The sequence below is a fragment of the Nonomuraea sp. N2-4H genome (assembly GCF_045291505.1).
Classification (GTDB): domain Bacteria; phylum Actinomycetota; class Actinomycetes; order Streptosporangiales; family Streptosporangiaceae; genus Nonomuraea; species Nonomuraea fastidiosa.
In genome coordinates this window covers 8,823,608-8,905,964 of record NZ_CP147987.1, presented here as the reverse complement: position 1 = coordinate 8,905,964, position 82,357 = coordinate 8,823,608, and the positions used below count along the sequence as shown (strand labels likewise).

Here is an 82,357-nt window from a genome sequence, read left to right as displayed (position 1 = left end):
CCGACCGAAACCACATCCGCGATCCCGGCGGCGGAGGCGTTCACTCCGTTCGTTTTGTTGTGTCTTAATCTTTTCAGCCGCCCCGAGCCCTGTCAAATTGACCCGACTCGAACGACTTGCCAAGAATTAAGCCGCATCCCCTTTCGGAGACAACCCCTCTAACTTACCAGCCGATCCGAACCGATGCGTAATCGTCGGCCGGACGACCTTGAAGGTAGTGGGATTTGCCGGGCATCTTCGGGGCTCTGGGAGCCCCTCGGCGGCCCTGCGGGAAGCAACTCTAGCAGTCTGCACGACCTACTCGAGCCCACTCAGGTAATCAGCAGGTACTTCCCTGCCCTCTAGACACTCAAACCTCGGCATGTCACTGCCCATCCGGAGTGGAGGGGCAAGCCGACGGCAAGTCATCCGCAATCGCGCCCAGGTACGAAGTAGGTCACGAGCAGACTCCGCTCACGGAGGGGTGACCGCTATGACCCGGTCGGAGTTCGACGACATCCGCGCGTTCCTCGCCGACAAGACGACCCACCTCGGAGACCTGCTGGGGATCGCCAGGACTCTGATCGACGACCTGGAGCACGCCCGGTTGCGCGAGGCCTCCCTGCGCAACGACTACCTGCGGCTGCTGACCGCGGCGCGGGCGACGGTGGCGGCCGACATCGCGGGTGAGCCCGACCCCCTGGCCTTCATCCGGCACGAGCTGGCCGAGCGGGGCCAGTTGCCCGAGGACGATGAGGCCGTACAGCACATCCTCGCCGACGCACGCGCAGCCGCCGCCCTGCGCGCCTACCTGGAATCCCGGCCCGATGAGAGCGAGGCGCACGGAGGCCAGATCCATGAAGGTCAACCTCACGAAGGCCAGACTCACGAGGGTCCGGATCACGAGGGTCGGCCATGGCCGAGCCAGCCTGTGACCGGCGTCCCCGGAGAGGAAGCGCCTCGGGAAGGACACGCCGGGGCAGGACCGGCGTCACAAGGGCCGGCACCGTACGAGTACGAGCCGCCCAACACCGGCGCCCCTCTGCCGGACGGCCCCCTCATCGACCCGACGATCACCGGCCCGACCTTCGTCGGCCCGACGTTCACCGGCGCGACGTTCACCGGCCAGGACTTGCCGGACCCTCACGTCCACTCCACCCCGAGCCTCGGCCCGTCATCACCCGACCCGCTACCCCAAACCGAGGCCCCGGCGAACCGTGCCCTGTCGCGTCCCCGCGGCCCGCGGATGCGGAGCTGCGTCGGCACCGGACGACACCTCCGCCGGTGAACCACTCCGATCTCCCACAGACCCCCAGTACCGCCACACATGCGATGACATGATGACGACTTCGGGCATACCCGCCCTTGGCCGACCGCCTGTAAGACTGCGCATATGTGGCAACGTGGGCTGAACTGGGCGGCTGTCGTCCTGGTCGGGCTGTTCGGCCTGATGTGGGTCGGCATCGTGATTTATGCGGACCTGGGGTCGCCCCTGTGGATGCGCGTCGTCCAGATCGTCTTCGGGGTGCTCCTCTTCGGCTGGGCCGTACGGAAGGCGTTCCTTCTGATCAGCCGGGCCATATGACAGACGACATCGGCCGAGCGCACAGCGCCCGCATCCAGAAAACGAAAAAGTCCCCGCCTCCGGACGAGCCGGAGGCGGGGACTCTACTTGGTAGCGGGGACAGGATTTGAACCTGCGACCTCTGGGTTATGAGCCCAGCGAGCTACCGAACTGCTCCACCCCGCGTCGGTGTGCTGTACATACTCTACAGGCTCCGCAGGAGTGCTTTGACCATCGAGGCCGCTGACACCCCTGAAGCCTCCGGATCATCGGATCCGATCATGCAGAAAGCCCGGGTCTCCATCCCTGGATCCCGGGCTCTCGCCTTGGTAGCGGGGGCAGGATTTGAACCTGCGACCTCTGGGTTATGAGCCCAGCGAGCTACCGAACTGCTCCACCCCGCGTCGTCGCGCTCTTGAAGGCTACCGGGCGACGCGGGGCGGGCGCAAACCGAATTGCTAGCCGGTCGGTGACGGGCTGGGCGAAGCCGACGGCGAACCCGTCGGAGTGGCTGACGGTGACGCCTCCGGAGATCCGGTGGGCGACGGCGCCGGCGACGCCTGCTGCTTCTGCGCGCTCTCCAGCTGCTGCAGCGCCTCCTCCAGCCGCTTCTGGGCGTCGCCGTAGGCGTCCCAGTCGGGCGGGCTGGCCTGTAGCGCCTTCTGCGCGTCGGAGTAGGCCTTGCGAGCGTTGGAGATCGCGTTGTTGAGCGCCGTGCTGGCCTGGTCGGGCCGGGCCTGCTCCTCCGTCTGCTCCTGTTGCTGCTCCTGCTCCTGCTCCTGCTGTTGCTGATCCTGTTGCTGCTGCTCGGTGCCGAAGACCTCCTTGAGCGCGTCCTCCAGCGTGCGCGCCACACCGATCTTGCTGCCGAACGAGACCAGCACGCGCTGCAGGATCGGGTACGGCTCCTGACCGCCGCCCGCGGCCACCTGGATGTACACCGGCTCGATGTAGACCAGGCCGCCCGCGTACGGGAGCGTCAGCAGGTTGCCGTAACGGACCGACGAGGCACCGACGCCCAGCAGGTTCAGCTCACCCGCGAAGCGGCTCTGGAAGGCGTTCTGGGCCTGTCCTGGGCCGGGGATCGGGGTGCTGGACGGCATCCGCAGGATGCGCATCCGGCCGTACTCGCCGCTCGCCGAGGAGTCGACCGCCATGAACGCCGCCAGGTTCGGACCCTGACGCGGCACGAACGTGGTGGTCAGCGAGAACGTCGGCTGGCCGCCCGGCATCGTGGTGGTCAGGTAGTAGGGCGGCTGCTTGATGTTCTTGTCGTCCTGGGTCGGGTCGTTGGGGACGTTCCAGAAGTCCTGGCCGCTGTAGAAGGCGGCCGGGTCGGTGATGTGGTAGCGCGACAGCGTGTAGCGCTGCACCTTGAACAGGTCCTCCGGGTAGCGCACGTGCTGGCGCAGCTCAGAGCTCATCTCCGAGGCCGGGCGGACCGTGCCGGGGAAGGCCTTGCTCCAGGTCTTCAGCACCGGGTCGTTGCTGTCCCAGGCGTAGAGGCGGACCGTGCCGTCGTAGGCGTCGACCGTGGCCTTGACGGAGTTGCGGATGTAGTTGATGCGGTCGCTCGGCTGCTGGGCGATGACACGGCGGTCGGTCGAGGTGTCGCGCGTCATCTCGCCGAGGCTCTCGCTCTGCGAGTACGGGTAGTCGTTGCTCGTCGTGTAGCCGTCGACGATCCACTGCACCCGCCCGTCGACGATCGCCGGGTAGGCGTTGCCGTCGAGGGTGAGGTAGGGCGCGACCTTCTGGACCCGCTCACGCGGGTTGCGGACGTACAGGATCTTGGAGTTGTCGTTGATGTCGCCGGACAGCAGGATGTTCGCCTCGCCGTACTTGGCGGCGTACAGGAGCCGGTTGAAGAACGAGCCGACGGGGACGCCGCCCCGGCCGGTGTAGGTGGTGTTCTTCTGCCCGGTGCCGCCGGTCTCCGGGTAGTCGAGCTCCTGCGGCGCGTTGGGGTTGCCGCCGGCGATGACGTATTGGGCCGATGCCGGGTCCTCGCCGTAGTAGATGCGCGACTCCTTGAGCTGGGTGCTCTGGACCAGCGGGCCCGTGACCGGCATGTCCTTGGCGTCGTACGCGGGCAGGCCGCTGCTGTCGACCTGGTTGCCCGGCGCGGCGACGAAGCCGTAGCCGTGGGTGTAGACGAGGTGGCGGTTGATCCAGTTGTTCTGGCCCTCGGGCGGGCCGTCGAGCTCGCGGACGCCGACGATGTGGTCGATCAGCTTGCCCGAGCTGTCGGGGTAGCGGTCGACGTCGAGCGGGTCGGCGAAGCTGTAGAAGCCCCTGATGCGCTGGGTCTGCTCGTACGTCGAGGAGACCAGGGCCGGGTCGAGCAGGCGCACGCCGGAGACGGAGGTGTCGCCGCTGGCCTGCACCTTGCTCGGGTCGGCCTGCGCGTTGTACGTCTCGACCTCGACTTTGTCGACGTTGTACGCCTCGCGCGTAGCCTCGATGTTGCGCTGGATGTACGGCGACTCCTTGCCCTGCTGGTTGGGCTTGACCTGGAACTGCTCGACCAGCGCCGGGTAGACGCCGCCGATGAGGATGGCCGAGAGCACGAGCAGGCCGAAGGAGACGCCGGGCAGCATGCCGCCGGGCCGGATCACGCCGGCGAAGAAGAGCACGGCGCAGATCAGCGCGATGATCGCGAGGATGGTCTTGGCCGGCAGGACGGCGTTGACGTCGGTGTAGGAGGCGCCGTGGACGAAGCCCCGGTCGGAGAAGACGAGTCCGTACCGGTCGAGCCAGTAGGCCACGGCCTTGAGCAGGACGAAGACGCCGAGCAGCACCGACAGGTGGATGCGGGCGGCGCGCGAGGCGTGGACGCCGGGCTGCTGGAGGCGGAACCCGCCGTACAGATAGTGCGTGATCGTCGCCAGCACGATCGAGATGATCACGGCGGTGAACAGGAAGTTCAGCACCATCCGGATGAACGGGTAGTCGAACATGAAGAACGAGATGTCGATCCCGAACAACTTGTCCGTCTTGCCGAACGACTCCCCGTTGACGAACTGCAGCCACGTGCCCCACTGGCCTGAGAACGAGGATCCGGAGAAGAGCGCCAGTAGCGCCATACCGACGATGAAGATCAGCTTGCGGTGCGGGTCGAGCGCCATGCGGTAGCGGTCGGCGCCGCTCGCCCCGCCGAACATCGCCGGCCCGAACATGGGCCTGGTGCGGAAGGCGAGCAGCATGTTGCCGCCCGCGATGGCGACCATGAGCGCCGCCCCGACCAGGAACAGCACGATCTGGGTCAGCACCACCCCGCTGAAGACCGTGGTGAAGCCGACCGAGTCGAACCACAGATAGTCGGTATAGATGCCCGAGAACAGGAAGAACAACGCGACGATCGCCACGAGGGCTATCGCCACAGGCAGAAGCAGTCGCGGTCGGCGGGGCAAGCGCATCGCCCTGCCGGCTCCTGGGGTCCGGAAGCTCAAGGCCAACCCCTCGTCGTAATGAAGAAACGGTCCGTGTCTGGCAACCTACACCGCAGCGCCAGCCGTACGGCTAACGCACGACGACCGCCAGAAGTTTCATCCGGCGTCGCATGCGGGCACATCGCCCTTGCCGGTGCGCAGCGCGTCGAGCGCCGCCACCGCACTGTGCAGTGTGTCGGCCCTGACCAGCCGCAGCCCGTCAGGAACGCTTTTGAGCGCCTCGGCGCAGTTGTCGGCCGGGGTCAGGAAGATCGTGGCGCCGGACTTCTTCGCGCCGACCATCTTCTGCGCGATGCCGCCGATCGCGCCGACCTCGCCCGCGGGGGTGATGGTGCCGGTGCCGGCGATGTTCTTGCCGCCGGTCAGCTCGCCGGGGGTGAGCTTGTCGATGATGCCGAGTGAGAACATCAGCCCGGCGCTGGGCCCGCCCACGTCGCCGACGTTGATGTCCACTTCGAACGGGAACTTGTACTTCGCCTGCATCATCACGCCGACGACGCTCTGTGACTTGGGGCCCGCGACGGTCGGCACGGTGACGTCGAGCTGCTGCGTGCCTCTGGTGACGGTGAAGGTGACGTTCTCGCCGGGTTTGTGCGCCTTGACCGCGTCGGCGACGGCCGTGACGTCGTTGGTCGGCTTGCCGTCGACGGCGTTGATCTCGTCGCCCTTGAGCAGCTTGCCGTCGGCGGGGCGGCCCTTCTCGGTGGAGACGACGCCCACGACCATGGTGTAGGGGATCTTCAGCTCGTTGAGCGCGGCGGCGGTGGCGGCGTCTTGGGAGTCGGTCATCTCGACGGAGTTCTCCTGCTCGACCTCCTCCGGGGTGCGGTCGGGCGCGAAGATCGTCTCCTGCGGCACCACCGCGACGGTGGGATCGATCCAGCCGCGCAGCGCGGTCAGCAGGTCGATCTTGGCCGCGGGGCCGCCCTGATAGGCCACCGTGACGAGCTGTAGCGCGCCGCTGGTGGGATAGGTCTGCCTGCCCTTGATCGAGATGACGGGCTTGTTGTCGACCAGGCCGATCGTGTTCTCGGTCGGGCCGGGGCTCAGCACGACGTACGGGACCGGCTGGAACGCGCCCACCACGCCGAGCGCGAGTACGAGGAATCCCGCGAGCAGGAGGGTCAGGGCGCGTCGTGACATGTCTTCGAGCTTATTCGCCGGCGCCGACCCACTCGGTCTCGCCGTCGGCGAACGTCTGGTGTTTCCAGATCGGTACGCGCGCCTTGAGGTCGTCGATCAGCCGGCGCGCCGCCTTGAACGCCTCGTCCCGGTGAGGCGCGGCGACCGCGACGATCACCGCGATGTCGCCGAGCGCCAGATCGCCCACCCGGTGGACGGCGGCGACGGCGGTCACCGGGAAGTCGGCCGCCACCTTCTCGGCCACCTGGCGCAGCTCGGCCTCGGCCGTCGGATGGGAGGAGTAGGACAGAGCGGTCACCTGCTTGCCGTGGTCCTGCTCACGTACGGTGCCCAGGAACAAGGCGGTGCCGCCCGCGGCGTGGTCGCGCACGGCGGCCAGCACCTCGTCGACGGAGAGCGGGGTCTCGCGTATGCCGAGCAAGCGGATGACGTCCACGGAAAGAGCCTAACCGTTACGAGCGACGCTTCTTGCGTACCTGACGGACGATCGCGGCGGTACCGATGACGGCGACGGTCGCGCCCGCGGCGGTGAGCGTGGCCTCCTTGACGGGCAGGCGGCGCCCGACCACGGTCGTACGGTTCTCGCGCAGCTCCAGGAGCTGCCGGAACGCGGCCTCGTTGGTCCACTGCGGCTTCCAGCCGGCCTCGCGCAGCGTCGCGCAGTCGACCACCCACGGATAGACGACGTAATGGAGATCGGTGGCGGGCGCCGGGGTGACGCCGAGCCGGTGCAGGCGCTGAGCGGTGCCGAACGTCACGCCCGCGGGCAGCTCAAGGCTGCGGATGCCGGACAGCTCCTCGATCTGCTCGTGTTCGAGCCAGCCGTCGCTGCCGACCGCGACCACGCCGCTGACCAGGCCGCGCGCGGCCATCTCCAGAGCGGAGACCAGGTCGTCGATGTGGCAGAACTGCCAGCGCGGGCTGCAGCCCTTGACCGTGAGCAGCCTGGGCGACTCGAAATGGCGGGTGATCACGGTGTCGACGCCGGGGCCGACGACGGCGGCCGGGCGCAGCACGGTGACCTCCAGGCCGGGGTGGCTGCGCAGGGACCTGCGTACCAGGGACTCGATCTCCAGGAAGTCGCCGACCACGCCGGTGTCGGGCTCGGCCGCCACGGGGGCGTCCTCAGGCAGCGGCACCTCGTTGTCCGGCGCGGCGCCGTACACCATCGCGCTCGTGACGAGCACGACCTTGCGCACGCGGGCGGCGGCGCTGGCGGTGAGCACGGTCTGCGCGGCACGCAGGTTGTACGCCCGCCGCTCCCCCGGGTCGGAGTCGACGGCGTAGTCACCGGCGAGATGGACCAGGACGTCGATGTCGGAGATCCGGTTCGCCAAGAGCGGATCTCGTACGTCGATCACTCTCCACGTGGCTTCCTGGACGTCGCCGCGCTGCTCGTCGATGGCCACCACTCTGCGGAAATCCGCGGCGGATACGAGCCTCGCGAGCAGCTCGCGGCCCAGGCCGGAGGCCGCGCCGGTGACGGCGACGACGGGTTGGCGCGAGCGTTTCGAGGTTGGCACCAGGTCCTCACTTTGCACTGATCCGCCGTAGGACGACTAACGTGGCGGATGTGGACTCCTCCATCCTGCACGAGGTAGAGCGGTGACTGACCTGCCAGGTCGCGAAAACGACCCCAACGAGAACCCGTTCGCCATGTTCGGCAACCCTGAGCAGATGGCTCAGGCGATGCGCCAGTTCGCCGACATGCTGTCGGCGCCGCAGGGTTCAGGCCCTGTCAACTGGGACATGGCCAAGAACATCGCCAGGCACTCCGTGGTGGCCGGTGGCGACCCGAGTGTCATGGAAGGCGAGCGCCGCCAGATCGTCGAGGCGCTCAGCCTGGCCGACCTGTGGCTCAACGAGGCGACGACGCTGCCGAGCGGCGTGTCGACGCCGCAGGCCTGGAGCCGGTCCGAGTGGATCGAGAACACGATCCCGATCTGGCGCAAGCTGTGCGAGCCGATCGCCGAGCGCATGGTCGAGACCATGGGCGGCGCCATCGGCGGCTCGGGCCTGCCTCCCGAGGCCCAGCAGATGGCGGGGCCGCTGCTGGGGATGCTCAAGCAGATGGGCGGCATGATGGTCGGCCAGCAGATCGGGCAGGCGATCGGTTCGCTGGCGCGCGAGGTCATCGGCACCACCGACATCGGGCTTCCCCTGTCCGACACGGCCGCGCTGCTGCCCGGCGGCATCGCGTCCTTCAGTGAGGGCCTGGAGATCCCCGCCGACGAGATCCGCCTCTATCTGGCGTTGCGCGAGGCCGCGCACCACCGGCTGTTCCAGCACGTGCCGTGGCTGCGGTCCCACCTGCTCGGCGCGGTCGAGGAGTACGCCAGGGGCATCACGGTCGACACCTCCAAGCTCGAAGAGCAGATCCGCGGGCTCGACATCAACAACCCGCAGGCCATCCAGGAGGCGCTGAGCGCGGGCAACCTGCTCAAGCCCGAGGAGACCGAACGGCAGAAGGCCGCGCTGTCCCGCCTTGAGACGATGCTCGCGCTGGTCGAGGGGTGGGTGGCCACCGTGGTCGACAACGCCGCGCAGGGCAAGCTGCCCTCGGCGGTGGCGCTGGCCGAGACCCTGCGCAGGCGCCGGGCCACCGGCGGGCCGGCCGAACTGACGTTCGGCACGCTGGTGGGGCTGGAGCTGCGGCCGCGCCGGCTGCGCGAGGCCGCGGCGCTGTGGAAGGCGCTGGAGGAGGCGCGCGGTCTCGACGGGCGTGACGCGGTGTGGAACCACCCCGACCTGATGCCGACGGCCGACGATCTCGACAACCCCGACGCGTTCGTACGCGGTGAGACCACCTGGGACATCTCCCAGCTGGAGGCCAAGCCCGAGGACGGCGGCGCGAGTGACGGCGAGGGCGGCGACAAGGGCGGGGAAGGCGCGAGTTGAGCCTGCACGCCGACGCGGTGACGGTGCTGTCCTCCTGGACCGCGCCGACGCCCGAGGAAGAGGCGCTGCGCCTGGAGTTCCTCGACCACCTGCGGACCCACGACGACGCGATGCTGCGCCAGTGCGTGCCCGGGCATCTGACGGCGACGACGGCGGTGCTGTCGCACGACGGATCCCAGGTGCTGCTCACGCTGCACCCGAAGGCCAAGATGTGGCTGCCGATGGGCGGCCACTGTGAGACGTCCGACGCCTCGCTGGCCGAGGTGGCGCTGCGGGAGGCGTGGGAGGAGTCCGGCATCACCGGGCTTCACCTGCTGCCCGGACCGCTCGCCGTGGACAAGCACCTGGTGTGGTGCCATCCGCCGCACAGCTGGCATCTCGACGTGGAATACGCGGCGGTGGCGCCTCCCGATGCCACGGCCGTCATCAGCGACGAGTCGCTCGACCTGCGGTGGTTCCCCGTCGATGACATCCCCGAGCCGTCCGACGAGGCCACAAGACGGCTGGCCGCACGCGGACGCGAGGCGCTTAACTCGGGCTCACGCACACTTGGCTAGAGTCCTTTTGCGTCGTTCCAAAGGGGGGCTCGTGTGGAGGGTTCGGCCGTCGGTGGCACGATCGTGACTCCGGTTCGCAAACGCCGCAGGCTGCCACGGACGGCGCTGACCTGGATGGCCGTGACGCCGTTCGCCGCGTGGGCGGTGGCCAGGGTGGCCGGCCTCGAACGCGGGTCGCTGCCGACGCAGCTCATGACCGCGACCCCGTACGCGGCGGCGGGCTCGCTGCTGCCCCTCATGATCGCCGCGCTCGGACGCAGGCGTGCCGCCACCGTCGTCGCGCTGCTCGCGACGACGGCGCTCGGCTTCAGCGTGCTGCCCAGGGCGCTCGGCACGGCCGACGCGGCGGCCAAGGGCAGGCCGATGCGGGTCATGACGGTCAACATGCTGTTCGGCAAGGCAGACGCGGAGACGATCCTGCGGCTCGTACGCGAGTTCCGGCCCGACGTGCTGAGCACCCAGGAGCTGACCCCTGGAGCGGTCGAAGACCTCGACGCGGCGGGGCTGAAGGAGCTGATGCCGTACCGGGTGCTCGAGGCCGAGTGGAACGCGAGCGGCAGCGGGCTGTTCTCCAGGCACCGCATGGAGCCGCTCGCGGGCTGGAGCCCTCCTGCCGGGCACCACATGCCGGCGGCGACGATCGCGCTGCCCGGGGGCGAGCCGATCGAGTTCATCGACGCCCATCCGTTCCCGCCGCTCGGGCCGCAGGTCGCCGACTGGGAGCGGGCGCTGGAGTCCTTTCCGCCCGCCTCCCCCGACCGGATCCGGATCATCGCCGGCGACTTCAACGCCTCGCTCGACCACTCCTCCATGCGCAGGGTGCTCGCACGCGGCTACAAGGACGCCGCCGACGAGGTCGGGGCCGGGCTGATCCCCACCTGGCCGGCGAACAAGAAGGTGCCGCCGCTCATCACCATCGATCACGTGCTGGTGGACCGGCGGGTGGGGGTGCATGAGGTCAGTGTGCGCGACGTGCCGTTCACCGACCACCGCGCCGTGCTGGCCCGGCTCATCGTGCCCTGATCGGCGCCCGTGCCCGATCCGTGCCCCTGCACCGGCCAGCCCGGCCTGCTGCGCTTCGAGCGATGTTCGGCGCTCTCCCGGCTCACTGAGCCCCGATCAGCGCCCTCGTGCTCTCCCAGCCTTCCAGGCCGGGGTCGAGGCGGGCGAGGTCGCCGGGGGTGCGCAGGCGGTGCCAGCCTGGCGTGGTGGCCACCCTGCGGGGTCCCGGCGCCTGCGCGCGCAGCTCTTTCACGATGTCGTACGCGTCGAGGTCGGGCTCGGCCCACGCCGGCGCGGGCAGGCCGCAGGCCAGGGCGACGGCTCCGCCGTTCTCCGCCGGGCAGACCGTGATCTCGGCGCGGCCCAGCTCCCTGAACAGCTTGCCCACCAGCAGGGGCGGCAGGTCGGGCGCGTCGGCGCAGATCACCGCCGCCTGGTCGGCGTCGAGGCGGGCGAGCGTGGTCTTGAGCGGCTCGTTCTCGGCGATCGTGATGACCTCGGTGCCCGGCCAGACGATGTCCTCAAGGCCGGGGACGCTGGTGGCGAGCACGGGGGTGACGAGGTCGAGCGCGGCGGCCATCTCGTACGTGTCCTCGGCCACCGCTTCGAGGAACCTTTCGGGATCGACGCCGGGCGGCGCCGCCTGCGCCATGTGCGGATGAACCAGGACCGCGACGATCCGCGTCAACACTCCTCCGGTGCGGTGTGGGCCGCGGCGGAGAACCCTTCAAGGAACCCGCGGGCCCGCTCCGCCTTCGGATACTGTTCTACCAGCGCCCAGAACTTCGGCCCGTGGCTGGGCACCAGCAGGTGCACCAGCTCGTGGATGATCACGTAGTTGATGACCCATTCGGGCAGGCCCTTGAGCCTGGTGGAGATCCTGATCGCACCCGTCTCCGGGGTGCACGAGCCCCAGCGGTGCCGCTGGTTGTCCACCCAGCGCACGCTCACCGGGTCGGGCTCGCCGTCCAGATATTTGGCCGACAGCTCTTTGGCCCTCTCCAGCAGAGCCTCGTCGGTCGGTCTGCGACGGCGTTCCTTCGCGGCCAGCCGATCCAGCATGCGGCTCACCCATTCATCCGCGTCTTCACCGCTCAGCCAGGCGGGCAGGAGCACGATCGTCTTGTCGCCGTCACGGTAGGCGGAAACCGTACGCCGGCGACGAGAACTGCGACGAACCTCGACTGTCTCGGGGGGCACATATGCACGTTAGCCGAGACTGACGAAATTCCACAGAGGGTGGAGCATGTTTCTGCTGGTCAGATGATTAAGACCCGGTGAATTTGGGCACGCGCCTTTCCCGATGGGCGGTCAGCCCCTCGATCATGTCGGCGGAGGCCATGGTCACGGGCTGGGCCAGAGATTCCCACATCAGCGCGGCTTCCAGGTCTTGATGGTCTTGGTTGAGGGCTACTTTGGTGAGCCGTGTGGCAATGGGGGCGTTCTGGGCGATCTTCCGGGCGATGGCTTCCACTTCCGACATTAGATGATTTTTCGGGAAAAATTGATTTACCAGACCTTTGCCGGCCGCTTCCCGCCCAGACACGCTGCGACCGGTCAGCAGCATCTCCCGCGCCAGCCGCGCGCCCGCGCGCTGAGGCAGCAGGTACGTCGCCGCCATCCCCGGGTGCAGGCCCAGTGACGTGAACGGGACCAGTAGCTTGGCGTCGTCGGCGGCGTACACGAGGTCGCAGGCCAGCGCCACGCACAGGCCGGCCCCACCGCCGGGCCGTTGACCGCCGCGATCGTGGGGATCTCGAGCTCGGTGATCGCCAGCCAGGTGCGGTAAAAGGCGAGCATGCGGTCGCGGAGCTGCGGGACGGCCTCCGTACCGCGCTCACTGATCCACGACAGGTCGCCGCCCGAGGAGAACGCCGTACCGGCGCCGGTGACGATGACGCAGCGCGCCTGCCTGTCGTCGCGCAGCTCGGCCATGACCGCGCGCCACTCGGCCGTCATGGTGTCGGTCATGGCGTTGCGCATGTCGGGGCGGTTGAGGGTGATGAGCACGACTCCGTCGTCTTTGCGATCAACCAAGAGCTCGTTCATGCGGGGAGCGTAACTTGCAGGGGTCCCGTAGGCAGGGGGTTCCGTAGGTAGGGGTGCGCGCGAGATTCGGGTACGCGCGGATGCGCGCGGGAGTCGTCACCACAGGTGCATGGGGAGTCGTTGGCGTCGCTAGCACGGGCGCACGGGGAGTCGCTGGCGTCGCTAGCACGGGCGCACGGGAAGTTGCTGGCGTCCTTAGCACGGGCGCACGGGGAGTCGTGGGCGCAGGTGCACGGGAGTCGTTGGCAGGGGTGCCGCAGGGAGGCCATGGGTCCGGGACGGCACGACCGGTTGGCGGATTATCCACAGGCCGCTCCGCGTGTAGTCAGTTATCCACAGTCCGTGGCGAAGTCCCTCCTGATCTTGGTCTGACGTGGAAACTTTCCCGGCATGAGGCCACGTGTGAAGCCCGCTCTGCGGCACCTCTCGCGCGACGAGACCACCGTCCAGTTCGGCACGCATCCGCTCAGAGCGGTCATGTTGAGCGGCCTGAGCGAGCGCGTGCGCAAGTGGATCGCGAGTCTCGACGGCACGCGAGACCTTCAGGCCGTGCTGCAGGATGCCGTACGTGCGGGGCTCGATGAGCCGCGCGCCCGGTGCCTGATCGACCACCTCACCGGCCAGGGCGTGCTCCACGACGCCTCGGCCGCTCCTGGGTGCCTCGGTGAGCTGCCGTTGGCCCAGCGCGACCGGCTCAGGCCCGACCTCGACGCCCTCGACCTCGCCTCCAGCGCGCCCGACGGGATGCTCACGACGTTCGAGCGCCGCCGCAGGGCGCGGGTGCGGGTGTACGGTGCCGGCCGGGTCGGCGCGCAGATCGTCGCCCTGCTCGCGGCCGCCGGGGTGGGCACCATCCGCGTCCTCGACCCTGATCCCGCCCGTCCCTGCGACCTCACGCCAGGCGGGCTGACCTGGGCGGAGGTCGGCCTTCCCCGCGAGGCGGGCGCCGTCGCCGTGGCCCGCCGCCTCACCGCAGGCGACCCGCCTCCGCCGTCCCAGTTCCAGGCCCACGACGCGGTCCGGCCCGCCCCCTCCCCCGCCGTACCGACCGTGTCGGCACGCTTCCCGCAGGACTCAGTGGTGAAGTGGGGCGGCATCACCCCGTCCATCGCCGACAAGGCAGCCCAGGCCATGGGCAGCCGCTCTGACGCACGGCAGGCCGGAGGGCCTGCGGCGCGGCCCGCCAGGGGAACGGCACAGAAGCCAGGCCGGGGAACCGCACAAGAGCCGGCCGAAAGCACGGCGCAGGGACCGACCGGACGGAAGACACAGGGACCGCCCGGACATGAGCCACAGGAACGAGCTGGACGGAAGACGCAGGGACCAAGCGCAGAGACGGCGCAGACCCCAGACAAAGGGACGGCACAGACCTCAGACACACGACCGGCACAGACCCCGGACACGCGAACGGCACAGGTCCCGGACACGCGAACGGCACAGGTCCCGGACACGCGAATGGCACATGTCCCGAACACAGGGACCGCACAGAACTCGGTCACGGCGAGGGGGCAGAGCCCGAACAGAGGGAGAGCGGAGAAGGGAGGCGAAGCGAGGAAGCCGGAGAGAGGCGCAAGAGGTGCAAGAGACGGACGAAGGGCCTACGGGCCGGTCGGAGTACCTCGTGTCAGCGCGTACGAGCGGGAGCTGGGTGAGGAGGCATGCCGGCCGACGGTCAATGTGCTCGCCGGAGGGCCGTATCTTGGGGACAGGACAGATCGGCCTGACCTCGTCATTTTGGCGCCGGTCACACCCCTCGACGGGGTGCTGGTCAATGAACTGATCGACTACGACATCCCCCACCTTCTCGTATCCGCCTTCGAGGGGCACGGCGCGGTGGGCCCGCTGGTCCTGCCAGGGCTCACGGCGTGCGTTCACTGCCTCGACCTGGCCCGGCGCGACCGCGATCCGGGCTGGGGCATGGTCACGGCGCAGCTGGGCGGCTATCCGCCCGGTGAGATCGCCTGCGACGTGGCGATGGCGGGTGTCGTCGCAGCGGGGGCGGTGGGGCACGCGCTGGCGTTCCTCGACGGAAGGACACCCACTGTGACCAACGGCACATTCGAGGTAACGCCTGATTGGCAGTGGATAAGAAGATCGTGGGTGATACATCCGCAATGTCGCTGTATGCGAAACAAACGGTATTCGCTAAGAATGGTCATGGCACCCAACCGTGACTGACGTGCTCAAAGGATGATCACGAAGGGGGGAAGCGGTATCTCGCCGAGGTTCCGCGCATCAGTGTGAACGATCTCCCGCGCCGTGCCGTCACGCGCTCGGCCAAATTGGCCACCCTTCCGCTCGGTTTCGCCGGCCGCGCCGCCCTCGGCCTGGGCAAGCGCATCGGCGGCAAATCAGCGGAAATCGTGGCCCAGGAGGTGCAGCAGCGTACTGCGGAGCAGATCTTCAAGGTGCTCGGCGAGCTCAAGGGCGGGGCCATGAAACTGGGCCAGGCCCTATCGATTTTCGAGGCCGCGCTGCCGCAGGAGATCGCCGGGCCCTATCGCGCCACGCTGACCAAGCTCCAGGAGGCCGCGCCGCCGCTCCCAGTGGCGACCGTGCACAAGGTGCTGGCCGAGCAGTTGGGTGACGATTGGCGTCAGCACTTCCAGTCGTTCGACGACCAGCCGACCGCCGCCGCCTCGATCGGGCAGGTCCATAAGGCCGTCTGGCACGACGGCCGGGTGGTCGCCGTCAAGATCCAGTATCCGGGGGCGGGCAAGGCGCTGCTCGGCGACTTCGCGCAGCTCGCGCGCCTGGGCAAACTGTTCGGCGCGCTACTGCCGGGGCTCGACATGAAGTCCGTGCTCAACGAGCTGCGCGAGCGGATCGCCGAAGAGCTCGACTACCTGCGCGAGGCCGAGGCGCAGCACGCGTTTGCGCTGGAGTTCAACGGCGACCCCGACTTCTACGTGCCCGACGTCGTCGCCGCCAACGAGATGGTGCTGGTCACCGAGTGGATGGACGGCACGCCGTTGTCGCGCATCATCGCCGAGGGCACCCAGGAGGAGCGCAATCGGGCGGGGCTGCTGTTCGTCCGCTTCCTGTTCTGCTCACCCGCGCGCGTCGGGATGCTGCACGCCGACCCCCACCCGGGCAACTTCCGCATGCTCGACGACGGCCGGCTCGGCGCGCTCGACTTCGGCGCGGTCAACCGGCTGCCCGACGGCTACCCCAAGGCGTTCGGCCAGCTCACCCGGATCTTCATCCAGGGTGACATGGAGACCGTGATGGCCGGGCTGCGCCAGGAGGGCTTCATCCGCGAGGGCGTCGAAGTCGATCCCGACGCGCTGCGCGCCTTCCTCGCACCGTACGTGGAGCCGACGGCGGTCGAGGAGTTCACGTTCAGCCGCGAGTGGCTGCAGGCGCAGGCGGCCAGCGTGACCGACCTGCGGCCTAACAACGTGGTACGCCAGCTCAACCTGCCGCCCTCGTACGTGCTCATCCACCGCGTTCATGCGGCCGGCGTCGGCGTCCTCTGCCAGCTGGGCACCACGGCCCGCTTCCGCGACGAGGTGATCCGCTGGGTCCCGGGCTTCGCCGACGACGCCGACCCCAACCCAGATGATGAGGCTTTGGCCATCGGCTAGCTTCGAAGCCACACGCAACCGCCCACCCGCTCGGAAGCGGCCGCCGGTTAGTGCCGCTCACCTGGACGAACGCGCCCTCCACCGGTACCGCCCATGGGAATAGGCCGCCGACCGGTACCGACTCCGCGGAAAACAGGCCGCCGACCGGTACCGACTCCGCGGAAAACAGGCCGTCGAACAGTACCGGCTCTGCGGAAAACAGGCCGTCGGACAGTACCGGCTCTGCGGAAAACAGGCCGTCGGTCGATGCCGATCCCGCGCAACGCGCCATCGGCTGATGCCCACTTTGCGGGAACGCGCCGCCGATCGGCGTCAGCCTGCCCAAAAGCACCCTCAACCGGTACCACCCCCGGAAGCGGACCGCCGGCCGGTACCGACTCCGCGGAAAGCGGGCCGTCGGACAGTACCGGCTCTGCGGAAAACAGGCCGTCGGTCGATGCCGATCCCGCGCAACGCGTCATCAACTGATGCCCACCTTGCAGGAACGCGCCGCCAGCCGATGCCCACCCTGCGGGAACGCGCCCTTGATCGGCGTCAGCCTGCCCGTAAGCACCCTCAACCGGTACCGCCCCTGGAAACGGACCGTCGGCCGATGCCCACCCCGCGCAAACGCGCCATCGACCCATACCGACCCACCCCGAAACGCACCGCCGATCGGCGCCAACCTGTCCGAAAGCGCCCTCGACCGGCTGCCTTCCCAGCCGCCACTGCCTCTGTGGCCAGCCGCCTGTCAGATCTCCTTGGCACCCGGCAGCGCGCCGGCTCACCCCGACCGGCCCACCCCACCTCTCCACCCGGATGCCGGCCCGTTTGGCGAGCTCCCGCCAGCCCCAAACGGTGGGCCGTAACAGAAGCCGGACGATGGGCCGCCAACTCGACACGTGCGCGTGAGCGTTGAGCAGCCGGCATTCGGCAACTCATTACTGTGAGCACGTATATGATTGCTGTGCGTTACCATAGCTGGAGGTTCTGTGAAGGGAATCGTGCGCCTGCTCGCTGCCGCCGTCCTGACCGGCACGGGGTTGCTCGTAGTCGCGCCCGCCACGAATGCGGCCGTTGATCCCGCTGCCGTGCTTGGATGCGTGAGATCCAACCTCGGTGAGATCACCGCCGTCGTGGACCCCTCATACCAGGGCTTTCCCGTCCAGCTCCCCTTGGTGCGTTGCGCTGCCCCTTGAACCCGAGCCATCGGACAGAGAGCAACGGTGGAGACTTGGCAGGTGTCGGGATGCTGCAGCCAGGTGCGGCGCAAGCGATGGATAGCGAGCGCCAGGCCGCTGCGGTTGGAAGCGACGTGTGGTTGCGGGCCAGGCCTGAAACGCTGATGTGGGCTACGAATAGCACCGAAGCAAGACGGGCAACGGGGTTCTGACGCTGGAGCGCCGGAGTCGGTGTGTGGATCAGTGCCCGGAAAACGAACCTGGGGTCGGCGTGGCGGCCAGCATTCGACCACAGGGCCCAGGGTCGGGGCGAGGATCAGCGCCGGCGGGCGAGATCGGGGCCGAGGCCAAGACCAGCCCCAGCAAGGGAGAACGGAGCCAAGGCCAAGACCAGCCCCGGCAAGCGAGAACGGAGCCAAGGCCAAGACCAGCCCCAGCAAGCGAGAGCAGGGTCGGTTACGACTCGGTGTCGGCGAACGAGACGAGGACCGGAGGCGAGTTCACGCTGGCACGCAGGGTCGAGCTCGCTCACGGAACGACATCGGCGCAAAAGGCCGGAGCTGGGTGCCGGTCAGCGTCCGCAAGTAAGACCCGGGGGCGAGTGCGGGTTCGGGTTGAAGGCCGACCCACCCCTAATCCCCGACGCACCGTTCAAGTGGGATCGGGCTGCCGCTCTTGGTCACGCGGGTACAGGCAGTGGGATTGAAGGGCGGGCCGGCGTTCAAGGGGAGATTGGGTGCTCAGTGAGCGAGAGGAGCCGGGCGCTTGCCCGCGCCCGGCTCCTCTCCTCTTCACGGATCCGACAGGGAGATCCTGCGCCGGCGGCAGGATCTCCCAGGTCAGAACTCGCGGCTCAGCACCCTGTGGAGGCGCTCGTTCGCGCGCTTCACGTCGCGCCGCGCGCGCCGCAGGCGCTGAACGCGGAGGACGAGGCGCTGCTCCGCCGCCTCCTTGTGGAGGGTTTGTATTCGGTCACTCACCAGGTCATGGATGAGATGCGGCACTGCGAGACTCCTCGTCGACTGGTTCCTCATGGTGACGTACTCCTTGCTTTCAGCAGGTGCGGTGTGTCAGGCAGCGACCGGGTGCTTGCGGGGACGCCCGCGCGGACGCTTACGGGGAACGATCGTTCCCCTGAGGATGAGCTCCCCGCCCCAGACGCCCCAGGGCTCCTCGCGCTCGAGCGCGCGCTCCAGGCAGGCCTTCTGGATCGGGCAGCCGCCGCAGAGTGCCTTGGCGAACTCGACGTCCTCAGGCGACTCGGCGAACCACAGGTCGGGGTCGGTACGACAGGGGATCTTGGCTTCGTCGATCATGTCCATGATCGTCTTCGCCCCCATCTGCTTCTCCTTTTGTTCGATCTGTTTGATCTTGGTCGGACACCTCGTAGGTGGTCGGAGATCACGGACAAACAAGAAGGCCGCGGATCCAAGTCTGTGGATCCGCGGCCTGGGGGCTGCTGTAAGCCGGTCAGGTTATGACCGGAGCATCCCGCCAGGGTTGCGGACCGCACAGTCCACCCTTGGTGAGCTGGTAGGCCGGCAGTTCGATACGTCCCGCGTAGACAGGAGCGCCTTCAGCGGCCACACCAGAGTGAGCTCGCGCAAAGAAGGCGGCGGCGGCCTGACGACGGGCAGACTTCTCCTGCCGCAGCTTGGCGGCATCGGCCAGCGACACCACCGAGTTACGGCACGCAGAGGCGAACCACGGCGTGGCAGACATCTCGATGCTGATCACTGGGGTTCACCTCCACTCATGGGATCGTCGGAACAAGGCTGTCCGACTCGCTTGACCAAGACCCTAAACCCGGTTGCCAGGAACGGGCAACATATTTTCTACCTGCGATTTCATCACTTTGTTCGGCGGATCATGGCCTCCTGCACGACCGAGACCACGAGTTCGCCGGACGCGGTGAACATCTCGCCTCTCGCCAGCCCCCGGGCCCCCGCTGACCACGGGGACTCCTGAGCATAGAGCAGCCAGTCGTCGGCCCTGAACGGGCGGTGGAACCACATGGCGTGGTCGAGCGAGGCGCCCATGATGTCGGATGCGCCCCAGGCCATGCCGTGCGCGAGCAGGATCGTGTCGACGAGGGTGAAGTCGGAGGCGTACGCGGCCAGCACCACGTGCAGGAGCGGGTCGTCGGGCAGGTCGGCGTCGTAGCGGAACCACACGTTGGTCTGGGCGCTGCGCAGCTCGGGGTTGAGGTGCGCCTCCCAGGTGAGCGGCGAGGCGTAGCGGGCGTCGACGGGCCGGGGGCGTGCGGCCCACTCGCGCAGCTCGGGGTGATCGCCGACGAGCTCGAACATGCGGTCCTGGTACGTCGGCAGCGTCTCGGGGTCGGGCACCTCGGGCATCACGGACGCCTGGTGGGAGACGCCCTCCTCGTCGATGTGGAACGACGCCGACATCGTGAAGATCGCCTTGCCGTGCTGGACGGCCACGACCCGGCGCGTGGTGAACGAACGGCCGTCGCGTACCCGCTCGACGTTGTAGACGATCGGGATGGAGGGGTCGCCCGGCCGGATGAAGTAGGCGTGCAGGGAGTGGACGTTGCGGTCTTTGGGAACGGTACGGCCGGCCGCCACCAGAGCCTGGGCCGCCACCTGACCCCCGAAGACCCGCTGGATGCGCTCTTCCGGGCTCCTGCCGCGGAAGATGTCGAGCTCGATCTGCTCAAGGTCGAGCAGGTCCAGTAGCTCTTTCAGCGCTTCGTTCACGTGTCGTCCCCCCTGGGTTTTCCGGTCCTGCGACAAGTGTGACGTGCCGGTCAGACCGGAGCGAAAGCGGGCCGGTCGGTTCGCCGGAATGATGCCGTAGTTCCGTTTCGCCCCTGTTACGCCCCTCCGGGTCCGCCCTTGCGTCCGTCCGTCCGGGGTTGCGGGTGCGGGCGTCCGGCGGCTCTTTGTTGCGGTGTCTTGCGGGTTTCCGTTGTGTGTGTTCGGCGGCTTTCCGTTGCGCGCGTTCGGCGGGTCGCCGTTGTGGCCGTCTCAGGGGTTTCGTTGCTCCCGTCCGGCGGGGGTTGCGGGTGTGCCCCCTGTTACGTCTGTCTGTCGCGGTCCTCGCCTATCCGTAACTGACCTTTCGTGAAGGGAGGAGCGTCTGCGGGATACGCCCTCGGCCAGTCGGGCGGAAGGGGGTGAAGAGCTCACGGTGGATGAGAGCGGGTGGCGTGTGGCGATGGGGGTGGCGTGTGGCGATGGGGGTGGCGTGTGGCGATGGGGGTGGCGTGTGGCGGTGGGGGGACGAATGGCGCGTCGGCTCACGGTCGGCAGGCTGCGGCCAGCGGTCAGCGATCGGCGGCCTGCGGCCGATGGGCCCGGCCGACGGACCGTGGTGGGCGGCCTGCGCCCGGAGGTCCCCGGGCTGTGGTCCCCGCTCTGTGGTCTCCGAGCTGTGGTCTCCGAGCTGTGGACTCCAGCCGGCGGCCTGCGGCCGATGAGCTGCGGCCGGTGGACCACAACCAATGGACTGCGGCCGGTGGACCACAACCGATGGCCCCGGTCGATGAGCTGTGGCTCGGTGGAGGAGGGCCGGGTGGGCCGTGGTCAGGAAGCCGCGGTCAAGAGGCGCGGCACAAAGCCAGGACGGCTTCGCCGTACCGGTCGATTTTGACCTTGCCAACGCCCGCGATCGCCCGCAGCTCCTGCTCGGTCGCCGGCGCGCGCTCCGCGATGGCCTGGAGCGTGACGTCGGTGAAGATGACGTACGGCGGCACCTTCGACTCCTTGGCGGTGGCCGTGCGCCAGGACTTGAGGCGTTCGAGCAGGGCCTCGTCGTAGTCGGCGGGGCAGGTGGCGCAGCGGCCGAGCTTCTGCTCGGCGGCGGCAGTGAGCGTCTTGGCGCAGACCCGGCAGTTGACGGGCGCGGCCACCTGGCGGCGTTCGCGAGCGGAGGGCGCGACGCGGGGCGCGGAGGGGGCGCGGCCGGTGAGGCCGTCGAGGAAGCGGGACGGCCGACGGCTCTTGCGGCCGCCCGGGGCCCTGGCCAGCGCCCACGAGATCGTCAGGTGCTCCCTGGCGCGGGTGAGGCCGACGTAGAGCAGGCGGCGCTCTTCCTCGATCTGCTCGGGCGTCTCGGCGTAGATGATCGGCAGCATGCCGTCGGTGACGCCGACGAGGAAGACGGCGTCCCACTCCAGGCCCTTGGCGGCGTGGAGCGAGGCGAGGGTGACGCCCTCGACGGGCGGGGCGTGCTGCTCGGAGGCGCGGCGTTCGAGCTCGGCGACGAACGCGGGCAGGTCGGCACCCTCGGCCGCCATGTCCTCGGCGAGGTCGGCGAGCGCCTTGAGCGACTCCCACTTCTCCCTGGCCTTGCCGCCGCCGGGCGGCGTGGGGGTCAGGCCGATGCCGCCCAGGATGTGGTGGACCTCGGAGGCCAGCGGCTCGCCGGAGTAGGAGCGGGCGGCGCCGCGCAGCAGCACCACGGCCTGGCGGACCTCGGGACGCTCGAAGAAGCGCTCCGCGCCGCGCAGCACGTAAGGGATGTCGGCTTTGGCCAGCGCCTCCTCGTACGCCTCCGACTGCGAGTTGACCCGGAACAGCACCGCGATCTCGCGCGACGGCACGCCCTTGTCGATGAGCCTCCTGATCGCGCGGGCCACGTCGGCGGCCTCGGCGGGCTCGTCATCGTACTCCTTGAAGGCCGGCTTGGGGCCGTCGGGGCGCTGAGCGACCAGCTCGAGGCGGTGGGGCGAGTTGCCCTTGGCGATGACGAGGTTGGCCAGGTCGACGACCTGCGGCGTGGAGCGGTAGTCGCGGACGAGCTTGATGACGGTCGCGTTGGGGTAGTCGACGGCGAAGTTCGTCAGGTAGCGGGGGCTGGCGCCGGTGAAGGAGTAGATGGTCTGGTTGGGGTCGCCGACCACGCACAGGTCGTCACGCCCGCCGAGCCAGGTGTCGAGCAGCAGCTTCTGCAGCGGGTTGACGTCTTGGTACTCGTCGACCACGAAGTAGCGGTACTGCTGGCGGATCTGCGCCGCCACCTCCTTGTGCTCGGTCATGACGGCGGCGGTGAGCTCGAGGATGGTCTCGAAGTCGACCAGGTGGCGCTCGCGCCTGATCTGCTCGTACGCGTCGTAGACGTCGGCGAGCTCGGCCGGCTTGATCGGCGGCGTGCGGTGGTGCTTCGCCGCGGCCTCGACGTAGTCCTCGGGCCCGATCTGGGTGACCTTGGCCCACTCGACCTCGGAGGCGATGTCGCGCAGCTCGGCGCGTTCGGTGTTCCTGCGCAGCCGGCGGCACGCCTCGGCGAGCACGGGCAGCTTCGACTCGATGACCGACGGCGCCTCGCCGCCGATGACGCGCGGCCAGAAATAGGTGAGCTGGCGCAGCGCCGCGGCGTGGAACGTGCGGGCCTGCACGCCGGGCGCGCCCAGCGCGCGCAGGCGCTGGCGCAGCTCTCCGGCCGCGCGAGTGGTGAATGTCACAGCCAGCACGCTCTGGGCGTCGACGACGCCGCTGCGGACCGCGTACGCGATGCGGTGGGTGATCGCCCTGGTCTTGCCCGTCCCCGCGCCGGCCAGCACGCACACGGGACCGCGCACGGCCTCGGCGACCGCACGCTGCTCGGGGTCGAGCCCGATCAGTACGTCGTCCGCGTTGTTCACCCCTGAATCCTCCCAGCCGCTGGCGGTGCCAGACTTTATTCTGGCAACATGCGCCCCGACGTATGCTCCTAGTCACCGAGATGCAAGAACTGGTCTCTTCCCCAGAATGGGGCCGACCATGTGCATGGGGGAAAGGAAGGCCGTGCGAACTGCGGTTTGTGTGAGCGCCCTCGCGCTCGCTGCCGTTGTGCTCACACCCGTCGCCGCGAGCGCGTCGTCGGGAGATCCCTCCCCGCTGCCCACGGTGCACAACCCCCTCGATCCGCAGGGGCTCGGCGGGTTATCGGTCGAGACCGTACGCTACGGCTCGCACCGCCGCCAGAACATGGACGTGTGGTGGACGCCTGACGGTCAGCAGCGCCCTGGCGTCTTCCTCATCCACGGCGGCTGGTGGTCGAGCGGCGACAAGAAGTACATGAAGGAGATCGTCCGCGGCTACGCCGAGCTGGGCTACACGGTCTTCAACCTCAACTACCGCCTGTCGGGCGACGCGCCCTGGCCCGCGCAGCGCACCGACGCGCTGGCGGCCATCAGGATGGCGCGCAAGCACGCCGACAGGTGGGCCTTCGACCCGAAGAACTACGTGCTGGTCGGGTTCTCCGCCGGCGGGCACATCGCGGCCTCGGTGGGCACGTACGGCGACGGCATCAGCGGCCTGAAGGGCGTGGTGGGGCTGTCGCCGATCATCTCGCCGCTGCGCGCGTACTCCGACGGGGCGAAGTCCACCGATCCGAACAAGCGCCGGCTGCGTACGGCGGCCATCAAGCTGGCCGGCGGCTGCGCGCCCAAGGGCAAATGCTCGCGGGTCTGGGCCAGCATGGAGGTGGCCTGGCACGCCAGCCGCAAGGACGCGCCGATGCTGACCGTGCACTCCAAGGACGAGTTCGTGCCGCCGGTGCAGAGCCAGCTGCTCAAGCGGATGCTCGGCCAGGTGGGCGTGCCGGTGAAGGTGCTGACCGCGCCGGGCACCAACCACAGCTCGCCGCTCTACCGCGAGCCGGGCGTGGCCGAGCGGGTGCAGGCTTGGATCGCGGAACGCATCGGGTAGGAATGCGGGATTAAGCAGACGTTCCGGGTTGTTGCACGGATCGCCTGATTTCCTGACCTTGGAGGGATTTCCCAACATGGCGCTCACGGTCTACAGCACCACGTGGTGCGGCCCCTGCAAGCGGCTCAAGGCGCAGCTCACGCGCGAGGGCATCGCGTTCGAGGACATCGACATCGAAAGCGACCCGAAGGCCGCCGAATTCGTCATGAGCGTCAACAACGGCAACCAGGTGGTGCCGACCGTGGTCATCGAGACCCCGAAGGGGCGCGTCGTGCGGACGAACCCGTCGGCCATGGAGGTCAAGGCCCTGCTCGAAGCGGCCTGACATACGCACCACCGGTCTGATCACCCTCACCACCGCCCGGCGCGCGCCGGTCATCGCACCCCTGCGGGCCTGACGCGCGCCTACCGGCTCACCGGCGGTCCAGCGGGCGCTCCGAGCCACCTCTCCATGGCATGGACGCGCGCCCCGGATCGCCTCACCAGTCACCGATCAGCTCACCGCCGTACCACGTCTCGATCAGGCGGCGAGCGATCGACACCGGCGGCGGCAGCCGTAGCTCACCCGCGTCCAGAGCGCGGGTCAGCTCTTCCCGCGTGAACCAGTGCGCCTCGGCGATCTCGTCGGCGTCGGGCCGCAGCTCGGTGGTGGTGGCCTCGGCGAAGAAGCCGAGCATCAGGCTGCGCGGGAACGGCCAGGGCTGGCTGCCGAGGTAGCGCGGGTTGGCGACGGTGATGCCGACCTCTTCCGCCACCTCGCGGATGACCGCCGCCTCAAGCGACTCGCCGGGCTCCACGAACCCGGCGAGGATCGACAGCCGCCCCTCGGGCCACTGGGGGCCGCGGGCCAGCAGGCAGCGGTCGTCGGCGTCGCGTACGAGCATGATGACGGCCGGGTCGACGCGCGGGAAGTGCTGGCTGCCGTCGCTCGGGCACACCCGGACGTGACCGCCCGCCTGCACGTCGGTGCGCGTGCCGCAGCGCGGGCAGAACTCGTGGGTGGAGTGCCAGGCCTCGAGGGCCACGGCGTGGACGAGCAGGCCCGCCTCGCGGTCGCCGAGCAGCCCGCCGACCTGGCGCAGCCCGGCGGGCACCGGCCTGCCGTCAGGGGCGTCGCGCAGCGTCATGGGCGTGGTGAGGCGGCCGTTGACGTCGCCCCCCGGCAGGCCGGGCAGCGGCGCGGCCACCGCGAAGTAGGCGACCCCGTCCTCGACCCCCAGGAAGTAGCGCAGGGCCAGGCGCGTCGGCCGATGAGTACAGCACCGCGTGGATCTCGTCGTCCGTGCGCCGTACCAGCGTGTGGCCGTTGTCGATCACCAGCACCCTGGTCGCCGGATCGGACCACGCCTGTTCCAGCCACCCCTCGTCGGCCCGCAGCGCGGAGGATCTGTCGATGGTCCCCCGCGCGAGAAGCAGTGGTCCGATGAGCTTGTCTTCCGCGGTCTGCACTGGCCGCCCCCTCCCGAAGTCCCTGTCATCCTATGACCTCGCAGTTAGCCGGTGATTACAGAACCGGCACCTCACGATGATCTCGGGCGGGCCGACATCAACAAGTGGGGTTGCCTTACCAGAGCTGGAAGTGCCTTCGCGCTGCGGCTCTACCTGACCGTGCTCTGACCGACCGGCTCCGTGACGGACGGTTTCCCGCCTGCGGCGCGGGCGCTCGGCTGCGAGGTGACGATCCTCACCGGCCGAGCCGGCCCGCGACCTGCTCGCCCGCCGGGGCGAAGGCGCTGGGCCGGCCGCTCGCGCCGTCGGACCTGCCGGCGGGCGCGCCGCTGCCGGCCAAGGCGAACCCGGGCGTGCGCTGGGCCAGGGCCGCCGATCATGTGCCGATCGCGAGCCCCCTCGCATGATCGGCCCGCCGCGTCCAGGAGCCCGCTGCGCGGCTTTCCGAGGTCCCCGCCTACGTCTAAGCGCTGGACGAGCGCGCGGCGGCCGTACGGCGGGCTCTAGGGGCCACGGAGCTGTACTACGCGGTCAAGGCCGACCCCGATCCCGAGCTGCTGCGTGTGCCCCGCCGCTCACGAGGTGTCGGTCGGCTCTGCACCCCGAAAGAACGTCCTTTACCCGCATGCGGGTGAAGGACACACCTCATGCACCCGAAGCCGGCGTTTCATCATCTTCGAGCCTGACCTTCTCGATCAGGGCGACCAGGCCGTCGGCGTCGAGCAGGTCGATCGGGCGTACGGTGCGGTTGTCGCGTACGTAGTGGAAGGCCGCGCCCACCTCTTCCAGCGGCACCTCCGCGAGGTGCGACCAGGCCAGCCGGTACGCCGCGAGCTGCACAGCCGCCGCCCGCTGCGCCTTCTTGCCCCGGGGCGGCGCGCCGGTCTTCCAGTCGACGACCTCGTAGCCGCCGTCGGGCCGCTCGAAGACGGCGTCCATCCGGCCGCGCACCAGCCGGTCGGCGATCATCATCTCGAACGGGATCTCCAGGTCGATCGGCCGCCGGTCGGCCCACTCGCTCTGCTCGAAGCGCTCCTGCAGCTCCGCGAGGCGCACGTCGGCCTCCTCCGGCTCCTCGTCGAAGAGCTCGAAGTCGTCGATGAGCCGCTGCTGGTCCCACCGGGTCTCCAGCCATTTGTGGAACGAGGTGCCGCGCCTGGCCAGCGGCGCGGGCTTGAGCGGCACCGGGCGGCGGATCCTGCGGGCCAGCTCGCGCGGGTCGGCGGCCAGCGTCACCAGCGACGACACGGTGAGCTTCTGCGGCAGCTCGACCGTGGTGGCCGGGCGGCGGCGGTGCAGCTCGCGCTCGCGCAGCAGCAGGTCGGTGTCGCGCTCCCAGGCGCGCAGCCGCTCCTCCTCGTACGTCTTGAGCGCCTCGCCGCCCTCCTCGTCGGCGAGCGTGCCCGCCAGCGCGTCCTCCACCAGGCGGGCGCCGTCGAGCACCGACTCATAGCGCAGCCCTTCGGGCGTCACCGGCCAGGTGGCCTCGGCGGGCTCGGCGAGCAGCGGGTTGGTCGCGCCCTCTGCGGGCTCTTCGGCCCAGACCGCGACGCGGTCGGCGGTGTCGCGGATCTCCAGCAGGAACTCCGAAGGCTCCAGCGGCTTGGTGGCGGTGCCCCAGCGGTAGCCGGAGGCGATGAGGTGGTAGTGGGCGCGGGTGACGGCGACGTAGGCGAGCCTGCGCTCCTCCATCAGGTCGCGCTCGCGGCACTGCTCGTCGAACGCGGCCAGCTCCTCCTTGCTGAGCCCGCGGAGCCGCGGCAGGTCGGCGGCGTCGCCGCGCAGCGGGTACGGCAGCTTGCGCGGGTTCTCCGTCCAGCGGCTGTTCATGACCGGCGTGGCGGGGAAGATGCTGCCGGTCGCGATCGTCCCCTTCGAGCTGACGAGCTGCGACAGGCCCGGCACCACCACGACCGGCCACTCCAGGCCCTTGGAGGCGTGGACGGTCATCAGCTTGACGCTGTTGCTCTCGCCGACCCGGCCCGCCTCCAGCCCGAACTCCTCGGTCTCGGCCGCCTGGAGGTAGGCGAGGAACGCCCCCAGCGTCGGGTCCTCGGCGTCACCGGCGAACCTCGACGCCGCGTCGATGAAGGCGTCGAGGTCGGCCCGCGCCGCGAACGCGCTCGCCGTGCCGCTGCGGGCCGCCACCTCGATGTCCAGCCCCAGCCTGCGCTCCACCTCGGTGATCAGGTCGGGCAGCGGCTGCGCGGTGTGGGCGCGGAGCTGGCGCAGCTCGTGCGCGAGCGCGACCAGGCGGGTGCGGGCCAGCGGCGAGAACGGCTCAAGCCACTCCTCCCGCTCGGGCAGCTCGTCCAGCGCGTCCACCAGGCTGCCCCGCTCTTCGGCGAGGTCGGCCACCACCTGGTCGAGCGGGTCGTCGGCGCGGCCGCTCTCGCTCAGCTCGCGGGCCAGCGTACGCGCGTGCTCCCCCAGCACCCGCAGGTCGGCGGGGCCGATCCGCCAGCGGGGGCCCGCCAGCAGCCGGGCCAGCGCGTCACCGGCGGTGGGGTCGTACAGAACGCGCAGGGTCGCGACGATGTCGCTCACCTCGGGCACGGTCAGCAGGCCGCCCAGGCCCACCACCTCGACCGGGATGTCACGCTCCTCCAGCGCCCTGCGCAGCACGGGGAACTGCGAGCGCTTACGGGCCAGGATCGCGATGTCCTGCGGCTGGATGGCGAGCGTCTTCTTGCGCTCCTTCTCACCCCACGGCAGGCCGTCGGGCGCCGTCTCCTGCCCGAGCAGCCCCGCGATGCCGTCGGCGATCCACTTCGCCTCGTCCTCGGCGGTCTCGTGGAAGGCGCAGGTGACCCGGCCGCGCTCCACCCGGTTGGGGCCCGGCACCAGCACCGGCACCTCGCGGGCCTCCATGCGCAGCGGAAGCTGCACGCGGGCGGCGACGTCGAGCACCCGGTCGCCGTTGCGGAAGCTCACGCTGAGCTGCCGCACCGGCGCGGGGTCGCCGGTGGCGGTGCGGAAGTCGCTGGGGAAGCGGCGCAGGTTGCCCGACGACGCGCCGCGCCAGCCGTAGATCGACTGGCACGGGTCGCCGACGGCGGTGACCGGGTGGCCGCCGCCGTAGAGCGAGCGCAGCAGCACGAGCTGGGCGTGGCTGGTGTCCTGGTATTCGTCGAGCAGCACCACGTGGTAGCGGGACCGCTCGATCTCGCCGACCTCCTTGTGCCGGGAGGCGATCCTGGCCGCCAGCGACATCTGGTCGCCGTAGTCGATCACCTCGCGGGAGCGCTTGAGCCGTTCGTACGCCTCCACCAGCGGCAGCAGCTGCTCGCGCGCCGCCTGGACGGCGACGGGCCTGCGCTGGGCCTGCGTCGTCCTGCCCGGCAGCGCCGCCAGGCGCTCCTGCAGCCACTCCCCCACCCGCCGCACGTCGGCGGGCGTGCGCAGGTGCTCCGACAGCTCACCGGCCAGCTCCAGCAGGGCGGCGGTGACCGAGGGCGGGCCCAGCTCGATCTTGTCCATCGGCCCGTCGTGCATGGCCACCACCCGGGAGGCGAGCTGCCACGACACGGCCGGGGTGACCAGGCGCATCGTCGGCTCAAGCCCCTCGCGCAGCGCGTGGTCGGTGACCAGGCGGGCGGCGTAGGCGTGGTAGGTGGAGACGGTCGGCTCGCTGTCGAGCGCGCCCGGCTCGACGAGACCGGCCTCGGCCAGCCCGGCCAGCCGCTCCCTGACCCGGGTGGCCAGCTCGGCGGCGGCCTTGCGGGTGAACGTCAGCCCCAGCACGTTCTCCGGCTTGACGAGGCCGTTGGCGACCAGCCAGACCACCCGCCCGGCCATCGTCTCGCTCTTGCCCGAGCCCGCGCCGGCCATCACCACCATCGGCTCAAGCGGCGCCTCGATCACCGCGGCCTGCTCGGGCGTGGGTGGCAGGATGCCGAGCTTGCCGGCGAGTTCGGCCGGGGTCAGCACACCTGCCCCCGCTGTCGTTGACCGGGCAGCTCGCCTTGGCCGCGCACGTGCGGCAGCCGTCGTTGACCTTGGCCTGGAAGAACGGGCCCGACATGCCGATCGCCACCGTGTCGACCAGGTCTTTGGCCCAGCCGGGGTCGTCGTCCTCGCCCAGCGGGCGCTGCTTCTGCTCGACCGCGTCGTGCTTGCCCGCCGCCTTGCCGAGCTGCACCAGCGCCGCGCCGCCTGGCTCGGTCATGCCGTGCCTGGCGAACGCGCCGAGCAGCGCCGCGAGCTGGTAGACGCCGAGCTGCGGATGGCGGTCGATGTCGCCGGCCTTGGGCTTGGAGCCGCCCGTCTTGAGGTCGATGATCACCGCGCGGCCCTCGGAGTCGCGCTCGACGCGGTCGACCCGGCCCTTGATCTGGACGCCCTCCGACACCATCGCCGTGAACGCCTCCTCAAGGGCCACCAGCTCGCGGGGATTCTCCTTATGCCAGCGCAGGAAGCGGCCGATCATCTGCTCGGCGACCTGGCGCTGCTTGCGGTTGTACCAGACGCCGCCAAAGTCGAGCTCGTTCCAGATCTGGTCGAGCCGCTCGCCGAGCAGGTCCTCGCTCGGCAGGTCGGTGGCGGCGAGCACCGCGAGCGCGTGGATGACGTTGCCCAGGCCCTGGGCCGTGCTGGTGCCCGCCGCGCCGACCGCCGTCTCCAGCAGCCAGCGCAGGCCGCACTTGGTGAAGCTCTCCACCGCCGACGGCGAGATGCTGACGACGCCGCCGGGCCAGCTCAGCGGGCGGTCGTCGGAGATGGGGGTGAGCGCGTACCAGTCGTTGGGATGGGCGCCCTGCACGCCTGCCGCGGCCAGCCGGGCGAGCTGCTGTGCCGCCTTGCGGCGCATCGTGCGCGGCTTGGTCGGGTCGGTGACCGCGCTGCGCAGGTCGGCCACCAGTGCCTGCATGTTGAGCCAGCGCGAACGGTCGTCGACCGTGGCCGGCTCGACCCCGCCGGGCATCAGCTCGGTCAGGAACCGCGAAGGACGCTCGTCGGTGTCCTCGCCGCCCACCGCCGTCACCACCAGGCGGCGCCTGGCCCTGGTGACCGCGACGTAGAACAGCCTGCGCTCCTCCGCGAGCAGCTTCGAGGTCAGCGAGGCGGCGTTGGGCTCGGCGCCTCCCGCCACCTCCACCAGGTCTTCCACGCCCAGCATGGAGCCGCGCAGCCGCAGGTCGGGCCAGACGCCCTCCTGGACGCCCGCCACCACCACGACGTCCCATTCGAGGCCCTTGGCGCGGTGGGCGGTCAGCACGCGTACGGCGTCGCCGTCGGGCGCGCGGTCGGCCAGCGTGTCGCCGGGGATCTCCTGGGCCGCGAGGTCGTCGATGAACACCTCGGGGCCCGCCATCGGCATGCGGTCGACGAACCGCGCGGCGTGGTCGAACAGCGCCACCACCGCGTCGAGGTCGCGGTCGGCCTGCGCGCCCCTCGGGCCGCCCTGCAGGCTCAGCTCGCTCCAGCGCTCGGCCAGGCCGCTGCCCTGCCAGATCGTCCACAGCAGGTCTTCGGCCGTGCCGCCCTGGGCGGCTGCCTTGCGGGCCTCGCTCAGCAGCTTGCCGACGCGCTCCGCCGGCAGGGCGACGTGGGGCTCGAGGCGGGTCAGCTCGCGGACGTCTTTGATGGCGGCGACCAGCAGCTCGCCGGACGAGCGCGCCTTGGGCGGCCCCTGCGGCTCGTCCTCGTCCGCACCGGTCTCCTCTCCTGTGGCCTGCGCCGCCTGGCCCGGCAGGTCCGCGAGCGCGGCCACGGCCTCGTTCTCGGCGATCTTGAGTGCGCGGCGCAGGCGGCGGACGCCGAGCATGTCGGTGCCGCCGAGGGGGCCCGTCAGCAGCTCCTCGGCCACCGACTCGTCGAGCTGGGACGGATCGAGCGCCACCCGCAGCATCGTGAGCAGCGGCCGCACGCCCGGCTCCTGCGCGATCGGCACCTCGTCACCGGCGATCATGGTGGGCACGCCGGCGTTGGTCAGCGCCCGCCGCAGCAGCGGCACCTGACGGCGGGCCGAGCGGACCAGCACGGCCATGCGGTGCCAGGGCACGCCGTCGATGAGGTGGGCGCGGCGCAGCGCGTCGGCCACGATCGCGGCCTCCTGGCTGGTGCTGTCGGCCAGCAGGACCCGCACCTCGCCCGGGTCGGCGTCGGGCAGCGGCGCGAGGTCGCGGTGGCCGTGGCGCTGGTCGTGCTCCGGGGCCGGGGCGACGGGCAGCTTGGCGGCCACCCGCCGGGACGCCTCCAGCAGGTCGGCGCCGCTCCTGCGGCACACCCGCAGCGCCACCACCGGCGCCTCGCGGCCGTCGCGCGTCCTGAAGCGCTCGGGGAACCGCATGATGCCCTGGACGTCGGCGCCCCTGAACCCGTAGATCGACTGGTCGGGGTCGCCGACCACCACGAGGTCGCGGCCGTCGCCCGCCAGGTGGGCGAGCAGCCGCTCCTGGGCCGGGTCGGTGTCCTGGTATTCGTCAACGAAGACCGCGTCGTGGGCGGCGCGCTCGCGCTCGCGCACCTCCGGCCGGTCGAGCAGCGCGCAGGCGGCGCCGATCAGCTCGGCATAGTCGTAGGTCTCCTCCGGGGCGAGGTCGAAGCGGTCTTGGTAGCGCTCGGCGAAGCGGCCCGCCGCCACCCAGTCGGCCCGCCCGTGCAGCCGGCCGAGCGCCACGATGTGCTCGGGGTCGAGGCCCCGCTCGTACGCGCGGGACAAAAAGTCGCGCAGCTCCTCGGCGAAGCCCCGGGTCTTGAGCGCCTCGCGCAGCGAGGCGGGCCAGCCGGGCGCGCCCTGCTCCAGCTCGCCGTGGAGCAGCCGCCGGATCTCCAGGAGCTGCTCGGGGCCGGTGAGCAGGCGCGGCGGCTCCTTGCCCGCCAGCAGGGACTCGCGGCGCAGCAGCGCGTAGGCGTAGGAGTGGAAGGTCAGCGCGAGCGGTGTGCGGGTGGTGCGGCGCAGGCGGCTGGTGACGCGTCTGCGCAGCTCTTCTGCGGCCTTGCGGCTGAAGGTGAGGATGAGCACGCGCTCGGGGTCGAGGCCGCGCCGCTCGATCCTGTCGACCACGCTCTCGACGATCGTGGTGGTCTTGCCGGTGCCGGGGCCCGCGAGGACGAGCAGCGGGCCGCCCTCGTGCTCGACCACGGCACGCTGGTGCTCATCGAGCACAGGAGGCGCATCGGGCCCCCCGCTGCCTCGTCGCACCAACCGCCAGGTCTGAGCACTCACAGCACTAGATTCCACCAGACCACAGGGGTAGATCGTGCCGACTTGCCCGGTCTCCCTCAGCGATCCGCCTACGGTATCGAGGCAGATACCGGTTTTTCTCGTGACACGCCGGGCGCCGTGTTCGCCGTCGGCGTCAAACGGCGGCACTCACAAAGAAGAACGGCCCGGGGCTCGTGCCCCGGGCCGTGACGCCGTCACGTCATGAGAACAGGTGGTCCACCACGCGCGCCGTGGCCTTGCCGTCGTCGCGCGGGGCGAACGTGGCGCGGAAGGCGTCGTAGCGGTCGGCGTGTGCGGCGGCGACCTCGTCGATCGACCGCAGCGCCTCCACCACGTCGGCCGACGTCGCGAGCACCGGCCCCGGCGCCTGCTCGTCCAGGTCGAGGTAGAGGCCCCGCTTGTTGGAGTACTTCGTGCGGTCGTAGGCGTACAGGACGATCGGCTTGCCGGTGGCGGCGAAGTCGAACATGACCGAGGAGTAGTCGGTCACCAGCACGTCGGCCACCAGCAGCAGCTCCGCGATGTCGGGATACGTGGTGACGTCGCGGGCGATGTCGGGGACGGCGGGCATGGCCTGCATCGGGTGGGCGCGTACCAGGATCTCGTGGTCGGCGCCCAGCGCCTGGCGCGCCTTGGCGAGGTCGAGCTTGACCATGGCGTTCTTGCGGTCGTAGTCGCGGTACGTCGGCGCGTACAGCACGACCCGCTTGCCCTCGGCCAGCCCGAGCCGCTCGCGCACCGCCGCCGCCCGCGCCTCGCGGTCGGGCGCGTTGAGCACGTCGTTGCGCGGCAGCCCGCTCTCCAGGATCTCGCCCTTGTAGCCGAACGCCTTGCGCAGCACCTGCGTGGCCCACGGCGACTGCGACAGCAGCAGGCTCCAGCCGCGCACCTCGGCCGCCTGGCGGTACCAGATGGGCGGCCTCGGGTCGCGCTTCATGTGAGCCTGGTCGCCGCCGATGAGCTTGGCGGGGGTGCCATGCCAGGTCTGGACGACCACCTGATCCTCGCGGGCGCGGAACCAGGCGGGCAGGAACGCGTTGGTGACGATGTGGCGCGACCTGGCCAGCGCCTCATGGTGCTCGCGGCTGCCGGCGCGGATGACCTTCGCCGGGCCCGGCGGCACGAAGGCGCCGTCCTTGACGATCCACACGTGCTCGCCGTCGTCGCCCCTGCGCACCCGCTCCTCGTAGATGGCGCGCACGCTGTCGGCGTAGAGGCGGCCGTCGTTGACGACGTAGACCGTGGTGTCGCGCAGCGGCTCGCTGCGCTGTGCCGGGTAGAAGACGCGGCGCAGCACGTGGGTGCCGGCGACGCCGCGCTCCTCGGCCGGCCTGTCCTCCTCGACGGTGATCACCGGCACGTCGAAGCGGGTGGAGATCATCCGGAAGACGTGGCCGCCGATCGTCCGCGGGTCCTCGTCGAGGCCGGGCAGCGCGGCGTGGTCCATGCGCAGCGGCACGATCTCGCCCGACGGGTGGCGCAGCGACATGTTCCACGTGCCGGACGCGAGCGGCACGGGCTCGCCGAAGCGGTCCATCGCGGCGGGCTCGACGCGTACGGTGAAGTCGGCGCCGGAGCGCTCCATCGGCAGCTGGTACGACAGCCCGGACCGGTGGCGCAGCGTCAGCGTGCGGGGGCCTTCCGCGTCGGGGTAGTGGCCGCGCAGCACGAGCGCGGAGCCCTCCCAGACCGCCGAGGAGATGATCGGCCTGATGCGGTGGGCGGAGACCACGACGCGATCGCGGCGGTCGCCCAGCACGGTGATCTCGCGGTCGCCCACGATGGAGCGGGTCTCGGCGGCGCCGGCCAGCATGACGGGAGCCGCCGGGTCGCCCTTGGGCTCGACCCAGAGCCGCCGGCCGTCCTTCTCCTGGAGCAGCGCGGGCACGGCCAGCCCGACCACGACCTGCGTGCCGTCGCCGGACGGCGTGAAGTCGGCGGCGATGCGGTGGCCGCCGAGCCTGGCGTGGCCCTTGGTGACCTGCCGGCCCGGCAGGAAGATCTTCAGCTCCAGGCGCTCGCCGTCGAGCTCCACGGACTTCAGCTCGGCCCTGTTGGGCTGGAGCACGACCTGCAGCGCGCGGTCGGACGTCCAGACGGGACGCAGCCACCAGCCCGGCTTGACGTTGAGCCCGGCGGGCCGCTCGGGACGGCCGATGGAGGAGCCGCGCAGCAGACCGGTGGCCCGCGCGCCACGGCTCCAGAACACGATCTCGGCCCGCCACGTGGTGGCGTCGGGCACGCCGGGACGGTGACGCATGCGCCGCCGTACGCCGTGGACGAAGCCGCGCACCGCGCCCCGCCAGCGCAGCGGCCACGGGTTCAGCTCGGCGGTGAAGCCGGACCAGTCGTAGTTGCAGCCGGGCTCGCGCGCGCCGTGGGTGGCCTCGGGGGCGAGGACGCGGCGGGTGCGCATGCGGACCGGCGGCAGCCAGCGCGGGCCGCGCAGCACCACGGTCGCCCAGTTGAACCTGCGGCTGCGCACCGACAGGCCGGCCAGGTAGGCGTAGCCGCTGACGCGCAGCTTGCCGTCGGCCCAGACGATGTCGTCGATGTGGGTGACCGGCACCAGGTCGGCGCGGCGCAACCGGTAGAGGTCGGGCGGCAGCTCGTCACGGAAGGGCAGGTCGGCATACCAGCGCAGGCCCTTGCGGATGCGCTTGGACGGTTCGGCCGCCGCCGTGACCACCTTGAGCAGCGTCTCGCCCTCGACGAGCTCCTCGTCGGGACGCGTCTCTATCAGGTGGACGATGAGACGACGCGCGACCGGCAGATCGCGTTTGACCTTGGGGTCGACGCCCGCGAGGTACGGGCGTACAAGATCGAGCATCTCGCGCCGACGCGCGGCGCCGCGCTTGACCGCGAGGTCGATACGGCCCCCGAGGGGACCGCTCAGCACCTCGGTGTCGAACGCCGCGTCGCGACCGCCGGGGCCGACCGCTCGCATGACCGCTTCGAGAGGCTCACCACGATCGCAGAGATCCTGGACAGCCTTCAGGCGGTCGGCGAGCGAGTCGCCACCCTGGCTTCGGGCTGTGACGCCGGTGGCCATAGGGGAGGCACCGCCTTTCAGGCCGCCATCACTGTTTCGCCCATGGTAATGGGAGTCACATGTCACGAAATCGCCTGTTCGACGAAAGTGCAGGTCAGGAGGGTTACTGAAAATCGGCTGAACGCCCGTCCCAGCGGGCCAGGCGCATGTCGACCCGGTCGCCGCGCAGCGGCGTGCCCTCTTCGCGCCAGTGAGCCAGGCAACGTTGCAGGTGGTCAGGCGCCGCGCCGGAGCCGTCGGCGTGCACGACGCGCCACCACGGCACACCGCCGCCCCAGATGGACATCACCTTGCCGACCTGGCGCGGCCCGCCCTCGCCGAGGTATTCGGCGATGTCGCCGTACGACATGACCTTGCCGGGCGGGATGCGCTCGACAAGATCGAGCACCCGCTCCGCGAACGGGCTTATGGGCTCCACGCCGCCGGACCCGCCTCGATGATCTCATCGAACTTGCCGAGCTCCATGACGCTGTCGCCGGTGGCGACCTCCATCACGCCGTCGCGCAGCGAGTAGACCTCGCCGTCCTCGCCCACGAGCCGGGCGCCGAGCGCGGTGGACAGACGCAGGAGCTGGGCCACCTGCCAGTCGGAGCCCGGCTCACCGACGACCTGGCCCTGCCAGCGGGCCACGGTGTGCTTGGCGTCTCCGTGGCCGGCCACGATCTCGTCGGATCCGCGCAGCTCGAAACCGGCCGGCGCGATGGCCTTCGCCAGCTCGGCGAAGGCGAGTGGCGACTCGCGTACCACTCGCAGCTCGTATCCCATGACGGGGGACCATAGCGGATCTTCTCCCGACCTGGAAACCTGTTCACGAAACCGCTGTTATGCCTGGTCGGGTCCGTCATGGCTCCCTGCGCTGACGGAGGTCATCACTCCTTGTGCTGCCCCAGGTCATCGCCCCTGGCGCCGATCGAGGTCATCGCTCTCTACGCCGGTCGGGGGCGTCGCTCCTTGCGCCGGTCGGGGTCATCGCCCCTTGCGCCGGTCGAGGTCACTGCTCCTTGCGCTGGTTGAGCACGACGATCGCGCCGCAGAACATGGCGAGCGCCACGAGCACGCCGCCCCCGTACAGCCACAGCCGGACCGGGTCGGGCCCCGGACGGCTGGGCACCGGCGTATCCTCGCCCTGGCCGAAGTGCTCGACGCCGGGCGTGATGCTGCGCTTGGCGCCGACGAGCCGCTCGGCGGCGTTGAGCGCGGCGGCGGCGTCCACCACGCCGAAGCCGGTCTCGTCGTCGTCGCCGGCGGCGGGGCGTCCCCTGGCGCTGGCGGCGAGCGCCTGCGCCACCTGCTCGGGCGCCAGGGCCGGATAGCGCGCCTTGAGCAGCGCGGCCACACCGGCCACGAGCGCGGCGGCGGAGCTGGTGCCCTGGGACAGCTCGTAGCCGCTGCCGCGCTTGACGACGGGGACGTCCACGCCGGGCGCGGAGACCAGCACGGACAGGTTGTCGCTGCTGAACGAAGCCCGCTTGCCCTGCTTGTCGACGGCGGCCACACCGATGACGCCCGGGTAACCGGCCGGGAAGCTCCAGTAGGAGGTGCCCTTGTCCCTGGCGTACTGGGTCTGGCCGTCGTTGCCGACGGCGGCGACCAGCACGACGCCTTTGCTCAGCGCGTACGAGACGGCCTCGCGCTCGGACCTGAGCGGGCCGTAGGAGCCGATCGACATGCTGACGACCTGGGCGCCGTGGTTGGCGGCGTAGCGCAGGGCGCGGGCCAGCGGGCTCTGGACGCCCGGCTGCTCCTCCATGGGCGGCACGGCGGAGCCGGGCTCCTCGTCGATGACCATGGGCAGCGACAGGATGCGCGCGGACGGCGCGACGCCGGTGTAGCCGTCGCCCTTGCCCGAGCCGGCGATGAGCGCGGCCATGGCGGTGCCGTGCCGGCCGGGCGGCAGCTCGCGCTGCACCGAGCCCGTGGTCATGTCGGGGCCGGTGGTGACGCGGCCCTTGAGCTCCTTGACGCGCGTGTCCACGGCGCTGTCCACAACGGCGACGGTGACGCCCTCGCCCTTGGTGACCGTCCACGCCTGCTTGACGTTGAGCGCGTCCAGCACCCACTCCTGCTGCGCTTTTATCGGATCCGCCGTGGTGCCGGAGAAGGCGAGCACGGCGGCGGTCAGCACGCGTACGACGGTCAGCACACGTTCCCCTGAGTGCAGGGCGGCACCGTGGGCGGGTCCGCGAGGAAGTAGGCGATCTGGTTGCCGATGGACTTGGCGGCCGGCCACAGCTCGCTGTGCAGGATCTCCTCGGGCGGGATCGCGGCCCTGGTGCGCCCGTCGGCGTACCCGCCGGTCGAGAAGACGATGTACGGCCCCGCGCCCACCCAGCTCGTCCGCTGCCGCTGCTCGGGGCCGAAGCGCTCGGTGACGGTGCCGGGGAAGGCGACGGGCAGCACGCCGACGCGGTCGTCCTGGGTCAGCTCCTCGCCGGCGGAGACCCGCGCCTCCTCGTCTTCGAGCACGGCCACGCCGATGGTGAAGACGAAGGTGGCGGTCTGGTCGACGTACGTGGCCCGCAGCAGCGTCCTGCAGCCGTGGTTCTGCAGCACGGCGGCCACGGAGGCGTCCACGCCCTTGCCGCAGTCGGTCTCGGGTGCGATGCCGACGCGCCTGGCGTACTGCTGGGCGCGGTCGAGTCCGAGGTATTTGACCTCTTCGGGGAAGACGCCGGTGGCGGGCCACGCCTGCCATCGGCGGGCGACCTCCTCCTGCTGGTAGCGGCTCTGCTCGGCGGACGTCAGCGGCCGCGAGCGCGTCTCGGTGAACAGTCCGACGGTGCCGAGCAGCACGACGAGCGCCGAGACGGCGATGATGGTCCCGAGCAGCACCACGAAGGCGCGGCGGTAACGGATTCCCTGCTGGAGCGCCGCCAGTTCGGCGCGTTCCTTGGCTGCCGTGCGCTGACGCGAGTTCGCCGCCGGCCACGAGCGCACACGCGAGCGGCGGCCGGTTGTGGCGCCGAGCGGGTTCCTCCGCCTCTGCGTGGCGTCCCCCTCGGCGCGCGGTAGCCCTGTCGTCGACCTACGTGCCTTCACCACCGCCTCGTTCCCGCATTCGCATCGATGTCTATTTCGTCCCCCTGAAGGGGCGGATCATGCGTCTTGCGACATGTGCCCCCGCCGTACGCGTCTGACCAGGATAAAGATGACGGCGAGGGAGGCCAGCGCTCCTGCGGCGGCACCGGCGGCGACGGCCGCGTAGATCGTGACGCGCCGCTCGTCCCTGATGACGACGTCGATGGGGCCCGAACGCCCGCCGGCCAGCGGCCTGGCCGGGTCGTGCGCCTGCTCGCCCTTGGCCACCTCGGTGTGTCCCGCCAGCCTGGACGCCTCGGAGAGCGCCCGCGCGGCGTTGACGACGCCGAAGCCGGTGCCGGTGTCGTAGCCGCCGGGCGGCAGGTCCTTGGCGCTCGCGGCCAGGGCTCGCGCGACGAGCGGCGGCGACATCTCCGGATATTTCGACTTAATGAGGGCGGCGACGCCCGACACCAGCGCGGTCGCCTGCGACGTGCCCCTGCCGACCCAGTACTCGTCACCGGGGCCCGCGCCCATGATGTCCACGCCCGGCGCGGCCACCAGCACCGAGGAGTTCCAGTTGGAGAACGCGGCCCGCCGCAGCCGCCGGTCGGTCGCCCCCACCGACACCACGCCGGGGAACGCCGCCGGATAGGAGTAGGGAGCGAAGTCGCCGTGGGTCTTCCTGTCACCGTCGTTCCCCGCGGCGGCGACCAGCACCACGCCCTTGCCGATCGCGTAGCGCACGGCCGCCCGCTCCTCGCGGGTGGCCAGCTCCTTGGAGATCGACAGGTTGATCACGTCGGCCCCTTCGTCGACCGCGTAGCGGATGCCCCTGGCCACCACGTTCTCGAAGCGCTCGGCCGAGTTGAACGTCAGGAAACCCGGCTCCTCGTCCTCCAGGATGACCCTTACCGACAGTACGTCCGCTTCGGGCGCCACGCCGATGATCCCCCGTTTTCGGTCTGGCCCGTGGCCGTGCCCGGCGATCAGCGACGCCATGTACGTGCCGTGCAACCTGCTGGGAGCGGTGCCGGGCGGGTTCGCGCCGGCGGTGAAGTCCTTGCCGACGCGTACGGACCCGGCCAGGTCGCGGTGGTGAGGATCGACGCCCGAGTCCAGCACGGCCACCGTCACCCCGGCGCCCTTGCTGACCCGCCACGCCTTGGTCAGCGCCAGCGTCTCGATCACCGCGCGCTGCCCGCCGCGCACGTCATCGGCGGACGCGGGCGCGGGCGGCCACAGCAGCGCGACGGCCGCGGCGGCCGCCGCGCCCCTTCGCAACGCTCTCGCGCGCCCTTTCAGCACCGTCGCGCTCCTTCGCAACGCTCTCGCGCGCCCTTTCAGCACCGCCACTCCCCCGATCCGCAGTCGGGCATGCGGGGCCTGCTCAGCTCGGCGAGCACCTGCTCGGAGATCTCGGTGGCGAAGGCGAAGATGGACGGCCGCGGCTCGCCCGCCGCCTTCGCGGGCCGCCCGTCCACCTGGCCCGAGGTGGTGAGCACGAGGTACGGGCCCGCCTGGCGGACCGATCCCGCCTCGCGCACACCGGGCGTGAACCGGTCGGCCAGCGTCTTGCGGAAGGCGACCGGCCGCAGCCCTGGGGTGGGCTTGCCGGTGTCGGAGAACGCGGACCTCGCGCGTACGGCGTGGGCCTCGTCGCGCAGCGCCACCACGCCGACGGTGACGAGCACTCCGCGCAGCGCGTCGACGTACGTGGCCCGCAGCACGCCCTTGCACCCGGCCCGGCGCAGCGCCTCGACGGCGGCGGCGTCCACCGCCTCGCCGTCGCAGGAGGTGCGCGGCGAGATGCCGATTCTTCTGGCACGTTCCCGGCCGCCCTGCTCGGCGGAGTAGGGCAGCGTCGCGGGAAAGATGCGGCCCGCCGGCCAGGTGCGCCAGCGCTCTGCGACCTCGCGCTGGGCCGCGGCACGTAGCTCGGCCGCCGTCGGGCCGCGGGTGAGCTCCGTGCCGGCCGCGCTCCCCGCGACCCCGGCGGCCACCGCGCAGATCAGCGTCAGCGCGGAGGCCACCACGAGGGTCGGCCATGGACGGGCGGAGTTCACGGCAACGACCTTAACCGGGAGGTCCCGGCGGAAACCGCTTAATAGGTGGGCAGGCTCGGGTCGACCGTCTTGATCCAGCTCAGCACGCCGCCGCCGACGTGGACGGCGTCGGAGAAGCCGGCGTTCTTGACGACCGCGAGCGCCTCGGCCGAACGCGCACCCGACTTGCAGTGGAGCACGATCTTCTTGTCCTGCGGCAGCTTCTCCAGGGCCGAGCCGTTGAGGAACTCGCCCTTCGGGATCAGCGTGGCGCCGGGGATGTTGACGATCTCGTACTCGTTGGGCTCGCGGACGTCGACGAGGAAGATGTTCTCGCCGCGGTCCATCATGCCCTTGAGCTCCTGCGCCGTGATCGTCGAGCCGCTGGCCGCCTCGGCGGCCTCATCGGAGATCGCGCCGCAGAACGCCTCGTAGTCGTCGAGGAGCGTGGTCAGCGTCGGGTTCTTGCCGCACAGCACGCACTCGGGGTCCTTACGGACCTTGACGTCGCGGTACTTCATCTCCAGGGCGTCGTAGATCATCAGTCGCCCGACCAGCGGGTCGCCGATGCCGGTCAGCAGCTTGATGGCCTCGTTGACCTGGATGGAGCCGATCGACGCGCACAGCACGCCGAGCACGCCGCCCTCGGCGCACGACGGCACCATGCCGGGAGGCGGGGGCTCCGGGTAGAGGCAGCGGTAGCAGGGGCCGTGCTCGGCCCAGAAGACGCTGGCCTGGCCGTCGAAGCGGTAGATCGAGCCCCAGACGTACGGCTTGCCGAGCAGCACCGCCGCGTCGTTGACCATGTAGCGGGTGGCGAAGTTGTCGGTGCCGTCGACGATGAGGTCGTAGCCGGAGAAGATCTCCATGACGTTGTCGACGGCCAGCATCGTGTCGTGGATCACGACGTTGACCAGCGGGTTGATCTCGCGGATCGTCGCGGCGGCGCTCTCGGCCTTGGGCCTGCCCACGTCGGACTGGCCGTGAATGACCTGGCGCTGCAGGTTGGACTCATCGACCACGTCGAAGTCGATGATGCCGAGGGTGCCGACGCCCGCCGCGGCGAGGTACATCAGCGTGGGCGAGCCCAGGCCCCCGGCGCCCACACACAGCACCTTGGCGTTCTTCAGCCGCTTCTGCCCCGCCATGCCCACGTCGGGAATGATCAGGTGGCGTGAGTAGCGGCGCACTTCGTCGACGGTCAGCTCATCGGCCGGCTCGACCAGCGGTGGCAACGACACTTTCTACGCTCCCGTTTTAAAGGGGACCCATCTCATTGTGAAACCTAGCTGGGCAGTGGGGCATTCCCCAATCGCGTCTCACTGATCAGACGCCGCGCCTCGGCCGCCACGACGCGCGGCATCTCCATCATCGCCACGTGTCCCGCCGTCGGCAGAAGAACCAGCCTGACCTGCCGGAATGTACGGTACGCCTTCTTCGCCATCGCCGGGCGCACCAGCCGGTCGTGGCGTCCGTGGATGATCAGCGTGGGCGCCTTGACCTTGGCCGCCTGCCGCCACAGGTTCTCCTCGCCCCTGCGGAAGTACTCCGACACGATGCCGCGCGCCGAGCCCACGATCGCCTGGCCCGCGTACGGCAGCTCGTCGCGCCTGCGCTGCTCCTCGATGGCGTCGCGCAGGCGTACGGGGTGGACCGCCCGCATGTCGGCGTAGACCATGGCCATGGACGCGGTGATGCGCTGTTCGACGGGCACCAGGCGCAGCCGGTCGGCCACCCACTCGCCCAGCCGGGGTATCGCGGCGGCGGCCACCCGGATGGGGCCGTAGCGGGGCAGCAGGTCGGGCAGCGCCGGGGAGATGAGCGTGAGCGAGCGCACCAGGTCGGGCCGCTGGGCGGCGACCCTGACGGAGATCGCGCCGCCCATCGAGTTGCCGAACAGGTGGGCGGGGCCCGTGTGCTCCAGCAGGCCGATCACCACGTTGGAATGGGCCGCCACGGAGTAGTCGCCGTCTGCGGGGGCGGGCGAGAAGCCGGCACCGGGAAGATCGATGGCGTGGCCGGTGACCGTGTCCTTGAGCTCGTCCATCAGGTCGGTCCAGTTGGTCGCCGAACCGGCCAGGCCGTGCACGAACACCGCCTGCTCCGCGGGGCCTTCGGGGGTGGACCTGACGTGCACCGGACCGATCATCCTGCCCGGCCAGTGCGGGACCGGCTCCGCGGTCATCGCTGCTCCTCCTCGTTCCTCGAACGCGTCTTCCCCTTCCTCTGACGATAACCATCGCTTCTACGGGCGGTCTGGATTCCGTACAGGGCGGTTATTTCCATGATTTTTCTGGACATGTGACCCGATAGCCCCCGGACAGGGACAGGGGTAGTCAATGCTCACCAGCCGTATCGCCGCTCCACTCGCCGCCGCAGCTCTGAGCTGCGGCGCTCTGTGCTGCGGCGCTTTCTGCTGCGGTACCGCCCGGCCCGCCGACGCGGCCGCCATGGCCGCCTCGGAGGAGCGCGTGGAGTGCCTCTATCGAGTGGTACGGGTGAAGACGCACCTGAACATCCGGGTACAGCCCGGCGGCGAGGTGCTGGACAAGATCTATCCCGGCGACCGCACGTGGGGGCCGTGCACGAAGGTCGGCGACTGGCGCCAGATCAAGGGGACAGAGAACAAGCTGACGGGCTACGCGTACGGCCACTACCTCAAGAAGCTGGGCCGCCGCTAGCTCAAGAAGCCGGGCCGCCGCTAGCCCGTCCCGTGCGGCGAGCTCCCGCACCCCACCCTCGCGACACCCCAGCCACCTCAGGAGACAGGCCCCCGACCACCCGACCGCTCGGAGACGTACCTCCTGGCCGCCCGCCCCCCGCGGAGGGCGCCTGCGCGCCGGCCCGACTCTCGGGAGGGGCACGCCCAGCAGACAGCCGTCCTGGCCACCCCGCCGGCCGAGCCACACCGATCGCCCCCATCCCCACAGATCAGCGCCATCCCCACCGGTTGGCGCCATCCCCACCGAGCAACGCTGATCCCCGACCCACCTCACCTCACGTCCACCCGTCTCGACCGCCCCAAACGCCCCATCTGCCCCAACAACCCCGCACATCAACAGATGGACAGATCCGCCCATACCTGGACATTTCACGTCATAGATCTCTAATCGATCTCTTGCCGCCCCAAGCATGTGGCAAAAGCTGGCGTTTGCCGTTTATGACACACCGACCCGGAAAGCATCACGGTACCCAGCGTGACACCAACGCCACTCACCGTTAACGGAGAGTGGCCGTCGGCCGTCACGCCCGGGGACCAACGCAGAGCGGCAGACATCTCCGGGGGCCTCCCCCGTACCACGATGGCCGCCGCCGCGCCCGCACGACGCTCGGCATCGGCGAGCGGCCGCGCACGCATCACCTGAATGGTGCATCCGGCCGGCCTCAACGCGATGTCCGGCATTTTATCGGGCTCGGCGTCGCGGCTTTTCTCGCGCTCGCGGAATTTCACATCCGCGCGCGCAATCGCCGCCTGCGCACGACCGCCGCGAACGGCACTTCCGGCACGTCCGGCGACCCGCGATGGCCGCCCCTTGCCACCCGCGCTTCGCGGTTCGATATGCCGTCGAATCGGACATATCATCTCTTATCATTTGATAATTATGTAATGCGAGCAATAAGATTGTTAATGCAGAGCAAAATGGGGTCTTCGCCGTTTGCCCGCCCTTCGGCACGGAAATGACATTCGACGGATGAGCCTTCAGCAGCCGTCCAAGATCTGTTTCCTGTCAAATAGGAAACGGCCGAGAACGGGGCAATCGATCCTTTAGGGGGAAACACAATGCCCAAGCTCAAGAGTGTTATCGCAGGCCTCGCCCTCAGCACGGCGGTGACCGGCGGCGTTGTGGGCGTGGGCGCGGCCACGTCCGCCGCGGGCGCCACCACCCAGGTCAGCACCGGCACGTCCGTCCTCATGGACGACGGCTGGGGCTGGGGCTGGGGTAACCGCCGTCACCACCACCGTCACCACCACCACCACGCCCGCTGCGGTAAGAACCACGGCGGCGGCTGGGGCTGGGGCGGCTGGGGCTGGGGCCACCGTCGTCACCGCGGCGAGATCTGCATCATCGTCCGCAACGACAACGTGAACGACAACAGCCCCCGCGAGCGTCACGACCACCACCACAACCGCAACTGGTAGCAGATGGCCGTGCATTGATGGCGCAAGGAGTTCTCGTGGACGGTCCGCATTTCACGCGCGGTTCGGCCTGAGGTTCATTCTCCTCGTCTTCGCGGTAATACCGGTGAGGGCCCTCCCGGCATCGTCCGGGAGGCCCTCACTGCGTCATTTCCCGGTCGCGTCCGCGGCCGGGATTTCGCGCGTGGAACGACGGGTGCCGGCGCGCACCCGTTCCATGCCTTGGGGCGTTTTCCCATGCCCGCACATTCTCCCGTGCGCGGCTTATTCGCCCGGCTCCGGCGCGCTCTGTCGCCCTTCTATGGGCGCGCCGCGTCATGAGAAGTACTGGACTAGGACAAGAGCCGCTAATGTCCGTTTCTTCTGCTTTCGTCGGGAAATATGCACTGTGCGGATGAATCGCAAGTCTCATCCGCGAACGGGGCAATCGATCCTTTAGGGGGAAAGCGCAATGCCCAAGCTCAAGAGTGTCATCGCCGGTCTCGCCATGAGCACCGCTCTTACGGGCGGTGTGGTCAGCCTCGGGGCCGCCACAACCACCGCGAGCGCCAACGCCGCCACCACCCAGATCACCGCCGGCAAGTCGGTCCTGGCCGGACACGGCTGCGGCTGGCGTCCCCGCCGTTGCGGCTGGGGCTGGGGCTGGAAGCCCTGGAAGAGGTGGGGTCACCGCCACCACCACGGTGTCGGCCGGATCCGCATCGTCATCGTCAACAAGAACCACAACCACAACGACAACCGCCACGACAGGCGGTGGTAGTCCCCGGCCGATGAGTCCGCCCATGCGATGAACTCAGGCCGAACCTGAAATGAGTGCCCGTATTCACCGGAAGCCACCCGACGTCCTCGGCGCCAAGGACAGGGCCCACCGGAATGCGGGCACTCACCCCGTCCACCTCCACCTCACCGCCCAGGATCCATCCGACCCCCACCTCACCGCCCCGGTTTCATCCGGCCCCCCATCTGATCGCACGGTCCATCCAGTCGTCCACCCCACCGCCGTCCAACGAACCACCCCACCACCGCACAGAACCACCCAGCCATCCACACCCACCAAGCGTCGCCGCCCGCTCAACCACCTCATCGAAGGCGAGCACCGGCGGCACCCATCCCCCACCGCAGACAGGCCGCCGCGCCCAACCTCCCCACCGCTCAGGACCACTCACCCGACCTCGTCCACCCAGGTGCGAGCCCACTCAAGCGCACCGCCGAAGGCGAGCAGGCACCGCGCTCTTCCCCCTACCGCATTCGCCCCTCCCTGCCCCAGTCCGCACTCACTTTCGCCGCCACCGATTCAGCCCCGCACATTCAGCACCTCGGAGCCGCAGCCACCGGCCGCACCGCACAACCCTTATCCCGCGTGCCGGTCACCGTCTCGCCTCAGCCTTGAGCCGCGTCGCGCTCACCGTCTCGCCTCAGCCTTGAGCCGCGTCGCGCTCACCGTCTCGCCTCAGCGGCACCGCACAGCGATTCACCCCTGACCGCACACAGCACTCGGCCAGCACCCGGGCAGGCCCGCCCCGAGCGTCCGTCACCGTCCGCGCGGGCAAAGGTCGCCCAGGCGGCCGTCCGGCATCCCGGCGGCGGGAGCGTAGTCGCCGACGCCCGCCCCGGCGGCGGATGCGCAGGAGAGCATCGGCCGCTCGATGGCCGTGTCCTCACCCGGCAAGACCACGTTCCGCCTCTCGGGCCACACTCCGCTTGGCAAGACCGCGTTCCCGCTGAGGAGGGATGCCCACGTGACGAACCGCACCTCCGAGCCCGACCGCCGGCTGACCCGCCTCGCAGGCCACACTCCGCCTGGCAGGAACGCTCCGCCTCACAGACCGCACGCCGCCTCGCAGGGCACGTTCGGCTCGCGAGACCGCGCTTCTTGCCCGACGGCCGCCAAGAGCGCGGCGACCGAGCTCGCAACCCGCAACGGGTACAAGCCGCACGAGGCCGTTCATGTGCAGGCCGGCGACTCGTCCAGAGACACCATCAGGGCGACATCGACCTGGGCGGCGGGCAAGAAACCGTGCGGGCACCGGGCCCGCACGGCAGAGGCTCATCAGAGCCGGTTCATGTCCCGCAGTACTGCAATTCGCGCACAACGCCGAAAGCCCACCGCCAGAACTTAAGAATGGGCCAAGAACGATGCAGCGAGGGCCCCCCGGAAGCACCGGGAGAGCCCTCACTTTGAATCCCGCGGAGACTAGGAAACCGAGATTTCCTACGCCATTGTCACGCGGTCATATCAACGGGTTTCCGCATCGGCGACGCGCGGCGGCAGGTTGCGGTGGTCGTGGTGGCGGTGCTCGTGGTTGCGGTTGACGTTACGGTTGAAGACCCTGACCTTCACCCGCAGCCTGTGGTGGTGGTGACGACGGTGTCCCCAGCCCCAACCGCAGCGCCGCGAGCCCCAGCCCCAGCCGCCGCAGCCGGCGAGGACGGAGTTGCCGGTGCTGACCTGCGTGGCAGCGTCGGCGCTGGCGGAGGTGATGGCGGCACCGGCGCTGACCACGCCGCCGGTCAGCGCGGTGCTGATGGCGAGGCCCGCGATAACACTCTTGAGCTTGGGCATTGCGTTTTCCCCCTAAAGGATCGATTGCCCCGTTCTCGACGTTCCCGGATAACCGGAAACAGGTCTTGGACGCCTGCTGAAGAGTCATCCACGAAGTGTCATTTCCGGCAGATCGGCACACAAACAGAAGCGCATTCATTTTGCTCTGCATTAAGAATCTTATTGCTTGCATTAGCCATCTATCCAATGAAATGATGTGAATTAAGGTGATATGTCCTTTTCGCCGACGCGCCCACGGAGCGGCGACCAAGGCGACCTGAGGGCGCAAGCCCTCTCCCCGGCCCCTGGAGGGCGCGTCACTTAGCAGGGGACGCCGTACAGGGTGTCTCGGGGCAGCGAGGATCACCCGTGCGACGGGCCGGCGCGCACGCCGCGTGCCAGCCCGGCATGACCGGTACGGGGTGGTAGGCGCAGCGCACACTCGCTGCAAGCGCAGCTACTCTCCTCTTGGGCAGCTACTCCCCCGAGCGCGGCTACTTCCCGGGCACGGGTACTCCCCGGGCGCGGCTGCTCCCCGAGCACAGGTACTCCCCCGGACGCAGCTACTCCCCGGGCACGGGTATCCCCCAGGCGCGGCTACCTCCCCGGGCGCGGCTGCTCCCTTAGGCGCGCTGGAACGCGGAGGCGGGCACGCCACTCGGCCCGAGGCCTCGAATGACGGAGCACACGACGGATGCCAAGGGCAGCTCGACGGGACGCCACGGGCAGGACAGGCAGGGCGGGACGGGCGGGGCGCTACGGGCGCCACGGGCGGGACGCCACAGCGGGACGCCACGGGCGGGACGCCACGGGCGGGACGCCACAGCGGGACGCCACAGCGGGACGCCACAGCGGGACGCCACGGGCGGGCGGGACGCCACAGCGGACGCTACGAGCGGGACGCCACAGCGGGACGTCAGCGGGACGCCACCGGCGGAACCCAGGCAGTCTCGACATGGAGCCGCTGCCGCACGTCCACACCACACCGCACCAGGCCCATCGACGCGGCCTGACAGCCGGTGCTGGGCGGTGCCGCGCTCCAACCAGGGACAGCCGGAGCTGAACGGCTGTGGGTGCCGGAGAGGCGCGCCGGGGTCCCGTGTATCGGGGGCATCCGCCGGCCATCGTCACCGACGCAGGGGAGGGCTACGCGTGAGGTGGGGAGCGACGCACCCGCACCACGCCACTGCTGACGCACCCGCACTACGCCACTGCTGCGGCCTCCGCCCAGGCGACACGGTCACGTAGGTGTCCGGACGTGTCGGTTCACGTGGGACTTGCAGCTAGCCCTCGCGGCGTCAACGCCGCCGGCCATTGATCGCGCCCACCGCTGTCACGCGTTAGGGCAGGCGTGGTGCCAAGGTTCGCGCCACAGGCCGCTCCTGACGTCGAGCGGCTGTGTGCGGGTGCCCCGTGCCCAAGCGACCGCGTGCAGGTGCCTAGTGCCGAGTGGCCGTTTGCGAGCGCGGTGCCGCAACATCCCGGCTCGGGCGCCGCATGCGCGAGCGGTCGCGTTAGTAGACGGCGTGCTCGGGATCGGACACGTCGATTACTGCGCGAGCGGCCGCGTTCGGGGCGCGGTGGCGGAGCGCGTCTGCGTTCGGTTGCCAGCGCCAGAGCGTCCGAGTCGGCGGTTGCCCGAGCGCCCGAGCTGCCGGTTGCCCGAGCGCCCGAGTCGACGGTTGCCCGAGCGCCCGAGCTGCCGCTTGCCCGAGCGCCCGAGTCGACGGTTGCCGGAGCGTCCGGGCTGCCGGTGCTGGACGTGCGCGGTGTCAGGCGGTCTTGCGGGTCTTGCGCTTGGCGGGTGCCTTCTCTTCGTCCTTCGACTCCTTGGACGACGCCTTGGAGTCCTTCGCCTTCCCGGCGACCGTCTTCTTCGGCTTGGCGGAGGCGCCTTCTCGTTCCCGCTTCGCGGCCTCCACGCTGGCCCGCAGGGCGGCCATCAGGTCCACGGCGGGCTTGGCCTCCTCTTCCTCCTGGGCCGGGATGACCTCCTTGCCCGCCACCTTGGCCTCGATGACCTCTTGCAGGGCCTCGCGGTAGGTGTCGTGGTACTCGCTCGGGTCGAAGTCCGACTCCATGGTGCTGATGAGGGACTCCGCCATCTTGAGCTCCTGGGGACGTACCTCGATGTCCTCGTCGAGGAAGGCGAAGTCGGGCTCGCGGATCTCGTCCGGCCAGAGCATGGTCTCCAGGACGAAGACGCCGTCGCGGACGCGCAGTGTCGCGAGGGACTCGCGCTGGCGCAGGGCGACCTTGACGACGGCGACCTGCCCCGAGCTCTCCAGGGCGTTGCGCAGCAGCACGTACGGCTTCGCGCCCTGCGCGTCGGGCTCCAGGTAGTACGACTTGGCGAAGTAGATGGGGTCGATCTGCTCGGCGGGGGTGAACTGCAGGACGTCGATCCTGCGCGAGCTGCTGAGCGGCAGGTCCTCGAAGTCCTCGTCGGTGAGCACGACCATCTCGCCGGTGGCCAGCTCGTAGCCCTTGGCGATGTCGGAGTACGGGACCTCTTCGCCGTCCTGGGTGCACACGCGCTTGTAGCGGATGCGGCCGCCGTCTTTGCGGTGGACCTGGTGGAACGTGACGTCCTTCTGTTCCGTGGCGGAGTACAGCTTGACCGGGATCGTGACCAGACCGAAGGAGATCGCACCTTTCCAGATGCTGCGCATGGTCACTCCTCAAGCTCTCAACGGCCCACCGTGGGGCACATACCCGTCATGGGGCAAGCAATGCCATACCCGGTCGAACCGATGCTCGCCGTACCTGGGGAACTACCGCCGGATCGCGACCGGTACGGGCTGGAGGTCAAGTGGGACGGCATCCGCGCCCTGATCCATGTCAACGGCGGGACAAGGGTGACGGGGAGGCATGGAGTCGAGTACACGCGCCGCTATCCCGAAATTTCGGTGTTCGGGGTGAAGAACGCTGTGATCGACGGCGAGGTGGTCGCCCTCGACGCGCGCGGCAAGCCCAGCTTCATCCGGCTCCAGCACCGCATGCACCTCACCGACCCCAGCCGGCCATGCTGAAGCGCTACCCCGTCACGTACCTGCCCTTCGACCTGCTCTACCTCGATGGCGTACCGCTGTTCGACCTGCCGTACCGCGACCGCAGGGCGCTGCTCGACGAGCTGGACATCGGCGCGCCCCCGTACTTCCCCGGCGACTCCGGCCTGCTCGCCGCCACTTCCGAGCAGGGGCTCGAAGGCGTGGTCGCCAAGCGCCTCGACTCCCCCTACAGGCCGGGCACGCGCTCGCCGTACTGGATCAAAATCAAGAACCTGAACGTCCGCGAGGTCGTCATCGGCGGCTGGAAGCCCGGTAAGGGGCGGCGCGCGGGCGGGATCGGCTCGCTGGCCATGGGGGTGTTCACGGAGCGGGGGCTGACGTACGTGGGCCACGTCGGCACCGGCTTCACCGACGCCGCGCTCGACGACCTGCACCGCATGTTGCGCCCGCTGGAGGTGCCGTACAGCCCGTTCGCCGATCAGGTGCCGTGGCGCAATCGGTGGGTTAGGCCCGATCTCGTCGGGGAGGTGGCCTACACGATGTGGACCGACGACCAGCGGTTGCGACACCCCGTGTGGCGCGGCCTGCGCCCCGACAAGCTCCCCGCGGAGGTGACGCCATGAAGGTGCCGGTCAAAGTCGACGGGCGCGAGCTGACCTTGAGCAACCTCGGCAAGGTCCTCTATCCCGACAACGGGTTCACCAAGGCCGAGATCATCGACTATTACAGCCGCGTCGCCCCCGTCCTGCTGCCGCATCTGCGGGGACGTCCCCTGACCGTCAAGCGCTACCCCAACGGCGTGACGGGACAGTCGTTCTTCGAGAAGAACGCCCCCGAGCACACCCCCGACTGGGTAAGGCGCGTCAACCTGCCCGCGCCCGGCAGCACCAAGAACCGCGAGACCATCGACTTCGCCGTCGTCGACGACCTGCCCACGCTCGTCTACTACGCCAACCTCGCCGCGCTCGAACTGCACGTCCCCCAGTGGCGCGTGGACGACGACGGGCAGGCGCTGCCGCCCGACACGCTGGTGTTCGACCTCGACCCCGGCCCGCCCGCCACCATCGTCGAGTGCACGCGGGTGGCGCTCATGCTGCGCGAGGTGCTCGGTGCCGAAGGGCTCACCGCGCTGCCGAAGACCAGCGGCAGCAAGGGCATGCAGCTGTACGCGGACTGGGACCGCCGCGAGGAGCCGTCCGCGTACGCCAAGAGGCTGGCCCAGCTCCTGGAGAAGGAGCACCCCGATCAGGTCGTCAGCGTGATGACGAAGAAGGCGCGGCCCGGCAAGGTGTTCATCGACTGGAGTCAGAACAACCCCGCGAAGACCACCGTGGCACCCTATTCTCTGCGTGCCAGGGAACAACCGACCGTGTCGACTCCGCTCACCTGGGAAGAGGTCGAGGGCTGCGAACACCCTGAGGATCTGGTGTTCACGGCGCCCGACGTACTTGCGAGAGTGGAGAAGCACGGCGACCTTTTCAGCCGGGCGTAGTCTGGTTCCGTCCACACCGAGAAGGGGGCCGAAGATGTCGGAGATGGACGTACGCGGGGACGAAGGTCCGTACACCGAAGAGGAGGAGCTGTCGATCGAGACGCCCGAGGCGGACGCGATCGAGCAGCAGCGCGAGATGCTCCAGAGCACCGGGCAGTTGCGCCGGGAGCTCCCGCTCGACGTCGACCCCGCCGACGGGGCCGACCAGGACCGCGTGGTCGATCTCGACGACGACGACTATTACCGCTGAGCCCCGGCCCGGCGGCGGTGACCTGCGTGAAGGGGGTCGGAGGCGGACGGACGCGTCCGACGCCGGCGACCTGCCGCACGTAGGATGTCCGCACAGTTCGCTGAGAGACCAATGGAGACCCGCGTGACCGCAACCCCGGATGCCAAGCCCCGGGGCACCCGGCTGCCCCGCCTGGCCCGCCGCCGGCAGCTCCTGAGCGCCGCGCAGGAAGTGTTCGTGGAGAACGGCTATCACGCGGCCGCCATGGACGAGATCGCCGACCGGGCCGGGGTCAGCAAGCCCGTGCTCTACCAGCACTTCCCCGGCAAGCTCGAGCTCTATCTCGCGCTGCTCGACCTCCATGTCGACGACATGGTCAACCGCTGCCGCGAGGCCCTCGCCTCCACGCAGGAGAACAAGCTGCGCGTGCAGGCCACGTTCAGCGCCTTCTTCGACTTCGTCTCCACGCAGGGCGAGGCGTTCCGGCTGGTCTTCGAGTCCGACCTGCGCAACGTCGCGCCGGTGCGGCAGCGGGTCGAACGCGCGCTGAGCGACTGCGCGGAGATGGTCAGCGAGCTGATCCAGGAGGACACCGGCTGCACCAGCGACGAGGCTCATCTGCTCGGTGTGGGCCTGGTCGGCATGGCCGAGGTGAGCGCTCGCTACTGGGTCACCACGAAGGGCTCGATCCCCAAGGACGCGGCCGAGCAGCTCATGGCCCGGCTCGCGTGGCGGGGCATCAGCGGTTTTCCGCGTACGGCATAACCCGTTCGCTGGGCGCGATCATTCGTCGTGTTCACCGGTGCGACCGGCCACGATGAAGGTGAGCCAGCCCGTCACCTAGGGAGCCACGATGGAAGTCAAGATCGGCGTACGTTCCGTACACCGCGAGCTCGTTGTCGAGACCGACCTCTCCGCCGACCAGGTGGAGCAGGAGATCAGGAACGCCCTGTCCGTCGATCGCGGCGGCGTGTTCGCGCTGACCGATGTCAAGGGCAGGCGGGTCGTGGTGCCGGTGGCCTCGCTCGGGTTCATCGAGATCGGGGAGGACGAGTCCCGCCCGGTCGGATTCGGCGGGACGTTGTAAGAGCTGTTTCGTGAAGGGTACGGCTCCGATCGCCGTACCCTTCGCCGTCACCGGCGTGGTTCAGCCGGTCCGGGGTCCCTGGTGGTCTTTGGGCTCGGCCCGGAGCCGTCCCGCGCCCCGTCTTGTCGGCTCCCGCGATGTCTCCGGGCAGCATGCGACGGCGACGCGGACGGTCGGTTGCGGATGCGTGCGGGGGTCAGTAGTCGGAAGGTCCCGTAGGTTCGGACCGGAGCGGTGGTTCAGACGCGGGGGGAACGGCGAAGCAGGCAGCCGCGGGGGCGGCGGGGGCACGGAACGCACGTCCGGCCCGGCTCCGCAGCCGGGCAGGCCGCGCTCTCCCTTCGCAGCACTGCGCGGGGTACCCAGCGGTTCGGCCCACATCTCGTCAAGGAATTGCCGTAGCGGCGCGAGGCCCTCATGTCGGCACGGTACAACCGTTCAGCGCCGTGCGCCGCCCGTTAGCGCAACACCACCTCCCACGAGCCACCCAACACTCCCACAACCACCCCGCAGACGCACGTCTACCACCCCGTTCGGCCTGGGCGAGGGCTTCCGAGCCTGCTTCCAAGGCGTGCAGCCCTTCCTTTTGAACGGATCGAGCGGGCTTCTGCAAGCGAGCGGATGCAATCGAGCGGTCGTTTCGGCGGACGACCTTTCAGCGGACGCGCCCTTCTCCACGAGTCGAGCGGTACCACCGCCCCGCGGTGCGCGGTGACTCCCTTCGCGAGAGGAGGGCGGCCGGCTGTGCAGGACGCGCGGCCTCGGCACTGCGGTCCGCGTCTGGGGCGTTGGGCGGTGACGCCGCCGGCCGATCAGCGGCTCCCCCGGACCCGAGCGGCTTCCACGGGGCGGGCCCGCCCCTCCGCGCTGCGGGCGGCTTCTCCGAGGTCATGCGCCCTTTCCTGGAACGGGCGGACAGCCCTCCCAGACGCAGGTGGGGCCCCTGTGCAAGACGAGTGACCACGCCGGGAGGCGGGCGAGTGAGTGGCGGCCGGACGTGGAAGACGCCGGCGGGCGAGTGAGTGGCGGCCGGACGTGGAAGACGCCTCCGGGCGAGTGAGTGGCGGCCGGACGTGGAAGACGCCGGCGGGCGAGTGAGTGGCGGCCGGGCGTGGGCGACGCCTTCGGATGGTCGAGGAGGATCCGGTGGAGTCGGCGGCGGCCCGGCCGATCAGTCAAGATCGAGGCGGGTGGGGTGGGGGTCAGATGCCCATGGCGGCCATGCGCTTGTTGTGAGCCTCCGTGAGTCTGGCGAACAGGCGCGAGATGTCGGTGTGCCCCTCGCCCTGCGATTCCATCAGGAGCCGGGCCAGCTCAGGACGCGCGGAGGCCACCTGCTGTCCCTGGCTCAGCGCCTCGCCCACCAGGCGGCGCGCCCACAGTGCGAGCCGCCCGGCGGCCGTCGGCTCGGCCTCGATGCCCGCCCGCACCCTTTCGACCGCGAACTTCGACCGTTCCTCGTCCACCAGCACCTCATCGACCAGCGAGGCGACCGACGGGTCGAGGTGCCGTGCGGCCTCCCGGTAGAAGTCGTGCGCGATGCCGTCCCCCACGTACGTCTTGACCAGAGCCTGCAGCCAGTCGGCCGGCCGGGTCTGCGCGTGCCAGGCGTCCAGCGCGCCCACGAACGGCGACATGGCCTCGTCGGGATCGGCCCCGAGCTCGGCGAGCCGGTCGCGGAGCAGGCGGAAGTGGGCGTACTCGGTGACGGCCAGCTCGCTCAGCGCCGCGCGGTCCGCCAGCGTGGGCGCCAGCGTGGCGGCGTCCTCGGTCATGCGCGCGTACGCGCTGAGCTCCGCGTACGCCAGCACACCGAGCAGGTCGACGACTCCAGGAGACTCCTTCATGGAAGGCAGCGTACTTCGGCTAATCTTCGGGAACATACGCAAGCTCGGCCAGCGTTGTGGTATCGAGTACACTGCTCTGTGAAAGTGCGACCGCACTGTGTTAATTCGGGCCATTGTCCCGAATACCCCCGATTCCCCGGGTGCGCGGTCGCTGATGACGCGAGAGGGCTGGCTCTACCGCGAGGACCCACGACACGGGGGCTGTATCCGCCCGTCGGTCCCGGCAGGCCCGCCTTCATTTGAGACTGAGGCAGGCCACGCTGACGACTTTCCGAGACCTCGGAGTCACACCAGAGATCGCCGATGCCCTTGAGACCGAGGGCATCGTCACACCGTTCCCCATCCAAGAGATGGCACTTCCGCTCGCGCTGAGCGGCCAGGACCTGATCGGGCAGGCGCGCACGGGTACGGGCAAGACCTACGCGTTCGGCATCGCGATGCTGCAGAGCATCGGCAAGCCGCGGAAGAACCGCAAGAAGCCCCGCGGGCTGGTCGTCGTGCCGACCCGCGAGCTGGCCGTGCAGGTCAGCGAAGACCTGGTGACCGCCGCCGGCAAGCTCGGCTCCCGGGTCCTGACCGTTTACGGCGGCCGCGCGTACGAGCCGCAGATCGAGGCGCTGAAGGCCGGCGTCGACGTCATCGTCGGCACGCCGGGCCGGCTGCTCGACCTCGTCAAGCAGAAGCACCTCGACCTGGGCCAGATCACCACGCTCGTGCTCGACGAGGCCGACAGGATGCTCGACCTGGGCTTCCTGCCCGACATCGAGCGGATCTTCAAGCTGATCCCGGCGCAGCGGCAGACGATGCTGTTCTCGGCCACGATGCCGGGCGAGATCGTCGCCCTGTCGCGTAAATACCTCAACCGTCCGACGCACGTGCGCGCCGAGCTGGAGAGCGGCGAGGGCGAGGCCACGCCGCAGGTACGCCAGATCGTCTGGCGCACGCACCGGATGGACAAGATCGAGATCCTCGCCCGCCTGCTGCAGGCCGAGGGCCGCGGGCTCACGATGGTCTTCTGCGAGACCAAGCGCGCCTGCGACATGGTCGCCGACCAGCTCGACACGCGTGGTTTCGCGGTCGCGGCCGTCCACGGCGACCTCGGCCAGGGCCAGCGCGAGCAGGCGCTGCGGGCGTTCCGCAACGGCAAGATCGACGTGCTGGTGGCCACCGACGTGGCGGCGCGCGGCATCGACATCGACGACGTCACCCACGTGGTCAACTACGACTGCCCCACCGACGACAAGACCTATGTGCACCGCATCGGCCGTACCGGCCGGGCCGGGCGCACGGGCACCGCGGTCACGTTCGTCGAGTGGGAGGAGCTGACCCGCTGGAAGCTCATCAACCAGATGCTCGGCCTCGACTTCACCGAGCCCGCCGAGACGTACTCGACCTCGCCTCACGTCTACTCCGAGCTCAACATCCCCGAGGGCACCAAGGGCGTGCTGCCGCACGCCAACCGCTCGCGGGCGGGGCTGGCGGCCGAGCGCATCGAGGACCTCGGCGAGACCGGCCGGGCCCGCACGCGTGGCGGGCGGCGCAGGGACGAGCGCGACGAGCGCCCCGCGCGTCAGCCGCGCCAGCGCCGCCGTCTGCGCGGCGGCAAGGAGCTGGTGGAGACCGCACCTGTCGAGAAGCCGGAGGTCGAGCCCGTGAACAACCAGGCGGAGGAGACTCCGGCGATCTTCACAACGGACGAGATCGAGGCCGCGGGCGAGGCCAGGCGCGGACGTACGCGCAGGGGCGCCGCCTCCTCGGCCATCGAGGAGGCACTCGCCGACGCCCCCGAGGCACCGGCCCGCCGCACCCGCGCCCGGCGCAGCGCCGCCGAGGCGGAGGAGACGGTGGAGGCGCCGGCCAAGCGCACCCGCGTACGCCGTTCCGCCGAGACGGCCGCCGAGGAGAGCGAGGCGCCGGCGCGTCGCACGCGTGCCCGCAGGGCCGCGTCCGCCGAGCCGGAGACCGTCGAGGCGGCCCCGCCGGTCGCCGCGCCGTCCGACCGGTACGACGACGAGCCTGAGGCGGACTACCCGGCGCCGCCCGCCCCGGCGCGCAAGGAGCCGGAGCGGATCATCCCGCCGAACCCGTTCACGGTGATCTTCCAGTCGCCCGACCTGGCCACGGACGACGACGACATCGCGCCGTCGGCCGCGACCGAGCGCAAGCAGCAGCGCCGCCAGTCCCGCGGCGGCCGCCGCCGCGGCTGACCGCAGAGCGAGCAGAGGGCGCGCACCCGGAACCGAGTCAGGGTGCGCGCCTTTCGCGTGTGCGGCCGCTTGCTCACATGCACGCCCCTTCGCTTCTCGCGCACGAATGGCCGGCGCGCGTCTCTCACGCACGAGTGGCCGGCGCGCGTTTCGCGCGCACGAGTAGCCAGTGCGCGTCTCTCACGGACGAACCGCCGGTGCGCCAGTTGCGTGGACGCACGCCGGTCGGGCGTGCCAGGCGTTTTCGTCGCGTTCGTTTCCAGCCGGAGCGCAGGCCGCGTGTGTGGCGGCGCAGGGGCACGTGCACGGCGCTCAGCGGGACGCTGGGGTGTCTGGGTCGTCTGCTTGGACAAGGGAGCACGGCACGGCAAGTGACGAGCTGTGAGTGCCATACAGAGCCATCGGGGCGGCCACGGTCGTACGGGACGGGCTCCAAGACCCCCGTCTACGCGATCCGCCCATTCGTCGCAAGCGGTCAGAACTCGCACCGGCGTCGTCGTCATGCCGGTGTCGAGGCGCTGACCTCTGGGTATTGTTGCCCCACGTGAGTACGCCGCGATTCCTCGACCTGCCTCCTGGCGTTGCACCACAGAAGATCGAGACGCCACAGGGCACGTTCGCGGCCCTGGAGGCGGTGCCGGTCAGTGGTGTGGTTGAGCGCTGGCCCGCGCTCCTCGTCCCAGGGCTGACGGGCAGCAAGGAAGATTTCATCGCGGTCCTGATGACGCTGGCCCAGTCGGGCCGCCGCGTGGTGGCGATCGATCTGCGCGGCCAGTACGAGACCCCGGGCCCCGACGACCCGGCCGCCTACACGTGCGCCGCCCTGGGCGCCGACGTGGACGCGCTGTCCCAGGTGATCGGCGACGGCGACCCGGTCCACCTGGTGGGCCACTCGTTCGGCGGGCTGGTGGCGCGGGAGGCGGTGATCGACGGCCGGACGAAGTTCGCCTCGTTCACGCTGATGAGCTCGGGCCCCGGCCCGATCGAGGGCAGGCGTGCCCACCATGGCAGGAAGATCATGGAGGAGGCGCCGACGCTGGGCCTGGAGCACGTGTGGCGTTCCAGGTTCGAGCCCGAGGCGCTGGCCGACGACGTGCCCGACGACATCGTCGAGTTCCTGCACAAGCGCCTGCTGGCCAACTCGCCTGTCGGGCTGTCACGCATGGCCGAGCAGGTGCTGACGATGGGCGACCGTACGGACGAGCTGCGCCAGATCGAGGTGCCGACGCTGGTGCTGTACGGCGAGCACGACGACGGCTGGCCGCCCGAGGCGCAGTCGGACATGGCGGCCAGGCTCGGAGCGGAGTCCGTGGTGGTGCCGGGCGCGGTGCACTCCCCGGCGGTCGAGGCGCCGGAGACGACGGCGGCGGCGCTGGTGCGGTTCTGGAACGCGGCCGAGAAGCACTTTTTGGACACGAGGTCCAGCACCGTGTAATCCTTCGGTCACTATGACCGACCTCGTCGTTCAGCCGCCGCAGACGGCGACCTGGGTGGTGCATCTCGACCGGTCGATGTGGGTGGGCGGCGTACGTGGCCTGATGCTGCAGGCGCTGCACCCGCTGGCCATGCTCGGCGTCTGGCAGAACTCGAACTTCCAGGACGACCCGTTCGGCCGGCTGCGCCGCACGGCCGACTTCGTGGGGCGGGTGACGTTCGGCAGCCCGGAGGAGGCCGGCGAGATCGGCCGCCGGGTGCGCGGCATCCACAAGGCGCTGCGCATCCGCGACCCCGAGACGGGCAGGACGCATCGCGTGGACGATCCCGAGCTGCTGCTGTGGGTGCACTGCGCGGAGGTGTCGTCGTACCTGGAGGTGGCCAGGCGCGGCGGGCTCGCGCTCACCGAGCGGCAGGCCGACCGCTACCTGCGCGAGCAGCGCAAGAGCGCCGCGTACGTGGGCCTGCACCCCGACGACGTGCCCGGCTCGTGCGCGGAGATGGCCGCCTACTTCAAGGAGGTACGCCCGCGGCTGCGGGTGACGCCGGAGGCAGTGTCGGCGGTGCGGTTCCTGCTGTGGCCGAAGCTGCCGCGCGAGCTGCGCCTGCTGTCGCCGGGCAAGCCGGTCTACTTCCCGTTCGGCGCGCTGTGCTACTACACGCTGCCGGACTGGGCCAGGCGCATGTACGGCCTGCTGCCCGAGGTGCCGCAGGCCACGGTGACGGCGGCGCTGAAGGCGTTCAGGTTCGGGTTGAACGCGCTGCCCGAGCCCATGCACGACCGCGCCTTCATGCCCGCGACCCGCAGCATGTTGCAGGGCGCGCGGGAACGGCTCGGCGCGGCGGGTTACGACGTCGGCAAAGGGCTCAGGGGTCTCATCGACCCCCGCCGCTGGCCCAAGACCGCCGCCGGGTGAGCCCCGCCGTCACTCGGCGAGGCCGTCCCACGGCTGGCGTTCAGGGGCCGCCGCCTGCCCTTCGGGACAGTGACGGCGGAAGTCGCACCACGAGCAGAGGGGGCCGGGGTTGGGCGCGAAGAGCTTGTCGACGTCGGCGGGCACCTGCGCGGGCCCGACCTGCTGCCGGTCGCCGGGCGCGCGGCGGGCGCCCTGTGGCGTGGCGACGGCCTCGCGGTAGCGGTCGTCGGCCTCGGCGGCCTCCATGGCCACCTCTTCGGCGCGGGCGATGTGGCGGGCCAGCGACTCGTCGGTGTGGCGCCACTGGACGATCTCGCCGGTGGGCAGGTGGTGCAGCTCGACCGTACGGCACGGGGTGCGCATCATGGTCGAGGCGGCCACCGCGTACGTGGCCAGGGCCAGCGACCCGCGGGCGTCGTCCTGGGTGAGCGGCCGGCGGCCTGTCTTGTAGTCGACCACGACCAGTTCGTCTCCGCGCCGGTCGAGCCGGTCGATGCGGCCGGACAGCGCGATGACCTTGGTCCGCGTGGCGACCGTGCGCTCGACGCCCACCGGATCGTCGGAGGGATCGAGGGTCGCGACGTAGCCGGACACGAGGTCGCGGGCCCTCTCCAGCCAGCGCCCCGACTGCTCGGCGTCCCTGAACCCCTCGGTGATCCATCCGTTGGTGAGCAGGACGGCGGCCGTGAGCGGCGTGCGGCGCTCGTACGGCTCACGCCACCATCCCGCCAGCGCGTTGTGCACGCTCGCGCCCACGCTGTTGTGCGCCCAGGCAGGACCCTTGGACGGCTGCGGCCGGTCGAGGTAGGTGAACCGGTAGCGGCGGCGGCAGTCGAGCCAGGTGTTCAACCGCGACGGCGTGCACGAGTAGAGCCGCCGCGGCATCCCTTCGAGCGGAAGCTGCCCCTGCACCTAGTCGTCGCCCGGGCTGAGCGTGATGCCGGAGATCTTGGTGCCGTCGGTGAGCGGCGTCTCGCCCTCGCCCTCGCCCTCGTCGTCGGTCTTGCTCCGGGTCAGCGAGCCGGACACCCAGTCGTCGAAGTGGGGCTCCAGGTCGCCGATCGTGACCTCCTCACCGTGGGCGGGCAGCACCCGCGTCTCGGCCGGCAGCGTGAAAAGCCGCCCGCCGATCGAGGTGAGCTGGTCGGCCAGTGCGGGGTATTCGCCGCCGAGCTTGCCGGGGCCGTCGGCCTGCAGAGCCTTACCGGTGAAAACGGCCTTGAGACCCTCGGAGTAGAGCGACACGCCGCCTGGCGTGATCCCGGGCGTCTCCAAGACGTCGAGCTGGACGCCGGCCACCTCGAAGACGCCGTCGTCCTCCATGTCGATGTCGGGCCAGGTCTCCCGCCAGGTCTCCCGCCACAGCGGCTTGTCCTTGGGGTGCAGGGCGATCACGGCCTCGTCTCTGCTGGCCACCTCGATGGCGGCCGCGACGTGGTCGGGCAGGCCCGCCGTGCAGATGACGGCCAGCACCTCGCGCTCGCCCACCTGCTCCATGATCTTGTCGGCGTCACGCGCCGCGTCGATGACGATGACCTCGTCGTCGTCACCCACGATCCACGTGTTGTTCTCGACCTTGTGCTCGGTGCCGTCGATGTCGACGACACCCTCGGTCACCACTCGCTCGATACGCGCTGTCACGCCTCCGAACTCTAGCCCGTCTACCTGACAGAGCGAATCTCGATCGCGCGTCCTAAGCCCCAAGTCTGGGAGAGAACGCACCGAACGGCACGTCCAGGTCATGGTCACGGGCGTCGATGAGGGACAGCTCGGCGAGCGCGATCATGCATCCCGCCTCGGCCGGCCAGGCGATGGCCCACAGCCAGTTGCCCATGGCCTCGCCCGCGTACACGGCGCGGTCGCTCCTGCCGTCGACGCACCACAGCGCGGTGGGATGGCCGAGCACGGCGATCTTGGCATTGGGCGGCCCCGCGTCGAACCCCTCACCCGGGTCGGGCCCGTCGAGGCCGGCGAACCCCGCCCCGATCCCGACGCCCGGCTCCTCTGCGACGATCAGCAGGTCGGCCGGCCCTTCCGTGAGCGAGGGCCCGCTCAGGGCGACCAGGCTGGCGCGCCCTCCCGTACGCTCATCGCCCACCTCCCCGAAACCCGTGACCAGCCAGCCGACCGGCAACGGCCAGGGCAGCCACACGGGCACGACCGAGCTCTTGCGAATCGCCTCCAGCCCGGTGCTGGTCGGCGGCCACGGAGGCTGGTACGGCAGGACATCGCCGTGCGTGTCGCATCGATACGCACTCGACCAGGCGCTCGGCCCGTGAAGCGGGCCAAAACACCGCGGGCAGGTTGGAGCCGCTCTCACAACTACCCACGGTGCTTTCTCCGGTGCGGCCCCGTCAAGGCCGCTCCTCGTTATCGCGTCGTAATCTTGGTCATGTGCGCGTAAATTGTGTCGGAGCCATCATTTTCGACGCCTCTGACCGGCTGCTTCTCGTCCAGCGCGGTCATCCGCCCGGCATGGGCCTGTGGTCGATCCCCGGCGGGCGGCTGGAGCCGGGCGAGACGGACGAGGACGGGCTGCGGCGCGAGGTCCTGGAGGAGACCGGGCTGCGGGTGCGGGTCGGCCGCCTCGCGGGCACGGTGGAGCGGCCGGGGCCCGGCGGGGTGACGTACGTGATCCGCGACTACCTCGCGACCATGTCCCAGCCAGGAGACGTCGCCGCGGCCGGTGACGACGCCGCCGACGTGCGCTGGTGCACGCGCGACGACCTGGCCCGGCTGCCGCTCACCGAGGGCCTGCTGGAGTCGCTCGCCGAGTGGCACGCGCTGCCCCCGTCCTGACCGCGTGAAGCACGCGCCTTCGAGCCGGGCGCCCGTCGGCGCCCTACCTGCTCGACGTCAGGCTGGACGTCCACAGGATCAGGTGGTCGGCCTGGTACGTCGTGGAGCGCCCGAGCGCCACCACTTCCGTGCCCGCCACGGCCACCGCCGACAGCCACTGCGCACCCTGACCGGCCAGGCGGTCCTTGGTGAGCTCCATGCGGTTCCAGGTCAGCCCGTCCTGCGAGGTCCAGGCCGCGCTGTCGCCCTCGCCCTGCGTGCCGTGCCAGCCGACCGCCACCAGCCCCTCGTCGGCCGCCGCGAGGTCGAAGACGCCGGCCGCGCGCTCGGCGGGCAGCCAGGCCGTACGCCAGCTCTCGCCGTCGTCGTCGGAGACCGCCGCGTACGCCCGGCGCGCGCCGTCCGCGACCGCCGTGCCGATGGCGACGAGCTTGCCCTGGTGCACCACGACCTTGCGCAGCCCGGCGGCGGTCGCGTCGTCCGGGGTCGCCGGCTCGCGGGCCCTCCAGTTGAGCCCGTCGGCGGAGTACCAGACGACGGCGTCCTCGCGGTCGCCCATGCCCTTGCCGCCGACGGCGACGAACCCGTCCCCGACCGCGACCACGTCGTGGATGCGGACGCCTGAGCCGCCCTGCGGCAGCTTCTCCGACCGGGTGTACTTGCGCGTGTCGGGCGTGAACCACATGGCCGCCCGCGACAAGCCCGCCTGGTCGCGCGACTCGCCGGCCACCACGTAGCCCTTCGTGCCGGCGGTGACCACGTCGGTGCGCAGGAACGGGTGGTCCTGAGGGCGGGCCAGGTCACCGGTGACGTTCACCCGCTTCCAGTTCTCGCCGTCCTGCGAGGTGACGAGGAGAGGGTCGGTGAGCGCGACGCCGGTCTCGGTGCCGCCGACGGCGAGCCAGCCGCGGCCGCCGTGGGCGACGTCCTCCAGCGTCTGCCTGCCGGGGCCGCCGAGGCTCATCGACTTCCAGCTCTGCCAGTTCCTGATCGTCCACAGGCCGGCGTCGCCCGAGGCCGAGCCGACGGCGACGTACCTGCCGTCGTACGCGGCCAGCGCGTTGGTCTCCCGGGACATCCTGGTCAGGCCGTCGATCCTGCCGAGGTCGACCCGTGAGACCGAGCCACGCTGCGGCGCGGCCATGAGCACGATCTGGTTGTCGACGTCGGAGGCCGCCTGGTCGCCGCCCGCGAACAGGGTGCCGCCCTCGGCGATCGTGAACCCGCGCAGCGTGGCGCCCCTCAGGTCGCGCAGGTCGGCCCGCTTGTCCCAGTCGCGTCCGTCGGTGCTGGTCAGCACCGAGTAGCGGCCGATGCCCGCCTGGGCGATCGCCGCCACGCCCGACGGGTGGGAGATCAGCGACTCCACGCCGGTACTGGCCGCGTCCAGCCCGCGGATGGAGCCGCACTGCGACCACTGGGTCCCGTTCGGCGAGCAGTAGACGCGTACGTCGCCCTCGATCGTCCGCCGCCGCGTCGGCACCAGCACGAACCGCTTGGGCAGCACCGCCACCGTCCCCGCGCGCGGGTCGGCCGCCTCGGGGAGGCGGAAGCCGGTCGCCTGCCAGCCGCGTCCGCCGTCGGCCGATCGGAGCACCCGCGATCCCTCGCCGTCCGCGGGTACTCCGATGGCCACGACCGTGTCGCCCCTGGCCACGACGGCCCTGAGCTCACGGACGTCCGGCTCCCTCAGCTCGGCGCGCTCCCATGAGGAGCCGTCGGCCGAGCGCCAGGCTGCCGGTCCTGTGCCGCCGTCGGCGCCCGTGGTGCGGCCGACCGCGACGAACCCGGACTTCGTGCGCGCGATGTCCTCGACGTGGTCGCCCGCTCTGAACGCGGCCAGGCCCGACGGCGGCACGGCCGTCCAGCTGTAGCCGTCGGTGCTGGTCCACAGGCCGCGCTCGCCGGTGGCCTCGTCGCCGCCGCTGGCCAGCCAGCGGCCGTCGCCACCGACCACCCTGCGTACGGTGGAGGTGGCGGAGGTGCCGTGCACCTGGCCGAGCTGCCAGCGCTTGCCGCCGTCGGGCGAGAACAGGAAGAGCGGGCGCGGGGTCGGGCTGGTCGTGTCGCTGCCGACCGCCACCACCGCCTTGCCCGCCGAGGCCATGTCGTTGAGCTTCTGGTTGACGCCCTCGCCCGCGGCGGGGACCGTGAACAGCTCGTCGCCCGAACGCCCGGTGCCCGCCTCCAGGCGCAGCGCCGGGCCGTCGCCGAGCCACTGCCAGACCAGTACGCCGGAGGCCACCAGGACGGCGGCGGCCACGGTCAGCGCGACCGGCACGGCCCTGCTGCGCCTGCGCACGGGACTGGCCCGGCGGAAGGCGGCCGGCGCGGGGCCCCTCTGGTGCCGTCCGCCCGCGCCTTGGGGGCGGGCGGGGCCGGTGGCGACCAGCAGGTCGGGGCGGGTGGGGCGGCCGGCGGGCGGGCGTCCGACGCGCCGCACCTCGGGCTCGTCCTCGCCGCCCGGCTGCTCCTGCGGCGGCGCGGGCTCCTGCGCTGATGGCTCCTGCGCCGGCGGCTCCTGTGCCGGGGACTCGTGCGGGGTCTCGCGGGACGGGAGCGGATACACCAGCCGGTACGGGGGCGGCGTGCGGTCCCGCCGCCGCTGTGCCCCCTGCTCAGCGGCCTCCTGCGCATCCGTCCCCTGAGGGCCGGTTCCCCGGGTCGGGGCATCCTGGTCCGGGGCGCCGGGGGCGACGGCCAGCGGCTGGGTGACCTCGCCCGCGCCCTCCTGCCCACCTGCCTGAGGAGGCTGCGGCCGGCTGAGCGGCCCGCCCGCGACGAGCTTGTCAGGCCGGTTGACGATGCGCCGGGCCGGCGGCGCGGCTCCACGTCGGGCTCGGCCGTCGGCGAGCTGTACGGGCGGCGCCCCTTGGGCGGCTCGGGCTCCTCGTCGGGGATCGGGGCGGCGAACGGCGGCATGCCCCACGGCGAGGCCAGGGGCAGCCCTCGGGCCCGGTCGTCGGTGGGACCGGGCGGCGCGTGGCTGATTCTGGGCTCTTCGGCATGCGGCTGCGGAGCGGACGGGCCCTCGGCACGGGGCTCGTCGTCTTCCGGCGGTCGCCGTGGCGGTTCGCTGGGGCCGGAGGCCACGCGGCGTCCCTCCTAGTCGAACGAGTCGTACAGGTCGATCCCGGCCGCTGACGCGGACCGTTCCAGGAAGGTCCGGGCCCGGGGACTGCCCCTGCCCTCGCCGTCCCGACAGCATCCAGACCAGCATGTCTCGGCCGGAATAGCGAGACCTCTCTAGCGAGATTCCCCGCACCCCTCGCCCGTTTTATTGCGAAATAGTGCTAATCGACCGCTTTTTAGCTAGATACATCACACCAAACGCATACACCCCGAGCTGCACCACGGTTCCCGCCAACGCCTGCCAGGGCACCGGAACCTTGCCCTGGTTCAGAGCGTCGTCGAGAGTGCCCGCGGCGGCGCTCGTCCCGAAGGCGATCACGTTGTTGAGCACGTGCAGCGCGATGGCCGCCTCCAGCCCTCCGGTGCGTACGCTCAGCCACGCCATCACCGCACCGAACATGAACACGTCGAGCAGCCCGGCCCACGAGTAGCCGTGCAGCGAGGCGAACAGCGCCGACCCGATGAGAATCGACCAGATCGGGTTGCGCACGTGCGCGCCGACGGCCTGCACGAACCAGCCGCGGAAGACGTACTCCTCGGCCGCCGCCTGGAACGGCACGAGCAGCACGATCACCACCAGCAGCGGCAGGAAGGCGTCCCATCCCGCCCAGCCGAACATCTCGGTGTCCAGGCCGGCCGAGGTCAGCGCGAAGTACTGCGCGACCTGCCCGAGGATCATCGCGAGCAGTCCCACGACCGCGCAGGTCAGCAGCCACGTCCAGCGCAGCCGCCCGGCCACGGACGAGAGCGTCCCGGGGCGGCGCCGCTGGATGAGCGCCGCGGTGCCGAACACCAGCAGCAGCACGGGCGCGATGGACAGCAGCGACATGGCCAGCCCGGCGGGCGTGCCCTTCGGCAGCCCGCTGGGGTGGATCGGCGAGGGGAGGCCGAGCACGGCCGCCCCCAGCACGAACATGGTGACCACGATGACGCCGATGAGCAGGAACCCGGCCGCCACGACCAGCGTGCCGACGATCGCCTGCCACGGCCGGGTGGCGGGAGTCCTGGCCAGGTGGTCGTAGCGGGCCCGGCGCGGGACCGGCAGGAACCAGGACGGCGCCGGCGGCGGGTACGGATAGCCACCGTAGGGATACTGCGGCCCTGGTTTCTCCTGCATCTCTCCATTCTGTCCGTCCCATACGTAATAGTTCACAGACGGGGCCGGGAAAGCGGCGGATGCTCGATGTCGTAGACATTTCGACCCTGGGAGCAGTCCATGTCGTCACGGCTGGGACCTGTGATCACCCTCACGGCGGGCGCGGTGCTCGCCCTGGGGCTGGGCGCCGCCAGCATCGCCGCGGCACCGGCGGCAAAAGACTCCGCCGCGGCACCGGCGGCAAAAGAGTCCGCCGCCACCGGCACGCGTACGGACACCACCGCCAACACCCCCACGGCCGAGGCGAGCCCATCAGGGAACGCCGAGAGCGCCGAGGAGAGCACCGCCTCCGCGTCCCCCTCCCCCACGCCCACCGAGCCGAAGAAGATCGAGAAGGCCGACTACGGCGGCCGGGTGAAGGGCAACGGCGCGCTGATCGCCATCTCGATCAGGAACGGCAAGGCCGTCGGCTACTTCTGCGACGGGCGCATCGAGGCCTGGTTCACGGGCGCGGAGTCGGCCGGCGAGCTGCGGCTCAAGAGCGTCGCCGACCCCCGTTCCACGGTCAAGGCGGAGCTGGACGGCGGGCGGGCCGAGGGCACGGTCACCGTCGCCGGCAAGCGCTGGTCCTTCAAGGCGCCCGCCGTCACCAAGCCGTCGGGCCTCTACCGCGCCACCGCCATCGTGCGGGGCGCCAAGTTCCGCGCCGGCTGGATCCTGGTGCGGAACCCGAACGGCGGCTACTACCAGGTCGGCGCCGCGTTCGCGGGCGAGGAGCAGCTCGACGTCCCGCAGCTCGACGCCGCGCGGCCGACCGCGCCCATCACGGTCGAGGGCACGACCGTGTACCCCAAGGACGCCGACTCGTTCGTCGAGGAGATGCAATGACCGCCATCCCCCAGCGGCCCGCCCGCGGGCTGACCCCGCTGCTCGTGCCGCTGCTCGCCGGCGGCCTCGTGATGATCGCACTCGGCGTGTACGGCCGCGCGCACACGCCGACCGGCTTCGCGGTCGGCGTGGCCGGTTTCTCCGGCGCGCTGCCGATGAAGGCGTGGCTGACGACGGGCGCGTTCGTGCTGGCGATCGTGCAGGTCGTCTCGGCCCTGTCCCTGTGGGGCAGGCTGGGCGTCGCGATCCCGCCCGCCGTGCACCGCTGGTCGGGGCGGGCGGCGTTCCTGCTCACGATCCCCGTCGCCTTCCACTGCCTGTACGCCCTGGGCCTGCAGTACGACGTGCCCAGGGTGCTCGCCCACTCGCTGCTCGGCTGCTTCTTCTACGGTGTGTTCACCGCGAAGATGCTGGCCCTGCCCAAGCGGGACGCGCCGGGCTGGACGCTGCCGATGCTCGGCGGGCTCGCGTTCACCGCGCTGGCCGGGCTCTGGCTGACCTCGTCGTTGTGGTTCTTCACCGCCATCGGCATCAAGGTGTGAACCGCTTGGTCCTGCTCAGCCCGGCCGCCCGGCCCTTGGCGGCCACGACGAGCGCCATCTTCCTGCTGGCCTCGTCGATCATCTCGTCGCCCAGCATGACCGCGCCGCGCTTCTCCACGGTGGTGTAGTACTCGTACGCCTCCAGGATGAGCTCGGCGTGGTCGTAGTCCTCCTGCGACGGCGAGAACACCTCGTTGCACGCGTCCACCTGGGCGGGGTGCAGCACCCACTTGCCGTCGAAGCCCAGCGCCGCCGCGCGCATCGCGACCCTGCGGAAGCCTTCGACGTCCTTGATCTGCAGGTAGGGGCCGTCGATGACCTGCAAGTCGTGCGACCTCGCGGCCATGAGCAGCCGCATGAGGATGTAGTGGTAGGCGTCGCCCTCGGCGTAGCCGGGCGGCTGCTCGCCCACGACGAGCGTGCGCATGTTGATGGAGGCCATGAAGTCGGCGGGGCCGAACACCAGCGTCTCCAGGCGCTTGGACGACCCGGCGATGGCGTCGACGTTGACCAGGCCGCGGGCGTTCTCGATCTGCGCCTCGATGCCGATGCGGCCGACCTCGTACCCCATGGTCTTCTCGATCTGTGTGAGCAGCGTGTCGAGCCAGATCACCTCGGTCGGGTCCTGCACCTTCGGCAGCATGAGGCAGTCGAGGTGGTCTCCCGCGCCCTCCACGATCTCGATCACGTCGCGGTACGTCCACTGCGTGGTCAGGTCGTTCACCCTGACCACCCGCGTCTTGCCGGACCAGTCGCCCTCGCGCAGTGCGGTGACGATGTTGGCCCGCGCCTCCTCCTTGGCGGCGGGGGCGACGGAGTCCTCAAGGTCGAGGAAGACCTCGTCGACGGGCAGAGTCTGGGCCTTCTCCAGGAACCGGGGGTTGCTGCCTGGCACGGCGAGCACCGAACGTCGTGAGCGCATGCGCTCAACCTACTCGCGCAACCTGCTCACGGCCGCCCGGTGACCGCCCCCGCTCCCGGCGGTTACAGTCGTGCCTGTGAGCGAGGGATCTGTAAGCGCGGCGGCCGTCGAAGAGGGCGCGAAGAAGTCGGGCATCTGCTGGCTCACCCTCGACCGTCCGCGCCTGGCCTGGCACGCCTGGCACGACGGCGCCATCTACCTCGTCTCCGGCGGCGCCGAGCAGGAGCTGCCCGGCCTGGAGTCGCTCGACCGGGTCACGGTCACGCTGCGCAGCAAGGACAACGGCGCGCGTCTTGCGGAGTTCGAGGCGACGGTCGAGAAGGTGGACCAGGCGGCGGCGTCCGACGCGGTGGCGGTGCTGGCCAAGGAGCGGCTCAACGCCCCCGACAGCGAGCACCTGCCCGAGCGCTGGGCCCGCGAGTCCATCGTCTGGCGGCTCACCCCGCAGGTGTGACCTACCCGGCGGTGGTGACCGGCTCGGGGCCGGGCTCCTGGCCCGCCTGCCGTCCCGTCTCCTGGCCCGTCTGCCGCCCCGTCTCCTGGCCCGTCTCCTGGCCCGTCTCCTGGCCCGTCTCCTGGCCCGGCTCCTGGCCCGGCTCCGGCGCGGCCTGCGGGCGGGTGGCCGAGGTGGCGGTCTGGGCGAGCAGTGCGCCGCCGATCACGATCAGCCCGCCGACGATCTGGAACACGCCGAGCCTCTCCCCCACCAGCGCCCACGCCACGACGGCGCCGAAGATCACCTCAAGCGAGGCCACGGTCGCGCCGACCGCGGCCGACAGCCGCCGCACGGCGTTCACGCCCAGGATGTAGGCGAGCACGGTGGCGACCACGACCATCCACAGGTACGCGCCGGCGACCGGCAGCGTGATGCCGCCCTCGGGGGTGGCGTTGGCCGTGAAGGCGCTCCAGGGGATGTCCCACGGCCGGGAGAACGGCGCCAGCACCACGGCCGCGCCGGTCATGCCCCACGCGATGAGGCCCAGGGGGTCCACCTCGTCGCCGAAGCTATCGTTCATCAGGAAATATCCGGCGCAGCACGCCCCGGCCAGCAGGCCGAGCAGCAGGCCGAGCGCGTCCAGGCGCAGGCCCTGCCACGCCTCGACGACGATGCCGAGGCCCACGACGGCGACGACGGCGCCCACATACGCGGCCTTGACCAGGCGCACCTTGCGGACAAGACGCACCCACCCCACCACCATCACCGGCGCCATGAACTCCAGCAGCAGCGCGATCCCGACCGGCAGCCGGGTGATCGCCACGAAGTACAGGGCCTGCACCCCGGCGACGGCCATGACCGCGTACAGGGCGACGAAGGGCAGCATGGAGCGGCGGATGCGCAGCGCGCGGGGCCGCACCACGGCGAGCACGGCCACCAGCAGCAGCCCGGCGCCGGCCATGCGCGTCCAGACCGCCTCGATGGGCGCGAGCCCGGCCGCGTTGAGATACTTCGCCATCGGCCCCGAGAACGCGAAACAGCACGAGGACACGAACGCGAGCGCGAGCCCCGCATACCTCATCGCAGACCCCCTGCATACCCCGTAATCACCGTTAAGCAGGTTTGATACTGACACGTCCGGGCTCCCGAGCGCAATGGGGCCCCGCTGTTAGCCTGACCAGGTGAAGATCTTCGTGGCCCGGCTGCCGGGGACCCCGGTCTTCGACCCGGTCGGCGACCAGATCGGCCGGGTCAGGGACGTCGTGGTCGGGCTGCGCATCGCCCGGCGGCCCACCGTGCACGGGTTCGTGGTGGAGGTGCAGCCGCGCCGCCGCGTCTTCCTGCCCATCACCCGCGTCCGCCGCATCGAGGCGGGCGCCGTCGTCTTCACCGGCAAGCTCAACATGCGCAGGTTCGAGCAGCGCACCGCCGAGACGCTGGTCATCGGCGAGATGCTCGACCTCACCGTGAGCGTCGGCGGCGAGCCCATGACCGTCTACGACGTCGCCATGGAGGAGATCAAGCCGTCCGTCTGGGAGATCACCAAGGTCGCCGTCTACAAGCGCAGGCGGCGCGACCCTCGCATCGTGGACTGGGACGAGGTGTCCGGGTTCGACACGCTGCAGAAGGACCAGGGCGCGGCCGGGCTGATCGCCGCGTTCGAGTCGCTGCGCGCCGCCGACATGGCCAGCGCCATGCACAGCCTGCCCAGCAAGCGCCGGCTGGAGATCGCCCGTGCGCTCGACGACACCCGCCTCGCCGACGTGCTGGAGGAGCTGCCGCCCGACGACCGCATCGGCATCCTCGGCATGCTTGAGCCGGAGCGCGCGGCCGTCGTCCTGGAGGAGATGGGCCCGGACGACGCCGCCGACCTGCTGCACGACCTGCCAGAAGAGCAGGCGGCCCAGCTGCTCGGGCTGATGGAGCCCGGAGAGGCGGCGCCGGTGCGGCGGCTGCTCACGTACCCGGAGACCAGCGCGGGCGGCGTGATGACCAACGAACCGGTGATCCTGCCGCCCACCGCCACCGTCGCCGAGGCCCTCGCCCACATCAGGCAGCAGGACCTCACGCCCGCGGTGGCCGCCCAGGTCTACGTCACCAGGCCGCCGACCGAGACGCCGACGGGCACCTACCTCGGGGTCGCGCACTTCCAGCGGCTGCTGCGCGAGCCGCCGTCCACCCTGCTCGGCGGCGCGCTCGACCCGTCCATCGACCCGATCAAGCCGGAGTTCACGCTCCGCGAGGTCACGTACTACCTGGCCAACTACAACCTCGTCGCGGCCCCCGTCGTGGACGAGCTGGGCCGGCTGGTCGGCGCGGTGACCGTGGACGACGTGCTCGACCACATGCTGCCCGAGGGCTGGCGGGAGAGGGACGACGCGCATGACGACTGAACGGCTCGACCAGCCGCGCGAGCTGCGCCGCTCACTGCGGCCCCACTACGACCCCGAGGCGTTCGGCCGGCTGTCGGAGCGGATCGCCCGGTTCCTGGGCACCGCCCGGTTCATCGTCTACATGACGGTGTTCGTGTCGGTCTGGGTGCTGTGGAACGTGCTCGCGCCCCCGCACCTGAAGTTCGACCCGTACCCGTTCATCTTCCTCACGCTGATGCTCTCGCTGCAGGCGAGCTACTCCGCGCCGCTCATCCTGCTCGCCCAGAACCGCCAGGACGACCGCGACCGCATCCAGTACGAGCAGGACCGCGAGACCTCCGAACGCAACCAGGCCGAGATCGAGTACCTGACGCGCGAGATCGCCGGCCTGCGCCTGGCCGTCAACGAGGTGGCCACCCGCGACTACCTGCGCGCCGAGCTCGGGCGGCTGCTCGACGAGCTCAGGGAGATCGACGGCATCGACGGCGGGGCCTCGCCGGACGGCCGCTCGTCGCGCAAGAGCACCGGGGAGTAACCTTGGACCGCTGTTGCACAGACATCTAACAGTGCGGATTAACCCACTGCGGACCGTGGTTCATACCATGGAGGGGCATCCTCACTACTGGCGTTTCAGCGCCTGTCACATATAGACCGACAAAGGAGGGACGGCACACTCCCTCGTGCCGAGACTTCGATGGCACCTACCCAGGAACTCGTGACGGCCGCGCTGTCCACCGTCATCGACCCCGAGATCCGTCGCCCCATCACGGACCTCGACATGGTCAAGAACGTCGATATCGCTCCCGACGGGGCGGTGCGCGTCGGCATCTACCTCACCGTGGCCGGCTGTCCGATGAAGGACACCATCAGCCGCGACGTCACCGCCGCCGTCTCCAAGGTCGAGGGTGTCACCGCCGTGCAGATCGAGCTCGACGTGATGAGCGCCGAGCAGCGCAAGAGCCTGCAGACCAAGCTCAGGGGCGACCGCGGGCCGGAGAAGGAGATCCCGTTCAACCAGCCGGGCTCGCTGACCCGCGTCTTCGCGGTGGCGAGCGGCAAGGGCGGGGTCGGCAAGTCGTCGGTCACGGTCAACCTCGCCGCCGCCATGGCGTCCAACGGCCTCAAGGTCGGCATCGTCGACGCCGACATCTACGGCCACAGCGTCCCCCGCATGCTGGGCGCCTCCGAGCGGCCCACCAAGGTCGAAGACATGATCATGCCGCCGGTGGCCCACGACATCAAGGTCATCTCGGTCGGCATGTTCAAGCCGCCGGGCAACACCCCCGTCGTCTGGCGCGGCCCCATGCTCGACCGGGCGCTGCACCAGTTCCTCGCCGACGTCTACTGGGGCGACCTCGACGTGCTCCTGCTCGACCTGCCGCCCGGCACCGGCGACATCGCCATCTCCGTCGCCCAGCGGCTGCCGTCGGCCGAGATCCTCGTCGTCACCACGCCCCAGATGGCCGCCGCCGAGGTCGCCGAGCGGGCCGGCTCCATCGCGGCCCAGACCCACCAGCAGATCGCCGGCGTCATCGAGAACATGGCGTGGCTGCCCTGCCCCCACTGCGACGAGCGCATCGCGGTCTTCGGCGAGGGCGGCGGCCAGACCGTCGCCGACGCGCTCACCCGCACGCTCGGCGCCCGCGTGCCGCTGCTCGGCCAGGTGCCCATCGACATGCGGCTGCGCGAGGGCGGCGACGAGGGCAAGCCGCTCGTGCTCACCGACCCCGACTCGCCGGCCGCCGCCGAGCTGCGCTCGATCGCGGCCGGGCTGAGCAAGCGCTCCACCAGCCTCAAGGGCATGCAGCTCGGCCTCTCGCCTCGCCGCTGACCTTTTGCTGCGGGCCCGCTCCTTCACTTGGGGGCGGGCCCATTGCTTTGCAGGTCAGGTGGCCTCGGAGTCGTACGGGGGAATCTCACCGAAGCCGAGCTCATCGACCACCGGCTCCGGCGTGTACGTCGCCGCGACCGGCTCCAGCTCCTTCGGCTTGCCCGCGTTGTTCCAGTCGTCCTCTAGGTCGTCGAGGAGATGCTTGCGTACGAAGTTGCGCGGGTTGAGGTCGGCGGGGTCGAAGTTCTGAAACTCGGGGCCAAGCCCGGCACGCAGGTCCTCGCGCGCGTTGTTGGCCATCCGGCGCAGGTTGCGCAGGGTCCGGCCCGCTTGCGCGGCGGCCTGCGGCAATTTGTCGGGACCGAAGACGAGGAGCGCGATCACGATCAGCGCTCCGACCTCCATCCACCCGAGTCCGAACACCGTGAGCTCCTACCGCAGTCCAACCTCTCCGAGGACAACCCCGGCCTATCCACAGACTAAGGGCTTCCAGCCGTGACTGAGTCGTCCCCCCTAGGACAAACCACCCACGCCCCTATGGCAACACCCGGCCGCGAAGACGACCGATCTCGGGGTCACGGTCCACGGACGCCGTCCGCGATGCGGCACACAGCCCAGGCGGGGGTCGCAGCACGCGTCCAGGCCGCGTTGCAGCACGCAGTCCAGGCCGCGTTGCAGCACGCAGTCCAGGCCGCGTTGCAGCACGCAGTCCAGGTCGGTTGCGGCACCAGGCCAGACCACGTTGCGGCACCAGACCAGGCAGGCGGGCGGGCCGTTGATCGGCCCCCGTTAGCCTCTGACAGTGCCCTAGGAGCTCAAGGCCCGGCCAGTAGCCGAAGGGCGCCAGCGGGCTTCAGGGCCGGTCGCAGACGCCTCCTCACCGACACCTCCGCCCTTCGCGGCCACCGACACCGACGCCCTCCCGCTCCGCAGGCCCACCACACCAGCACCGCCGCTCATCGCGGCCACCCACACCGGCACCGCCACCCATCGCAGCCACCCACACCGACGCCCTCCCGCTCCGCGGACCCACCACACCAGCACCGCCACCCTCTGGGCCCCGCTCCGTGAGTGCACCACACTGGCGCCGCCGCCCCGACACCCCACACACGAACGGCGAGACAGCGACCAGACCGCCCCCTCCTCACAGCACGGCGCAGCCAGGAGGCAGGAGCGCACGCAAGCGGCGCAACGGAGGTCGAAGGTCCTTCCCACTCTCACGCGCCGACACCGCAGGGCTGGAGGTGGGCGCGACGGCGGCCGCACCTCACCCTCACGCGACCAGCGCACACGCCAGAGGCAGCCGGGGCACACGCCAGAGGCGGCCGGGGCGGCGTTAGGACGAGCCCAAGAGGCTGGGGCCGTCTTCGCCTCCGGACCTCCCCACGCCCCACAGCCTCAGATGGGCGCCGGCATGCGATGGAGCGGAGGTCTGGGCGTCCACCCCTCCCACTTACCACCGCTCAGGCCGAAGATGCTGAGAGCGCACGTATGCGGCGCACGGAGGCCTAGGCGTTACACCCCTCGTGCCTACCACCCCACCCTGGCCCGAAGGCGGCGAGGCGGCGAAGCGGATCTCTCAGCCCGCACCCACCGCCCGCAAGCTCGGAGGCGCGCGTGAGTGGCGGGGCGTGGGCAACTTCCCGGTCCGCGCCTGAAACGGCTCACCCGGCCACCCACGCGTCCGGGGTGGCCGGGTGAGGCGGTCAGCCGATCCGGGTCAGGAGGGTGACGGGGCGGGGCCGTCTTCGGCCACCACGGTCAGGGTGGCGGTGCGGGCCTGGCCGTCACGCTGGTACTTGATCTTGATCTGCGAGCCCGGCTCCTTGCTGCGGATCAGGGCGATCAGCTCGTTGCTGTCCTGCAAGGCCAGCCCGTCGATCTCCAGGATCACGTCACCGGGCTTGAGGCCGGCCTTGTCGGCGGGGCCGCCGGGCGTGACCGGCTGCTGACCGGCGGCGGGCTCGGTAGCGATCTTGACGCCCTGCCCCCTGAAGTCCTTCTCCAGAACGACGCCGATCTTGGGCCGCTTGGCCCGCCCGGTGGTGATCAGCTCTTCGGCGACCCGCCGCGTCTGATTGACGGGGATCGCGAAGCCGAGGCCGATGCTGCCGCTCTGGCTGGTCAGCGAACGGCCGAGCGTGGCGATCGCGGAGTTGACGCCGACGACCTCGCCCTTGCCGTTCACCAGCGGACCGCCGGAGTTGCCGGGGTTGATGGCGGCGTCGGTCTGGATGGCGCTGATGTACGCCGGCTCCTCGTTGGTGCCGGACTCGTCACCGGCGATGACCGGCCGGTTGAGCGAGCTGACGATGCCGGTGGTGACGGTGCCGGTCAGGCCGAGCGGCGAGCCGATGGCGATGACCGGGTCGCCGACGACCACCTGGTCGGAGTTGCCGAGCGTGATCTCCGGCGTGCCGAACGTCTCCTCAGGCTTGATCACCGCCAGGTCGGAGCCCGGGTCGCGGCCGACGATGCGGCCGGTGGTGGTCTTGCGGTTGTTGAACATGATCCGGATCTCGCCGCCCTGCGCGGCCAGCGAGACGACGTGGTTGTTGGTGACCACGTAGCCGTTTTTGATCACAAAGCCGGAGCCGGACGCGCCCTCGGTGTTGCTGCCGTTACCGACCTCCAGCGAGACCACGCTGGGCAGCACCCGAGCGGCGACGCCGGCGACGGAGTCGGGCGCGCGGTTGGTGGCTCCGGTGGGCAGCGGGCCGAGGCTGTAGGAGGGGTCGATGGCGTTGCTGCTCGGCCGGGTCAGCAGGTACGTGCCGACGCTGCCGAGCATCGAGGCCACCAGCGCGATCACCACGGCCATCGCGATCAAGAACCCGGTGCGCGGCCCCCGCTGCACGGCGGCGGCCTCCCTTCCGGGTGGGGGCGGACCCCAGCCGGGGCCCATGCCCATGGCCTGGCGCGGTGGCGGCGGCTGAGGTGGCCCGTAGGAGCCGGGGGCCCCGCCGAAACCGGGGTGTTCGCCGGACGATCCGATCGGCGGGCCGTCGTAGGCGCGGGCACCCCCGTCGGGCGGTCCGAAGAACGGGCTCTCGTACGCACGCGTGTCGCCATTGGGCGGCGCGAAGGACGGCTCAGTGGAGCCGGGCGGCGCGAAGGACGGCTCAGTGGATCCGGGCGGCGCGAAGGACGGCTCAGCCGGGCCTGGAGGACCGAAGGAGGGCCCGGTCGAGCCGGGCGGGCCGAAGGAGGGGCCCGAGGGTCCCTGCGAGCTGCCCGAGGGGCCCGGCGGGCTGAAGGAGGGGCCGTCGTAGGCGCGGGTCTCGGCGTCGGGACGACCGTAGGAGTGATCGTGGGAACCGTCAGGCGGGCCGAACGACGGCGCACCGTACTGCGGCCCGGTGCCCTGCTGCGCCCCAGGCCCGGGCCCAGGCCCGCCGTACGGTGACCGGTCGGCCGAGGCGTCGTACGGCCGCGGCTCGTACGGCGGCGAGCCGGAGCCCCCGGAGCGGCCGGACGGGTCGCCCCACGAGGAGCCGAAGGAGGCGGGCGGCTCCGACCGCTGCTCGGACCTGTCGTCCGCGGGCAGGAAGTCCGGCCGCCCCTGTGGCTCGGGGGAGTCCGACGGTGTGCGCCCTTCCGGGGACCGCGTCTCGTCGGTCATCTAGATCTCACCACTCCTTGGCTCGGCCACCGCAAATGCTGGCTTTTGCGGCATACGAGTGATCTAAAGCTTTTGTCAGGACTTGCCTGTGACAATTCCCGAACCCAGATCGTATGCCCGCTCTGCCGCCGACTACGCCAACCGAATGTCCGCCGGCATCAACGTGGTGACCCCGAGGTCAAGGTGTGGCGTTGGATGAGGCGTTCGTAGGCGTAGTACGGGCCTGCTGCTGGAACAGTTCAACCGGAGGAGCGGGATTGTTCTGCCCGATTCCGCTCGCGGCGAAGAAGGTGCCGAGCGCCACGGCCGCCGAAACCACGCCGACCGCCACGTACGTGGAACGCCGCCGGCTACCACCGCGGCCAGGTCCCGAAGCCCCGCCACTGCCGTCGCGCCGCGGACGGTTGTCGAGGGGGGCGATCGTGTGCGGCCCGGGGATGGGCACTCCCCCGAACGTACGGGTTGGAAAAGGGCGTTCCCGCGGCGGCAACGGGCCGCCGGGCTCCGCCATGCGAAGCAGGGACATCGTCAGGTCGGCCGGCATCGCCGGCATCTCAAGCGAGCGCAGGCGGGACTTCAGCGCCCTTACCGACTCGACTTCACGACGACAGTCAGCACAGAAAGTCAGATGAGCCAGCGCGCGTTCGCGCTCGGTGTGGCTCAGCTCTCCATCGACAAGCGCGGAAGCGCGTTCTCCCAAATGAGCCATGTCAGATCTCCTCCCCACGGATCACGGTCGGGGGGAGTTGAGTATTACGGGGGGCTCGGTGATCGAGAGCCTCCCGCAACTGCGCCCGGCCACGGTGGATACGGCTTCGGACCGTACCCAGCTTGACGCCGAGCGTGGCCGCGATCTCCTCGTAAGAAAGGCCCTCGATGTCACACAGCACGATCGCGGCCCGGAACTCGGGGGCGAGCGCGTCGAGGGCGTCTTGGATGTCGGGCTCCAGGTGGGCGTCATCGAACGCCTGAGCCGGGGACGGCTCACGACCGCGCAGCCGCTCAGCGGCGTCGTCGGCGAGCCCCTCGAACCTGATGCGCTGCTTGCGCCGCGCCATGTCGAGGAACAGGTTGGTCGTGATCCGGTGCAGCCACCCCTCGAACGTGCCCGGGGTGTAACTCGACAGCGACCTGAAGACCCGGACGAAGACCTCCTGCGTCAGGTCTTCGGCGTCATGGACATTGCCGGTCAGCCGGTATGCCAGCCGATACACGCGCGCGGAGTGCGTCCGCACCACTTCCTCCCAGGTGGGAGGCGTCCACTCGGACGACACCGGAGTATCGGTCTGGTGGTCGCTCTCGTCCACCAGAACTCCTCTCTCTGGGACCACCGCTACCGCCATAGTGCCTGGTTTCGTCCCTTCGTGCGCACTGCCTGCCTTCCGGACCGGCAAAGCCCGTTTAAACCTGCAACGCCTCGATGCCCTCTTGAGTTCCCGTCCCGGCGTGTCTCCCCTAGGCTGCGATCGGTGCCAATCACGCGTATACCTCGCGACCTATCGCATGAAAGTGGGGGAGGAGGCCGATGACCACTCCGGTGGAGGCCACTCTGGCCTATGCGGAGCAGTTCCATCACGAGGATGAGATCTTGCACGCGGCGCGGCAGCGCGGGCTGGAGATGGGTGCCACACCCATCCTTCCCGGCGGCGGCGCCGCCCTGTGCTTCCTGGCGACCGTCATCAACGCCAAGTCGGTCGTCGAGATCGGCACGGGCTGCGGCGTGTCGGGGCTGTGGCTGCTGCGCGGCATGCGTTCTGACGGCACATTGACGAGCGTGGACGTCGAGCCCGAGCACCAGCGGCTGGCCCGTCAGGCGTTCACAGAGGCCGGGTTCTCCGGCAGCAGGGTGCGGCTCATCTCAGGACGCGCGCTGGACGTGCTGCCGCGATTGTCCGACGGCGGGTACGACATGGTCTTCGCCGACGGCGCCAAGCAGGAGTACGCCGACTATCTGGCCGAGGCCGTGCGCCTGCTGCGGGTGGGCGGCATCGTGGCCTTCGACAACATGTTGTGGCACAACCGCGTGGCCGACCCGGCGCAGCGCGACACCGACACGGTGGCGCTGCGCGAGGTCGGCAAGCTCGTGCAGTCGGACGAGCGGCTGCGCTCGGTGCTCATGCCGCTCGGCGACGGCCTGCTGGCCGCCGTGAAGATCTCCGACTGATCCAGGGCACTGAAAGGCTCCGGCTGACCCGCCTGCCCAGGCGAACCGCCTCAAGGGGCCGGTGGCCGGCCTCCGCTCCCGAGCGCGGCGCCCGTCGGGCCTTCGCCCCCGGGCGCGGCGCCCGCCGGCCCGGTGAGCCCGGCCGGCGGGTGGTGCCCGTCAGCTCTTGGTGAGCCACTCCAGCAGCACGCGTACGCCGAAGCCGGTCGCGCCCTTGGTGAGGGTGCCCTCGTCGGCCGTGCTGCGCCCCACGCCCGCGATGTCGAGGTGCGCCCACGGCCGCTTGCCCGCGAACTCCCGCAGGAACAGCGCCGCCGTGATCGACCCGCCGCCGAACTTGTTGCCGGACTCGACGTTGGCGAGGTCGGCGATCTGCGAGTCCAGCGCGGGCCGGTAGTCCTCGACCAGCGGCATCCGCCACAGCCGGTCGTCGGCCGCCTGCCCCGCCGCCACGAGCCGCTCGGCGAGCTCGTCGTCGGAGGAGTAGACGGCGCCGTAGGCGCGGCCGAGCGCGACCGTGATGGCGCCGGTGAGCGTGGCGATGTCGACCACCGCGTCGGGGTCGAGCACGGCGTCGGCGTACGCCAGCGCGTCGGCCAGCACCAGCCGGCCTTCGGCGTCGGTGTTGAGCACCTCGACCGTGCGGCCGCCGTAGTGGGTGATCACGTCGCTGGGCCGCTGCGCGGTGCCCGACGGCATGTTCTCGGCGGCGGCGACCAGGCCGGTGACGCGTACGGGGGCCTTGAGCGCGGCCAGCGCCTTCAGCACGGCGATGACGACCGCACCGCCCGCCATATCGGTCTTCTGGGTCTTCATGTTGTCGGTCGGCTTGAGCGACAGCCCGCCCGAGTCGAACGTGATGCCCTTGCCGACCAGCACGACGTGCCGGGTGGCCGGCTCGTCGGGGGTGTAGGAGAGCTTGATGAGCCTCGGAGGGCTGGCCGAGCCCTGGCCGACGGCGAGGATGCCGCCGAAGCCGTCGGCCCGCAGCCGCTCTTCGTCCCACACCTCGACGGGCAGGCCGGTCTCCTGAGCCCGCTCGGCGAGCCAGGCGGGGTTCTTCACCGACGACGGCGTGTTGGCCAGGTCGCGAGCGAAGGCCACGGCCTGCGCGACGGTCTCCGCGCGCCGTACCTGGCCCTCGTCCGCCCCGGCGAACACGAGCGACCGCACCGGCTCCTTGCCCGGCTTGCCGATCTTGAAGGTGTACGCCGCCAGCAGCGCCGCCTCCGCGAACGGTGAGAGGTCGTCCGCGGACGGCGGCACCACGGTCAGCGTCTCCCTGCCCTTGACCTTCCTGGTCAGCGCGGCGGCGGCCGTGCGCAGGTCGCGCGGTGAGCCGTCGCCGACGCCGTACAGCAGGACCCGGCCCACGCCGCCGGACCGCGCGACCGGCACCTCGACGATCTCGCCTGCCTCGCCCTTGGCGTTGTAGTGCGCGAGCAGGTCCGCGGCCGGAAGCGGCAGCTCGACGGACGGGCTGAGATCGGAGTCGTAGGGGACGGCCAGCAGTTCGGCGTCGCCTGGAACCTCGGTGACCACCGAAGCAGTGGTCTCAATGGGCACGGAACCTCTCCTCAAACGTGAGCGACCCTGGCGTCGTGGCCACGCCAGGGTCGTAGAACAAGGGTCTTCCTCCGGGGAGCGCTCAGCCGACGACGTTCTTCAACGCCTCACCGAGCGCCTTGGCCTCGTCGGCGGAGATCTCCACGACGAGCCTGCCGCCACCCTCCAGAGGGACTCGCATGACAATGCCGCGCCCTTCCTTGGTGACCTCGAGCGGACCATCGCCGGTCCGCGGCTTCATCGCCGCCATGCGTGTATCCCTTCCTGCCTTGGGCTCCCGCGGCCCGCGATTTCCGACCACCCCGGGAGGGTGGCCGGCGCATTCACGTCTTCTGTGATGTCCTATTCTCCCGCATCGAGAGCGCTCATGGGTAACGATCTCCTCCCAGAATGCGTTGTCGAGCCAGGCGATGGCGTCCAAACTGGACTTCGTGCACGCTCGCGCCGCTCTGTTCGACCTCTACGGAGATCACCTGCGTTCTCGCGGCGGGCAGGCCACCATAGCCGCCCTCGTACGTCTCATGAAACCCCTGGAAATCGCGGCTCCCGCGGTGCGTACGGCGGTGTCGCGGATGGTGCGTCAGGGATGGCTGAGACCGGTGAGGCTGCCGCAGGGAGCGGGCTACGGGCTGACCCCGAAGTGCGTCAGACGGCTTGATGAGGCCGCGCTGAGAATTTACCGAGCTGGAACCCTCACCTGGCACGGACGCTGGCACGTCATCGTCTTCGAGCCGGTGAAGGAGCGGCAGCGCAGGGAGCGGCTCAGGGCGGATCTGACCTTCCTGGGGTACGCGTCGCTGTCGGAGACGACGTGGATCGGCCCGCGCTCCTCGATCGAGCTGGACAACCTGCTGGAGAGCGAAGGAGTGCGGGCCGACAGGTTCGACGCGGCGCTCGAAGGCGATCCGCGCGAGCTGGTGGCCAGGGCATGGGATCTCGACGCCATCGGCGAGGCGTACGAGCACTGGCTGGCCGAGGCTGTCACGCTGATCAGCACGCTGCCAGAAGAGGCGCCGCCCGATCAGGTGTTCGCCACCCGCAGCAGGCTCGTGCACGGGTGGCGCAACTTCCTGTTCCGCGACCCCGGCCTGCCGCCCGAGCTGCTGCCGCCGGGCTGGCCGGGCGAGAAGGCGAGGGCCTTCTTCAAGCAGGAGGCCGCCAGGCTGCTGCCCGCGGCCGCCGCGTTCGTCGACAGGGAGTTGATGTGATCCGCTACGACGTGGCCGACGCCGTCGCCACCATCACGCTCGACCGGCCGGAGGCGATGAACTCGCTGACCGTCGAGGCCAAGCAGGCGCTGC

At 70.5% G+C, this 82,357-nt stretch carries 70 protein-coding genes, 2 tRNA genes and 2 pseudogenes (1 of these 74 only partly in view); 31 read left to right on the top strand and 43 right to left on the bottom strand.

The genetic code is table 11. The annotated features are described in order from the left end of the window. Nucleotides 1–472 precede the first annotated feature (472 nt). Entirely contained in the window at nucleotides 473–1,267 is a 795-nt protein-coding gene (locus WBK31_RS41200; protein ID WP_406674139.1) for a hypothetical protein, read from the top strand. Nucleotides 1,268–1,372: 105 nt separating this feature from the next. After that, the gene (locus WBK31_RS41195; RefSeq protein ID WP_364069120.1) at nucleotides 1,373–1,564 is read left to right on the top strand and encodes a hypothetical protein; all 192 of its coding nucleotides are present in this window, start codon (nucleotides 1,373–1,375) and stop codon (nucleotides 1,562–1,564) included. A gap of 88 nt (nucleotides 1,565–1,652) precedes the next feature. Here WBK31_RS41195 and WBK31_RS41190 read toward each other — a convergent pair. The 6 genes from WBK31_RS41190 to WBK31_RS41165 all read right to left on the bottom strand — a co-directional run bounded on the left by WBK31_RS41190 (nucleotide 1,653) and on the right by WBK31_RS41165 (nucleotide 7,664). Next, nucleotides 1,653–1,729: transfer RNA gene (locus tag WBK31_RS41190), tRNA-Met, on the bottom strand. 141 nt (nucleotides 1,730–1,870) lie between these two features. Next, nucleotides 1,871–1,947, bottom strand: a tRNA-Met gene (locus tag WBK31_RS41185). A 54-nt stretch (nucleotides 1,948–2,001) separates the two neighbouring features. Continuing rightward, the gene (locus WBK31_RS41180) at nucleotides 2,002–4,962 is read right to left on the bottom strand and encodes a UPF0182 family protein (protein WP_378785136.1); all 2,961 of its coding nucleotides are present in this window, start codon (nucleotides 4,960–4,962) and stop codon (nucleotides 2,002–2,004) included. 129 nt (nucleotides 4,963–5,091) lie between these two features. After that, complete coding sequence (locus WBK31_RS41175) at nucleotides 5,092–6,138, bottom strand: PDZ domain-containing protein (RefSeq protein ID WP_364069116.1); 1,047 nt, start codon at nucleotides 6,136–6,138, stop codon at nucleotides 5,092–5,094. A 10-nt stretch (nucleotides 6,139–6,148) separates the two neighbouring features. Next, the gene (locus WBK31_RS41170) at nucleotides 6,149–6,574 is read right to left on the bottom strand and encodes a molybdenum cofactor biosynthesis protein MoaE (protein ID WP_364069115.1); all 426 of its coding nucleotides are present in this window, start codon (nucleotides 6,572–6,574) and stop codon (nucleotides 6,149–6,151) included. A 16-nt stretch (nucleotides 6,575–6,590) separates the two neighbouring features. Next, nucleotides 6,591–7,664 (bottom strand): NAD-dependent epimerase/dehydratase family protein, encoded by a 1,074-nt coding sequence (locus WBK31_RS41165; RefSeq protein ID WP_364069134.1) that lies wholly within the window; start codon nucleotides 7,662–7,664, stop codon nucleotides 6,591–6,593. Between the two features lie 130 nt (nucleotides 7,665–7,794). Here WBK31_RS41165 and WBK31_RS41160 point away from each other — a divergent pair, with 130 nt between their 5' ends. From WBK31_RS41160 to WBK31_RS41150, 3 genes are all read left to right on the top strand, one after another. Then, complete coding sequence (locus WBK31_RS41160; RefSeq protein ID WP_364069132.1) at nucleotides 7,795–9,036, top strand: zinc-dependent metalloprotease; 1,242 nt, start codon at nucleotides 7,795–7,797, stop codon at nucleotides 9,034–9,036. Then, nucleotides 9,033–9,593, top strand: a complete 561-nt coding sequence (locus WBK31_RS41155) for an NUDIX hydrolase (protein ID WP_364069113.1) — start codon at nucleotides 9,033–9,035, stop codon at nucleotides 9,591–9,593. Before WBK31_RS41160 ends, WBK31_RS41155 begins: the two co-directional genes overlap by 4 nt. Nucleotides 9,594–9,656: 63 nt before the next feature. Then, entirely contained in the window at nucleotides 9,657–10,616 is a 960-nt protein-coding gene (locus WBK31_RS41150; protein WP_378785138.1) for an endonuclease/exonuclease/phosphatase family protein, read from the top strand. An 82-nt stretch (nucleotides 10,617–10,698) separates the two neighbouring features. Here WBK31_RS41150 and WBK31_RS41145 read toward each other — a convergent pair whose 3' ends face one another. The 3 genes and pseudogenes from WBK31_RS41145 to WBK31_RS41135 all read right to left on the bottom strand — a co-directional run bounded on the left by WBK31_RS41145 (nucleotide 10,699) and on the right by WBK31_RS41135 (nucleotide 12,566). After that, a complete protein-coding gene (locus WBK31_RS41145; protein WP_364069109.1) occupies nucleotides 10,699–11,283 on the bottom strand; it encodes a hypothetical protein in 585 nt (194 codons plus the stop codon). Then, nucleotides 11,280–11,795 carry a M48 family metallopeptidase gene (locus WBK31_RS41140; protein WP_364069107.1) on the bottom strand — a complete coding sequence of 172 codons (516 nt, stop codon included), beginning with the start codon at nucleotides 11,793–11,795 and terminating at the stop codon, nucleotides 11,280–11,282. The genes WBK31_RS41145 and WBK31_RS41140 overlap by 4 nt, the downstream gene beginning before the upstream one ends. A gap of 67 nt (nucleotides 11,796–11,862) precedes the next feature. Then, nucleotides 11,863–12,566: pseudogene (locus WBK31_RS41135) on the bottom strand (enoyl-CoA hydratase/isomerase family protein). Nucleotides 12,567–13,046: 480 nt separating this feature from the next. Here WBK31_RS41135 and WBK31_RS41130 point away from each other — a divergent pair. Together WBK31_RS41130 and WBK31_RS41125 are read left to right on the top strand one after the other, a co-directional pair. Then, nucleotides 13,047–14,822 carry a ThiF family adenylyltransferase gene (locus WBK31_RS41130; RefSeq protein WP_406674138.1) on the top strand — a complete coding sequence of 592 codons (1,776 nt, stop codon included), beginning with the start codon at nucleotides 13,047–13,049 and terminating at the stop codon, nucleotides 14,820–14,822. A 62-nt stretch (nucleotides 14,823–14,884) separates the two neighbouring features. Next, nucleotides 14,885–16,231 carry an ABC1 kinase family protein gene (locus WBK31_RS41125; protein WP_378785141.1) on the top strand — a complete coding sequence of 449 codons (1,347 nt, stop codon included), beginning with the start codon at nucleotides 14,885–14,887 and terminating at the stop codon, nucleotides 16,229–16,231. Between the two features lie 1,999 nt (nucleotides 16,232–18,230). On the opposite strand, the gene WBK31_RS41120 is transcribed toward WBK31_RS41125, so the two are convergent. The 5 genes from WBK31_RS41120 to WBK31_RS41100 all read right to left on the bottom strand — a co-directional run bounded on the left by WBK31_RS41120 (nucleotide 18,231) and on the right by WBK31_RS41100 (nucleotide 22,999). Further along, entirely contained in the window at nucleotides 18,231–18,395 is a 165-nt protein-coding gene (locus tag WBK31_RS41120) for a hypothetical protein (RefSeq protein ID WP_364069099.1), read from the bottom strand. Between the two features lie 66 nt (nucleotides 18,396–18,461). Continuing rightward, on the bottom strand, nucleotides 18,462–18,731 hold the full coding sequence (locus WBK31_RS41115) for a WhiB family transcriptional regulator (RefSeq protein ID WP_364069097.1): 270 nt from the start codon (nucleotides 18,729–18,731) through the stop codon (nucleotides 18,462–18,464). A 130-nt stretch (nucleotides 18,732–18,861) separates the two neighbouring features. Next, the gene (locus WBK31_RS41110) at nucleotides 18,862–19,128 is read right to left on the bottom strand and encodes a hypothetical protein (RefSeq protein WP_364069095.1); all 267 of its coding nucleotides are present in this window, start codon (nucleotides 19,126–19,128) and stop codon (nucleotides 18,862–18,864) included. A gap of 113 nt (nucleotides 19,129–19,241) precedes the next feature. Further along, nucleotides 19,242–20,111, bottom strand: coding sequence for an acyl-CoA thioesterase II (gene tesB / locus WBK31_RS41105; RefSeq protein WP_364069093.1), 870 nt, complete (start codon nucleotides 20,109–20,111; stop codon nucleotides 19,242–19,244). An 842-nt stretch (nucleotides 20,112–20,953) separates the two neighbouring features. Further along, on the bottom strand, nucleotides 20,954–22,999 hold the full coding sequence (locus WBK31_RS41100; protein ID WP_364069091.1) for an ATP-dependent DNA helicase UvrD2: 2,046 nt from the start codon (nucleotides 22,997–22,999) through the stop codon (nucleotides 20,954–20,956). 187 nt (nucleotides 23,000–23,186) lie between these two features. Here WBK31_RS41100 and WBK31_RS41095 point away from each other — a divergent pair, with 187 nt between their 5' ends. Continuing rightward, entirely contained in the window at nucleotides 23,187–24,047 is an 861-nt protein-coding gene (locus WBK31_RS41095; RefSeq protein WP_364069089.1) for an alpha/beta hydrolase, read from the top strand. 76 nt (nucleotides 24,048–24,123) lie between these two features. Beyond that, entirely contained in the window at nucleotides 24,124–24,372 is a 249-nt protein-coding gene (locus tag WBK31_RS41090) for a mycoredoxin (RefSeq protein WP_364069087.1), read from the top strand. A gap of 154 nt (nucleotides 24,373–24,526) precedes the next feature. On the opposite strand, the pseudogene nudC reads toward WBK31_RS41090, so the two are convergent. From nudC to WBK31_RS41030, 12 genes and pseudogenes are all read right to left on the bottom strand, one after another. Beyond that, a pseudogene (gene nudC, locus WBK31_RS41085) lies at nucleotides 24,527–25,496 on the bottom strand (NAD(+) diphosphatase). A 645-nt stretch (nucleotides 25,497–26,141) separates the two neighbouring features. Continuing rightward, entirely contained in the window at nucleotides 26,142–29,426 is a 3,285-nt protein-coding gene (locus WBK31_RS41080) for an ATP-dependent helicase (protein ID WP_406674137.1), read from the bottom strand. Beyond that, entirely contained in the window at nucleotides 29,341–32,607 is a 3,267-nt protein-coding gene (locus tag WBK31_RS41075) for an ATP-dependent helicase (RefSeq protein WP_406674136.1), read from the bottom strand. The genes WBK31_RS41080 and WBK31_RS41075 overlap by 86 nt, the downstream gene beginning before the upstream one ends. Before the next feature lie 259 nt (nucleotides 32,608–32,866). After that, nucleotides 32,867–35,614, bottom strand: coding sequence for a CDP-glycerol glycerophosphotransferase family protein (locus WBK31_RS41070; protein WP_364069079.1), 2,748 nt, complete (start codon nucleotides 35,612–35,614; stop codon nucleotides 32,867–32,869). 208 nt (nucleotides 35,615–35,822) lie between these two features. Next, nucleotides 35,823–36,137: an MGMT family protein gene (locus WBK31_RS41065; protein ID WP_364069077.1), complete on the bottom strand. Its 315-nt coding sequence runs from the start codon at nucleotides 36,135–36,137 to the stop codon at nucleotides 35,823–35,825. Then, complete coding sequence (locus WBK31_RS41060) at nucleotides 36,125–36,484, bottom strand: hypothetical protein (RefSeq protein ID WP_364069075.1); 360 nt, start codon at nucleotides 36,482–36,484, stop codon at nucleotides 36,125–36,127. Before WBK31_RS41060 ends, WBK31_RS41065 begins: the two co-directional genes overlap by 13 nt. 226 nt (nucleotides 36,485–36,710) lie before the next feature. Next, entirely contained in the window at nucleotides 36,711–37,862 is a 1,152-nt protein-coding gene (locus WBK31_RS41055) for a S8 family serine peptidase (RefSeq protein ID WP_378785150.1), read from the bottom strand. Next, nucleotides 37,856–38,656: a hypothetical protein gene (locus WBK31_RS41050; protein WP_378785152.1), complete on the bottom strand. Its 801-nt coding sequence runs from the start codon at nucleotides 38,654–38,656 to the stop codon at nucleotides 37,856–37,858. Before WBK31_RS41050 ends, WBK31_RS41055 begins: the two co-directional genes overlap by 7 nt. A 159-nt stretch (nucleotides 38,657–38,815) precedes the next feature. After that, nucleotides 38,816–40,045, bottom strand: coding sequence for a S8 family serine peptidase (locus tag WBK31_RS41045; RefSeq protein ID WP_364069069.1), 1,230 nt, complete (start codon nucleotides 40,043–40,045; stop codon nucleotides 38,816–38,818). Nucleotides 40,046–40,080: 35 nt separating this feature from the next. Continuing rightward, nucleotides 40,081–40,803, bottom strand: a complete 723-nt coding sequence (locus WBK31_RS41040; protein ID WP_364069067.1) for a hypothetical protein — start codon at nucleotides 40,801–40,803, stop codon at nucleotides 40,081–40,083. A gap of 38 nt (nucleotides 40,804–40,841) precedes the next feature. Beyond that, nucleotides 40,842–42,023: an adenylyltransferase/sulfurtransferase MoeZ gene (moeZ, locus tag WBK31_RS41035; RefSeq protein ID WP_364069065.1), complete on the bottom strand. Its 1,182-nt coding sequence runs from the start codon at nucleotides 42,021–42,023 to the stop codon at nucleotides 40,842–40,844. A 44-nt stretch (nucleotides 42,024–42,067) separates the two neighbouring features. Further along, nucleotides 42,068–42,967 carry an alpha/beta hydrolase gene (locus tag WBK31_RS41030; protein ID WP_364069063.1) on the bottom strand — a complete coding sequence of 300 codons (900 nt, stop codon included), beginning with the start codon at nucleotides 42,965–42,967 and terminating at the stop codon, nucleotides 42,068–42,070. Between the two features lie 154 nt (nucleotides 42,968–43,121). Between WBK31_RS41030 and WBK31_RS41025 the strand changes: the two genes are divergently transcribed. From WBK31_RS41025 to WBK31_RS41015, 3 genes are all read left to right on the top strand, one after another. Then, complete coding sequence (locus WBK31_RS41025; protein WP_364069061.1) at nucleotides 43,122–43,463, top strand: hypothetical protein; 342 nt, start codon at nucleotides 43,122–43,124, stop codon at nucleotides 43,461–43,463. 1,100 nt (nucleotides 43,464–44,563) lie between these two features. Then, the gene (locus WBK31_RS41020; RefSeq protein WP_364069059.1) at nucleotides 44,564–44,923 is read left to right on the top strand and encodes a hypothetical protein; all 360 of its coding nucleotides are present in this window, start codon (nucleotides 44,564–44,566) and stop codon (nucleotides 44,921–44,923) included. 448 nt (nucleotides 44,924–45,371) lie between these two features. Then, nucleotides 45,372–45,680: a hypothetical protein gene (locus WBK31_RS41015; protein ID WP_364069057.1), complete on the top strand. Its 309-nt coding sequence runs from the start codon at nucleotides 45,372–45,374 to the stop codon at nucleotides 45,678–45,680. 771 nt (nucleotides 45,681–46,451) lie between these two features. On the opposite strand, the gene WBK31_RS41010 is transcribed toward WBK31_RS41015, so the two are convergent. The 3 genes from WBK31_RS41010 to WBK31_RS41000 form a co-directional block, all read right to left on the bottom strand. Then, entirely contained in the window at nucleotides 46,452–46,595 is a 144-nt protein-coding gene (locus tag WBK31_RS41010) for a hypothetical protein (RefSeq protein ID WP_378785155.1), read from the bottom strand. Nucleotides 46,596–47,156: 561 nt separating this feature from the next. Beyond that, a complete protein-coding gene (locus tag WBK31_RS41005) occupies nucleotides 47,157–47,483 on the bottom strand; it encodes a hypothetical protein (RefSeq protein ID WP_406674135.1) in 327 nt (108 codons plus the stop codon). Between the two features lie 1,751 nt (nucleotides 47,484–49,234). Continuing rightward, on the bottom strand, nucleotides 49,235–50,134 hold the full coding sequence (locus WBK31_RS41000) for a Ku protein (RefSeq protein ID WP_364069053.1): 900 nt from the start codon (nucleotides 50,132–50,134) through the stop codon (nucleotides 49,235–49,237). Nucleotides 50,135–50,194: 60 nt separating this feature from the next. Here WBK31_RS41000 and WBK31_RS40995 point away from each other — a divergent pair, with 60 nt between their 5' ends. The 6 genes from WBK31_RS40995 to WBK31_RS40970 all read left to right on the top strand — a co-directional run bounded on the left by WBK31_RS40995 (nucleotide 50,195) and on the right by WBK31_RS40970 (nucleotide 53,281). Continuing rightward, a complete protein-coding gene (locus WBK31_RS40995) occupies nucleotides 50,195–50,494 on the top strand; it encodes a hypothetical protein (RefSeq protein WP_378785157.1) in 300 nt (99 codons plus the stop codon). Then, entirely contained in the window at nucleotides 50,488–51,096 is a 609-nt protein-coding gene (locus WBK31_RS40990; RefSeq protein ID WP_378785159.1) for a hypothetical protein, read from the top strand. The genes WBK31_RS40995 and WBK31_RS40990 overlap by 7 nt, the downstream gene beginning before the upstream one ends. After that, nucleotides 51,093–51,965 (top strand): non-homologous end-joining DNA ligase, encoded by an 873-nt coding sequence (gene ligD / locus WBK31_RS40985; RefSeq protein WP_364069049.1) that lies wholly within the window; start codon nucleotides 51,093–51,095, stop codon nucleotides 51,963–51,965. Before WBK31_RS40990 ends, ligD begins: the two co-directional genes overlap by 4 nt. Before the next feature lie 34 nt (nucleotides 51,966–51,999). Further along, entirely contained in the window at nucleotides 52,000–52,215 is a 216-nt protein-coding gene (locus WBK31_RS40980) for a hypothetical protein (protein ID WP_364069047.1), read from the top strand. Between the two features lie 123 nt (nucleotides 52,216–52,338). Beyond that, complete coding sequence (locus WBK31_RS40975; RefSeq protein WP_364069045.1) at nucleotides 52,339–52,959, top strand: TetR/AcrR family transcriptional regulator; 621 nt, start codon at nucleotides 52,339–52,341, stop codon at nucleotides 52,957–52,959. A gap of 88 nt (nucleotides 52,960–53,047) precedes the next feature. After that, complete coding sequence (locus WBK31_RS40970; protein WP_345389806.1) at nucleotides 53,048–53,281, top strand: DUF3107 domain-containing protein; 234 nt, start codon at nucleotides 53,048–53,050, stop codon at nucleotides 53,279–53,281. A 1,202-nt stretch (nucleotides 53,282–54,483) separates the two neighbouring features. Here WBK31_RS40970 and WBK31_RS40965 read toward each other — a convergent pair. Beyond that, entirely contained in the window at nucleotides 54,484–55,128 is a 645-nt protein-coding gene (locus WBK31_RS40965; RefSeq protein ID WP_364069043.1) for a ferritin-like fold-containing protein, read from the bottom strand. 350 nt (nucleotides 55,129–55,478) lie between these two features. On the opposite strand from WBK31_RS40965, the gene WBK31_RS40960 reads away from it, so the two are divergent. From WBK31_RS40960 to WBK31_RS40950, 3 genes are all read left to right on the top strand, one after another. After that, on the top strand, nucleotides 55,479–57,335 hold the full coding sequence (locus tag WBK31_RS40960) for a DEAD/DEAH box helicase (RefSeq protein ID WP_364069041.1): 1,857 nt from the start codon (nucleotides 55,479–55,481) through the stop codon (nucleotides 57,333–57,335). A gap of 544 nt (nucleotides 57,336–57,879) precedes the next feature. Beyond that, on the top strand, nucleotides 57,880–58,770 hold the full coding sequence (locus WBK31_RS40955) for an alpha/beta hydrolase (RefSeq protein WP_364069039.1): 891 nt from the start codon (nucleotides 57,880–57,882) through the stop codon (nucleotides 58,768–58,770). 13 nt (nucleotides 58,771–58,783) lie between these two features. Next, a complete protein-coding gene (locus WBK31_RS40950) occupies nucleotides 58,784–59,686 on the top strand; it encodes an oxygenase MpaB family protein (protein WP_406674134.1) in 903 nt (300 codons plus the stop codon). 9 nt (nucleotides 59,687–59,695) lie between these two features. Here the strand turns inward: WBK31_RS40950 and WBK31_RS40945 are convergent, their stop codons facing one another. From WBK31_RS40945 to WBK31_RS40935, 3 genes are read right to left on the bottom strand one after another with little or no spacing between them, the layout of a single operon-like run. Next, nucleotides 59,696–60,571: a PD-(D/E)XK nuclease family protein gene (locus WBK31_RS40945; protein ID WP_364069035.1), complete on the bottom strand. Its 876-nt coding sequence runs from the start codon at nucleotides 60,569–60,571 to the stop codon at nucleotides 59,696–59,698. 27 nt (nucleotides 60,572–60,598) lie between these two features. Then, on the bottom strand, nucleotides 60,599–61,327 hold the full coding sequence (locus WBK31_RS40940) for an MBL fold metallo-hydrolase (protein ID WP_364069033.1): 729 nt from the start codon (nucleotides 61,325–61,327) through the stop codon (nucleotides 60,599–60,601). A 52-nt stretch (nucleotides 61,328–61,379) separates the two neighbouring features. Beyond that, nucleotides 61,380–62,006, bottom strand: coding sequence for a DUF6758 family protein (locus WBK31_RS40935; RefSeq protein ID WP_364069031.1), 627 nt, complete (start codon nucleotides 62,004–62,006; stop codon nucleotides 61,380–61,382). 74 nt (nucleotides 62,007–62,080) lie between these two features. On the opposite strand from WBK31_RS40935, the gene WBK31_RS40930 reads away from it, so the two are divergent. Next, nucleotides 62,081–62,485, top strand: coding sequence for an NUDIX domain-containing protein (locus tag WBK31_RS40930; protein ID WP_364069029.1), 405 nt, complete (start codon nucleotides 62,081–62,083; stop codon nucleotides 62,483–62,485). Nucleotides 62,486–62,528: 43 nt separating this feature from the next. Here the strand turns inward: WBK31_RS40930 and WBK31_RS40925 are convergent, their stop codons facing one another. Together WBK31_RS40925 and WBK31_RS40920 are read right to left on the bottom strand one after the other, a co-directional pair. Beyond that, the gene (locus WBK31_RS40925; protein WP_406674133.1) at nucleotides 62,529–65,054 is read right to left on the bottom strand and encodes a hypothetical protein; all 2,526 of its coding nucleotides are present in this window, start codon (nucleotides 65,052–65,054) and stop codon (nucleotides 62,529–62,531) included. A gap of 708 nt (nucleotides 65,055–65,762) precedes the next feature. Then, nucleotides 65,763–66,734 carry a type II CAAX endopeptidase family protein gene (locus WBK31_RS40920; protein WP_364069025.1) on the bottom strand — a complete coding sequence of 324 codons (972 nt, stop codon included), beginning with the start codon at nucleotides 66,732–66,734 and terminating at the stop codon, nucleotides 65,763–65,765. Nucleotides 66,735–66,833: 99 nt separating this feature from the next. Between WBK31_RS40920 and WBK31_RS40915 the strand changes: the two genes are divergently transcribed. Continuing rightward, nucleotides 66,834–67,601: a hypothetical protein gene (locus tag WBK31_RS40915; protein WP_364069023.1), complete on the top strand. Its 768-nt coding sequence runs from the start codon at nucleotides 66,834–66,836 to the stop codon at nucleotides 67,599–67,601. After that, nucleotides 67,598–68,143, top strand: a complete 546-nt coding sequence (locus WBK31_RS40910; RefSeq protein WP_364069021.1) for a DUF6529 family protein — start codon at nucleotides 67,598–67,600, stop codon at nucleotides 68,141–68,143. The genes WBK31_RS40915 and WBK31_RS40910 overlap by 4 nt, the downstream gene beginning before the upstream one ends. Here the strand turns inward: WBK31_RS40910 and WBK31_RS40905 are convergent. Beyond that, complete coding sequence (locus tag WBK31_RS40905; RefSeq protein ID WP_378785167.1) at nucleotides 68,133–69,065, bottom strand: HpcH/HpaI aldolase/citrate lyase family protein; 933 nt, start codon at nucleotides 69,063–69,065, stop codon at nucleotides 68,133–68,135. The two genes, WBK31_RS40910 and WBK31_RS40905, sit on opposite strands and share 11 nt — an antisense overlap. A 76-nt stretch (nucleotides 69,066–69,141) precedes the next feature. Here WBK31_RS40905 and WBK31_RS40900 point away from each other — a divergent pair, with 76 nt between their 5' ends. After that, the gene (locus WBK31_RS40900) at nucleotides 69,142–69,519 is read left to right on the top strand and encodes a hypothetical protein (RefSeq protein WP_378785168.1); all 378 of its coding nucleotides are present in this window, start codon (nucleotides 69,142–69,144) and stop codon (nucleotides 69,517–69,519) included. A 1-nt stretch (nucleotide 69,520) separates the two neighbouring features. On the opposite strand, the gene WBK31_RS40895 is transcribed toward WBK31_RS40900, so the two are convergent. Then, nucleotides 69,521–70,582: an EamA family transporter gene (locus WBK31_RS40895; RefSeq protein ID WP_406674132.1), complete on the bottom strand. Its 1,062-nt coding sequence runs from the start codon at nucleotides 70,580–70,582 to the stop codon at nucleotides 69,521–69,523. A 100-nt stretch (nucleotides 70,583–70,682) separates the two neighbouring features. Between WBK31_RS40895 and WBK31_RS40890 the strand changes: the two genes are divergently transcribed. The 3 genes from WBK31_RS40890 (at nucleotide 70,683) to WBK31_RS40880 (ending at nucleotide 73,704) form a co-directional block, all read left to right on the top strand. After that, the gene (locus tag WBK31_RS40890; RefSeq protein WP_364069014.1) at nucleotides 70,683–71,894 is read left to right on the top strand and encodes a magnesium transporter MgtE N-terminal domain-containing protein; all 1,212 of its coding nucleotides are present in this window, start codon (nucleotides 70,683–70,685) and stop codon (nucleotides 71,892–71,894) included. Further along, the gene (locus WBK31_RS40885; RefSeq protein WP_364069012.1) at nucleotides 71,884–72,408 is read left to right on the top strand and encodes a DUF1003 domain-containing protein; all 525 of its coding nucleotides are present in this window, start codon (nucleotides 71,884–71,886) and stop codon (nucleotides 72,406–72,408) included. Before WBK31_RS40890 ends, WBK31_RS40885 begins: the two co-directional genes overlap by 11 nt. 159 nt (nucleotides 72,409–72,567) lie before the next feature. Next, nucleotides 72,568–73,704, top strand: coding sequence for an Mrp/NBP35 family ATP-binding protein (locus WBK31_RS40880; protein ID WP_364069010.1), 1,137 nt, complete (start codon nucleotides 72,568–72,570; stop codon nucleotides 73,702–73,704). A 54-nt stretch (nucleotides 73,705–73,758) separates the two neighbouring features. Here the strand turns inward: WBK31_RS40880 and WBK31_RS40875 are convergent, their stop codons facing one another. From WBK31_RS40875 to sigE, 4 genes are all read right to left on the bottom strand, one after another. Then, nucleotides 73,759–74,127 (bottom strand): sec-independent translocase, encoded by a 369-nt coding sequence (locus WBK31_RS40875; RefSeq protein WP_378785171.1) that lies wholly within the window; start codon nucleotides 74,125–74,127, stop codon nucleotides 73,759–73,761. 1,297 nt (nucleotides 74,128–75,424) lie between these two features. Then, nucleotides 75,425–77,326 (bottom strand): trypsin-like peptidase domain-containing protein, encoded by a 1,902-nt coding sequence (locus WBK31_RS40870; RefSeq protein WP_378785172.1) that lies wholly within the window; start codon nucleotides 77,324–77,326, stop codon nucleotides 75,425–75,427. Nucleotides 77,327–77,504: 178 nt separating this feature from the next. Further along, nucleotides 77,505–78,035: a zf-HC2 domain-containing protein gene (locus WBK31_RS40865; protein ID WP_364069004.1), complete on the bottom strand. Its 531-nt coding sequence runs from the start codon at nucleotides 78,033–78,035 to the stop codon at nucleotides 77,505–77,507. A gap of 1 nt (nucleotide 78,036) precedes the next feature. After that, nucleotides 78,037–78,669, bottom strand: coding sequence for an RNA polymerase sigma factor SigE (gene sigE, locus WBK31_RS40860; protein ID WP_364069002.1), 633 nt, complete (start codon nucleotides 78,667–78,669; stop codon nucleotides 78,037–78,039). Nucleotides 78,670–78,851: 182 nt separating this feature from the next. Here sigE and WBK31_RS40855 point away from each other — a divergent pair, with 182 nt between their 5' ends. After that, nucleotides 78,852–79,490 (top strand): O-methyltransferase, encoded by a 639-nt coding sequence (locus WBK31_RS40855; protein WP_364069000.1) that lies wholly within the window; start codon nucleotides 78,852–78,854, stop codon nucleotides 79,488–79,490. A gap of 159 nt (nucleotides 79,491–79,649) precedes the next feature. Here the strand turns inward: WBK31_RS40855 and WBK31_RS40850 are convergent, their stop codons facing one another. Together WBK31_RS40850 and WBK31_RS40845 are read right to left on the bottom strand one after the other, a co-directional pair. Then, nucleotides 79,650–81,056, bottom strand: coding sequence for a leucyl aminopeptidase (locus tag WBK31_RS40850; protein ID WP_364068998.1), 1,407 nt, complete (start codon nucleotides 81,054–81,056; stop codon nucleotides 79,650–79,652). A gap of 82 nt (nucleotides 81,057–81,138) precedes the next feature. Beyond that, nucleotides 81,139–81,306 carry a DUF3117 domain-containing protein gene (locus WBK31_RS40845; RefSeq protein ID WP_020545024.1) on the bottom strand — a complete coding sequence of 56 codons (168 nt, stop codon included), beginning with the start codon at nucleotides 81,304–81,306 and terminating at the stop codon, nucleotides 81,139–81,141. A 160-nt stretch (nucleotides 81,307–81,466) separates the two neighbouring features. Here WBK31_RS40845 and WBK31_RS40840 point away from each other — a divergent pair, with 160 nt between their 5' ends. Next, nucleotides 81,467–82,264, top strand: a complete 798-nt coding sequence (locus WBK31_RS40840) for a PaaX family transcriptional regulator C-terminal domain-containing protein (RefSeq protein ID WP_364068996.1) — start codon at nucleotides 81,467–81,469, stop codon at nucleotides 82,262–82,264. Beyond that, on the top strand, nucleotides 82,261–82,357 hold the 5' portion of the coding sequence (locus WBK31_RS40835) for an enoyl-CoA hydratase-related protein (protein ID WP_364068994.1). It continues 680 nt past the right edge of the window; only the first 97 of its 777 coding nucleotides appear in the window; the start codon lies at nucleotides 82,261–82,263; the stop codon falls past the right edge of the window. Before WBK31_RS40840 ends, WBK31_RS40835 begins: the two co-directional genes overlap by 4 nt.

Coding starts and splice junctions, on each gene's coding strand:
- ligD (WP_364069049.1), top strand. CDS start 51,093: ATGAAGGTGCCGGTCAAAGTCGACGGGCGCGAGCTGACCTTGAGCAAC.
- WBK31_RS40990 (WP_378785159.1), top strand. CDS start 50,488: ATGCTGAAGCGCTACCCCGTCACGTACCTGCCCTTCGACCTGCTCTAC.
- WBK31_RS41070 (WP_364069079.1), bottom strand. CDS start 35,614: ATGCGAGCGGTCGGCCCCGGCGGTCGCGACGCGGCGTTCGACACCGAG.
- WBK31_RS40910 (WP_364069021.1), top strand. CDS start 67,598: ATGACCGCCATCCCCCAGCGGCCCGCCCGCGGGCTGACCCCGCTGCTC.
- WBK31_RS41020 (WP_364069059.1), top strand. CDS start 44,564: ATGCCCAAGCTCAAGAGTGTTATCGCAGGCCTCGCCCTCAGCACGGCG.
- sigE (WP_364069002.1), bottom strand. CDS start 78,669: ATGGCGGTAGCGGTGGTCCCAGAGAGAGGAGTTCTGGTGGACGAGAGC.
- WBK31_RS40895 (WP_406674132.1), bottom strand. CDS start 70,582: ATGAGGTATGCGGGGCTCGCGCTCGCGTTCGTGTCCTCGTGCTGTTTC.
- WBK31_RS41200 (WP_406674139.1), top strand. CDS start 473: ATGACCCGGTCGGAGTTCGACGACATCCGCGCGTTCCTCGCCGACAAG.
- WBK31_RS41005 (WP_406674135.1), bottom strand. CDS start 47,483: ATGCCCAAGCTCAAGAGTGTTATCGCGGGCCTCGCCATCAGCACCGCG.
- WBK31_RS41015 (WP_364069057.1), top strand. CDS start 45,372: ATGCCCAAGCTCAAGAGTGTCATCGCCGGTCTCGCCATGAGCACCGCT.
- WBK31_RS40960 (WP_364069041.1), top strand. CDS start 55,479: ATGGCACTTCCGCTCGCGCTGAGCGGCCAGGACCTGATCGGGCAGGCG.
- WBK31_RS40905 (WP_378785167.1), bottom strand. CDS start 69,065: ATGCGCTCACGACGTTCGGTGCTCGCCGTGCCAGGCAGCAACCCCCGG.
- WBK31_RS41195 (WP_364069120.1), top strand. CDS start 1,373: ATGTGGCAACGTGGGCTGAACTGGGCGGCTGTCGTCCTGGTCGGGCTG.
- WBK31_RS41030 (WP_364069063.1), bottom strand. CDS start 42,967: ATGACCGCGGAGCCGGTCCCGCACTGGCCGGGCAGGATGATCGGTCCG.
- WBK31_RS40945 (WP_364069035.1), bottom strand. CDS start 60,571: ATGCCGCGGCGGCTCTACTCGTGCACGCCGTCGCGGTTGAACACCTGG.
- WBK31_RS40970 (WP_345389806.1), top strand. CDS start 53,048: ATGGAAGTCAAGATCGGCGTACGTTCCGTACACCGCGAGCTCGTTGTC.
- WBK31_RS40840 (WP_364068996.1), top strand. CDS start 81,467: ATGGCGTCCAAACTGGACTTCGTGCACGCTCGCGCCGCTCTGTTCGAC.
- WBK31_RS41090 (WP_364069087.1), top strand. CDS start 24,124: ATGGCGCTCACGGTCTACAGCACCACGTGGTGCGGCCCCTGCAAGCGG.
- WBK31_RS40995 (WP_378785157.1), top strand. CDS start 50,195: ATGCCATACCCGGTCGAACCGATGCTCGCCGTACCTGGGGAACTACCG.
- WBK31_RS40920 (WP_364069025.1), bottom strand. CDS start 66,734: ATGCAGGAGAAACCAGGGCCGCAGTATCCCTACGGTGGCTATCCGTAC.
- WBK31_RS40965 (WP_364069043.1), bottom strand. CDS start 55,128: ATGAAGGAGTCTCCTGGAGTCGTCGACCTGCTCGGTGTGCTGGCGTAC.
- WBK31_RS40855 (WP_364069000.1), top strand. CDS start 78,852: ATGACCACTCCGGTGGAGGCCACTCTGGCCTATGCGGAGCAGTTCCAT.
- WBK31_RS41000 (WP_364069053.1), bottom strand. CDS start 50,134: ATGCGCAGCATCTGGAAAGGTGCGATCTCCTTCGGTCTGGTCACGATC.
- WBK31_RS40950 (WP_406674134.1), top strand. CDS start 58,784: ATGACCGACCTCGTCGTTCAGCCGCCGCAGACGGCGACCTGGGTGGTG.
- WBK31_RS40885 (WP_364069012.1), top strand. CDS start 71,884: ATGACGACTGAACGGCTCGACCAGCCGCGCGAGCTGCGCCGCTCACTG.
- WBK31_RS40870 (WP_378785172.1), bottom strand. CDS start 77,326: ATGACCGACGAGACGCGGTCCCCGGAAGGGCGCACACCGTCGGACTCC.
- WBK31_RS41160 (WP_364069132.1), top strand. CDS start 7,795: ATGTTCGGCAACCCTGAGCAGATGGCTCAGGCGATGCGCCAGTTCGCC.
- WBK31_RS40880 (WP_364069010.1), top strand. CDS start 72,568: ATGGCACCTACCCAGGAACTCGTGACGGCCGCGCTGTCCACCGTCATC.
- WBK31_RS41060 (WP_364069075.1), bottom strand. CDS start 36,484: ATGGGATACGAGCTGCGAGTGGTACGCGAGTCGCCACTCGCCTTCGCC.
- WBK31_RS41115 (WP_364069097.1), bottom strand. CDS start 18,731: ATGGGGGCGAAGACGATCATGGACATGATCGACGAAGCCAAGATCCCC.
- WBK31_RS40865 (WP_364069004.1), bottom strand. CDS start 78,035: ATGGCTCATTTGGGAGAACGCGCTTCCGCGCTTGTCGATGGAGAGCTG.
- WBK31_RS40980 (WP_364069047.1), top strand. CDS start 52,000: ATGTCGGAGATGGACGTACGCGGGGACGAAGGTCCGTACACCGAAGAG.
- WBK31_RS41180 (WP_378785136.1), bottom strand. CDS start 4,962: ATGCGCTTGCCCCGCCGACCGCGACTGCTTCTGCCTGTGGCGATAGCC.
- WBK31_RS41025 (WP_364069061.1), top strand. CDS start 43,122: ATGCTCACCAGCCGTATCGCCGCTCCACTCGCCGCCGCAGCTCTGAGC.
- WBK31_RS41175 (WP_364069116.1), bottom strand. CDS start 6,138: ATGTCACGACGCGCCCTGACCCTCCTGCTCGCGGGATTCCTCGTACTC.
- WBK31_RS40915 (WP_364069023.1), top strand. CDS start 66,834: ATGTCGTCACGGCTGGGACCTGTGATCACCCTCACGGCGGGCGCGGTG.
- WBK31_RS40845 (WP_020545024.1), bottom strand. CDS start 81,306: ATGGCGGCGATGAAGCCGCGGACCGGCGATGGTCCGCTCGAGGTCACC.